The sequence below is a fragment of the Paenibacillus motobuensis genome, from assembly GCF_039521865.1.
In the GTDB taxonomy this organism is placed as follows: domain Bacteria; phylum Bacillota; class Bacilli; order Paenibacillales; family Paenibacillaceae; genus Fontibacillus; species Fontibacillus motobuensis.
The window spans coordinates 57,672-173,014 of the sequence record NZ_BAAACX010000016.1; the positions used below are offsets into that span (position 1 = coordinate 57,672).

Sequence of the window (115,343 nt, forward strand, 5' to 3'; positions counted from 1 at the left end):
ATTTGCACGCCCATCACCAGATGACTTTTCTGATGGTGTCTCATGATCTTGAATTTATTCACGGATACATGGGCGTTGAACCGCAGGCTCACTGTGGAGCTATTGGTCTCTATGTCCGCCACTCCCATGATCCTGAATGTGCGATACCAGATTTACAGCATTCCTTATCATAAGTTAATAGACAAATAATCCTTATCGTATAAGACTGCTGTTGTATGATATGTAAATGAGGAGATGGATCTACTTGGAAATATTAACTGCGGATTTCTTTCTAAGAGCGCTGACAGGCGGGCTGCTGATCGGTCTTACCGCCCCCCTGATCGGCATTTTTCTTGTCTTGCGAAGATTGTCCATGATCGGTGATACCCTTGCCCATGTGACGATAGCCGGCGTTGCGCTTGGATTCCTGATTGAGGTGTATCCGATCGGGGTCGGTCTTCTCTTCGCCGTTGTTGCGTCATTTGCGATTGAGAAGCTGCGTAAAGCCTATAAGGGCTATGCCGAGTTGTCCATTGCCATTATCATGTCCGGGGGGGTAGCACTAGCCTCATTGTTCTTTACCCTTGGAATGGGTTACAATACAGATGTTAACAGTTATTTATTCGGCAGTATTTATACGCTCGATCAAGTTGATCTATATGTCGTTGGAGTAGTTACCGTGATCGTTATTATCACTATATTCCTTCTATTTAAAGAATACTTCCTGTTAACATTTGAAGAGGATGCAGCATCTGTAAGCGGATTACCTGTAAAAGTCTTGAATATGCTGCTTACTGTGCTTACTGCCCTTGTAATTAGTACCGCGATCAAGATTGTTGGAGCGTTGCTTGTCTCTGCTTTGCTTACGATCCCGGCTGCGACGAGTCTACTGATTGCCAGAAGCTTCAAGCAATCGGTTGTGTTCTCGGTGGTCATCTCTGAGATTGCCGTTGTCATAGGCCTCGTTATCGCGGGAATCTGGAATCTGGCTCCAGGCGCAACGATTGTATTATTCCTGATTGCTATGCTGATCCTGACGATTATGGGTAAGAGAGGCTTATCTGCTTGAGCTATGGATGTTGAGAGTAAAGTAATAGAGAGATCAAGATAGAGAAATACGGAAAGAAACTGGGAATAAAGAAGAATTGAATAGGGAGGCTGTTATGACCGATATTCATTTAGGAGTCGCCTTTGCGGCAGGAGTGGCCTCTTTTATATCTCCTTGCTGCTTGCCGTTGTACCCATCTTACTTATCCTATATTACGGGCATGTCAGTGCAGACCTTGAAGACGGAACAGAATCGTAGAGATGTCCGGTTTCGGACATTAACGCATACACTGGCCTTTATCCTCGGCTTTTCAGTTGTGTTCTATACCCTTGGCTTTGGGGCGGGATTGTTCGGCGAGTTTTTTAATCAATATCGCGATTTGATTCGCCAGCTCTCCGCCGTGCTAATTATAGCGATGGGCTTGTTTCTGTTAGGGATCTTTCAACCGCAATTTCTATTAAAAGAGCGCAAAATGGATTTGAAGCTAAACAAGGCAGGATACATAGGTTCTTTCATATTTGGTATCGGCTTTTCGGCGGGCTGGTCGCCTTGTGTCGGTCCTATCCTAGCAGCGATTATAGCTATGGCTGTCAGTGAACCAGGTGCTTGGTTAGGTATGATTACAGCTTATACTCTGGGGTTTGCTCTTCCGTTCTTCATATTAGCCTTCTTCATCGGACAGACACGTTGGATTGTACGTTATTCTGCGGTCGTAATGAAGGTCGGCGGTGCTCTCATGATGGTGATGGGTATACTCCTATTCACGAATAAAATGACACAAATTACCATTTGGCTGCAGTCTATTACTCCGGAATGGCTCAAATTCTAATTACCCGAAGACGGTGAATTCAAGATTCGATGTCGAATAAGCTATCAGTGTTACTTCGTGATCAAAAGCGGAGTTAAGAGGTATGCACTTGCCAATAGACAAGCATAACATGTATCATTAACAGAGGAACGGGCAGATATATTCTGCCCGTGTGAACTCATGGAAAAGAGGTAGTCAGATGCCAACGCCGAGCATGGAGGATTATTTGGAGCGTATCTATAAGCTCATTGATGAGAAAGGATATGCACGGGTTTCCGATATCGCGGAAGGTTTGGAGGTACATCCTTCATCCGTAACGAAGATGATACAGAAACTGGATAAAGATGAATATTTAATTTATGAGAAATATCGTGGTCTTGTATTGACGAATAAGGGCAAGAAAGTAGGAAAGCGTCTCGTCGATCGTCACCAACTGCTTGAAGAGTTCCTCGAATTGATTGGAGTTGATGATAGCAACATCTATAAGGATGTTGAAGGTATCGAGCATCATCTAAGCTGGGACTCGATCACCTGCATCGCTTCATTGGTAGAATATTTCAAACGGGATGAGTCTAAGATCCGTGAACTGCGTGAAGTTCATCAGGAGCTTCTGGGCGAATCGTAACTTTAGCATCTGTCTCATTTAGGCAGATGTCTTTTGTTTCTTTAGTACCATTTTTTCGTCTGACCGCAACTCCGGTTATATGATAAGCGTTAGAATTAAGAGCGGTTATTCGCGAACGACTATCATATCAATCGGAGGTAACAGATGAAATTACGAACATGGTTTATTCCGCTACTCATTCTACTCATTGTCTGGCCGTTTGCTGGTGCGGCACGGACAGAAGCAGCATCAGCCAGTACGATTCAGATCTATCTGAATGGTGATCTGCTCCCAAGCGATACTACACCTTATTTAAAGCCTAAAGAAAATGTCACCATGGTCCCGCTTCGCGTCATTAGCGAAGGCCTGGGAGCTAGCGTGCTTTGGTCACAGGCCACGAAGACGGCGACAATTCAGAAGAACGGCAACAAGTTGGTGCTGATCACTGGCCAGGGTGTTGCCGAGGTGAATGGAAGCTCGGTTGCGCTCGACGTATCGGTTGAGAATATACGAGGTCGCACCATGGTCCCGATTCGCTTCGTCAGTGAGCAGCTTGGACTCGATGTAGTCTGGAATCAATCATTGAAGACGATATCGCTGACTTCCAAGGATGGAGATCCTCAGCTGCCGGGAGAGGAAGGACAGAACCCACAGCCGCCTGTGAATCCGCCGCAGGTAAGTAACGAGCTCCGCGGCGCATGGGTCTCCACGGTGTATAATCTGGATTGGCCAAGCAGTACTTCTGCTGGAAAGGCAGATTCGCAGAAGCAGGATTATGTGAAGCTGCTTGATGATCTGCAAGGGATGGGCATTAATGCAGTATTCGTTCAGGTACGGCCTTCCGGAGATGCGTTCTATCCTTCGGACCTCGTGCCGTGGAGTACTTATCTAACAGGAGTCTCCGGTAAAGATCCTGGTTATGATCCACTTCAGTTTATGATTGAGGAGACTCATCGCCGCGGGATGGAATTCCACGCCTGGTTCAACCCGTTCCGAGCTAGTGTGGATACGAATACAGCCAAGCTGGCGAACAATCATGTAGCTAACAGTCAACCAGAATGGATCGTAAAGTTTGCCAATAAACTGTATATCAATCCGGGTATACCGGATGCTCGCAAACATGTAATTGATACGATTATGGAAGTAGTGAACGGTTACGATATTGACGGAGTCCATCTAGATGATTACTTCTACCCGACAGGGGAGACGAAGACGAGCTATTTCAATGATGACAGCACTTATAAACAGTACAATTCCAAGCAGTTGAACAATAAGGGAGACTGGCGGCGCGACAATATTAACGAGTTCGTGAAGGATTTGGGCAGAAGTATTCATCAGGTGAAGCCAAATGTATCCTTTGGTATCAGTCCTTTTGGAGTTTGGCGCAATAAGAGTACAGACGCGACTGGATCAGATACGAAGGCTGGCATCACCGCTTATGATAGTACGTATGCGGATGTAAGAGCCTGGATACAGAATGACTGGGTTGATTATGTGGCTCCGCAAATTTATTGGAGTATGAGCTTCAATCTTGCCAAGTACGACACTTTGGTTGATTGGTGGGCAAAAGAGGTCGCAGGCAGCCGCGTCAAGCTGTATATCGGCCATGCTCCTTATAAGCTGGGAACCTCTGAAGCAGGCTGGAACAGCGCCCAGGAAATTATCAATCAGCTGACATACAATCGCAGCGTACCAGAAGTTAGCGGTAGCATCTTCTTCAGCGCCAAGGAACTAAGAAAGAATCCATTAGGACTTATACCTCTTCTGCAATCATTTTACGGTTTATAGAGTTGGATTGAACATGTATTCGGCTATTATAATTTCATAGTCATACGAACAGCCCTCATCATCATACATAAGCATTAGACTTGTGTATGGGATGGAGGCTTTTTTATATGCTGATAAACGGTGTATTTGAAGGAGGGGGCGTTAGGGGCATCTCGCTCGCAGGGGCAGTCCGGGCAGCAGAGCTCCATGGCGGGAAATTCCATAAAGTTGCAGGAACATCGGCAGGCTCTATTGTAGCTTCCTTGATCGCAGCAGGTTATGATGCCGAAGAGATGAAGGATATTATTATGACGACGTCTTTCAGCAAATTTTTGAAGCGTGCGCCTGTTTTTAATATTGCGCTGATCGGGCCAGCATTGAGAGTGCTATTGAAAAAGGGTCTATACTCAGGCGAAGCTCTAGAGGAATGGATCAGGCAAATATTGCTTAAAAAAGGGGTGCGGACCTTTAGTGATCTGGAGAAGGGGCGGCTGAGAATTATCGCTTCAGATATTACCAGCAGTAGAATTCTGGTTCTCCCGGATGATCTGGAGAAGCTTGGCATTAAGCCGGGCGGGTTTGAAGTGGCGCGTGCCGTGAGGATGAGCTGTAGTATCCCCTATTTCTTCGATCCTGTCTTGCTTAGGTTGCCTCCTAAGGAAGCAAAGGGCAAGACGTTTGCGGAGCAATTTCTGCATATCGTCGATGGCGGTCTACTGAGCAATTTCCCTTTATGGCTGTTCGATCGTGAGACCCCTAGGGGTGGGGATAAGAGAATTCCGACGGTCGGCTTCCAGATGGTCGGCAAGAACAGCAATCAGCCCCATCTCATCCGTGGCCCGTTCTCTATGCTGGAGGCTATGGTAGCCACGATGCTGTCAGCTCATGATGAGCGGTATATCGAGCAGACCAACCGTTACCGGACCATCAAGATACCAACCCTTGGCATTGGCACTACCCAGTTCGATATTACTCAAGAAGAAAGCCTGCTGCTTTATGAATCCGGACTCAGATCCGGGGAACGCTTCTTCAAAGATTGGAATGACCAATACTATGAGGCGCAATTCAAAAAGTATCAGCAGGCGAAATGAGATTAAAAAGTTCAATTTTGATAAGAAAACCTTTAACGAGGCCATTCAAGGATGAGCGACCGCGATTCAAAGGTAGGCTTTCTTGCGATATAGAATTTCATCAGCTCGCTGATAACTTATAAATTCTATATCTAACACGAAGTTATTCAAGAAGTAATCTGGTGCTGAAAATCGAACTTTTTAATATTTATTTTATTACGTTTAATGGTATCTTGGCATGTTGTCATCATTTTTGCCTTTTTGACCATCGATCACTTGAAAAGGATAAGCTTTACGCTTCTGTCCGGGTGAGGTCGAGCGGCGTTCTGCCGCTAATTTGGACATCGTTCGGGCGGAAGGCTTCACTTTGGGGTTCTGTCTTCTATACTTACGCGGAGGATACTTATAGAGTAGGAATACGATTCCTACAATAAGGGCCGGGATTAGAATTCCGGTCCAATTCGTTGATCCTCTGCCAAACAGTCCATCTACAATACCAAAAGCTGCAAGTGCGATCAGTGCCCAAAATACGATGGCCTGTTTCTTCATAACTACATCATCCTTTCACGGGATCCAGAGCCGAGTGATTCGGTGTTGGATGGAGGGCTCCCTCTTGTTCAACCTGCGCATCCAGTTCGCGCATCCGGTTGAAGGAAGCGATCGATACTTCAAGCTGCTCTAGATTCGGTTCCTTGGTCGTTAACAGCTGCAGCCACAATCCGGGATAACCGAGATAACGAAGGATAGGAATATCTCTCATCGCATTCGTAATCCGCAGCATTTCAAAGGATACACCAATAACTACAGGCAACAGCAGAAGACGAATATAAATCCGCTCCCATAGCGTATCCCAGCTAAAGATAGGCAAGGAGTAAATAACAACTCCAATAATAACTGTCAAAATAATGAAGCTGCTGCCACAGCGATAATGCAAGCGACTGTATTTCTGCACTTTCTCAGGGGTCAGCTCTTCACCCGCCTCATAGGCGCTAATGACTTTATGTTCAGCCCCGTGATATTGGAATAACCTCTTGATCACAGGGGTCTGTGACATGATCCATAAATAGGCGAGCAGAAGGACGATCTTGATGACTCCTTCAACCAGCGTATGCAGGGTTTGATTATCAAATGCGTGCTGGAATAGAAATTGCTCGACAACTGCAGGGACAAGCGTAAAGATAAGCTTCCCGACGATAAAGGATAATACTCCGGCGATAGCAACGCCAAAAATCATTCCCATCGACAGTCCAGACTCCTCTTTCTCCTTCTGCTTGGCGCGCTCTTCTGGTTCCATCTCGTCGTCAGCCATTGCCTCTGCTGAATAATTCAGGTGCTTAGAGCCTTTGGCACTGGAATCGATGATACTGACCAGACCGCGAATGAGCGGGATTTTGCGGAGCCGCTTCACCCAGTTCTTATCCTGTTTGGGTACTTCCAGAAATGAAATCTCTCCATCCTTACGGCGTACTGCCGTAACATTAACGTGTTTACCGCCGAACATAACTCCTTCAATGACGGCTTGGCCGCCGTAAATCGCGGGTTTTGATTCCTCAGGCAAATATTTCACCTTCCCTAAAATATTAATTGATATTTAGCAATTCTCTCGATTCCGGCGGACGAAAAAGTATAGGTCTAACTGGAATAATTCCATTGTAACGAAATTCGCGGTCAAATTCTAGTTTGTTTAGATTAGTGCCTTTTAAATTGCGCATACTAACCCATAAACTATGAATAAGTGTTCAAAAAGGTCGGTTTTCAGCGCTGTAATCAAAAGCGGATTTTTTTGAATTACCTTGTGAAGAGAAAGGAAGATGCTGTGTGGACCCACAAGGCCATAACCCTAAAAATGGGACAAATATTTGGATGTTTACGTTAGAAATCGGTTTGTTCGGAGGATTAATCTGGGGGGGGATCAAGGGGGTTTTTTATTTTATGCGCTTAACGACGGTCGTTCCCGGATTCATGGTAGAGCCCTTTTTCAAAAGCCAATTCTTGAAGAGCCAACCTGGATACTATGTCGGTTGGGGGGCCTTTATCGTCTTTTCACTTCTGGCTACTCTGATATACGTTCTTATCTTCCGCAAGTTTAGTGGTCCGGTGCCTGGGATTCTCTATGGTATCGCCTGGTGGGTGATTCTGTTTGTTCTGGCCGGCCCGACCCTGCATTTGATGGAGCCGCTTCGTAAACTGTCTATGAATACGATCATCAGTGAATTCTGTCTCTATTTGTTATGGGGCCTCTTTGTAGGATATTCTACGGCACATGAATACACGGATGAGAGAAAGCGTGAACCACAGGAAATGTCGGATAAGCCACAGAAGAATCCGCTTAAGAAGCCCACGGAGAATCCCCAGCATTAGGGACAAAAAGCTTCTCAATTGACTCCTTCCTATGTTAAAATTACTTTTGGTTCATGTTCGAAAAGTACGGATATTCTCTTTTTGAACGGTATCGTTACTGGTTATATCAAAGGAAGGGTGATCAGCGATGTATAACATCCTGGTGCTGAACGGGCCTAACCTGAATATGCTTGGTGTTCGTGAGCCTGGAATCTACGGCTCCGAAAGTTTAAGCGATATCGAGGTCAAGCTGAGTAAGCTGGTAGAAACAGAAGAGTTGTCCCTCACGTTCTTTCAATCGAATCATGAGGGTGAACTCATCGATAAGATTCATGCAGCTTACGGGTCATGCGACGGCATTTTGATTAACCCCGGGGCACTTACCCACTACAGCTATGCACTACACGATGCGCTGACTACGGTGAAGCTTCCGGTGGTTGAAGTGCATCTATCCAACATTCATGCACGTGAAGCCTTCCGCCATCATTCTGTCATTGCTCCAATTGCAATTGGACAGATTTCCGGCTTTGGATCGTTCGGATATGAGATGGGCCTGTTGGCGTTGAAGCGTCATTTGAGCATGTAGTGGATGCGGCACACGCATGGATTTGCAAGAGAAAGCTGATATTAAGGAGAGTTAATTATGGTGAGCACACGTGTTACTCGGCTCCGCGAAGCGATGGCAAGCCATCAAGTGGAAGCCGTTTTAGTTACCGGTGATGTGAACCGCCGCTATTTGACGGGCTTTACCGGGACCTCTGGTTATGTCCTGATTACGCAGCAGAAGGCTTATTTGTTGACGGACTTCCGCTACACTACGCAGGCGGCAGAGCAGGCCAAAGAGTTCGAAATCGTGAAGCATGCCCCGGTCGTTACGGATACAGTCAAGGAATTACTTGCGACAGAACGGATCAACCGGCTTGGATTCGAGGAGGACAATGTAGTCTACTCGACTTACCGCAGCTATATGAGCGGACTCGCTCCTTGCGAGCTGGTTCCTGTCAAGGGATTGGTTGAAGGTCTACGGACGTTCAAGGATGAAGGTGAGCTGGCAATTATGAAGCAAGCAGCTGATTTGGCTGACCGCACCTTCATGCATATGCTGGATGTAATCAAGCCAGGGGTTACCGAGCAGGACATGGCGCTTGAAATGGAAATGTTCATGCGCAAGAATGGAGCGACTTCAAGCTCATTCGATACGATCGTTGCATCCGGAGTGCGGTCGTCTCTTCCTCATGGCGTTGCCAGCGGCAAGGTGATTGAGAGTGGAGACCTGGTTACTTTGGATTTCGGGGCGCTGCTGGGTGGATACTGCTCGGATATTACCCGTACGGTGATGGTAAGTACGCCTGATGCCAAGCAACGTGAAATATATGACATTGTTCTTGAAGCTCAGCTACATACGCTTGAGCATCTGCGTCCGGGCATGACTGGGCGCGAAGCGGACGCTCTTGCCCGCGATATCATCACTCGCTATGGCTATGGGGAACAATTCGGCCACAGTACAGGACATGGACTCGGGATGGAGGTTCACGAAGCTCCTAACCTGTCCGTGAGAAGTGATACCGTCCTTCAACCAGGTATGGTTGTGACAGTTGAACCGGGAATTTATATTCCGGGATTCGGCGGAGTACGGATTGAAGATGACGTCGTCATGACGGAGAATGGCAACCGTCGTTTGACGGAATCGAGCAAAGACTTTACGATTATTTCGTAGATTATATCTTTAACCTATTTGAGGAGGTTCTTTTAGTGATTTCAGTTAACGATTTTAAAACAGGCTTGACCGTCGAGGTAGACGGCGATATTTATACGGTGCTTGATTTTCAGCACGTTAAACCTGGTAAGGGTGCAGCATTCGTTCGCTCTAAATTGAAAAACCTCCGTAACGGAAACACCGTAGAGAAAACATTCCGTGCTGGTGAGACGATTGGACGAGCTTTGATCGAAAACCGCGATGTGCAATATCTATATGCTAGCGGTCAAGATCACGTATTTATGGATAACGAGACTTATGACCAATTCAGCTTGTCTGAAGAGCAGTTGAAGTGGGAACTCAACTTCCTGAAAGAGAATATGAACGTTAAGATCGTCAGCTATCAAGGTGAGATTCTTGGCATCAACCTGCCGAACAGCGTTGAACTGAAAGTCGTTGAGACTGAGCCTGGAATCAAGGGCAACACAGCGACTGGTGCAACCAAGAATGCGAAGGTTGAGACTGGCCTAAACGTTCAAGTACCTTTGTTCATCAATGAAGACGACATACTGCTAATCGATACTCGCGAAGGAAAATATATTTCCCGCGCGTAAGTTTGCTGTCTGCAAGAATGGCGAAATGCCGTATAACGATTGTTTACCTCTCCATCTATTATTAGGTGGAGAGTTTTTTGTACATATATGTATGTGGATTTAAGCTTTGTATGGGAAATTCTTAAATATCTCTGCAAAAAGCATTGACTTCATTCGGGTTTTCCGTATTATACTGTTTTAAAGCATTACTGAAGCAATAGAATATAAAATGAACGAGACAACAAAGCAAAAGTGTGTTGGATATCAGGGAGGGAGTTAGTTTGGCAGTATATGTTATGAAGTTCGGGGGCAGCTCGGTAGGAGATTCAGAGCGCATGAAACGTGTCGCCCGGCGGATCATTGAGAAGCAGGACGAAGGCCATCAGGTGATGGTTGTCGTATCGGCTATGGGAGATACAACCGATGATTTAATTGATCAGGCAAATATGCTTAGCAATAATCCGCCACAACGTGAGATGGATATGCTGCTGACGACAGGGGAACAAATATCGATCGCTTTGTTGTCGATTGCGATCCATGAGATGGGCCGTAAGGCGGTATCCTTTACTGGGTGGCAAGCTGGATTTCGCACAGAAGCGGAGCATGGCAGAGCGCGAATTACGGATATTCGACCTGAACGCGTGCAGCGGGCTCTGAACGAGGGCAATATCGTCATCGTAGCCGGTTTCCAAGGGATGACCGAAGAGGGAGAGATTACGACCTTTGGACGCGGCGGCTCCGACACTACAGCAGTGGCTCTAGCTGCAGCGACAGCTGCAGATTATTGCGAAATATATACGGATGTTGATGGAATTTATTCGACAGATCCGAGAATCGTGAAGAATGCTCGCAAGTTAAATGAAATCTCGTATGACGAGATGCTGGAGCTGGCAAACTTAGGTGCAGCCGTACTGCATCCGCGCGCTGTTGAGTACGCCAAGCAGTTCCAGGTTCGTCTTGTCGTTCGTTCGAGCTTTAATCATAATGAAGGCACAGTCGTGAAGGAGGAAGCTACAATGGAACAAGGTGTAGTGGTGAGCGGAATCGCTTATGATAAGAATGTGGCAAGAATCAGTATTCTGGGAGTGTCCCACGTTCCAGGAGTTCTGGCTAAGGTATTTGGCTCTCTGGCGGATGCGAAGATTAACGTAGATATTATCGTACAGAGCGGCGTAGAAGACGGTAAAGCCGATTTCTCCTTTACAGTTGGACTGGATGACCGTGAGAATGCCCTGGATGTACTAAGTACGATTCGGTCGGAAATTCCTTACGATGACGTAACCTACGAAGATGGGCTAGTCAAAATTTCAATCGTAGGAGCTGGTATGGTTAGCCACCCGGGCGTAGCTGCTGAAATGTTCGATGTCATCTCGAAGCAGGGTGTGAACATCAAGATGGTCAGCACCTCGGAGATCAAGGTGTCCTGTGTGATCGAAGGAACCAAGCTTAATGAGGTCATTAAGGCCCTTCATACAGCTTACGGCTTGGATACGGAGAGCCAGGTATTCGTTGGAGGTCCGCAAGATCGTCGCTAGGCTCTGATAGAAGCGATTCAATATAATAAGGCGGAAAAATGAAGTAGAAGTCGTATGACCGAACCATCGGTTATACGGCTTCTTTCTTTTTTTAATAGTGACGTTCAAAAAGGCCGGTTTTCAGCACCGAGAAGGTTGGATAAAGCTAGGGAGTGAGGAGCATCCATGAATTGGCCTCGATTGGTTTTCTTATCAAAAGTGGACTTTTTGAACAACCTCTAATAAAAGAAGATAGTTGGGCATATGGATAAGAGAGTGCGATGGGACGAGAGGAGGTTCATATGCTTGATAAATTTGTAACCAGTATGTCGTTGATCCGGATTCTATCAGGAACGATCGAAATTATGGCAGCTCTGCTTATGTTAAGGCTAGGACGCGTTGATAAGGCGTTGGCCGTCAACTCGGCCCTGGCTCTTGTTGGGCCAACCGTGCTGATTGTAACGACTTCCATTGGGCTCGCAGGAATGGCGGATAAGTTGTCATGGGGCAAAATGCTATGGATCGCTATAGGCGTTGGCTGTCTCTTAATCGGTATTTTAAAAAAATGATAGATTCCCCGTCATAATCACCGAGTACAAGCATACACATGAGATATGAATATTCTTCAATAGAAGTAAGGCTAGATCTAGAGAAAATACTAAAAGTGAGTGTTCAAAAAGAAGAGCAGGCTTTGGGGGTACGAGAATGAACCCGAACTGGTTGATGGTATTTCCCGACAAACTCCGACATCTGCTGCTTAAGCTGCCCCCTTCGATCTTTGCAAGATTGGAGGAAATTCGCATTCGAGAAGGACGCCCGCTGGAAGTCAACACGGGGGGGCGATACTACTTCCTTACAGCGGAAGGTGGGATGACCCGGGATGCCGGCGCCGCATTCAGAACAGACAAGCAGGATAGCAAGCACCTGCTCGATCTGATTACCAACCACTCCATGTATACGATGGAAGAGGAACTGCGGCGTGGATTTATTACGATTGCAGGCGGTCATCGAATTGGACTTGCAGGGAGGACGGTGCTTAGCGGCGGCAAGGTGGAGTATATCCGTGATATTAGCGGGTTTAACATCCGGATTGCCCGTGAGGTGTGCGGAGCTGCCGATCCAGTATTACCCCAGTTGTTGGATTTCAAGCATAACAGTGTGCTTCATACCCTGATTCTGTCACCCCCCCAGCACGGGAAGACAACTTTGATCCGCGATCTTGCTAGACAAATTAGCAGCGGAACCTGGGGTCATCCGGAGGCGAGGTGGCCGGGGTTGAAGGTGGCAATCGTCGATGAGAGATCGGAAATTGCTGGCAGCATGAACGGCGTTCCGAATTATGATGTTGGACCACGGACTGATGTGATGGACGGATGCCCAAAGGCGGAAGGAATGATGATGATGATACGCTCCATGTCGCCAGAGGTGATGGTAGTTGATGAGATCGGCAGGCCGGAGGATGCTGAGGCTCTGGCAGAGGCGCTGCATGCAGGAGTTCGCGTGATAGCTACCGCGCATGGGTCGGGCATGGATGACTTGAGCTCCCGGCCAGCACTATCCAGGCTGCTGCAATCAGGTTTCTTCCAAATGTATGTTGTCTTGAGGCGCAGCGATCAAGGCTTGTCATTTCGGCTATGGGATGGCAAGAGAAGAGGGGTTCCACTCTATAATCCGGGAATGAAGGGCAGGGAAGCGGATGCTTAAAATGCTGGGAGCTGTGCTCGTCATAGCCGCTACGACACTGGCCGGATGGGTACAAGCAAGGCAGTACGCCAACCGTCCGCAGCAGATCCGGCGCCTAATCCTCGCGCTGAAACGGCTGGAAACTGAGATCATGTATGGGTTCACGCCACTGCCGGAAGCACTTATCCGAATTGGTGAGCAGAGTGGTGGAGCAGTCGGAGCAATCTTCCTCACGGCCGCACAGAATATGAAGCCGCCAGATAACAGTACAGCGCAGCATGCGCTGCAGCTCGCGATCGAAGCGGGCTGGAAGGCGACAGCGATGAAGACGGCAGAGCAGGAGATTATGAGGCAGTTCAGTTATACGCTCGGGACAAGCGATCGTAAGGACCAGCTTGGACATATTGCCACAGCGGTCCGTCAGTTGGAGAGCGAGGAGCAAGAGGCGCGTGAAGAGCAGAACCGTTACGAGAAAATGTTCAGAAGCTTAGGACTGCTGTTTGGTGCATTTATCGTCATTGTGATGTATTGAGATCAAGTCTCCTTGTCCAATTGTCACCGGTGAAACTAATTGTGAGGTGCCATATCAATGAACATAGAAGTGAACGCAATCTTTCAAATTGCAGGCATCGGAATCATTATCGCCATGATTCATACGGTACTGAAGCAGATGGGGAAAGAAGACATGGCCCATTGGGTGACGTTGATCGGATTTGTTGTCGTGCTATTCATGGTCATCCGCCTGCTTGACAATTTGTTCCAGGAGATCAAATCGATCTTCTTGTTCCAGTAGGTGAGCGGCTGTGGAAATGATTCAGATTGTAGGAATCGGGTTATTAGCAACAGTGCTGATCCTCGTTATTAAAGAACAAAAGCCGATGTTTGCCTTCCTGATCGGGGCAAGCACGGGTATATATATCTTCTTATATCTGATTGGCAAGATTGGCGGAATTATCGATGTGTTGGAGGAACTGGCAGCATCCTCTGGTGTGCAAATGATCTATCTGAAGACGATTCTCAAGATTATAGGCATCGCCTACATCGCTGAGTTTGGAGCACAGATCGTCAGGGATGCCGGCCAGGAGGGTATTGCCTCAAAGATAGAATTGGCGGGCAAAGTTATGATTATGGTCCTGGCCATTCCGATTATCAGCATCATCATCGAGACCGTCATCAAGCTGCTGCCGACATAGCTAAGGTGGGACCTGAGATGAGATCAATACAATTGAACTTTACACATAGGACGTTGATCCTGCTCGTCCTGGGCTTTGTAATCCTGTGGCCGATCCGCGTCATGGCTGAAGGGCCAGATAACAGTTGGATTGAACGGCAGGCCGAACAATTGCCAACGGATGAAGTGGAATCTTACTGGCAGAAGCTGATGAAGGAGTATGGCGGCTTTTTCCCCGATCAGAAGGTTCCCTCATTTATGGACATGTTGGTTCAGGAAGATCAGGGATTCACCATAAAGACAGGCTTCCTAGGTCTGATGCGATATATGTGGCATGAAGTGCTGTACAACGGACATATTCTCGTCACCATCGTACTTCTGTCGATCTTCAGCATGATACTGGAGACACTGCAATCAGCATTTGAGCGTAAGCAAGTGAGCAAGGTTGCGTACTCCATCTGCTTCATGGTCATTCTGGTGCTGGCAATCAACAGCTTCCATGTAGCGATTAATTACGCCACGGAGGCGATTACCGGGATGATTGACTTTATGATGGCAATGGTCCCGCTGCTCTTCACCTTACTTGCTTCCATGGGAAATGTAGCGACAGTGTCGGTCACTCATCCGCTTGTTGTATTTATGGTTCATACCGTAGGCACTTTGGTTCATACCGTGGTATTTCCATTATTGTTCTTCTCGGCAGTTCTGCATATCGTCAGCACTTTATCAGACAAGTATAAGCTGACTCAGCTTGGTAATTTGCTGCGGACGATCAGCATGAGCTTGCTGGGTATCCTGTTAACCGTATTCCTCGGCGTCATATCAATTAAGGGAATCGCTGGTTCCGTCGTCGATGGCGTAACGCTCCGGACGGCGAAGTACTTAACCGGAAACTTCGTTCCGGTCGTTGGGAAGGTGTTCGCCGATGCCACCGACACCGTAATATCAGCTTCGTTGCTTGTCAAAAATTCAATCGGTCTGGTTGGGGTAATCATCCTGTTATTCTTATGTGCCTTTCCAGCCATTAAAATATTGGTTCTCGCATTAATCTTCAATCTATCTGCAGCGGTGATGCAGCCGCTTGGAGATACGCCGATTGTGACTTGTCTCGATACGATCGGCAAGAGCATGATATACGTATTTGCGGCCTTGGCCGCAGTAGGATTGATGTTCTTCCTGGCGATCACAATTATGCTGACTGCGGGAAATGTGACGGTGATGATGAGATGAGGAACTGAGGTAAGGCGGTGAGACAAGCATGAACTTCCTAGGAGATTGGCTGAAACAAATAATTATTATCGTTCTGTTCGCGGTCTTCATTGACCTGCTCCTGCCTAATCGGGCGATGGAACGTTATGTCCGCTTTGTGGTCAGCCTGTTGATTCTACTAACGCTAATTGCTCCTGTGGTTCGCATCTTCACACCGGAAGCCAAGCAAAAGCTAGAGATCGCGCTCACAGATAGCTTAATCGATTCGGACAGTAGGGACACGCAGCAGAGTACACTGGCTATTCTACGCCAAGGTGAGGAACTGAGAACGACGCAGGAAGCTGAAGCTCTCCAATGGACGGCAGAGGAGGCAGCCAGACAGATGAAGCAGTCGATAGAACAGGAGACAGGCCATCCCGTCAGCCGCGTTACTGTAAAGCTCGTCAATGAAGCTCAGGATTCCCGCAGTTCATCAGAGTTCCCTACCCAGACAAAGCAGTTAGTCTACTCCTTAGTTGAAGTGGTCATGGCTTCGGGTAACCAAGCAGCGAGTGACGAGGAGACACAGTCCGATAGGAGAATCACGGTTCAGTCGGTCAATCAAGTGAAGATCGATGTTGACTTGAAATCTCCATCCTCGACTGATCCATCGGAAAGCACCATTCAGGACGGCCAGACGCAGGCTGTTATGGCCGACGAGGAGGGTCCAGTCTCTAAGACTACTGAAGCGGCTCTGAAGAAGATCAGTTCTGGACTGGAGAAGCAGATCGAAGACCTGTTGGGCGAGAGGTGGGGGGTTCCCCGAGAATCAGTGACGGTAATGACTCAATAATTTATTTATGGAGGTGAAGCGATGCTTGGATGGTTGAAGAAGCTGGAGCAGTGGATCGGCAAAGGAGGGGACGGCAAGAGAGCACAATCCTTTCGCCTCGTATTAATTCTCGGTCTTGTCGGTCTCGCGCTAATGATCATATATTCCTTCGTAAACGTGAAGCAGATTGATTCTGGCGGGGACGGAAGAGAGCCACCAGTAATGCAAAATGTCTCTGCTCCCGCTACACCAGGAGCAGAAGGGGATGGGCCTTTTGCTGAGATCGAGTATTCCCTGGAGAGTAAAACCAAAGAGATATTGGAGAAAATCGTTGGGGTGGGAGCTGTTGATGTGATGGTCAGCGTGGACTCAACGGAAGAAGTTGTTGTACAGCGCAATATGAAGGATACACAGGAGTTAACGGATGAGACGGATAAGGACGGCGGCAAGCGCCATGTTACGCAATATACTCGTGACGGTCAGATCGTCACTTACGAATCCTCTGGCAATGAACAGCCGATTATTACGAAAAAAATCAAGCCCAAGGTTCGCGGTGTCCTTGTCGTAGCGAAGGGGGCCGAGAACAAGACGGTCAAAGGATTAATTGTAGATGCTGTGGAGAAAGGACTGAATGTGCCGGCTTTTCGGATATCAGTCGTGCCCCGCAAGCAATCACAATAGAAAACTGAAAACTGACCATTTTGAACCTAATTGTAATGAGGAAGTTTAGAAAGTCCAATTTTGATTACGAAGTGACTCAGGAAGAGAACTCGACATCGAATCTTGAAACACTCACTTTTAAAAATGATTAGGAGGAATTACACAATGAAATCGAAAAGACAGACAATATGGCTCGTATCTATGCTTAGCTTGATGGTAATCTTGTCAGCCTATTACTTGTTCACGGAGGATAGCTCGACCAAAGGGAAGAACACGGATGGCCAGGTAGCAACGATGGATCAGAATGGAGGGTCCTTAAATGGTCTCAACTCCCTGAATAGTCAGGATGACATGGTCATTAATGAAGTAGATGCAGGGAAAGCGCAGGATGATAGTCTGGTTACTGATGACAGCGCTGCAGGAGTGAGCGCTGATGAAGGAACCAAAGGCGAGGCTGCTACAAAAGAGGGGGCTGCTGATGATGGCAAAGAACCGGCTGGGCAGGACAAAGGCGACAAAGGAAAGCAGCCGGACAATGCAGGCGATAAATCGACGAAGGACAGCTCGACCATGGAAAATACAAGCGATGAAGATGTATTGAAGCAGCTGGAGTCGCAAGGAGTTTCTGGCTTAGACAATTTGACGGCCTACCAGGCAGAGCGCTCCAATAACAACAATAAGAAGTACGATGAACTGATGAGAACCATGAATGATGAATCCAAGACATTGGAAGAAGCAGCGATGGCTCAAAAAGAATTAAGCGCCCTGGAGGAGAAGGAGGATAAAATTTACGATATCGAGGAGAAGCTCCAACAGCAATATTCCAATGCGATTGTTAAAGAGAGCGGGGATAATTACCAAGTACTGGTAGTCAGCGAGAAGCTCGAAGCCAAGGATGCTGTTAGCATTATGGACCTGGTCATTAAGGAACTAGGCGTATCTCAGGATAAAGTCAGCGTGCAATATGTGACCCAATAGGGGGATTACTGACCGCTAGAAATCGACTTGGTGAACCGGCATAATAAATTAAAATGCGTCAAAATAGCTGAAATTACGGGAAATAATCCGGAGAGTCCAAGAAAGCTTGGACTCTTTCCATTTTGATTGATTGTGATATAATACATAAAGTTATAATGCTGAATAAGGCCAAGGCTTTGCGAAGCTGAAGGAGTGATCATGAAGATGATGTTTAATTTGGATGAAATCAAAGAGTTGATTGAATTGGTGGACAAGACGTCCGTCCATGAATTAGAGCTTGAGAATGAGGGCTCCAGACTTTGTATCCGTAAACCGGGCAAGAATGAAGTGGTGCATGTTCAGCCAGTAGTTGAATCTGCCTTGATTCAACCTGCAGGATCTGTATCTATCAACGCTGCAGGCATTCCAGCTGCTGCCGAGCCTGCGCCTGCACGTCCAGCCGAACAGGATTCGAACCTACATACCATCGTGTCGCCTATGGTAGGGACGTTCTATCGCGCTTCATCTCCGGATGCCAATTCCTTTGTTAATATTGGTGACCGGGTTGGAGAGAAGACCGTCGTCTGCATTATCGAAGCGATGAAGCTGATGAACGAGCTGGAGGCCGAAGTCAAAGGACAGATCACCGAAGTGTTAGTCGAGAACGGCCAATTGGTGGAATATGGACAGCCTCTCTTTTTGGTGAAGCCTGAGTAATCGCGGCTGTATCATCTAGCTTTTCCAAGGAGGATGGAAGACTGTGAAATTTAACAAAATATTAATTGCTAACCGCGGCGAAATCGCGGTTCGAATTATTCGCGCATGCCGCGAATTAGGAATCTCAACAGTAGCCGTATACTCTGAGGCGGACAAGGATTCTCTGCATGTACGGATGGCAGATGAAGCTTACTGCATCGGGCCTACAGCTTCGAAGGACAGCTATTTAAATCTAACGAATCTGATGAGTGTTGCAACGCTTACTGAATGCGACGCCATTCACCCAGGCTATGGGTTCTTGGCGGAGAATGCGGATTTCGCTGAGATCTGCAGCTCATGCAATTTGTCCTTTATTGGCCCTTCCCCAGAAGCGATCACGAAGATGGGCGATAAATCGGTAGCTAAGCAGACGATGAAGAAGGCTAATGTACCGGTTATTCCCGGTTCGGACGGTCTAATTGAGGACGTGGAAGAAGCCGTTATGATCGCTCGCGATATCGGCTATCCAGTCATTATTAAAGCAACAGCCGGAGGTGGCGGCAAAGGGATCCGAATCGCCGAAGATGAGTCGTCTCTGATCCAACAGATTACGACTGCACAGCAAGAGGCCGAGAAGGCTTTCGGCAATGCGGGTGTATACCTTGAGAAATATTTGACTGGCATGAAGCATGTTGAGATACAGATCATGGCCGACAAGCACGGCAATGCTGTGTATCTAGGGGAACGTGACTGCTCCGTACAGCGTCGTCGCCAGAAGCTGGTTGAGGAGGCACCTTGTCCGGTGTTGTCTCCTGAGAAGCGTCAAGAAATGGGAGAGGCTGCAGTAAGGGCAGCGCTCGCTGTAGACTATTCCGGGGCAGGTACTCTGGAATTTCTGCTCGGTCCAGATGGACAGTTCTATTTCATGGAGATGAATACGCGAATTCAAGTAGAGCATCCTGTTACGGAAATGATCACTGGCGTCGACTTGATCCAGGAGATGATCTCTGTGGCAGAGGGGAATCCACTCTCCTTCACCCAGGAAGATATCAAATTGAATGGCTGGGCGATGGAATGCCGGATTAATGCGGAAGACCCATCGCGTAATTTCATGCCATCCCCGGGCAAGATCGGTTTCTATCTTCCACCGGGTGGTCCCGGAGTAAGGGTCGATAGTGCTGCTTACCCCGGCTATATAATCTCGCCGCATTATGACTCCATGATCGCCAAGCTGATCGTCTGGGCTCCTACTCGTGAGGAAGCGATTGCCAAGATGAAGCGGGCGCTGTCTGAGTTTGTGATCGAAGGAATCCATACGACGATTCCATTTCATCAGAAGCTTCTAGAGCATCCGGTCTTTATTCGTGGTGACTTCGATATCAAATTTCTTGAAGAACACGAGGTTTAAGGTTAGACGGCTAGTTTGTCATAATGTGCTTGAAATGATATAGTATGTATAATAAGTGCGCGGTTTCTAAGACTTAGAACATAGCGTAAGTCTTATTGAGAGGTGGATGAATAGAATGAGTGCATTGCCTACGGAGTTCGAACGGACTGAGATTGGCGAGATTCAGATTGCACCAGAGGTCCTTGAAGTTATTGCGGGACTTGCTACAGTAGAAGTAAAGGGCGTTGCCGGTATGAGCGGTGGATTCGCTGGAGGCATAGCCGAACTACTCGGTAAGAAGAATTTATCCAAAGGCGTTAAGGTGGAAGTTGGCCAGCGTGAAGCTGCCGTTGACGTATCCGTGATTGTGGAATATGGCAACCGCCTGCCTGAGGTAGCTACCGAAATTCAACGCAATGTGAAGCGTTCAATCGAGACAATGACTGGTCTAACCGTGATCGAAGTGAACGTACAGATTCACGACGTTATTTTCAAGGCTGCTGAGAAGATTGAAGAAGTGGAACCTAGCCATAGGGTGAAATAATATGAAGTAACAAACCCCCGACCATATGCGTCAGGGGTTTACTATAATTTTTGTATAAGGGAGAGCTCATGGAGTGGACTTTATGACTCTCTCTATAACATGAGTACTACCCCCGTGAAGGAGGCTATTCCTGTCGTGGCCAAAATTTTGGACAGAATCTTACTACTCATATACAGTCTATGTGTTGGAGTATTATCTATTCTAGCTATTCTACTAATGACGGGCTCATACACGCTAACGCTTAATAAAGAACAGGGGCACACCCTGTTGATCTCATCTATTGTAGCGGCTTCCGTGCTTATCTTGCTTAGCGTCCGTTTCTTCTACATTTCCGTTCGCCGCGAGCGCCATACGCAGTCATCGATCGACCAACGCACGGAATATGGTGATATCCAGATCTCCGTCGATACGATCGAGAACTTGTCCTACAAGGCGGCATCCCGTGTTCGTGGGGTGAAAGAGGTTAAGACGAGAATTAAGATTACAGAATCGGGTCTGGAGATCATGATTCGGGCTGTCGTTGATGGCGAATCATCGATTCCTGCGATGACCGAGGAAGTACAGAAGCAAGTCCACGATCACGTGGAGGAGATCACGGGTATTCCGGTAGCCTATGTTTCAGTATATATAGCTAACCTCGTCCATTCGCCTGTTATTAAAAGTCGGGTTGAATAGGAGGAGTGGCTGTGTTCTGGAAGCAATTATGGGAGAGTCATAAAGGAAGACTGCTAGGTGTAGCTTCGGCTATATTCCTGTGCCCGATCTATCTGTTTTTCGGATTTTGGAATATGTTGTTCTGTGCCCTCCTGCTGTTTGTAGGTTATACGGTAGGCAAGAACAAAGATCTGGATCAAGGTCCGCTCGTTCCGTGGAAAGAGCTAAGAGAATGGCTGGCTACGCGCTGGCGCCCTTTTAAATGATTCCTGTGATATGTTTTCTCCGGAAAAGAGTTTGGTTTGTCATTTTTGTGGAGAAAACATGTTACAGGTTTTTTTTGTTTGAATGCAAAGATTATAAGAAATATAATGAGAATCGGTCGTATTTTAGTTCATAATAAGTATATGGATATGTAGCGATATGAGGCTGGACGGCTTAAGGATGGGCCGGGCCATTAATCAAGGAGGAAATACATGAAACGGCGGTTAGCAAGAGAAATAGCAGTACAAAGTCTGTATCATATGGAAATGAATGAGGTTGAGGCTCAGGAAGCGGTGCGTATGTTGATCGCTGAGGCTACTGGAGAGAACGAAAGTGAAGTAGAAATCAAGAATGTTGATCAGGCTGAAAAATTCGTACTGGAGCTGGTGAATGGTACGTGGAGCCGCAAAGAAGAAATCGACCGCGTTCTGTCGGACTATTTGAAGGGCTGGCAAATCAGTCGTCTGTCCAAGGTAGACCGTCAAGTGCTCCGTCTTGCTGTCTATGAGATGGTGTACCGTGATGATGTGCCGGGCAAAGTAGCGGTGAATGAAGCGATTGAGGTGGCTAAGCATTTTGGTACCGGCGAATCCGGCAAGTTTGTTAATGGCGTACTTGGTAAGATGGTCCATGAAATCGATCAGGTCAAAGAGAAGTTGTCGTAATAGGCCGTTTTAATCTCTAACGAGATACCATATCGTTCTCAAGGCAAAATTCGGGATTTAAGCCCTTATTTGGCTTAATAGCGGTCCTAAGTTTCGTTAGACGAAGCATCGCCATAAGTACAAGTTTTCAATAAACTTTTTGGACAACTTTTAAGTGCGTGTTTAAAAAGGCCGGTTTTCAGCACCGAAGCTTATGCTTCCGATGTGCGTTTTTTCAAAACGCTTCAGTTGAATGAAGCTAGGGACGAAAGGAGCTGAGCGTACGTAGTTTGTACGTGAGCACCTGAAATGTTTCCGGAGGAAACATACTTCGTAAGCATACGCTTGGCCCGGGTGAATTCAAGATTCGATGTCGAATAAGCTCTTAGTGTTACTTCGTGTTAGATATAGAATTTATTCGTTATCAACGGAGTTGATGAAATTCTATATCGCTAGAAAACCTACATTTGAATCGCGGTCGCTCATCCTTGAATGACTTCGAGCGGTTTTCTTATCAAAAGCGGACTTTTTAAACTACATCTTTAATGGGAAAAGGAGATAGATGGATGACAGCACCTATAATTAGCGGTAAACAAGTGTCAGAGGAAATTCGCGCGGGTTTGCGTGCGGAGGTAGAGGCTCTAGTGAAGCAAGGATTGACGCCGGGTCTAGCCGTAATTCTTGTTGGTGAAGATCCGGCATCACAAGTATATGTCCGCAATAAAGAAAAGGCGTGCCATGATCTGGGCTATTACTCTGAGGTTCATCGCCTAGCTGCTTCTACTTCCCAGGAAGAGCTGTTAGGGCTCGTGGATAAATTGAACCGGCAAGCGAATATTCACGGGATTCTCGTGCAGCTGCCGCTGCCGCGGCACATCGATGAGAAGTCAGTGATCGATGCGATTGCTGTGGAGAAGGATGTGGATGGCTTCCACCCAGTCAATGTGGGCAATCTCGTCATTGGCGACGATAGTCTGCTTCCTTGCACGCCTGCTGGCGTCATCGAACTGATCAAGCGCACGGGAATCGAAATGTCAGGCAAGCATGCGGTTGTAATTGGCCGCAGCAATATTGTCGGTAAACCGGTATCCTTACTGTTGCAGCGCGAGAATGCCACTGTAACGATGTGTCATTCACGCACCGCGAATATGAAGGAACTGACGAAGCAGGCTGATATCCTCGTCGTAGCAATCGGCAAAGCAAATTTTGTGGATGCCTCTTATGTTAAACCAGGTGCAGTTGTGATTGACGTAGGCATGAATCGCCTTGATAACGGTAAGCTGGCTGGAGATGTTGATTTCGAGAGCGTGAAGGAAGTCTCCGGTCCAATTACTCCGGTTCCCGGCGGAGTTGGCCCTATGACGATCACGATGTTGATGAACAATACACTTATTGCTGCCAAGCGGTTAGGCGGTTTGGCATAGTTGCGGCATGAAGTGCCGCTATAGAGTACCACCATGGTGTGCCGTCAATTTCTAACGAAACTACAGATCGTTATTTCTTCATAAACAACTGCAAAGAAATTTTAACGAAACACCATATCGTTATTCGCCATAAATCTGAGCTTAAGACCGCTAATTTGCTCAAATAGCGATACCCAGTTTCGTTAAAATTTTTGAAGTGCTTTTGGGCTCAAATAGCGATACCACGTTTCGTTAGAGTTTGCTAAGCGTATTTTCCTTCGATTGGACAAAGCTAGGGATTAGAAATAGTATCTTTTATATATTGGCTTATGGGATGGCTGGAAAGGGGGAGGCCCCATGGAGCAGCGTGTTTTATCGATAAAGGAATTGAATCGTTATATTCGTATGAAGCTGGAATCGGACTCCTTACTGCAGGACGTGTGGATTCGCGGGGAAATATCGAATTTTACTCATCATTCCAGCGGACATATGTATTTTACTCTGAAGGATAAGGACAGTCGGATTAAGACGATTATGTTCGCTTCCCATAATCAGCGTTTGCCATTTATTCCGAAAGAGGGTGCTCGCGTGATCGCCCGCGGCAACGTCTCTGTCTATGAACGGGACGGGCAGTATCAGTTTTATGCGACACATATGCAGCCTGATGGAATCGGCAGTCTGTATCTGGCTTTTGAACAGCTGAAAGGCAAGCTGGAGGCGGAAGGACTGTTCGCACCGGAACGAAAGCGGCCGATTCCGCGCTATCCTCGTGTGATCGGTGTGATCACTTCTCCAACGGGAGCGGCGGTGCGGGATATTATAACGACGCTGGCGCGCCGCTATCCACAGGCAGCGGTTGTATTGTACCCGGTGCATGTGCAGGGCAAGGCGGCGGCGCCTTCCATTGTGAAAGCGATTCGAACGCTGAACCGGATGGGAGAGGCCGACGTCTTGATCGTCGGCCGGGGCGGCGGCTCGCTTGAGGAGCTGTGGGCGTTCAACGAAGAGCAGGTCGCGCGGGCGATCTATCAGTCGGAAATCCCGGTCATATCGGCCGTAGGCCATGAGACGGATTTCACGATCGCCGACTTCGTCAGCGACCTACGAGCGGCTACGCCCACCGCGGCGGCAGAGCTCGCCGTGCCGCACCGGGCCGAGCTGAAAGCTCAGCTCGGCGGGTGCGAGCGCGTGCTGCAGCGCAGCCTGCAGCACCAGCTGGCCCAGGCGCGCGAGAGCTTGCGCCGCCTGGCCAATTCGCCGGCGCTGCTGCAGCCGCGCCGCAGTCTGTTCCAGCACGCGGAGCGGCTGGACATGTTGACGACGCGCCTCAAGGCGCGCGCGTCGGCCCGCAGGGAGCTGGCGGTCAGCTCGCATGACCGCCTGAGCGCACGTCTCCTGCGTTATCACCCGCAGGAGACACTGCTCTATGCGAAGCGCAGGCAGAGCGAGATGGAGCGTCAGCTTACGCAGGCCATGACAGGAATGCTTAAGGAGAACTCGCAGCGGCTGCATTCCAGCATACGTCAGCTGGATGCCCTAAGTCCGCTTAAGGTCATGGCACGGGGCTATAGCCTCGTCTATGATGAACAGCATAAATCGTTAATCAAATCATTAAATGATGTTGAACCAGGGGATATGGTCAAGGTCAAAGTTACGGATGGCGAGTTGGATTGTCAGGTTTGGGGCATGAGACGGGAAGGAGATGAGAACAATCATGGCAGATAAACAGGAAATGAGCTTCGAGGAAGCGATGAATCAATTAGAGACAATCGTGAATCAACTGGAGCATGGCGATGTTCCGCTGGAGAAAGCAATCGATCTGTTCCAGCAAGGGATGCAGCTCTCGCAGCTGTGTAGCCAGAAACTGACACAGGTAGAGCGCAAAATCGAGATGATTGTGGAGGAGGACGGCGAGATCCGAAAGCAGCCGTTCATTCCGCAGACAGAGGAGAGCGAGACGCTTGGATAATACATTGATTGCACATTATATCGAAGAGATTTCCGGCCTGGTCACTTCTCGTCTGCGCACCATCTTCCCCGCAGAGTGGGAGATTCCCGTTAACCTGCAGGAGTCGATGCAATATTCCTTAATGGCGGGAGGCAAACGCCTTCGTCCGTTGCTTGTGATCGCTGCGGCGGAATCACTAGGCGGCAGCCGCGAGGCTGCTTTGCCTGTGGCCTGTGCTGTAGAAATGGTACATACCTATTCGCTTATCCATGACGACTTGCCGGCGATGGATGATGATGATTTTCGGCGCGGCAAGCCGACGAATCATAAAGTATTTGGAGAAGCCATGGCGATTCTCGGCGGAGATGGGCTGCTGACCCATGCTTTCTACAGCGTTGTTGAAGCGCATCGCAAGCATGGAGTTCCGGCAGAAGCCGTGCTCTCTATCGTAGAGGAACTGTCGCAATTCTCTGGTCCGGTCGGTATGGTTGGGGGACAAGCTGCGGATATGGAAGGTGAACAGGGGATAACCAGCCTGGAACAGCTTCAATATATTCATAAGCATAAAACTGGAGATTTGATCGTATTCTGTCTCAAGGCTGGCGGAAGAATTGCCGGAGCCTCGGCAGCGCAACTTGAAGCGCTCGAAACCTATGGGCGGAATATAGGGCTTGCTTTTCAAATCCAGGATGACATTCTTGATCTGGTCGGGGATGAGAGCAAGCTGGGCAAGAAGACTCAGAGCGATGTGAAGCAGCAGAAGGTAACCTATCCTTATTTTATCGGACTGGATGAATCGAGAGCTGAAATGGAGAGGCTTACGGCCGAAGCCAAGCAAATCGTGTCGGCAGGATTGATCGTCGAACCTGACAGATTACTACAGATTGCCGATTATTTGCTGCGCAGAGATCACTAAATTGCAGGATAATTTCATGAATTTGTGATTCGTATGGTATAATGTAGACTATTATCAACAATGAGAAATCCAGTTTAGGAAGCGGGGAAAAATAATGCTGCTTTCGCAAATAAATGATCCGTGCGATCTGAAGAAATTATCTGTCGATCAACTGCCGACTCTCGCCGAAGAGGTACGGAAATTTCTGATCGAGAAATTGTCGGTGACCGGCGGACATCTAGCATCCAATTTGGGTGTGGTTGAGTTGACGATTGCTCTTCATTATTGCTATAACAGTCCACAAGATAAATTTATATTTGACGTTGGCCATCAGGCATATGTGCATAAAATATTGACCGGCCGGATGGATCGATTCGACAGTCTGCGTCAACACAACGGCTTATGCGGCTTCGTTAAGCGCAATGAAAGTGAGCATGACGTATGGGAAGCCGGGCATAGCAGTACTTCGTTATCTGCTGCCATGGGCATGGCGCTAGCCCGTGATCTCAAAGGCGAGGACAATAAGGTCGTAGCCATTATCGGCGACGGTGCTCTGACCGGGGGGATGGCTTTTGAAGCATTGAACCATATCGGTCATGAGAAGAAAGACATGATGGTTATTTTAAATGATAACGAGATGTCGATCGCTCCGAATGTCGGTGCGGTTCATAATTATTTAACGAAAATTCGCTCGGACCGTAATTACTTGCGGGCCAAAGATGAAGTTGAGCAGCTGCTTAAGAAGATTCCTGCCATTGGCGGCAAATTAGCCAAGACGGTGGAGAAGTTTAAGGACAGTCTGAAATATATGATGTTGTCGGGCATTCTGTTCGAAGAGCTCGGATTTAAATATTTAGGACCTGTGGACGGTCATGATGTTGAAGGTTTGATTGAGGCATTTACCCAGTCTAATAATGTAAAAGGTCCTGTGCTTGTCCATGTCTTGACGACTAAGGGCAAAGGCTATTCTCCAGCAGAAAAGGACTCGATCAAATGGCATGGAATTAGCCCATACAAAATTGAGTCCGGCCAACTACTGAAAGCGGTGGGGAATCCGACTTATACCGATGTCTTTGGTCAGACTCTGATTGAACTGGGTGAACAGGATGAGCGGATTGTTGCCGTCACTCCAGCAATGCCAGGCGGCTCGGGATTACTCAAATTTGCCGAGCGGTTCCCGGACCGAATGATTGATGTCGGCATAGCTGAGCAGCATGCGGCCACGATGTGTGCGGCCCTTGCCATGGAAGGCATGAAACCTGTATATGCTGTCTATTCGACGTTTATGCAGCGGGCGTATGACCAGATTGTCCACGATATTTGTCGCCATAACGCTAACGTTATGTTCGCGATTGACCGGGCAGGCTTTGTCGGGGCAGATGGCGAGACGCATCAAGGCGTATTTGACATCGCATTTTTGCGGCATGTGCCAAATATCGTATTGATGATGCCGAAGGATGAGAATGAACTGCGTCATATGATGAAGACGGCGCTTGAATATAACGACGGGCCTATTGCTTACCGTTATCCGCGAAGCAGTGTCCCGGGCGTACAGCTCGATGAGGTATTGACGCCGATTCCAATTGGAACATGGGAGACCGTGCGTGAAGGAGATGGGCCGATCGTGATTGCCGTTGGCCCGATGATTCAAATCGCTGAGGAAGCGGCGAACACATTGAAGCGTGACGGCATTTATTTGAATATCGTCAACGCGCGCTTTATTAAGCCGCTCGATGAGACCATGCTGCTGCAATTGGCGAAGTACAATAGACAGATGATCGTGATGGAGGAAGCCTGCGATGCAGGAAGTCTGGGCGGCGCTGTACTGGAGTTCTACGCTAAGCAGGGAATCGCCGGACTGGATATTAGCCTCATGGGCATCCCTGACCGCTTCATCGAGCATGGCAGTGTAAAGGATCAGCTTCAAGAGGTTGGTCTGACGGCTGAGAAGCTGGTCGAGAAGGTGCGTAGCTATAGAGCCGGACAGAAATTTGCTTTTACTCAGAAAGCGAATCAATAGTTGACAAAGCTCTATCCGGTAATAAACCTCTCGAGAGATGATTTTGTATCAGTCAGGAGAATTACATGTCAGTATCCAAAGAAAGATTAGATGTCCTGCTTGTAGAGCAGGGGTATTTTGATAGTAGGGAAAAAGCAAAAGCGGCCATTATGGCCGGGTTAGTATATAGCGGAACAGAGCGGCTAGAGAAGGCGGGAACGAAGATTCCACGAGATACTGCGTTATCTGTAAAGGGAGCTGTTCACCCTTACGTTGGTCGTGGCGGCTTGAAGCTGGAGAAGGCGCTGAAATGGTTCCAGATTGATATGGAGGGGCGTGTCATGCTCGATATCGGGTCTTCAACAGGCGGATTCACGGACTGCGCCTTGCAGCACGGAGCCAGCTATGTCTATGCTATCGATGTCGGCTACAATCAGCTCGATTGGTCGCTGCGTAATGATGAGAGGGTGAATGTGAAGGAGCGTACCAACTTCAGGTATATGACACCTGAGGATCTGGATGGTCCAAGCCCTAACTTTGCCAGCATCGACGTCTCTTTTATTTCGCTCAAAATGATTCTTCCACCGCTTCTTGAACTGCTGCAACGTCCTGCTGATGTCGTCACACTGATTAAGCCACAGTTCGAAGCTGGGCGTGAGAAGGTGGGCAAGTCCGGTGTCGTTCGAGACCCGAAGGTCCACATCGAAGTGCTTGAGCAGGTACTTGAAGAGGCGCTTGGCCTTGGATTTGCGCTTCAGGGACTGACGTACTCGCCGATCACTGGCGGGGAGGGGAATGTTGAATTTTTGGCGCATCTGTGCCTGACTGACGATTTAGCTCATGAGGCTAATCCGGAAGCGATCTCCAAGCTTGCCCGTCAGGTTGTAGAGGAAGCTGGAGCAGTATTCAGTGTGAACCCGTCGAAATGACGGGTTTTAATTTTTTTGTGGATTAACGAATGATAATATTGAAAATAGAACAGATGTTCCCTATAATAAGAGGTGAATAAAATGTTGCCTTCATGACAGGAGCTGGCCTTCATTCGTCGAATTAATCTCTGAGGTGATTTCGGGATGGGAGATTACTCTGACGGTTTATTGATGCTACTGATTACGGGAATTATTCTGTTCTTGATTTACCGGACTTTTCGTTCCTGGGTACGTAAGCCCTTTACATTAAGATCCGGCATTGGATTCGAGATGAACGAAGAGATTCTGGAGCATCCGGCGGTTAATATGCTGGAACAGGCAGGCTATGAGGTCCTTAGCGACAAGCTGAAGGTTCCATTAACCTTCAAGGTGGATGATCAAGTTTTTCACAGCCGTCTGTTTATCGACTATATTGTCGTCAAGAATAGGGAATTCTATATTGTTAGAATATCCCGGGAACGCTTGCCCATCGAGTGGACAGGCAGCGGCATGCGCAAGGATTTTCTAAGCTTTCTGCTACTGTACCCGGATTGCGCCGGCGTGTTGTATATTGATCTAGAACAGGAGACCATCCGGGAGATCGTCTTGACAGCAGGAGAATCCGAAGAGGATGAAATAGCCAATGAATGAACATGGAGGATGTTATGAAAGGTCAAAGACATATTAAAATAAGAGAAATTATTTCAAATCGGGAAGTTGAAACACAGGATGAATTGGTCGAAGCGCTCAGGGAATCCGGCTTTCAGGTGACCCAGGCTACGGTATCCCGTGATATCAAAGAATTGATGCTGATCAAGGTTCCTACGGATGACGGACGGTATAAATATTCGTTGCCGACCGCCCAGCGTTATAATCCGATCCAGAAGCTTCAGCGTGCGCTGGTCGATAGCTTCGTAAGCATTGATCATACAGGCAATCTGGTAGTCATCAAATGTTTGCCGGGTACAGCTAACTCTGTTGCTGTTCTGCTAGATAATATGGAATGGCCTGATCTTCTTGGAACGATCTGCGGAGACGATACAATTCTGATGATCTGCCGGGACGAAGCGTACAGCCATTTTGTGATCGACCAAATTATGGGTTTCATTTCCTGATTCGTGATATTGCTTTAATTGGGAAAGGGGTTGTTGCCGTTGTTAGTCCATTTATCGATCCGGAACTTGGCGGTTGTGGAGGCAGTAGACGTCAAGTTTCATTACGGATTTCATGTTCTTACCGGTGAGACAGGTGCAGGTAAATCGATTATTATCGATGCCCTTGGTCTTATTGCTGGAGGTCGCGGATCTGCGGATTTAATTCGCTATGGCTGTGAGAAGGCGGAGATGGAGGCTTCCTTTGATCTGCCGCCAGCGCATTCGGTATGGACCACACTTGCGGATTTCGGCATTAGTGCAAGTTCAGAGGAGCTGTTGATCATTCGTCGTGAGATCAGCGCCCAGGGCAAAAGTACTGCACGTATTAATGGTCAACTTGTCAATTTGTCCATGCTGCGCGAAGTCGGAGAGCAATTAATCAATTTACATGGACAACATGAGCATGGAATATTGCTTCGGCCTGAGCTTCATCTCGGATTGTTGGACGCTTACGGTGCTGAGACAATCCGTCCCGTTAAGGCGAAATACCAGGATACATATTCTGCCTACGCCAAGGTGAATAAGGAATATAATGATCTTCGCAATACTAGTCAGCAAGCTCTACAAATGCTCGATCTGTATCGTTTTCAGATTGAAGAGATTGCTGCTGCTGGATTAAAAGTTGGTGAAGATGAATTATTACTGGAGGAAAAGAACAAGCTATCCCATAGTGAGAAAATGATGGACTCCGTATCCCTGGCTTATGATCAGCTCTATGGGTCACAAGGATTGGAAGCAGTTGCGAAAGCGCTAGCCAAACTGAATGACGTTGCTGGCTTCGATCAACGCGGAATCGGTCCTATGCTGGAGCAACTGCAAAGTGCTTACTATCAGCTTGAGGATGCCTCCTATAGTCTGCGTAATTACAGGGATAATATAGAATTTAATCCGGAGCGTCTGGAGGAAGTGGAAGATCGGCTTGATCTGCTGTCTTCCCTGAAGCGCAAGTATGGTGACAATGCCGAGGATATTCTGGCTTATTATAATAAGATTCTCCGAGAGACAGAGACCCTGGAGAATAAGGACGAATTGCTGGACAAGCTCGAGGCCAAACGTGAAGAGCTACTTGAACAGTTGCTTGAAGAGGCTGAGCAGTTGAGTAGTGTACGCCGCCAAAAGGCGGAGGAGCTTGCTGCTCAGATCGAGATTGAACTTAAGGAATTGCAGATGGAGCGGACTTCATTAAAGGTGAAGCTGGATTGGAATGAGGATGCTCAGGGCGTGGATTGGATGGGAAGGAAGATCCGTCCTGGTCGTCATGGTATCGATGTTGCCGAGTTTCTCATATCGCCGAATCCGGGCGAACCATTGCGTCCTTTGAGCAAGATTGCTTCCGGTGGGGAATTATCACGGATTATGCTTGCAATGAAGAGTATCTTCGCTCGTCATGACAATGTTCCTGTACTTATATTTGATGAAGTGGATACAGGTGTTAGCGGACGTGCCGCTCAATCGATCGCCGAGAAGCTGTTCCGGCTATCGAGAACATGCCAGGTCTTCTCCATTACCCACTTACCACAGGTGGCGTGTATGGCAGATCAGCAATATTTAATCGAGAAGATCGTAGCGGATGGGCGGACAATGACTCAGATCGAGGAACTCAGCGAAGAAGGGCGCGTGAATGAATTGGCCCGTATGCTTGGAGGTGTCGAGATTACTGAGAAGACGCAGCATCATGCTCAGGAAATGCTTAAGCTGGCTGCGGCCCAAAAGGATTCAATTTGAGGCCGGAACAATGATTGACAGTAATAAAAGACCTGCCCCAGGGTATCTTATAGGTACGCAATTGGCGACCACCTTTTCGTCAAGCGAAGAAGCTAAAGGGAGTGTGACAGCCATTGAACCCGAACCTAACCAAGAGATTACTCGGTCTTTTATTTGCTTTTTTCTTATGTTTTCTCGGTTCAACCGCGGTAAATGGACAATCCTTCAATTTGCCGGATGAGCTGCGATTGTTCCAGGGGCAGGGCACACAGCTACACTTAGCTTTGCCCGTGCAGGCATCTGTTAGCGTTGATCGGCCTGATGTACTTACACTGAATGGGCAGGCAGTTCCAACCATGACAGTCTCCCTAGGCGAACCGCTCAAGCTGGATACTGTGGGTAGCGGTGAAGCGAATATCCGCATGAAATTATTTGGACAAATTCCTCTCAAGACCGTGAAAGTCAATGTAATTCCAGACTTGAAGGTCATCCCCGGAGGGCAGACGATCGGAGTTAAAGTAAAATCCGCAGGCATCCTCGTCGTAGGTCATCATCAGGTGGCGACTAACAATGACAAGTTATCCCCTGGAGAAGTGGCTGGACTGAAGACAGGAGATTTAATCACCCATTTAAATGGCGTCGAATTAAAGGATGTCAAAGATGTTGCTATTATTGCAGATCAAGCGGGCAAGAAGAACCAACCGATCAAAGTTACTTACAAGCGTGGCGGAAAAACTTATACGACATTGCTTACTCCCGCTTTTGACAATCAGGATCGTTCCTGGAGAATTGGTCTTTATATCCGCGATTCGGCTGCAGGTGTTGGAACGTTAACCTTCTATGCGCCTAAACATGGGGTATATGGAGCTTTGGGGCATATCATTACGGATATGAACACCCAGACACCGATCATCGTAGGCAGCGGGCAAATTTTGCAATCCAGCGTAACATCAATTTCCAAGAGTGAGAGTGGGGAACCTGGCGAGAAGCGAGCACATTTTATCAAAGAAGGAAGAACTCTCGGAACAATTGAACGGAATACTCCATTCGGCATCTTCGGTAAAATGGCCGAGAATCCTGAACATAGTGTATATAAAGACGGAATTCCTGTTGCCTTTGCTGAAGAAGTGAAGGAAGGCCCAGCAGAAATTTTAACCGTTGTTGAAGGACAAAGGGTGGAGAGATTTAAAGTTGAAATCATCCATGTATCCCGACAGAATGCTCCGGAGACCAAAGGATTGGTTCTGCGTATTACGGATTCGCGCCTGATTGAGAAGACTGGAGGAATTGTTCAAGGAATGAGCGGCAGCCCCATTATCCAGAATGGTAAGCTAATCGGTGCAGTGACTCATGTCTTTGTGAATGATCCTCGTTCGGGCTATGGCTGCTTCATCGAGTGGATGCTGCAGGATGCAGGAGTTCTTAAGCATAAACAGACTTACCAGGATCTTAAGGCTAGTTAAGCCTTAGGATCTTTTGTTTAGCGGGAAGTATGTTGAATGGACCGGGATAATACAGCTCTGAAGGCGGTGAATATTTTGTCGCTAGCGAGAGGGGGTTTGTGCTAAGCTTTGTCGAAATTAATAAAAAGGTATCGCAATCTGTAAATAAATAATTTATTATATCTTAAACAGATAAAAAATTAAAGAAAAAAATTTTTCGACAGAAGGAATTTACTTTCACATGTCGAATCCTTAATCTGGAAGAGAAAGTAAGTTAGCAATTTATTCAAGTACTTAAGGAGGACGTCGTCAGTGCAGAAAATTGAAGTGTTGTTGGCGGATGATAATCGGGAATTTACGAATTTGCTCGCAGAGTACATCTCGGAGCAGGACGATATGATCGTCTCGGGAATTGCTTATAATGGCGAAGAAGTGCTGGAGATGATCGACAACGCTTCTAAAATTCCAGACGTGTTAATTCTGGATATTATCATGCCGCATCTGGATGGTCTGGGCGTATTGGAACGGTTACGCGAAATGAATTTGACCCCGCAGCCCAAAATTATTATGTTGACCGCTTTTGGTCAGGAGAACATTACGCAGCGTGCTGTACAGCTTGGAGCATCATATTACATCCTCAAGCCCTTCGATATGGAGGTTCTCGTTAATCGCATTCGTCAATTGGTGGGCGTATCGACGGTAACTACGGGGACTACGCCATCCTCATCCTTTAGTAAATCGAATGTTGTTCCAATTGGCAAAGGCAAAAACTTGGACGCGAATATAACAACTATCATACATGAAATCGGGGTACCCGCGCATATTAAAGGTTATCAGTATCTGCGCGAGGCAATTACAATGGTCTACAATAACATTGAAATCTTGGGGGCAATTACGAAGACCCTCTATCCAGCTATCGCTGAGAAATTCAAGACGACACCTTCTCGCGTCGAACGTGCCATTCGCCATGCGATCGAAGTCGCCTGGACACGAGGCAATCTTGACTCGATTAGCCACCTGTTCGGGTACACCGTTAACATCAGCAAATCGAAACCTACTAACTCGGAGTTCATCGCGATGGTTGCTGACAAGCTGCGGATTGAGCATAAGGTGTCGTGAAAGCAGTAGTGATGCGAGGAAATTGCGCTGGGTAGAACGAGTGTTCCTCGAAAATTTATCGGATGTTGAACGATCGTTCCGACAAACTATTCGCATGTTATTCCGCTAAACTTAAGCAAGTTTTACGTAAGAACTGATAATAGTACAGAATTGCATATTTTTGGAATCTTATGTGCTCATCTCTTAAGAGGTAGGCACTATTTTTTTGTGCAAAAACTGTATGGCGGCATTTCGGCGTTTAGAATAGTGCCCCGCAACAACTAATCCGGCTGCTGCCAGCACTCGCTGCATAAACACCGGCATCAATAATTCCAGTATTTTTGTGTTATTGGAAAAAGAAATGAGAAGTTTCCAAAGCTAACAAATTACTGGCACTCCTTCTTGCATCTTGAAGCTGTTTTGCATACAACATTTGGATGCGTTAAAATAGTACACAAATTGAAAAGGGGTGTAATCTGAAGTCATCGTCGAATGCCGATGGAAATTACAGATAACGATAAGGAAAATACGAAAAAATCTTAATTAAAAAAAGTTTTGGAGGAACATTTAATGAGGTACGAATCGAACAAATTATTTTGGTTAAATGAACCGGTGAGTTATTCTATTCAAGAAGATGAAATTGTCATTCAAACTATCCCTGGCACAGACTTCTGGCAGCGTACATACTATGGTTTTAGAAACGATAATGCTCCAGCCCTGTTGTTTAAGATAATTGAACCCTACTTCTCTTTTGTTGTCAGAACAGAGTTTGATACTAAAAAACAGTTTGATCAATGCGGTATAATTGTCTATCAAGATAGTGATAATTGGTTCAAAGCTTCAATTGAATACGAAAACGAAGAGTATCAACGATTAGGAAGCGTCGTTACGAACAATGGATATTCAGATTGGGCTACTACAGACATTGATGCCAACATTAAAAGTATGTTTTACAGAGTTAGCCGTCGTGAGCGTGATTTCTGCATCGAATATTCATACGATGGTGTAGAATATAGACAAATGCGTATTTTTCATTTATTTGAAGGTGGAGGGGAAATACAGCTGGGGATTTATGCATGCAGTCCTGGGGATTCTTCTTTTAAATCCGTGTTTAGTGGGATGGAGATAACAGAATGCAAATGGAAAGCGCATGAATAATCTCAAATAAAGGCAATGGTAGTTTAAATAGCCGAAATAAATCCCATCTTGCCAAGACCATCCTACCGTTCTATACTGTCTCATATACTTTATAATGCATTGTTTTCTATGCAAAGGTAGGGATCTGGATATGAACACAGCACAGTTTCAGCAGTATGTTAGAGAGTATAGCAAGGAGAAGGGCTTTGAGACGAGTGGTATCGAACAGCGGATGCTCTATTTGATGACGGAAGTAGGAGAGCTGTCCAAGGAAGTTCTCGAGGTATCCTTTGATCCTGCAGCAGAGAAGAAAGAGAATCTTGGCTTTGAGATGTACGATGTCGTCTGGAATATATTCGACTTGGCTAACAAGCTTGGGATTGATCTGGATCAAGCCTTCAAGAAGAAGATGGAGATTAATGAGAAGAGGACTTGGGAGTAGTGCCACTAACCTGATGAGTCCATAAATCGATAACTGTGTCCGAAATACATAACGTCAAGAGACCGGAAGTGGCGCTTGGCGTTTTTTTATTTTTAGTGATTGGATGACTTTCTTAAGATCTGCATGATATGATAAATGGAAATATTACACAGGGGAGATGCTGGTGGCTTTTTATGTGAAGTATAGGGATCGGGAGACCAATAACGAGAGGGAGATCCGATATATTGTCAGGTCGTCGGCTGAATTAGAGGCTGAAAGATTACGGGAAGAGGGGCAATTGGACGTTATCGTAGTTGATGAGATGCGTAGGAATGTAAATAAGTATGAACCCCGCAATATGGTTTCGATGATTTTGTTCGTGTTCGGTATTGTGATGATTTTTTTGTCGTTAGTAATTGGGATGATTGTAGGCATTATGGACAGTCGTCTAAGTGAAGGCCTCAGCTTATGGAACGCGATCATTTATTGGATTTATGGAATAGCTGCGGGCTTCTTATTCATTGGTATAGCCGAGATTATTAAATGGCTGCAGCGGATCCATGCCGCTATTCAGATGAATGAGTGGAAGCGAGACTAATACTATTGGGGACTAAGTAGGAATTGTAAATGATCTTTCAGCGCTCTTTTATCTCTTATGCTACAATAAATAAGTCAGATCTCGTCGGCAGCTTATGAATAGCTATATTTGATGTAATGGAGAGGACGAAGGATGTTGGAAGAGACGAAGGAGATTCAAGCGAAGCTTGAACATTATAGAGATATGTTGGCCCAAATGAATGAGTCGGACAGTAACAAGCAGTGGATTGGAGAATTAATAGATCAGCTGCAGCAGTTGGAAGAGGAGAATAAGCGATTGAAGAAGACGATTCTCCGTCTCTCGGCCAAGCATAACCCAAGGATGTCTACCAAATTGAAGGATGCTCTGTATGAGTAATCAATCTATAAGTTTGTGTTCAAAAAGGCCGGGGCTTCGGTGCTGAAATCTATAAGACAATAAAAAACTCTTTCCCAATACGTACATAAATTACGGCAGGGAGAGAGTTTTTTTGTTAGTCTTGGTCGCAAAGTGAGTCGAGTAAGGGTTATTCCGTGACGGCGTTCTTCTTGTGGCTCTTGCCGTAGCCGCGTTTGCGGTCGCGAAAATAAATCCAGCCTGCCAAGAAGCTGATGCCAGCTGCAAATAGTAACAATCCGACAATAAAATTAAGCCAGTCGAAGGTAGGAGCAGCCAAGGCATCATTGCCATGCTGGGAATAATAAAGGAAAACAGCGTCTTTGATTTTCAAAAAGCCGATCATAGCTGCGATGCCGGGAATAACCAGAATAACAATCGCAATAAAACGAGAAATCATCAGCTTCATCGTATATGTATCCCTTTCCTTTCGCGAACAGTAATGAATTGGAATTATTCTAATCATACCTTCTTCTTAGGATTCTGTCTATTTACAAGCCTCATTTGTAATCATTCAAAAACGAGGTAAAATGTAGAATATAGCAAAAGTAATTATTCGAAAATAGAATGGTGGAGATATATTTATGGCGATAACATGTGACGTAGCTGTGCTTGGTGGAGGGACGGGCGGATATATTGCCGCGATTCGTGCCGCACAACTGGGTAAAGAGGTTGTAATTATTGAGCAGGACAAGCTGGGGGGAACATGCCTTCACCGTGGCTGTATTCCTAGTAAGGCGTTGCTTCGCAGCGCGGAACTGTATGCGCAAATGAAGGACAGCGCCAGCTACGGTATCGAGACGAGCGGCTTGTCACTGGTATTCCCGAAGGTACAGGAGCGGAAACAGGCGATCGTTGATCAATTGCATAAAGGTGTTCAGTATTTGATGAAAAAGAATAAGATCACCGTCATCCAAGGGAAAGGTCGGGTGATAGGACCTTCTATATTCTCACCGAAGAGCGGAGCTGTTGCGGTTGAGTTAAATGACGGAGAGATGGAGACGGTCGTTCCGGCCAATCTGATTATTGCGACTGGATCGCGGCCGCGCAGTCTGCCAGGGCTTGTTCCTAATGGAGAGCGTATTCTGAGCAGTGATGAGGCGCTCCTGCTGGAGGATTTGCCTGAATCCATGATTATCGTAGGTGGCGGCGTCATTGGCGTCGAGTGGGCTTCTTTGCTTCAAGATTTTGGTGTCAACGTTACTGTAGTTGAAGCGGCGGGGCAATTGCTGCCAGCTGAAGACGAAGAAGTGGCCCGCGAGCTGCAGAAACATTTGCACAAGCGGGGAATCAAAGTGCTGACGGGTGTGAAGGTATTGCCGGATACCTATGCTGTGATGGACGGCCAAGTACATATCTCGGCCCAGCAAGGGGATCAGACGATCGAATTACAAGGTGACAAGCTGCTCATCTCGATCGGAAGACAAGCTAATGTAGAGAATATCGGCCTGGAAAATACGGATATTGCGTTGAGCAACGGATTTATCCGCGTCAATGAGCATATGCAGACAACGGAGCCACATATTTATGCAATCGGCGACTGCATTGGCGGTCTGCAATTGGCTCATGCAGCCAGTCATGAAGGTTTGGTTGCCGTGCATCATATCGCCGAAGAAGAGTTACATTATGACGAGAACCAAGTTCCACGCTGCGTATACAGTCGACCAGAAGTGGCATCTATTGGCCTAAGCGAGAAGGAAGCTAGAGCCAAGGGACATGAAGTTATGATTGGCAAAGCTCCATTCTCGGTGATCGGCAAAGCGCTCGTTCATGGTGACAAAGAGGGCTTTGTAAAAATCGTGACCGACGCGAAGAGCCAAGATATTCTTGGTGTTCAAATGATCGGGAATCATGTTACTGAGTTGATTAACCAGACTGCTATGGCGGCAGTGCTGGATGCCACACCTTGGGAACTGGGACAAGTGGCCTTTGCTCATCCTTCGCTTTCCGAGATTGTCGGGGAAGCCGCGCTGGTTGTAGACGGTCGGAATATTAACTTTTAAGAGGTTGCTCAAAAAGTCCGCTTTTGATCCCGAAGTGAATCAAGAAGTGGGTCGGCATCGAATCTTGAATTCAGCTGTGCCTTCCGGTGCTCACGTACCCAAAACGTACGCTCCGCTCCTCAGGCCCTAGCTTTATCCAACCTTCTCGGTGCTGAAAACCGACCTTTTTGAACATGTACTTTTAAATGTTTTCTTTTTACAGGGAAAAGGTTTATAATAAGGTTAACCCAAGTCTTAGTACCAGGTTTTAAGATTAGGCAACATAAGACGTTATAAGATACGGGAACCATATGAAGGAGGTAACTCCATGAACGCAAAAAGTTCAGTTCAAACGAAGCCAAGACATGAACAGCTCGGATTATCAGAAACCTCAGTAGTAGATATGTATAAATATATGGTGCTCGCTCGTAAATTCGATGAGCGCTGCTTATTGCTCCAGCGAGCAGGCAAGATCAATTTTCACGTTTCTGGTATTGGTCAGGAGAGCACTCAGATTGCTGCAGCTTTTGCACTTGACCGTGAACGCGACTATTTTCTCCCGTATTACCGGGATTACGGTTTCGTACTTTCCGTTGGAATGACTCTGAAGGAATTAATGATGTCGGCCTTCGCCAAAGCGGATGATCCAAACAGCGGAGGTCGGCAAATGCCAGGCCATTTCGGCAGCAAGCGTCTGCGTATCGTGACTGGATCCAGCCCTGTAACGACACAGGTTCCGCATGCAGTCGGTGTAGCATTGTCGGCAAAAATGCAGAAGAAGGATATCGTCTCTTACGTAACTTTTGGCGAAGGATCCAGCAATCAGGGGGATTTTCATGAAGGGCTTAACTTCGCTGGCGTACAGAAGCTGCCGGTTATTTTTCTGTGTGAGAATAACCAGTATGCGATTTCAGTACCGATCCAGAAGCAGCTCGGCGGCAAAGTGGTTGATCGTGCGTTGGGCTACGGGTTCCCGGGGATTCGTGTTGATGGCAATGATGCCCTTGAAGTATACCAGGCTGTGAAGGAAGCACGCGAACGAGCAGTTCGTGGCGAGGGACCGACCTTGATTGAAGCGATGATGTACAGACTCTCTCCACACTCGACTTCGGATAATGATCTGGCTTATCGTACCAAAGAGGAAATCGAGGAGAACTGGAAGAAGGACGGCATTCCAAGAATGAAGTCTTATTTAATGGAATGCGGCTTATGGAGCGAGGAACAGGAAGCAGCACTAGTGGAAGAAATCAAGCACGAGCTTAAGATTGCAATTGATGAAGCCGAGAGTGCTCCGTTCCCGAACCCGGAAGATACGCTGCTGCATGTATATGCGAACGATGGGGAGGGACAGTAATATGCCGGTAATGGAATATGTTGATGCGCTTCGCCTGGCCATGAAGGAAGAGATGGAGCGCGATGAACGAGTATTTGTGTTGGGAGAAGACGTTGGCGTCAAAGGCGGCGTGTTCACGACTACGAAGGGACTGCAGCAACAGTTCGGTGAAGAGCGCGTTATTGATACGCCGCTGGCCGAATCTGCGATCGCGGGTGTAGCGATTGGAGCAGCGATGTACGGAATGAGACCCATTGCCGAGATGCAATATTCCGACTTCATGCTGCCAGCTACGAACCAGATTATTAGTGAAGCTGCTAAGATTCGTTATCGCTCCAACAATGACTGGGATTGTCCGCTCGTCGTACGCGCGCCAATTGGCGGTGGTATTTTCGGCGGTTTGTACCATTCTCAATGTCCGGAATCGATCTTCTTCGGTACGCCGGGACTGAAGATCGTAGCTCCTTATTCGGCGTATGATGCGAAGGGGCTGTTAAAGGCGGCCATCCGCGACCCTGATCCAGTGCTGTTCTTCGAGAATAAGAAGTGCTACAAGCTCATTAAAGGTGACGTTCCTGAAGAGGATTATACGGTTCCGCTCGGCAAAGCCAATCTGCTGAGAGAGGGCGAGGACATTACAGTAATCAGCTATAGTTTGCCACTTCATTTCGCTATGCAGGCTGCGGAGGAATTGGAGGCTGAGCAAGGTATCACATCGCATATTCTTGATTTGCGCACCCTTCAGCCGTTGGATCGCGAAGCCATTATCGCTGCGGTTAAGAAGACCGGTAAAGTGCTGATCGTTCACGAGGACAACAAGACTGGTGGGATTGGGGCTGAAGTATCAGCGATTATTGCTGAGGAATGCTTGTATGATCTCGATGCTCCAATTCAGCGGTTGTGCGGGCCAGACGTGCCAGCGATGCCGATTAGTCCGCCGATGGAGAAATTCTTCATGCTGAACAAAGACAAGTTAAAAGAAGCCATGCTTCAATTAGCGCTATATTAAATATGCTGTTCAAAAAGGCCGGTTTTCAGCACTAAGAAGGTTGGTTGAAGCTAGGGTCTGAGGAGCGGACTTTTTGAACAACCTCTAAATGGGAGTGAGAGCATGTTCAAGAAAGTAATGAATGATATTATGATGCCGCAATTGGCAGAATCGCTCGTATCGGCGACGGTCGGCAAATGGCTCAAGAAGCCGGGCGATCCTGTAGAGCAGTATGAACCAATCTGCGAAGTCATTACCGATAAAGTTAATGCTGAGATTCCGTCAACTATGGACGGGATTATGGGCGAGATTCTCGTGCAGGAAGGCGAGGAGATTGCCGTAGGAACGGTAATCTGTCGGATTGAGACAGAACAAGCTGTGTCTTCGGAGAGTGCGCCACAAGCGGCTGAATCTGTACAAGCTACCATGGATGCTTCTGTAGAGAGCGGAGATTCACAGCGTGCCAGATACTCGCCTGCAGTTCAGACATTAGCGGCTGAACATGGCATAAATCTTCAAGCGGTGCCTGGCACAGGATTAGGCGGCAGAATAACACGCAAGGATGTATTACACTATATCGAGAACCAGGGCTCCGCTAATCCGGCAACTGCGACTCCAGCGGCAGTACAATCGGTGCCTGCAGCGCAGCCTCAGACTGCGCCTGTACAAGCTGTATCTACGCCAGGTATTATTCCTGTAGCTCCAGCTTCAGAACCTGTACGTCATTCAGGCTTGCACTTAACCGAGACACCACGTATTCCGACGATCGAAGTAGAGGGCGGACGTTCAGAATACTTAATTGATGTAACGCCGATCCGCAACACGATTGCCACCCGGATGCGTCAGAGTGTGTCGGAGATTCCGCATGGTTGGATGATGATTGAGGTCGACGTGACCAATCTTGTACAGCTTCGCAATAAGCTGAAGAACGAATTCAAGCAAAAAGAAGGCATCAACCTGACTTATTTGGCTTTTGTTCTTAAAGCCGTTGTTGGCGCGATCAAAGACTATCCAATCATGAATTCCGTCTGGGCAGTCGACAAGATTATCGTCAAACGGGACATTAATCTGTCTCTCGCCGTAGGTACAGAGGATTCTGTGTTAACGCCAGTTATCAAAAACGCCGACCAGAAGAGCATCGCCGGCCTTGCCCGGGAAATCGATGAATTGGCTTCCAAGGTTCGTGCGGGCAAATTGAAATTGGACGATATGCAAGGCGGAACTTTTACCGTGAACAATACCGGTTCCTTCGGTTCGATCTTAACACAGCCGATTATCAATTATCCGCAAGCCGCGATTTTGACCTTCGAGTCGATTGTGAAGCGCCCGGTTGTTATCAATGATATGATCGCGGTTCGTTCGATGGCGAATCTGTGTCTGTCACTGGATCACCGTATTTTGGATGGCGTTATCTGCGGACGGTTCATGCAGCGCGTGAAGGATAATATCGAAGGCTTTACGTTAGATACGCAAGTTTATTGATTCTTCTGGGGGACATCAGCATGAACAAACCATTATTAGTAAGCTATACTCCAATGATTGAATATGGGGAAGCTTGGGATAAGCAAAAAGAATTAGTAAAAGCGATCAGCGACGGACAGCAGCAGGAGCACCTGCTGCTTCTTCAGCATCCACCGACTTATACGATTGGCTCTCAGCAGCATCCTGAGCACTTGCTGCTCAGTCCAGAGCAGCTGAAGGAGCAGGGGATCTCGCTGGTCCAAATTGACCGTGGCGGGGACATTACCTATCACGGGCCAGGACAACTAGTGGGATACCCGCTACTACTGCTCGATGGCGAGCATGGCCTTGATCTGCATGGCTATTTACGGAATCTCGAACAGGTGATCATTAATTATTTGGCTCAATTCGGAATCGAAGGGTCAAGGAAGCCGGAATATACCGGAGTATGGGTCGGAAATGTCAAGATTACAGCGATTGGCGTCAAGTTCAATAAATGTCGCCACCGTCGCGGCTTTGTAACGAGTCACGGCTTTGCTTTTAATATTAAATCAGGCATTCAGAACGAGGGATTCCAGGGGATTATTCCGTGCGGAATTCAGGAATACGGAGTAACTTCGCTGGAAGATGTCACGGGCAAGACATTTACTGTTGAACAGGTGGCCCATGACATCATTCCTTATTTTAATGAAGTCTTCGGTTATGAGACGATATGGGAAGATGCTAACGCATGAGTAGAGGTTCAAGCAGCGCAAATAGTGTAGAACCTATCATCGCAAACAACATCAGATAGACTACGATTTTTAACCATTTTTTAGACATACCTAAACTCCTTTTAAATATAGATTTGTTAAGTTGGTTTACCTTTAATTTGTAAGTTCAAAAAGTCCGGTTTTCAGCACCGAGAAGGTTGGATGAAGCTAGGGACGAAAGGAGCGGAGCGTAGGCAGAACCTACGTGAGCACCTGAGATGTTTCCGTAGGAAACATGACTTCGTAAGCATCCGCTTAGGCCCGGTTGAATTCAAGATTCGATGCCTTGAATACTTCTTGATTCACTTCGTGATCAAAAGTGGACTTTATGAACAACTTCTATAATATCGTAAACGTGAAAGAGAGGAAAGTCCAATGATCAATAAGGAAAGATTGATTCAACTCTTCCTGGAATTGGTCCGCATTGACAGCGAGACGAAGCATGAGCGGGAAATTGCCGATTTTCTGATTCATAAATTTACAGAACTAGGACTTGAAGTTATTGAGGACGATTCCATGGCCAGAACGGGACACGGTGCCGGAAATCTAATCGCGACTTTGAAGCCGAGTGTTCAGACGAATGCGGAGCCATTCTTGTTCACGAGTCATATGGATACAGTCGCTCCCGGAGTAGGAATTAACCCTATCGTTGGGGAAGATGGCTGGATCCGTAGTGACGGTACGACGATTCTCGGCTCTGATGATAAGGCTGGCGTCGCTTCATTGCTGGAGGTCATTCAGGTGCTGCGCGAGCACAATTTGCCGCATGGGCAAATTCAGTTCGTCATTACCGTAGGCGAGGAAATGGGCATGACTGGCTCCAGAGCGCTGGATGCTGGTTTACTTGATGCCAAATTTGGCTTTGCCTTTGATTCGAACGGGGATGTAGGTACGATCTGTGTAGCTTCTCCTTCCCGTGCGCTCATTACGATTGATATCTATGGGAAATCGGCTCATGCTGGAGTGAATCCAGAGGATGGCATCAGTGCGATCCAGGTAGCAGGCAAGGCGATTGCTCGTATGAGGCTCGGACGGATTGATGAGGAGACTACGGCGAATATCGGCAAGTTTGAAGGCGGGGGAGAGACGAATATCGTCCCTGATCATGTGAAGCTATATGCCGAAGCTCGCAGCACCTCACAAGCGAAGCTTGAGAAGCAGATTGCCGGAATGAAGGAGGCGGTGGAATCCACCTGTCAGGATTACCATACCAAAGGCGTCTTTAACAGTACGATTGTATACCCGTCCTTCCACCTCTCGGAGCAGGAGCCTGTTGTTGTTCTGGCACAGAAAGCAGCAGGTAAGCTTGGCCTGTCAGGCGCTACATTCATGTCTGGCGGCGGCAGCGACGCCAATATATTCAACGGACTAGGCATTCCAACTGTGAACCTGGCTATTGGCTATGAAGACATTCATACGACCCGCGAACGGATCAAGGCTGAGGACATTGTGAAGACTGCAGAGCTGGCATTGGAGATCATTGCACAGACCGTAAATAAATAGTAAGCAACGACAAACAAACCGTTCAATAGCCTAGGGCTTATGAACGGTTTTGTTTGATGTTGGCGCTTAAATGCTCCGGCAAATGACTTCGTTGCTTGTCATTCCACTTCGAATGCCAATGCGTTTGCTCAATAAAAGCCAGCATGTCCAAGAATCCGTGAATATACTTCTCAATTTTAAGCCGTTCATCCTGATCCGGGTGGTACAATTCCATCCGCCTTCTCAGTCGCAGAACCTTCTCCTGAAGACGGCAGGCAGCTGAGGCATAACGTACTGAAGCCATGGAAGGGCAAGTCTCGGCCAAGGCGGTAAAAATCGCGGCAGCTTCTTCATAACGGGCTTGATCATACAGTATCTCTCCGTATATTCTCGCGGCTTCTTGATATGGGGTCCGGGGGGGAACCAGCTTATGTGCTATTTTGAGGAGGTGCTCCTCCGCCAGTTCTGTATAACCTTGCTCATAAAGGCTGCAAATCAGCATACATCGTAGTACCGGGTCGCTATCTCCGGCCAGCTTAGCGGCTGCAATTAACATGCCGGATGAGACCGAATATTGAATAAGCTCGGAGCGGTCAAAAAAATTATATTCAGGCACCCCTGTAGAATCGCTAGTGCTTTCCAAGTGGTAAAGCAATGAATGCAGATCTTCTCCACGCTCTAATATATCTGGAATATTAGGTGTGCTATCTAATTGCGGCGGTCTGTACGCCATTGTTCATTCACCTCTCTTATTCTGTTTACTGGTCCGCGTTCGAATCAGATCCTTGACCTTGGCAGATTTTCCTACTTCTTTTTGCCATTGGTTGAGCATAATACGAACTTGCCAGGCTTTGCCTTGAACACAGACTGATTTTTCCGAAAAATAGCTTTTCATGAGCGCTGCTCCTTTACGTGGAGGTTTGGTATAATAACACCATATGTCCGAAGCGGACAAGTTATGAGTGACTTAACGAATGATCAATTATTTCATGAGGAGGATCATGGATCATATGACAGATAAACTGATGGAGAAGACCATTTCGAGCGAGCCGATTTTTAAGGGGAAAGTCATTTCACTGCAGGTGGATACAGTAGAACTACCGGACGGAAGCACAGCAACGCGAGAGATTGTGAAGCATCCCGGAGCAGTGGCCGTGCTCGCTTTTCATAATGAAAGGCTGTTGATGGTTGATCAATTCCGCCAAGCGATGGGCCGCTGTGAGCTGGAAATTCCAGCTGGTAAGTTGGAGAAGGGTGAAGATCCGATGGAGGCTGCTGCACGTGAGCTTGAAGAGGAGACCGGCTATCGCTGCGAGCGTATGACGCTTCTGCATTCCTTCTATACAGCTCCAGGCTTCTCTGATGAGGTGATTCATCTGTATTTAGCGGAGGAGTTAACGAGCGGGGAGATGGCGCCCGATGAGGATGAGTTCCTCGAGGTATATGAGGTTAGCTTTGAAGAAGCTCAGCAATATATCGCTGAGGGGCGAATTGCCGATGCCAAGACGATGGTAGCCTTTTATATCTGGCAGCAGCGCAGGCTGAGCCAGCAGGCAGGGAAGTAGACGGCAATGAATAGTTCAAATGAAATGAACAACCCAAATCTCTCCTCGTATTTTGCTGATTTGCATATTCATATTGGCAGGACCGAAGCGGGGGCTCCGGTAAAAATTAGCGGCAGCCGAAACCTGACGTTCGCTAATATTGCCAAAGAAGCTGCTGTGCGCAAAGGGATTCAACTGGTCGGTATCATCGATTGTCATTCACCTGGTGTTCAAGCTGACATCGTTACCAGCCTGGAGCAGGGGCAGATGCGGGAGCTTGAAGACGGGGGCATCGCATACGAAGGGACGACGCTATTGCTCGGCAGTGAATTAGAAATCAGAGAGCCAGGCATGGGGCCGGCCCATCTGCTTGTATTTTTCCCGTATCTCGAGACGATGCGTTCATTCACAGAATGGTTGAAGCCAAGAATGAAGAACGTGCAGCTAAGCTCACAGCGGGTGTATGTACCTGCGCGAGAACTGCAGGAAGAAGTATATCAGCGGGGCGGGATGGTGATCCCTGCGCATATTTTCACACCGCATCGGAGTATATATGGAAGCTGTGCACCAAGGATCGCTGATGTGCTCGATCCCCAGCTTATCAGTGCAGTTGAGCTAGGTTTGAGCGCAGATTCAGAGATGGCAGGATTGATCAGTGAGTTGGATAATTACACGATTCTAACTAACTCAGATGCACATTCCTTGGGCAAGATCGGCAGAGAGTACAATAAAATGATTCTGCAGGCCCCAACTTACCAAGAGTTTGAACAAGCACTTAGCGGCAAGAACGGCAGAAGAGTTGCCGGCAATTATGGCCTTAGCCCGCGGCTTGGGAAGTATCATCGGACATACTGCAGCAACTGCAACTATATCATTGATGAAGCGGAAGTATCGGTGGATCGCTGTCCGTACTGCGGCAGTACCAAGCTCGTACGCGGTGTTCTGGACCGGATTCTGTCGATCGCCGACCGTAGAGAGTCGAGTATACCGGCGTGCCGGCCGCCGTATCATTATCAGGTCCCGCTGGAATTTATCCCAGGCTTGGGGCCGTCAAAGCTTAATCAACTGTTGGCGGTGTTCGATACGGAAATGAATATTTTGCATCACGTCTCGAAGACGCAGTTGTCTGGCGTAGTTGGCGAGGAATTAGCGGATAAAATATGCGCTGCCCGCGCCGGGACATTACATCTTCAGGCAGGCGGCGGAGGGATGTACGGCAAGGTTGTGCAAGAATAACAGGACATGCTGGAACTTAAGCATAAGGGAGCGGGCTTCTTCATAGCTTGTATTATCAGGATACTCAAGGCTATATCTTGAATCCTTAGGAATATTAAAGCTGGATTAGAAGGGGGCTCCTATGCTGCAACCAATTCGTCATTCATTACGGGATCAGACACCTTTATATGTATTTGTCAGTGTATTATTTTTGATGGGGGTTGTGTTCGGCGCGTTGATGGTCAATGCCTTAACATTTGAGCAGCAGCAGGATTTGTCTCGTTATTTGGGGGACTTCTTCGTATCGGTGAACGATGGGGGAGCTTCATTCCAGGCCTTATCCTTCTGGGCTGTGGCAAGCCTGCATTTGAAGTGGCTTGGCTTGATCTGGCTGCTGGGCCTTTCGGTTATCGGACTGCCGGGAATTCTTATTCTTGATTTTCTTAAGGGTGTTCTGATCGGGTTCACGGTAGGATGTCTGGTCGGGCAGTTCACATGGAAAGGTCTGCTGTTCGCAATTGTCTCAGTTGCCCCGCATAATTTGATCGTTATCCCCGCACTGCTGATCACGAGTGTAGCGGCTGTCGGATTCTCATTAGGCATTATCCGCAATCGGGTGCTTTTGCATCGCAGCGGAAGTGCGGCTGGACCCTTCTTCTCATATACTTCGCTGACGTTGGCTATGGCGGCGATCCTACTCGCTATTTCCACCTTTGAGACCTGGGTATCTCCCGAGCTCATGAGCTGGGTCACCCCGCTGTTGATATAGGTTCTCACTCTAGCAAAATGTTTGACTTTGTTGATTAACTCCCCCTATAATGAAAGAAGCGAATTATTAAAGCAGCTTAATGTCGGCGATGCTTGGGGAGGGAGAACGTGGAAGTGAAAGTCGAGAAAATCAAACAAGAGTTACAATCCCATGGCTACAAATTGACGCCCCAGCGGGAAGCCACGGTTCGCGTATTGCTCGAGAATGAAGAGGATCATCTTAGTGCTGAAGATGTATTCATGCTCGTTAAAGATAAAGCTCCTGAGATAGGTTTGGCTACCGTATACCGGACCCTGGAGTTGCTTAGTGAACTTCATGTCGTTGAGAAGATCAACTTCGGCGACGGCGTAGCCAGATATGATTTGCGAACCGATACGAACAAGCATCACCACCACCATTTGATCTGCGTTCAATGTGGAGCAATGGATGAGATACGTGAGGATTGGCTTGGGCCATTAGAGGAACGTCTGGAGAAGGAATTTAATTTTACGGTTCTTGATCATCGTCTTGACTTCCAGGGTATTTGTCATCGTTGTAAGGATAAGACAGATAAAACGGATAAGACGGATTGAGATTAGCCGGAAGATGGCCATCATAGTTAAGATAATTACAATAAGGTAGAGCTGATTTAACCGCTCTGCCTTATTTTTTTGTCTTAAGTTGTACGACAGTTGAATCTGTTATTTGGATGCTTTTGCATGTACAATAATAGGAGTAGAAGCTCTCATAAACCTGGCGGATTGGATATATACTTGTACAAATGCTGTTCTCGTCTCAAGGCAGAGCGGGGCGGCAATCCGTGATAAAGGTAGGGGAGAACGATGGTCATTTCTTTGCGCAAGAGTCTACGTTTATTGAAGTATCTGATTGTATTCATCATGCTTACTTATGCCTTATACAAAGCGTTTGGCTACCTGGATGTAGCTTTGCTCCCGATGGATAGATATCGTATTCCTGAGGGCTCAGCAGTGAAGGCCTTTCATGCCGGAAGTATGGATGCGCTAGATCCGGAGACTCCATTGCAGAGATTGAAGCTATTTTTCTGGTATGGTGAATAATGATAGATTAGGATGAGAGGGGGCGATGAATTGGAACAGGTTATTGCCTCTTTTATATCGCAATTGGCGGATCGTAAAGGTCTGAGTGAGCGAACACAGGAAGCATACACCCGTGATTTACAGCAGTTTGTTGCTTATTTGCAGAGCCGTGGAATCGATGATTTCAATGAGGTCACCAGGGCCGGGATATTGCTCTATTTCTCCGCTTTGAAGGAGAAGGGCAAGTCACCTGCGACCATTGCCAGGGTCACCGTGACACTGCGGTCTTTTATACATTATTTGCAGCAGGAGCGGATGATTGATCATGATCCGTTCCTGATGATTGAGTCTCCGAGAATGGACAAGACCCCACCTGAGACGTTAACCATTGAAGAGACAGAAGCTTTGCTGGACATGCCCGATCCAGATACCCCTTTGGGGTTAAGGGACAAAGCGATGCTTGAATTATTGTATGCTACAGGAATTCGTGTTAGCGAGTTGATCTCTCTGGAGGTAAGCGACATTAATTTGCAGCTGCAATTTCTGCGCTGTGCAGGTGAGAACGGCAAGGAACGAATTATTCCTGTTGGGGCCATAACGATAGAATGGCTAGACCGTTATTTGAAGGATTGCCGTCCGAGATGGGTGAAGGAAGCAGACCAGGGTCCGTTGTTCTCAAATCGTCAGGGAGGGACGCTGAGCCGTCAAGGATTTTGGAAAATCGTTAAGAAATACGGGGCAGAGGCAGGTATCAGCAAGCAGATTACCCCGCACACTTTGCGTCATTCATTTGCCGTACATATGCTTCAGGGTGGGGCGGATGTGCGTGCTGTGCAAGAGATGTTAGGCCATCAGAGTGCTTCGACCCTACAGCTCTATTTAAATAAATCGGGTGGAAATCTAAAATCGGTGTATGATTCCTTTCATCCGCGGGCAAAACGGCAAATAGAAGATCGGTCCACCGGTACTAAGGAATAAAGAAGCTTATCGCAGTAGGAAGTTATGAAGTCTGTAGCATGAGCCATTTATTATAACTTGAAGGAGAAATGACAATGACACTTACCAAAGAGATGATTGTAGAGGCGGCCGGGTATATTTCGTCCGTAGCTAAGATGAAGCCGGAGGTTGGCCTGATTCTCGGCTCTGGACTTGGTATTCTTGCCGACCACATTGAACAGGCGGTCAGCATATCCTATGCAGATATTCCTCATTTCCCACAGTCCACGGTAGAAGGACATGCTGGTGAACTATTAATCGGTCAAGTGCAGGGCAAGCCGGTCGTTATGATGAAAGGCCGCTTCCATATGTATGAAGGTTACGGTCCTGAATTGACAGCGTTCCCTGTACGGGTTATGAAAGAACTGGGCGTAAAGACGCTGCTCGTTACCAATGCGGCCGGTGGTGTCAATACCTCATTTACTCCAGGCGATCTGATGCTCATATCCGATCACCTCAATATGACAGGGAAGAATCCGTTGATCGGTGCCAATGACGATGAGCTTGGGCCGCGTTTCCCGGATATGTCGCAGGCTTACAGCCGTAGATTGCGTGAGCTCGCGCGGTCTGTTGCGGACAAACTGGGGTTCTCTCTGCAGGAAGGCGTGTATGCTGGACTGCTTGGACCATCCTATGAGACTCCGGCAGAGATCCGCATGCTGCGTACACTGGGCGCGGACGCCGTCGGTATGTCCACCGTCTCAGAAGTCATTGTAGCGAGTCATGCGGGGCTTGAGGTGCTTGGTATCTCTTGTATCAGCAATATGGCAGCTGGTATTTTGGACCAGCCATTATCACATGCGGAAGTCATGGAGACGACGGATCGTGTACGTGAGCAATTCCTCAGTCTGGTACAGACGATCATACCGCAGCTGTAGTTAAGAGATAAAGTATTATAAAACATAATCTTAAGCGGCGTTCCTGCGCGAGGCATAAGCCTCACGGGAATGCCGCTTTTTTTCTTAGGGAACTGTCATGTAGGAATATAATGCCATGAAATGGAGCATACTAGGTTAGCAGAATCCAGACTTTTAGTATAAAGGGGGAACAACCGCTTGAAGAAGATGCTAATCAGTGGGCTTATGGCTCTTATATTGACAGTATCTGCATGGCCTATGGCGGCCTTGGCAGAGGATGGAGGGGCACGCGATAACGCAGAGGTACTGACGCTGGCAGAGAATGCCCGCTCTGCTATCCTGATAGATGCGGACACCGGGACGGTTATTTATGAGAAACATAGTCATGAGAAGCTGCCGCCTGCCAGTATAACGAAAATTATGACGATGCTACTGACGATGGAAGCGATCGATGAGGGGCGCTTGAAGTTGACAGATAAGGTGACGACGAGTGAGCATGCTTCATCGATGGGCGGGTCGCAAATTTTCCTCGAGGTCGGGGAAGAAATGACGGTCGATGATCTATTGAAGGGGGTAGCAATGGCCTCTGGTAATGACGCCTCCGTTGCGTTGGCAGAGAAGATCGCAGGCTCGGAACAGGGCTTTATCAAGCTAATGAATGAGCGGGCACAGGAGCTTGGACTCAAAGACACTCACTTTGCCAACTGCAATGGATTGCCAGTAGCTGACCACTACAGCTCTGCTCATGACATCGCTATGATGAGTCGCGAACTGCTGAAGTATGAGGGGATTACGAAGTATACCGGTGCCTATCAGGATTATTTGCGCAAGGATTCCGCTAAGCCATTCTGGCTCGTCAATACGAATAAGCTTGTTCGCTTTTACAGCGGGGCAGATGGCCTTAAGACGGGGTATACCTCAGAAGCCAAGTTCTGTCTGGCAGCGACAGCGAAGCGTGATGGAATGCGCTTGATTGCGGTCGTGCTCGGGGAGCCGAATACGAAGACGCGTAACAGTGAAGTATCCGCGATGTTCGACTATGCATTTTCGCAATACGCGCTGCAACCGATCTATAAATCCGGCGAGGTGATCGGAAAAGTGAAGGTTCAGAAGGGGGAGGCCGCGCAGCTTGAACTGACCGCCTCCAAGACAATGAGCGTTCTGGTCAAGAAAGGCTCCAAGCTGGAGAATATTACGCAGAAGCTGGTTGTTCCTGAGAAGATTGCCGCCCCTGTCAAGGAAGGGCAATTGATTGGCCAACTCCTAATCGTTCAGGATGGACGGACGCTGGCCGAGTTCGATTTGAATGCGGCTACCGCAATTAAGAAAGCTGGCTTTTGGACCTTATTCAAACGAACGGCTTCGCATATGTTTTTTGTAGATTAATAGGTTTTTTCTTCTAGTTTTGTCATAGAGCAGGATTCGTTCAAAGACGTGTAGAATTGTTGTGTTCATGTCAGGGAGGAGAGTGAACAGACGTGAATTTGCAAATGGAAACTGTGAGGCATCGCGAGACGCTTATTGTACGTTTATCCGGCGAGCTGGACCATCATACTGCAGATTTGGTGCGTATGCGCATGGATGAGGAGATTGGGCGAGAGGGCTGCCGCAATTTACTGCTCAGTCTCAAATCGCTGCAGTTCATGGACAGCTCAGGGCTTGGAGTTATTCTCGGACGCTATAAGCTGATTAAGCAAAAGGGCGGGAAGATGGTCGTCAGCGACGTGAACCCGCCGGTATTCCGCTTGCTGGAGATGTCAGGCTTGTTCAAGATTATGTCTATTTATGAAAATGAGAGCAGCGCGCTCTCGGAGTTGGAGGTCGCCCTATGAAGGAGAATAGTAGCAACTTTATGACCTTGCAATTCGCAGCAAAATCGGAGAATGAGTCCTTCGCCAGAGTAACGGTAGCCGCTTTTGTCTCTCAGCTGGATCCGACGATGGATGAGATTACAGACTTGAAGACCGTAGTGTCTGAAGCGGTAACAAACTCTATTATCCATGGTTATGAGGAGAATTCGGAAGGAGTGGTCACGATCTCCGCCTGGATTGAGGAGGATACGATAACCCTGCTTATCGAAGACAAAGGCCGCGGGATTGAAGATTTGGAGCTGGCTAAGCAGCCGCTATACACTTCCAAGCCGGAGCTGGAACGGTCCGGGATGGGCTTTACAATCATGGAGAATTTTATGGATGAGTTTGACGTCGCAAGCGAGGTTGGCGGCGGCACTTCGATTCGGATGAAGAAGAGGATCGTATCGAAGAAAGCTTTATACAATTAGGGGTTGGAGATATGGATGCCGAAGTGAAGCAAGCCTCGAGAGAGTATTTGGACGATGCGGAAGTGAAAAGGCTGATCGCCTTGAGCCAGGCTGGAGATAATGTGGCCAGGGACAGGCTCGTAAGCTGCAACACAAGGCTGGTCTGGTCGGTCGTACAGCGGTTCATGAACCGTGGCTACGAGCCGGAGGATTTGTTCCAAATCGGCTGCATCGGACTGTTAAAGTCGGTGGATAAATTCGATCTAAGCTACGATGTCAAATTCTCAACCTATGCGGTTCCGATGATTATCGGGGAAATTCAGCGCTTCTTACGTGATGATGGAACGTTGAAGGTTAGCCGTTCGTTGAAGGAAATGGCGAATAAGGTGCGCAAGAAGAAGGACGAGCTGTCCAAGGTGCTGAACCGACTTCCGACGGTGAAGGAAGTGGCGGAGGAGCTCGGGGTAACGCCGGAGGATGTCGTATTCGCCCAAGAGGCGAATAAGCCGCCAGCCTCTATCCATGAGACGGTGTTCGAGAATGATGGCGACCCGATTACACTTATGGATCAGATCGCCGATGAGTCCCAGGAACGCTGGTTCGATAAGCTGGCTCTGCATGAAGCGATCGATGGATTGTCAGAGCGGGAGCGGCTGATTGTGTATTTGCGCTATTATCGCGATCAGACGCAATCTGAGGTAGCGGCCAGGCTTGGAATCTCCCAGGTTCAGGTATCCAGGCTAGAGAAGAAGATCTTGCAGAGCATTCGCGATCAGATCGCTCAATAGTAGTTCCAGAGGATGCAGGGGATCGTTGCTCTAAATCTAAGGGTTGTTTTAAGCTCGATACGATTGAAAGACAGGGGCTGTCTCAAGGGTTGGTTTTTGACCCGGAGACATCCCCTTTTGCATGTCCAAAAAAGCGGAAATCCTCATGCTTTGGCCGGAGTACTCGGACATTTTTGTCCGTTAGCGCCCAGTCTTTAGTTCGCTTCACTTGTAACGGACAATTTTGTCCATTACAGGGGAAAGGACCACGGGAAACTGCTAATTTGTGCTTCTAATGGTCAAAAGTGTCCGTTAGGAATACGAGATTATGTTTTTCTTGCTCTAAGGGACATTTTTGACCGCTTCTTTAGCGCCCTAAGCCGCAAATGTCACAACTTCGAGTAAATATAAGTCTCACTTGGCATACTATGGACATTACGAAAAAAAGGGGTGGCTATCATTGAACCCAATACCTCATCCCTGCATTTATGTACGGCTGCGCAAGCAAGTCAGGCTTCCGGCTGGTTCCCCCATTCATCTTCGCGACATTGCTCGCGTACTCGCCGAGCCTCATCAAGAAGAAGTTCTGTTAAATTTGGAGCTTGAGCGGCCGCAGAAGAGCGATGGCAATCTCATCGTGATCGATACCCTGCAAGTGATTTCTGTTATCAAGCAGCGATTTCCTGCGGCTCAGGTTGAAGTGATCGGTGAGCCGCATGTGCTGATCGAGATGATCGTGAAGGAGAAGAAGCCTTCACTTGTGCTATTTGCGGTAGTCTGGCTCCTGCTATTCTTCGGAGCCGCATTGACGATCATGAACTTCCATGCTGATGTAAGCATGCCGGAGGTTCAGGTGCGGATCGTGGAGATGATTACTGGTCACCGGGACGAGCATCCTTATCTTTTTCAAGGCGCATACTCCCTTGGCATCGGCTTCGGGATGATCATCTTCTTCAATCATCTATTCAAGAAGAAATGGAATGAGGAGCCTACTCCCCTTGAGGTCGAGATGTTCCTGTACCAGGAAAATCTGAATCAATATGTGGTTGCTGAGGAATATAAACGGATGAGCGAACAAGAGGCCAAGGAGAAGGGGGAGAAGCCCCTTTGAGCGGTGCGGTGATATACGGTGGTCTTATGTTTCTTGGATTTGCTGGGGGAATCGCCGTCGGTGCCGGGGTGATCGCTTTATTTATCGTGCTGGATATGATTCCGCGTCTCGCCCAGATTACACGAACCTTCGATAAAGTCCACTGGTATGAGGGAGCGATGGTCAGCGGCTCATTTATCGGCACGATTGCTGATTTCTGGAATTGGAAAATAGCCGGACCTGGGCTGTTCAGCGGCGTTGTCGGCCTGTTCAATGGCATCTTTATCGGAATGCTTGCGGCCGCATTGACCGAGGTGCTGAATGTGCTGCCGATCATTGCCAAGCGACTTCATATGCAGAGGTACTTATTCGGATTGCTGCTGGCAATGGTGTTTGGTAAGGTGGCCGGGTCGCTATTCGAATGGTTCATTTACAATCCGTAAGGTAATTCAAAAAGTCCACTTTTGATAAGAAAACCGATCGAAGTAATTCAAGGATGAGCGAACGCGGTTCAAAGGTAGGTTTTCTTGCGATATAGAATTCATCAGCTTCGCTGATAACGTATAAATTCTATATCTAACACGAGGTAAAACGAGGAAGTTGATTCGACTTCGAATCTTGAATTCAGCCGGGCCCTCCGGTGCTCACGTACCAACTACGTACGTTCCGCTCCTCGGACCCTAGCTTCATCCAACCTTCTCGGTGCTGAAAACCGGATTTTTGAATCTTTACTGAATGAAGAAATTCAAAAAGTCCACTTTTGATAAGAAAACCGATCGAAGTCATTCAAGGAGGAGCGACCGCGGTTCAAAGGTAGGTTTTCTTGCGATATAGAATTCATCAGCTTCGCTGTAACGTATAAATTCTATATCTAACACGAGGTAAATCGAGGAAGTTGATTCGACTTCGAATCTTGAATTCAGCCGGGCCCTCCGGTGCTTAAATCACAAGAATATCGCAGCCATATTTTCGAAGGGAGCTAGTTACGATGGACCAAGAAAATGATCATATCCGGGAGCATGCTGATAACGAGAATATGCCTGGCTTTATTCGAGAATCGGATCGGGAGGAGCAGGAGTCAGATAAGAACACTCGTCCAGAGGAGCCTCATATAGGCATTTGGACCAAAAAAGAGGTTCAACAAAAAAGGGACGCAGAAAAGTCTGACTCCCTCGAGGATTCCATCATATATTGGCAGCAGAGCGATAGAATCAGCAGAAGTCTAGCTACTACGAAGCGGACGCTTGAGGAAGTTATCGGTCTTGGCAAGAGCTTTGACGTCGTATTCCGTGAAATGAGCTTCGCTGGCAAGAAGACGGGAATGCTCTTCATTAACGGCTTCGCCAACAGTGAGATTATGCTGGAAATTCTTAAGCGCCTCACTTACTTAACGCCGGACAATTTATCCGCTGGAGCGATGCGTTCCTTTTTTGAAATGTATATCCCCCATGTTCAGGTGGAGAAGGCCGAGGAATTAAGTGTCGTGATCAAAAACATCCTGATCGGGATGAGCGCATTCTTCATAGAGGGCGAACAGACAGCGATCATTATGGATACGCGCAATTATCCGGTGCGCAGTCCGGAAGAGCCTTCGCTTGAGCGGGTCGTACGCGGCGCCAGAGATGGCTTCACCGAGACGATGTTGACGAATGTAGCTTTGGTTCGGCGACGGCTTCGTGATCCTGGGTTGAAGTTCGAGGCCTTTCAGGTGGGGAGACGGACACAGACAGATGTAAGTTTGGCTTATATTGATGATATTGCCGACAAGCTGGAGATTGAAGCGGTACGGAAGAAAATAACAAGCTTAAATATGGACGGAATTCCGCTTGCCGACAAACAGCTTGAGGAAGCTATTCTTCACAGAGGCTGGAGCCCGTACCCTCATGTCCGATATTCCGAGCGCCCGGATGTCGTTGCTTCCCATTTGCTCGAAGGAAGGGTCGTAATATTCGTCGATACGTCGCCCAGTGTCATTATTTTGCCTACGACATTCTTTGATTTATGTCAACATGCCGAGGAGAACAGGCAAACCGCGTTCATGGGCACTTATCTAAGGTGGGTACGCTTTTTTGGAATTTTTGCGTCGCTGTTTCTATTGCCATTATGGCTGTTGATTGTGATGCATCCGGAATTCAAACCGGATATACTAGCATTTGTTGGACCGCATGATAAAGCGAAAATTCCGTTAATCGCCCAATTTCTGCTCGTAGAGTTCGGCGTGGATCTGATGCGCATGGCGGCTGTGCATACCCCGACCCCGCTCGCTTCAGCTATGGGCTTGATCGCAGCGATTATGATCGGCGATATTGCCGTCAAGACGGGCTTATTCATCAACGAAGTAATTCTGTATATGGCGATCGCAGCAATCGGGATGTTCGCAACGCCAAGTTATGAATTGGGGCTGGCCAATCGGATGGTTCGGTTGTTCCTGCTTGTCGCTGTAGCTATCTTTGACGGTCCTGGTCTAGTTGTCGGAACGACACTGTACATTCTGTTTCTTACTTTTCAACGTTCCTATAACTCGCCTTATTTATGGCCATTTATCCCATTTAATGCCAAAGCAATGGCCGCAATTTTGTTCCGGGTTCCGGTTATGTCATCCAAGCAAAGACCGTCTTTCAACAAGCCGCGTGACCGCACGCGGATGCCGCAGAACGAATAGATGGTGGGCGTGTCTACCAAATAACACAAATCATATTCATAATAATCCATTTTTCAGTTCACCGTTTGTTTGCTATACTGGTGTAAAATTGAAAACAGTGGAGGATTGCATAGATGTATTTACACGGTACGAGCAAAATTAATACGAAAGGCCATCTGGAAATCGGCGGCTGTGATACAGTAGAGCTCAAAGAGACCTACGGCACACCGCTCTATATTGTAGATGAAGACCTTATACGGCAACGGAGCCGTGAATATATGGATGCCTTCCGAGCATCCGGTTTGTCCTTCCAGGTTGCATATGCAAGCAAAGCCTTTTGTGTTATGGCTATGTGCCGGCTAGTTGAGGAAGAGGGCCTGTCTCTGGACGTAGTCTCTGAGGGCGAATTGTATACCGCACTGCAAGCAGGCTTTCCTGCGCAGAGAATTCACTTCCATGGCAATAACAAGACGCCATTTGAGCTGGAGATGGCTATTGATGCGGGCATCGGCTGCTTCGTAGTCGACAATATGGTAGAGCTGCATATGCTGCAGGCCATTGCGGCTGAGAAGAAGGTTGTGGTGAACATTTTGCTTCGCGTAACTCCTGGAGTCGAAGCGCATACGCATGAGTATATTTCAACCGGACAGATCGATTCCAAGTTTGGTTTTGATATCGGGAACGGGGCTGCATTCGAAGCAGTTAATGCGGCAGGCTTGTGCAACAATCTGAATCTACTCGGGGTTCATTCACATATCGGTTCGCAGATTTTTGAAGTTGAGGGGTTCCACTTAGCGGTTGAGCGAGTTGCTGATTTCGCTGCTCATGTCAAGGAACAGCTCGGTGTTCTGTTTAAAGTAGTTAATCTTGGCGGGGGCTTCGGTATAAGATATACAGAGGAAGATACGCCGCTGAAGGTTGCTGATTATGTCAAGGCAATTACGGATGCAGTGAAGCAGCACTTTAGCCTTAGCTATCCTGAGCTTCCGGAAATCTGGGTGGAGCCAGGTCGCAGTATTGTCGGCGATGCTGGTACTACGCTCTATACGGTCGGTACGAATAAGGACATTCCTGGCGTACGCAAATATGTTGCTGTCGATGGAGGAATGACCGACAATCCACGTCCAGCTCTTTATGAATCCAAATATGAGGCATTGCTGGCGAACCGTGCTTTTGATTCCAATGAAGAGTTGGTATCAATCGCTGGGAAATGCTGTGAAACAGGCGATATGCTGATCTGGGATATTGAGCTCCCAACTGTGAACACGGGGGATCTATTAGCAGTGGCTTGTACGGGAGCATATAATTACGCGATGGCAAGCAACTACAACCGGATTCCACGTCCAGCAGTCGTATTTGTTAAGGATGGGTATAGCGATATCGTAGTGAGACGCGAGACACTCGATGATATCGTTGCTTATGATACGATTCCTGAGCGGATTTCGAAGCAGCCCTCCTACAAATAAGAGCTATGAGGATTAAGAGCTAGCACTTGTCTATAATGAGTAGAACCGTGAGGAGAACGCATGAATTGCGCATTCTTCACGGTTTTTTATTTGTACGTAGGCTTCCTCTTTGCTCTACCGGGCATTTCATAGTACACTGGAATAGGTTTTTGACTAACGAATAAATAAAAGGAAGTGACCGATATGAAAAAAGGCAAGATCGTATTGGAAAATGGTGGAGTGGTTGAAATTCAATTTCTGCCTGAAGAAGCGCCAGGTACGGTAGAAAACTTTGAGAAACTGGCTAATTCTGGTTTCTATAACGGACTTACGTTCCATCGCGTAATTCCAGGCTTTGTTGCACAAGGTGGATGCCCAATCGGAAATGGTACGGGTGGCCCGGGTTACACGATCAAATGTGAGACTGCAACTAATGTGACGAAGCATGAACGCGGTGTTCTGTCTATGGCTCATGCAGGCAAAGATACTGGCGGCAGCCAATTCTTTATCGTATACGAACCACAACCACATCTTAACGGGGTACATACCGTATTCGGTAAAGTAACCTCCGGCATGGATCTTGTGGATCAAGTCCGTCCTGGTGACAAGATGCAAGAAGTAACTGTCTGGGACGAATAGAATAAATGCAATAAGAGCCTGCGTAGTTGCAGGCTCTTTCTTGTTGTACCTATTTTCTAGTCAACCCTAGAAATTATACAGGTTTTATTGCTGATCGGACTTTTCGTCCTTGATTTCTTCACGGAATCCTTCAATGCTTCTGAGCCGCTTCTTGTTTTTATCCTCGATTTGCTGTTTCTCGGTGCCGGAGATTTCGTCGGCATGCTCGCTTAGGTAATCCTGACCTTCATGAAAATTTTGAATGGTATTACTTATATGTTTGCTTAATTTTTGTACGTTGTCCGAACGATCGTCGGGCTTAGCCATGGAATTGCCTCCTCTAGTGTTCATTGTAAAATCAACGCTGCACGTCAATGTTTATCATCTGCTTTGCACGAAATTTTATACACAGAACGAGTGCCTCATCAGGGGAGTTTGTTCGATCCTTGATTTTTTAAGATGATAGTGTTAACATTCGTTATGCAACAACTGTTTTGCATAATCGAATATTTTTTCCTTCGGGGTCGGGTGTAATTCCCAACCGACGGTGATGGCATGCTCTATTTAATTAGGCTTCTTACGTCTAATAAGATGCATGTACGAGTCCGTGACCTGTATATCACTTGATCTATTCATGCGATATATGGCTGAGCCGGTGAGATTCCGGGACCGACAGTATAGTCTGGATGGGAGAAGGAAGACGCAGCAGAGCTTTTAGGCTAACATTATGCGCTTGGACATACTCATAAATGCCGCATACTTGCAGTCAGTAAGTTCTAATTTTCACAAAGTTAATGTGCATAATGTACATAGCTTCTGTTACAGCATAGCCATAATGGCTTTGTCTGTTCAGCGATGTGATTTTTTTGCGTACTCACTCTCATAATAACCCTGATGGATTAGATTCCGTCGGGGTTTTATTTTTGGATTCTACACTGATACAGCGAGGGAGGTGGGAAGAATGCAGATGATGAACGATGAGTTTTATATGGGTCTTGCTCTGGATATGGCTGAGCGTGCTCTGGGCCAGACTGGAATTAATCCGGTGGTCGGTACGGTCGTCGTGAAGAATGGTGCTGTTGTTGGTATAGGCACACATTTGAGAAGAGGGACAGCTCATGCGGAGGTGCATGCTCTAAATATGGCAGGCGCTGAGGCTGAGAATAGTACAGTCTATGTCTCATTGGAACCTTGCAGTCATTATGGCATGACGCCTCCATGTTCGCAGCGACTAATTCAGGAGAATGTGAAGCGTGTCGTTATAGCCTGTGAAGATCCTAATCCAAGTGTAGCGGGCAGAGGGATCGCGATGCTACGCGAGAGTGGTATTGAGGTGGAAGTCGGTGTACTGCGTGAGCGAGCTGTTAAACTCAATAGAAAATTCAACAAGTATATTACGACGAGATTGCCTTATATCACGCTCAAGACAGCTAGTACTCTGGACGGCAAGATCGCTTCGAAGAGCGGCGACAGCAAATGGATCTCCAATGATGCTGCCCGCGAAATGGTGCATACCTTGCGACATCAGCATCAGGCAATTCTGGTAGGTGTCGGAACGGTCGTCGCCGATGATCCAATGCTTACAACAAGGTTATCGGTTCCAGGATTGTCTCCCATTCGAATTATCGTTGATTCGCCCTTAAGGATTCCTGAGAATAGCCAAGTGTTGACGGACGGCAAGGCGCCAACCATCCTATTGACGACAAGCCGTGCGGCTCAAGACAGAATAGACGGGCTGCGCAAGCAAGGCATTGAAATCATGATATGTGGAGACGGCCCTGAGGTTGATCTGAAGCATGCAATGCGCCTACTTGGCGAACGTGAGATTGCCTCGATTCTGGTAGAGGGTGGAGGAAGGATCAACGGGTCGATGCTGCAGCATCATTTGGTCGATGAATTAATGGTATTTATTGCTCCCAAACTCATTGGTGGCCTTGAATCGCCGGGGAGCTTTGTCTTTGACGGTTATGAACGAATGCGAGATAGCATTGTGCTAAAGGATATGGAAGTAGAGCTCATTGGTGATAATATTTGTGTCAAAGGAAAGCCGGTGTATTCCGTATAACCAGAGTCGTAGGGTAACAAGGAGGCAAGATCATGTTCACTGGAATTGTTGAAGAAATCGGTACGATGAAATCGATCAGCCATAAGGGAGAAGCGATGGTGCTTGGCATTCTGGCCAGTCGTATTATGGATGATGTGAAGCTGGGGGACAGCATCTCTGTAAATGGTGTATGCCTGACCGCCACTTCCCTGGAAGCTTCCGGCTTTACGGTAGATGTCATGCCACAAACTTATCGCCATACGAATCTGAGGAATCTGAAGCCTGGCAGCAAGGTGAATCTAGAGCGAGCTATGGCTGCAGGCGGAAGATTCGGCGGACACATCGTACAAGGGCATGTGGACGGAACCGGCACGATTGCAAATATGCGTCAAGATCAAAATGCCGTCTTTGTCGAAATTGAACCCTCGGAGCCAGCTCTTTTTAAATACATTATTCCTCAAGGCTCGATTACAATTGATGGAATCAGTCTGACGGTCGCCAGTGTTGAAGGAGGAAGGTTCATGGTATCCATCATTCCACATACCTGGAGTGAGACAGTGCTAGCGTTAAAACGGGCGGGAGACACGGTCAATCTGGAGACGGATGTGCTAGGCAAGTATATGGAGCATCTGCTGAGATTCAGTAATAGCCCAGCAGGTCATTCGCAGAAGGGCAATCCTTCAAACGTAGATTTATCATTTCTAGTCGAGAATGGATTCGCTTGAGATCGTCAGGTCTTCTAGGCAACCGAATGAACATAGCGATTGAATTTATGGTTCCTGAGATTCATTTGAAATTTGCAGCAATAGCAGGAGGGGATTCATATGGAAGATATTCAATTAGATCGGATTGAAGATGCGATTTATGATCTGATGCGCGGCAAAGTCATTATTGTAGTTGATGATGAGGATCGGGAGAACGAGGGAGATTTTGTAGCGCTAGCGGAAAAAGCAACCCCGGAAGTTATTAATTTTATGATTACGGAAGGGCGCGGTCTTGTCTGCCTGCCGATCACACAAGAGCGAGCGGAGGAGCTGGAGCTGCAGCCAATGGTGGCGCAAAATACGGATAATCACGGAACAGCCTTCACCGTATCGATTGATCACCAGGCTACTTCAACCGGTATATCGGCTCATGAGCGTTCACTGACAGTTCAGAAGCTCATGGACCCGGCGGCCAAGCCAGGCGACTTCCGCCGCCCAGGGCATATGTTCCCGCTGATCGCCAAGAAGGGCGGTGTACTACGCCGTGCCGGGCATACGGAGGCGGCTGTGGATCTGGCCCGGATGTGCGGGGCATATCCGGCAGGAGTGATCTGTGAAGTCGTTAAGGAAGACGGTACGATGGCGAGATTGCCGGACTTGGCTGAAATCGCCAAAACTTTCGATCTGAAGCTGATCAGTGTCAAGGATCTGATCCATTATCGCAATGAGAAGGAGAAGTTGGTTAATCGTGAGGTAGAGGTGCATATGCCAACCGATTTCGGTGATTTCAGAGTTGTCGCCTATACCAATGATGTTGATTCCAAAGAGCATGTGGCGCTTGTAAAAGGCGATATCGGTGGTGATGAACCAACTCTGGTGCGTGTGCATTCCGAATGTCTCACCGGCGATGTCTTCCATTCTCATCGTTGTGACTGCGGCCCACAATTTGCGGCGGCACTGAGTCAGATTGAGAAGGAAGGCAGAGGCGTGCTGCTCTATATGCGTCAAGAAGGGCGTGGTATTGGGCTGATCAATAAATTGAAAGCTTATAAGCTTCAAGAGCAGGGCTTCGATACGGTGGATGCCAATCTGAAGCTGGGATTCCCACCAGATCTGCGCGATTACGGGATTGGCGCACAAATTCTGAAGGATTTGGGTATTCGCGAGATTCGCCTCATGACCAATAATCCGCGTAAAATTACCGGTCTAGAAGGATATGGCCTGAATGTGGTTGAGCGGGTGCCTATCCAAATGGAGGCTAATGAGGACAACACCAAGTACTTGCATACGAAACAGGCTAGAATGGGACATCTGCTGGAATTTGATGATATCGAGCAGGATGAATCCTAACAGCAGTAACTTTATTATGTATTAACTAATAAAAATACAAATTGAAGGGGATGGATATATATGGCACATGTATTTGAAGGAAATTTAGTATCTGAAGGATTAAAATACGCAATTGTAGTTGGACGGTTTAACGAGTTTATCACAAGCAAGCTGTTAAGTGGAGCGCTCGACGCCTTGAAACGGCATGGCGTCAAGGAAGAGGAGATTTATGTAGCCTGGGTTCCTGGAGCGTTCGAAATTCCGTTCGCGGCACAGAAGTTAGCGGAAAGCGGCAAATACGACGCTGTCATTACGCTGGGAACCGTCATCCGTGGTTCAACAACACATTATGATTATGTCTGCAACGAGGTCGCTAAGGGCGTAGCAGCAATTGGCTTGAAGACAGGTGTACCGACCATCTTCGGAGTGGTGACGACAGAGAACATTGAACAAGCCATTGAACGTGCTGGAACGAAGGCGGGCAACAAAGGCTGGGATTCGGCAATGGCGGCCATTGAAATGGCGAACTTGACGAAACAGCTAAAATAGTGCTTATTTAATGTAGTACCCTTTTTAGGGTACTGCATTTTCATTTTATTCGAGATGTTTATGTTACGTAGGCATTTATATGGGTGGAGGAAGTTCATTGACGACTGTATTATATAAACTGGAAGCGTTCGAGGGGCCACTTGATCTCCTCTTGCATTTGATTGATAAAGCGGAGATCGATATTAATCAAGTCTCGATCAGCGAGATAACCGACCAGTACCTTGAGTATTTACATAACATGCAGGAGCTGGAGCTGGAGGTTACCAGTGAATTTCTCGTCATGGCGGCCACACTACTGTCCATCAAGAGCAAACAGTTGCTTCCCAAGCCGCCTGTCATCGAGCTGGATGAAGATTACGGCTATTATGAAGAGGAAGAGGATCCGCGTGAAGAACTGATTCGCCAACTGATTGAATACCGGAAGTATAAGGGAATCGCTGAGCAACTGCACGAAATGGAGTGGGAACGCAGCCTTATTTTCACGAAGGAACCTGAGGATTTGACTCCATTCTTGCCTGAAATTCAAGAGAATCCGGTGAAGGGATTGCATACACAGGATTTGATAGAAGCCTTCCAGAAGGCGATCCGCAAAGCGGTCAAACGCAATACAGTGGCGCGAATCCATCGGGATGAGATCTCGGTGAAAGATCGGATCAATGAAGTGGTCTCCGTGCTTGAAGCAAGCGGTAGAGGAGGCAGACTGCTGTTCTCCAAGCTGCTGCATGAGGAGATGTATCGTCATGAGATTGTCGTTACGTTTCTGGCTATCTTGGAATTAATGAAGATGAAACAAGTGGTTTGTTATCAGAACAAACTGTTTGATGATATAGTTATTGAGTGGAGAGGTGAAGGTTCGGCCGATGAATTTTCAGGAATTGAAATCGATTATTGAAGGTCTGCTATTTCTTGCCGGGGAGGAAGGAATCAGCGTTGCACAGCTGGCGGAAGTAACCGAGCAGCGTAAAGAGATCATAAATGATGCTCTCTTAGATTTGAAGAACTCTTTTGAACGAGCGGGACGCGGTCTACAGGTCGTTCAAATTGCCGGCAACTATCAATTAGCGACTTTGCCCCAGCATGCACCTTATTTTGAGAGACTGGCTTATTCACCTTCCAGGTCCTCCTTGTCTCAAGCGGCGCTCGAGACATTATCGATTATTGCTTACCGACAGCCGATTACACGAATTGAAGTAGAAGGGATTCGTGGTGTCAAATCGGAGCGAGCTATTCATACTCTGGTGAACAAAGATCTGATTGAAGAAGTAGGACGGGCCGAAGCAATTGGTCGACCGATTCTGTATGGGACAACCAAGGAATTTCTCGACTACTTTGGGCTTGCTAGTCTGAAGGACTTGCCGGTTATGGAGGATATCGAGCCATCGGATCAACTTGAGGAGGAGACACAGCTCTTGTTCAAGAAGCTGGAAGAACAGCAGCTAACCTTTGATGATGTGGCGCGTGACAAAGTGGAGTTAACGAATAACGACGAAGGGCCGTTCGAATAGGCCTTTTTGTTTTTCCAATATTAGCCTTTACCGTAAGCAGGTAGAGGTTTTTTTGCGTTACGAATGTTTCTTATAGTGAACAGCCATACTATTAAGAGCTTGTTATCTGAATAGCATGGAGGGCGTTCTCGTGTGGATTTGGCTCGGAAGCAGCCTGTTCCTGCTGTGTCTCATCATTGTGTTACTCCTATTATCGCATATCAAGCTTCAGTTCTTTGCCAAGAAGAGTAACAAGAATGACATAGTTACGGTCGATGTTACTTTGCTCTTTGGCCTCATCTCGCTTCACTATAAAATACCGGAGATTGAACTGAAGAATTTGCAGGATGGATTGATTATCCGGGGAGAAAATAGCAATAATTTGAACGAGGGACAGACGGCAAATCACGAGCAGGCAATTAATAAACATAAGATTGAGCAATGGGCTGACGATTTTAGAGAGATGCTGAAAGCTACCCTAGGACTTCGTAGCTGGATGAAAGCCACATTGAAGCATATTAAGGTTGCCCAATTAGAATGGTCTACTAATATTGCCCTTTCCAATGCTGCGCATACCGCAACTTTGACGGGTTTCGCTTGGGCACTCAAATCGACCCTTATCGGATTTTTGTCTTATCACATTTCACTGCAACAAAGACCCAAACTATTCGTGGTACCCAAATTTGGAATTCCTCCTTTGTTTGTCAGCCAATTGAAATGTACAGCGCGAATTCGCTTAGGGTATGCTTTTTATGCCTCGTTTGTATTGGTCTTTCGTGTATTACGCGAGAATAAAGGGCTGCGCAAATGGTTTAAGTTATTGTCCAAAGCCAAATCAGCAAAATCATCAGATCGCTAATAAGACTTCAAGGACTTAAATCCCATACATACAACACGCGCGGTATGAGCAGACTACGAAAAGCGTAGGAAGTCCTTATTCAACCCAATTCTTAAGGAGGAAGTATAATGGCTGAACATCCAATTCAAGGGCTAATGCAAACGGCGATGGAGAACATCAAAGAAATGGTTGATGTGAATACCATTGTCGGTGAACCTGTTCAAACACCTGATGGCAGTGTGATCCTACCGATCAGCCGCGTTGGCTTTGGCTTTGCTGCCGGAGGCAGTGATTTTTGTATTGAGAATGATCATGATTATGAAAAGAGCAGCTCCAGCAATTCTGATGACCATGCTAAAATAAGACCTTTCGGTGGCGGTAGCGGGGGCGGTGTCTCCATTAATCCGATTGCCTTTCTTGTTGTAGGTACCCAAGGCGTACACATTGTTCCACTCGATAATCAGACTCATTTGGCCGAGAAGATGATCGATGCGCTGCCTAATGTTATTGACAGAATCCAATCGATGATTCCAAGTCGCAAAGAAGATGAGCCCAAAATTGAAGTTCATACAGAGCTTTAAGAGGTAATTCAAAAAGTCCGCTTTTGATAAGTTTAACATCCAAGGGGCAACAATCGATCCTTTCCGGAAGCTCCGGGAGGGGTCTTTTTTTGTAGATATAGAATTTATTCGTTATCAGCGGAAGCTGATGAAATTCTATATCGCAAGAAAAAGTGGCCTTTTTGACTACCTTTAAATTAAGTGTTCAAAAAGTCCAGTTTTCAGCACCGAGAAGGTTGGATGAAGCCAGGGACTGAGAAGCGCAGCGTACGTAGTTTGTACGTGAGCATCGGAAGGCCCGGGTGAATTCAAGATTCGAAGCTGAATCAGCTGCTTGATATTCATCGTGATCAAAAGTGGCCTTTTTGACTACCTCTAAAGTTGGGACATACTATCTTAGTGAAATGCATATAATGATACAAGTTCGCCAAGCATTCAGCCGAAAGGAATACGACGATGAGAATGACATCTAAGATACGCTTTATATCCTTGTTGACGAGCGGTCTTCTGCTGCTATATCCATTAGCGGCACAAGCTGAAGAGCAAGACAAGCCGAAAAGTCCACAGGCTCCGGGGGATCATGCCCAAGCGGCTGCTCTGATTGATGTCACCTCCGGCAGGGTTCTATACGAACATCATGGAGATGAAGAGCTTCCGATTGCCAGTCTGACAAAGATTATGACGGCAATTGTCGCTATTGAACATGGGAGATTATCCGATAATGTCAAGGTTGGCAAATCCGCATACGGTAAAGAAGGATCGTCGATATATCTTCATTTGGGCGAAGAGATGACATTGGAAAATATGCTGTTTGGCCTAATGCTGCGTTCGGGGAATGATGCAGCTACAGCTATCGCCGAACATGTCGGCGGTTCGGAGGAAGGATTCGTCCGTCTGATGAACGAGAAGGCGTCGCTCCTTGGTCTAAAGCATTCTCAATTTCAGAATCCGCATGGGCTGGATGCTAAGAATCATTACTCTTCCGCTATTGATCTGGCCAAGCTAACAGCGTACGCGATGCATAATCCTGATTTTAAGGAGATCGTCAAAACCGAGGTGAAACAAGCCCCGAATCCGAATGATCCATGGGATTATAAATGGATTAACAAAAATAAGATGCTGCGCTTCTACGAAGGAGCGGACGGTGTTAAAACAGGCTTTACGAAAAAAGCTAGACGCTGCCTGGTAAGTTCAGCAACCCGAAATGGTCAACAACTCGTGGTTGTAACGATTAATGACGGGGACGATTGGAATGATCACCGTAAACTGCTTGATTATGGCTTTGACCACTTTCCTCTTATGGAGATTATTAAGAGGGGACAAACCTTGCAAAGTGGAGTTGTTGCCGGTATAGGCTTCAAGTATGCTCTAACCCCGAAAGAACTCGAACGGATCGGCAAGAAGCTTGTCCTGCAGGAGGAGAACGAGCTTCACTTCGGCAAGCGGGGGGAGCTTCACATTATGTTGGACCAGAAGCCTATTGGCAAGATTCCGGTCTACAAGCGCGGTAGCATTCCTCCGATTCCAAAGCAGTATCAGCAGGTATACAGCTCTGGCAGCATGCGGCCGGATTGGTTCACATCATTTCAGCATGTATTGAGATCTTTGTTATTTTCGGGGGATTAGGGAAAGGAACGAATTGGCTGAAAACTAGGGGGATGAGGGGATATGGTAAATAAAATATGGCTGGGACTCATCGTCATCGGCTTCTTGTTCGCTGCGGTCAAGGGCGATATCAATACGGTAACACAAGCGGCCTTTGACGGCGCTGCAACGGGTGTTACGGTATGTTTCGGTCTGATAAGCGTACTAGTCTTCTGGCTAGGGATGATGCGAATGGCGGAGGATGCGGGGCTAATCAAGACGATATCCAAATTGCTTGGACCTGTAGTGTCTTATCTGTTCCCTGATGTTCCTAAGAATCATCCGGCGATGGGCTTCATTCTTACCAATATGAGCGCAAATCTGCTCGGCCTTGGAAATGCCGCTACGCCGATGGGGATCAAGGCGATGCAACAGCTCCAGGAGCTGAATCCGAACAAGGATACGGCCTCTCCAGCAATGTGTACACTGCTTGCCCTTAATACGGCAAGTATAACCCTCATTCCTACGACTTTGATCGCGATCAGGCTTAATTTTAACTCGGCAAACCCGGCGGAGATTGTTGGCTCTACGCTTATAGCTACTGCGATCGCAACGATGGCGGCGATTGTTGCCGATCGATTCTACCGCAGGCGATACTCCAAGAAGATACCGCCGCTTAGCCCCCCTAACACGATTACTTTGAAAAGGTAGAAAGGGGGGAGCTTCATTGCTGGAGTGGGTTAATAGTCTATCGGCCTGGGCCGTCCCGGTCATGATCGCATTCATTCCTTTATACGCTTATTTTAAAAAAGTGCCTGTATACGAATCCTTCGTCGACGGAGCGAAAGATGGTTTTAATACGGCGATTGGAATCATCCCCAATTTGGTCGGAATGATGGTGGCCATTAGCGTCTTTCGGGCATCGGGAGCGCTCGAGTTCTTTGTCGGCCTGATATCACCCATGTTCGAATATTTCCGTATTCCTGCCGAGGTGCTGCCGTTAGGTCTGCTGCGTCCTTTAACAGGCACGGGCTCTCTAGCCTTCACGACAGACCTGATCAAAACCTATGGACCGGACTCTCTGATCGGGCGAATTGCATCAACCATTCAAGGGAGTACTGATACCACCCTTTACGTACTGACCGTTTACTTCGGGGCTGTCGGAATTCGCAACGGTCGTTATGCCCTCAAAGTAGGTTTGTTCTCCGATGTTGTTGGATTCTTCGCTGCTGTGTTTATTTGCTTGCTCTTATTCGGCTAATATTATTCGATATAGAGATTACATATGATCTAACCGCCTTGGGGAGGGAGTGTTCCTGCTTGGGCGGTTATATTTTTTGCAATATGAATAGCTTTCTTGCGGCCTATTGTGAATTTCATCTCCTATAGGTATCATGTGTATTGAGGTGACTAATGTAAAAATGGAGAGATTACAGAAAATACTAGCCAATGCTGGCGTAGCTTCGCGCCGAAAGTGTGAGGAATTGATATTGAGCGGTAAAGTGATGGTGAACGATGAAGTCGTGACCACGCTTGGAACAAAAGCTGATCCGAATGTAGACGTCATTACCGTAAACGGTAAAACTATTGGTGCAGAGAAGAAAGTATATCTCGTATTCAATAAACCGAAGGGCGTCATTACAAGTGCTTCAGACCCGCAGGGAAGAAAGATAGTCACCGACTACCTGAAAGGTATTAAAGAGAGACTATATCCAGTCGGACGTCTCGATTACGATACTGAAGGCCTGCTTATTTTAACCAATGACGGGGACTTTGCTCATCTGCTGACTCATCCTAAGCATCACGTTTCCAAGACCTATTTGGCCACGGTGAAGGGTGTGCCTCATGGCACCGAGTTAGACAAGCTTAAGCAAGGCATTATGCTCGAAGATGGAATAACTGCCCCGGCAGAAGTGGAATATCACGATATCGATCCGGAAGGTAAGCAATCGACGATTTCGATTACGATCCATGAAGGAAGAAATCGTCAGGTGCGCCGTATGTTCGATGCGATATCACATCCGGTTCTCAAGTTGAAGCGAATCTCCTTCGGTGATCTATTTCTCGGTAATTTGAAGAGAGGGATCTATCGCCACTTAACGAAGGAAGAAGTAGAAGGATTATATAAGTTAGCTGAGGCATCAGGCAAAAAGAGCAAATCTTTGAAAAGAGAAAGCTCGGATAAGCCTGCAAATCCCGTCAAGCCCAACAAGAACAAAAGAAATTTTAAACCGCGAAAAAAAGATTAGCCTATTCAGACACATAATATTCATAATTCCCCTTGCGAAAAATATGGCAATTTTCGTTATAATGTTCATAGGATGTTCACGATTTGTTCATTGATTTATGAAAATTGTCATAGTGAGGAGAATTGATATGGGGAAGGCGAGACGTCCTGTTCAAATTATAGTGTTGCTCTGTATTGTAGTGTTAGGAGCATATGCCATCAATTCAGCAGTGCTCGGCCGGGGGAACGACAAGCCCGTGGTTGGCAGTAAGCCTCCGGCTGTGAAGCTGCTTGGACTCGATGGCAAAGTACATACCCTGGATGAATACAAAGGCAAAGCCATCGTCATCAATTTCTGGGCTACATGGTGTACCTACTGCGTAAATGAAATGCCTGCCCTGCAGCAGCAGTGGGAGAAGTGGCGCGACTCTGGAGTTGTTGTGCTTGGAATCAACACGGGTGAAGACAAGATGACGGTAACTAATTTTACACAGCAGCTTGGAACTGATTTTCCGATTCTGTTTGACACAGATAACGAAGCCGTTCGCGATTATGGAGTCGTACCGATGCCAACCACCTTTTTTGTAGATAAAAAAGGGAAAATCGCTTCTATCCAGCAAGGTGAGCTGAATCTGAAAACATTGAATGAGCAGATTAAGCAGCTTGTACAGACTGAGGGGTAGAGGCTATGGCATTGATAGAGAATACAAAATGCGAATGCGGTCATCAGAATCGGGTTGGTACGGTACTGTGCGAATCCTGTGGGAAGCCGCTGGATGACAGAGGCGATTCCAAGGGATTGCTAGAAATGCGTTATGATGGTGTAGCCCGGCGTTCCCAACGCGTAAACCCCAATTTTATCGATCGGATCTGGAACTTTTTCTCGTCGGTGAAAGTTGCGGTTTATTTAATTATCTTTACGCTCGTAGGCGCTATGCTGGGCACTATTTTTGAGCAGGAGAGCAATTTCATTAATTTTGATCCGACCACCTTCTACAAGGACAAGTACGGGCAGATTGGTGAAATTTATTATAAACTGGGTCTTTCTCACACTTATGAATCTTGGTGGTTCGTCCTGCTGCTGGTGATGATCGGCGCATCTCTCGTCATCTGCAGCCTGGACCGCGTGTTGCCACTTTACAAAGCGCTTTCAAAGCAGCGTATTCCCAAGCATATGCAATTCCTTACACGCCAGAAGGTCGTCTACCAAGGACCTCTAGCCGAGGAAGGCAGGGATTGGGTAGAGCGGGCTGTCAAGCCCCTCAGAAAGAAAGGCTACCGCGTGCATACAGAGAAGAGTGCGCTTCTTGCCGAGAAGCAGCGATTCAGCCGCTGGGGCCCCTATATTATACACATCGGACTGATTGTCTTCTTATTGGCCGTGTTGTTCAGGGGCTTGCCTGGCTTGCATTATGATCAGCATTATTGGTTCCCCGAAGGGGAGAAGACGAAGATTCCCGGGACGAACCTATATCTGGAGAATGAGAAGTTTAGGGTGGAATATTATTCGGAAGATGAAATGTCCGAAGGCTTCCGCAAGACGGGTAAAGTAGTCGCGAAGCTGTTCGAGACGAAAGCTGTTCTGTATGAATGTACCGCGAATTGCGATGATCCTTCCAAGGAGCCTCAGCTTAAAGAGGTGCAACGACACGCGATTCAAGTGAATGACCCTCTAACTTATAAAGGGCTTCGCGCCTATCAATTTGATTTCGATTTAACCCCTAAGCTTCGTTCGGTTCAGCCTGTATTGGTGAATCAAGTGACCGGCGAGCAATATGGGAAATTCAAGCTTGAGATGAACAACCCGCAACAGGAGTTCAAGCTTGGTCCATACACCTTGGAATTAAAAAATAAATTTTTGGATTTCTCCTTAAATGAGCAAGGGCAGCCTATTTCAAAATCCAAGGACCCGAATGCTCCGGCATTTCTCTTTGTAGTGAAGGGTCCGGATTTGCCGGAGGAAGGCAGTCAGTTCATCTATTTTCCGAAGCAGATCGATAAAGAACGATTCCAGCAGGATGCTATTAATGAGAAGCTTGGCGGACTGCAGAACAAACTGGAATTAGACGTACAGTCGATGGAGGACGTAGACATTATCGCTTCATCGAGCTATTTGAATATTCGGATTGACCGGGCTATGCCTTTTGTATGGCTTGGACTTGGAATCGTTATGCTTGGTTTGATCATGAGCTTCTATTGGCAACATCGGCGGATCTGGCTCCGCATTGATGAAGGAATATTGACGCTTGGCGCGCATACCACGAAGAACTGGTTCGGCATGCGCCGTGAAGTATCTTCGTTCCTAAGCGCGATGGGCATAGAAGCAGATGAGAAGTCATTGGAAAATGGGGGGGAATAGGTATGGATTTTTTAGAAATTAGCCGATATGGATTTATGATTGCTTTTTTTCTATACTGTGCTTCTTTTATTTTTTATGTAGTTGCTGTTACGGGGAAGACGTGGAAAAATAGAGACCCGCAGCGTCATGAACGCAAGTGGGGGAGAATCTCCTTTGCAACCTCTTCCTTGGGATTGTTGTCGCACCTGATCTACTGCGCATTTCGCTGGGCCTATAGCGGGCATATTCCAGTCAGCAATATGTATGAGTTCATGACATTCCTGTCTATGATGGTGATGATAGCATTTACCGTGATCTTCCTGATCTATCGAAAAATATTGCTGGGCATGTTCGCATTGCCGATTGCGATTATTATTATGGCGTATGCCGCCGTATTCCCGCAGGATGTACAGCCGCTCATCCCTTCGCTACGCTCCATCTGGCTGTATATTCACGTGACGCTGGCAGCGACCAGCGAAGCCTTCTTCGCAGTTGGCTTTGTAGCAGCACTGCTATACCTGCTTCGTACGATCGAATTCGATAGCAACGAGAAATCAGCACGTCGCCAAAAAAGATGGATTGAATTTACGCTATTTTCTATTATTATAGTAGTGGGCTTTATTGTGTCGGTTTTTGCCTTCCGGGCAGGTGGATATGAAGCTGTATTTACGCAAAATAAGACAGTGATTGACAGCCAAGTACAACAAGATAGTACAATAGAACAACAGGGAGTTTACCATATGCCGCCAATCGTGGCGCCTTATCAGAGCAAGGCCGAGTCTGTTCCGTCTTTCCTTGGAATGGATCGGGCTTGGTTCGAAGCGCCGTCATGGATGAGCGGAGCCAGCTCGGCCCGTAAATTGAATACGGTGATTTGGGCCCTAATTACCGGGATTGTGCTATATTTATTACTAAGGCTTATTCTTCGCCGTCCATTAAGCAAAGTGTTGGCGCCTGCCGTTAAAGGAATTGATCCGAATGATGCGGATGAGATCAGCTATCGGGCGATTGCTATCGGATTTCCCATCTTTACACTTGGGGCACTGGTATTTGCTATGATCTGGGCCCAGCAAGCATGGGGCCGTTTTTGGGGTTGGGATCCAAAAGAAGTATGGGCACTCATTACGTGGCTCTACTATAGTGCTTATTTACATCTGCGCTTGTCTCGTGGCTTCCACGGACGCAAGGCTTCTTGGATCGCCGTCATTGGTTTCCTTGTGGTAATGTTTACGCTCGTGGGTGTTAATCTCATTATTGCAGGTTTGCATTCTTACGCGGGCACAGACTAACAATATTATTAATCCTATAATTCGCTCTGGTGAATGGGTAAGATGATGAAGGGGTTGTTGTTGATGTCAGATCAAGAGAATCGCATTTTGGTGGTTGATGATGAGGAGCGTATTCGTCGATTGCTAAAAATGTATTTGGAAAAAGAAGGTTACGAAATCGACGAAGCTGAGGATGGAGAAATCGCACTGAAAAAAGCGACGTCCAACGATTATGGCTTAATTCTGCTTGATGTGATGCTGCCGGGAATCGATGGCATTGAAGTGTGCAATCGATTAAGACAAGTAAAAGCGACGCCGGTGTTGATGCTGACGGCAAAGGGTGAGGAGATGAACCGGGTTCAAGGCTTTGAGGTCGGTGCTGACGACTATGTAGTTAAGCCTTTTAGCCCGCGTGAAGTCATTTATCGTGTCAAGGCGATTATGCGCCGCGCCTCTGCGACTGCTTACTTGACCAAAGAAAGCGGAACCAGCAACAACATTGTGTTCCCTCATCTTATTATTGAACATGACGCACACCGTGTTACAGCCAATGGGCAGGAAGTTAGCTTGACACCAAAGGAATATGAATTGCTGCACTATTTGGCGGTTTCGCCGGATAAGGTATTCTCGCGTGAGGAATTGCTGAAGGACGTATGGAATTATGAATTTTTCGGCGATCTTCGTACAGTAGATACGCATGTGAAGCGTCTGCGCGAAAAATTGAATAAAGTATCACCAGAATCAGCGGCCATGATCACTACAGTATGGGGAGTTGGCTATAAGCTGGAGGTTGCTAAGTAAGTGAGCTTCTGGAGATCGCTGGTCGGCAAGCTGTGGATGACGATCATTGGCCTGGTTGCTTGTGTACTGTTGATATTAGGATTATTTTTGCTGCCGTATATCGACACGAACTTTACGAATTCAGCCGCAATTAAGAAGATGTTTGTAATCGTATGTGTGATTGGATTCTCACTCACCACCTTCTTCGCACTGTTTCTGTTCACAAAGATTACGCAGCCGATGCAGCAGCTGATCCGCGCGGCAGACTCGATTCGCAAGGGGAAGTATGATACTCGGCTATCGCTTCGCACAAGCGATGAGATCGGAACTTTATCAATTACCTTCAATCATATGGCTGAAGAGCTGGAGAATACGATCCGGAGCTTGAAGCATGAGAAGGAGCATCTGTCCAGCGTTCTAAGGAGTATGTATGATGCAGTTATTACACTGGACCGCAGTGGTGCAATTATTTTGACGAATCCTCCTGGGGAGAAAGTACTTGAGCTCTGGGGGGATCTTCCGGATTCGGCCTCTGAAATGGAGGAAATGACGGAGGATGATTATTGGAGCGGAATTCCGAAGCCGCTCATCCCTATGTTCCATCGTGTACTGGATCAGGAAGGCGACCAGAGCATGAATATTCATGTGAAGAAAGGCGTATGGTCCGTACATATGACTCCGCTTGCCTCAGACGGAGAGATTCGTGGTGCGGTGGCAGTCGTACGTGATGTGACGGAGCAGGTTAAGCTGGAGAAGATGCGCAGCGACTTCGTCGCCAACGTCTCCCACGAGATCCGTACACCGCTATCGATGATGCAAGGATATAGCGAAGCGCTTCTTGACGGGATGGCTGCGACGCCTGAGGAACAGGCTGAGCTTGTACAAGTAATCCATGATGAATCACTTCGCATGACCCGCCTCGTCCGTGATTTGCTCGACCTGGCCCGCATGGAGGCAGGTTATATTGACATGCCGATGGCACAAATGGATTTCAGGGAGTTGGCGGAGCGTATGCACCGCAAATTCCTGGTTCGAGCCAAGGAGCATGACATCACGCTTAAGCTGGAAGTTGATAATTCGCCGATGTATCTGGAACAGGCTAATGAGGACCGACTGGAACAAGTACTGACGAACTTGCTTGATAATGCCTTCAGGCATACGCCAGATGGGGGAGAGATCGGAATCAGCGCCCACATTCGCGAGAGTAAGCTCGGTAAGGAGCTGCATGCCTCAATTAAGGACAGCGGTGCAGGGATTCCTTCCGATGACCTTGCCTTCATCTTTGAGAGGTTCTACAAGGCTGATAAGGCCCGTGTACGGGGGGAGACGGTAGGAACCGGACTGGGATTGTCAATTGTGAAGAACATCGTGGATTCGCATCAAGGTACGATCCAAGCGGAGAGCGAGCTCGGCAAAGGGACGATATTCCATATGATATTGCCTGTCGAAAGGCATCAATAATTCGAATGTATGACCATCCTGTTTGCAGAAAGGATGGTTTTTTTGTTGAACGAGCGAGAGAAATCTTGTTCAACGTGGAACATGTTCCTTAAGTCCAAATAAAGGGGCAATCTCCTAGCAATGGAACTACTAGGAGACTGCCCTTATTTAATATCTTAGATAAATGCGATTTGTTGCGCCTTATTGATCTCAGGCAATTGAGTCAGCTTACTAATTACCTCTGCAGGAGCGGCCTTGTCCACGGTAAGAACCATGATCGCGGCGCCGCCTACGATCTTACGTCCAACTTGCATCGAAGCGATATTGACTTCGTTGCTGCCAAGCAGGGTTCCTACATGACCGACCATCCCCGGTTTGTCATTGTGGGATACGAAGATCAGGTGGCCTTCTGGAGCGATATCCACCGGATACTTGTCGATTTGGACGATTCTTGCACCATAGCCGTTCAATAGCGTTCCAGCGATGCAATGTTCCGTGCCGTCCGGTGCTTTCAGCGTTACACTGATCAAATTCGTGAAGCCTTTTGTTGCCGAAGCTTGGGTTACAGCCACTTTCACATCGCGTACCTTGGCCAGATGGATCGAGTTAACGATGTTGACATCGTCTCCGAAGTGGCGGGACAGAACGCCTTTGATAATATAGCGAGTCAATGGCTGCGTATCAACCTCTGCCAGATCCCCGGCATAGTCTACGTGAATTTCTTGCACAGCCTGTTGATTCAGTTGAGCGGCAAGCATGCCGATCTTTTCGCCAAGCTCGAAATAAGGAGTCAGCTTATTCATTACACTTGGTGCAACCGGCGGCATGTTAACAGCATTCTTGAACGGCTCGTTACGAAGAATGTGCAGCACTTGCTCGGATACGTCGATGGCTACATTCTCCTGGGCTTCAACGGTAGAAGCACCTAGATGCGGAGTAACGATGATCTTTGGATTGTTCAGGAATGGATGATCCGCTTCCGGCGGTTCCTTCTCAAACACGTCGAAGGCAGCTCCGGCCACAATACCTTGATCGATCGCTTCAACAAGAGCCATTTCATCAATGACTCCGCCGCGGGCACAATTGATGATGCGCATGCCTTTCTTCATGACCTCGAATTGAGGGCGGGAGATCATATGCTTGGTCTCTGGAGTCAATGGAGTATGAACCGTAATAAAGTCAGCATTACGGACGATATCATCGACACTGGATAGCTTGATTCCCAGCTTCTCTGCACGGTCTTCGGTCAGGAACGGATCATAACCGAGAATATCCATTCCGAATGCCTTGGCCCGCTTGGCGACTTCTGAACCGATCCGGCCCATACCTAGCACGCCGAGCTTCTTATTGCGGAGCTCTACGCCGAGGAATTTACGATCCCAAGTCCCGGAGATGGTCTTGGCATATGCCTGTGGAATGTGGCGGGCAAGGGCCATCATCATGGCGAAGGCATGCTCGCAGGTCGTAATCGTGTTGCCATCCGGCGCGTTGATGACGATAATTCCACGTTTCGTTGCCGCTTCGAGGTTGATGTTATCAACGCCGACGCCGGCACGACCAATCACCTTGAGATTTTTGCCGGCTTCCATAATTTTATCGGTCACCTTTGTCTGGCTGCGAACAAGCAATGCGTCGTATTCAGGAATGATTTGAACCAGTTCATCTTCGCTAAGTCCTGTCTTTTTGTCTACTACGACGTCACTAGCTTCCACGAGCTGTTGAATCCCCAAGTCACTGATAGGATCCGATACAAGAACTTTAAACATGATTTCTTTGCCTCCTAAATATTTGTCTTTTTTGTATATATAAGCTGAACTAATAGTTCAACTTCTATAAATGTGCTCGTTCACTCGCCTTGCAGAAGCATTTGCTCACTCTCTTCAGTAGTTTCCCGTTATACTGCGACAAAGGCACAACGTGCTATGAAGCAGCTCAGCGTGTATCAGGGCAACAAAAAAACTCTCAATCCGCACACTACTACCGTAGTAAGGGACGAGAGTTGTTCGTGGTACCACCCTAATTCACTGCTTCTTCGCAGAAGCAGCCTCATTTGTCGTCAAGACAAAACTGATAACGGAGTTCTCCGACTGCGCCTACTTGAGATTCAACGCAGTGACTCAGGATCGCTTAAGCTGTTACGTACACTACCGGTTCGCAGCACCACCGGCTCTCTGGGAGTTTCATAGCAGCCATGTTCCTTCATTGTTTTTCATGAGTATGATTTTTCATAATGTACCATGGTCTAAGAAAGGTGTCAATACTGTGAATGGTACAATATGCCCGGGTGGCGGGGCGCTCTTGAATCTGCTCGTTTTTTTAGTTATGATTTTGTTAATGTCGAAAAAACTCTGTTTTTCTGTCTGATCCTTCAGTCCTCGAAGAAAAAAGGCAGTTCAGGAAGTGACTCGGATTTATAAAAAGCAGGTTTCCATTTTAGAAATTCATTTTCCTGAATAGCTTCTGTTTCTGTGAGAATTTTCACAACGGACTGCACAGAATTAAGATTGAGCGATGATGCCTTTCCGCTAGTAATCATTTGATCGATCTTAGCTGTCATATCTTGAGGCAGATAGTTCACATACATTTTGTCCTTAAGCATGATATCAGCAACAGCTTTATTCTTTATGGCGAAGGAGTATTTCTTCCATTCCTTGATCGTAGTGCCGGTATTGAAGTTGAATGAGTCCGGAATGGATTTATCGTATTTGGAACTCCATTTTAAGATGGATGCATAGAACTTATTTTGAGCCTGAAGCCCAAAATTCACAGCGCTCTCCAGAAATTCATCGTTAGTCTCCGGACTATCTGACAGCTTGGCTAATGTGATAATGCTTGTTTGTTTGACCGACCGATCGATATTCTCATCAAAGAGTCGCAGACTCTTCAGAATGTCGGCCTGAGCTTCAAGCAAAAGTGGAGAATTGCTGGATACTTGATACGATGCAATTTCCTTGTACTGATCCTGTGCTGATTTGCGTAACTGCTTCAGTGTCTGACTGGAGATCACATCCCCGTCGCCATGAGCGCCTCGATGGTATCTATCCATAGTTGAGACGTAGTTGTTCTTGAAATTCTGGTACGGCTGAAAGACCGTAAAATAAAAAGTTACCAAATCCTGCTGCTGATAGGAACCATCGGATTCAAGCACATAGTCATAATTGGCGATGCTGGCGTATTTCGCCTCCGTCTTGCTAACGCCGATCTGCAAGCCCAGAAAGAACGTTCCGAAGGCAGCGATCAAGGTGAAGAGAAAGCCCATTGTAAACAGCATCTCACTACGGGAGGAATTCGATTTGCGATTCATGAGTACCGCTCCTTACTTCATATTTTTCAGTCCATGAGCGAACAAATAGGTATTCATCTCAACATCATTATAAAGGACAGGGTTTGACAAATTATATGAAAAAGTTCAAATTTGGCAAAATCAAGATACAAAAGGTCGATCCCGGTCAACTTAATGAACGAATCTTGTTGATCAATTTGTATCTTACTCAAGGACTTACTTTATTTATCGGTATAATCATACTGTTATTTCAGAAGCGAAACCCCCTAACTGTGTTAACATTTCCTGAACATCCTGAATTTGCATACTATAGTATCGGATTGGCCGGTGTTATGTTCTGTGCAGATATGCTCATTTCCAGATTTGTTGGGGAGGATAGCATGGATGATGGCGGAATTAACAATATGCTCTTCCGAAGCCGTCCTATTTGGCATATTATATTGATCTGCTTAGTAGTAGCGATATGCGAAGAATTGCTGTTCCGGGGAGCTATCCAGCATGGACTTGGCATTTATTGGACGAGTATTCTATTCGCAGTGATTCATGTCCGTTATTTGAAGCATTGGATTCCGACGGGGTGGGTATTTTTGAGCAGCTATGGTCTAGGTTACATCTATGTTCTGACAGGGACCCTCTGGGCGCCTATTTTATGCCATTTCATTATCGACCTTGTATCTGGGCTAGTCATTAAATATCGGAGGGAAACATGAGTGAACGTTTGAGCAGGGTTGAACGGTATGAACGCAGCCGTGAGACCAAACACACCAAGACCAGACATCGTCGTTCATCAGAAGCTAGAGCCAATAGAACAGGACCGGATTTCTTGGCGGACTATCAGAAGGAAGAGTATGAGAATGCATCTCGGGATGAAACTCTGCTTGTGAACGAAGTTCCGGATGAAGTATTCAAGGAACAAGACGAAGCCGATGGAACCAATATGAAGGACTTGCCGACACGCAAGCAAATGTTTCCGTCACAGCGGCTGAAGCTGCAGAAATGGTTCCTCAACTCGCTATTGTATATCTTTATAGGATTGCTCGTCTTTTTATTGTGGTGGGGTATCAGTATATCCCCCTGGGGCCAAAAATATGGTTTGTAGAAGCTCCTTTCGTCCCTAGCTTCATCCAACCTTCTCGGTGCTGAAAAGCGGACTTTTTGAACATGGCTTGACATTTTGAGTGGGCTGCATATATTATGTAGAACAACAAGAACATAACCGGAAAAATGCCGATGAAGAGAATCCAACTCAGAGGCGTTCTCGTCAAGATAGAGATGTCTATCCTAAGTTTAACGGACCGCCCGTTACCGCGGAACCAAGTGATTGAAGCTGTGTTATTACGTTTCAGTAAATTGGGTGGCACCGCGAGCAGAGCGCTCCTCGTCCCAAAGGATGAGGGCGCTCTTTGTATTTTTATCAGAGCCAAAAGGAGCGGTTTAGAAATGCTGGATATTCATTGGATTCGTGACCATGCCGCCGAAGTGCAGGCGGCTGCGAAGAAAAAGGGGATCGAGGTATCTGTAGAAGAATGCTTGCGGAAGGACGATCAGAGAAAGGAATTGCTGGGGAAAGTTGAAGGGATGCGGAAGAAGAGAAATGAAGGCTCAGCCCAGGTGGCACAGCTATTGCAAGCGGGAAAGGCTGATGAAGCGGAGCTAAGCAAAATCGAGCTCAAGCGGCTTAACGAGCTGATTGCAGGCATGTCGCAGAAGCTGGATCAAGTGAATAATGAATTTGAACGCCTCATGATGCTCATTCCGAATGTTCCTTCACCCGACACGCCGGAAGGAAATTCGGAAGCGGACAATATTGAGGTACGAAGATGGGGAGTACGTCCAGAATGGTCGTTCGATCCGCTCGATCACGTCGACTTGGGCATCCGCCACGATATGATTGATATACCGCGCGGGGTCAAAGTCGGTGGGAGCCGCAGCTATTATTTGAAGGGGTTGGGACTGCTTCTTCATCGCGCCGTTCAGCAGCTCGCACTGGATCTGCTCCTGGAACACGACTTTATCCCATTTGATGTTCCCATGATGGTTCGTGAAGAAAATATGATTAACACCGGCTTTTTTCCAACCGGAAAGGATCAAGCTTATGCTCTACAAGACGAATCGTTATGGATGGTCGGTACGTCCGAGGTACCGCTTGTCTCATATTATAGGGGCGAGATCGTTGATGTGGAGAAACCAATCAAGCTAGCCGGCGTCTCCAATTGTTTTCGCAGTGAGGTCGGATCAGCAGGAAGGGATGTACGTGGCTTATACCGGGTTCATCAATTCGCCAAAGTGGAGATGGTCGTTATTTGTAAGCCTGACCCTGCCTTATCGGAACAACTTCTTCAAGAGATCACTTCACATTCCGAGCATATTCTGCAGGCTTTGGAGCTTCCATATCGGGTAATGGCTGTATGCGCAGGCGATATGTCGCAGAAGACCTACAAGCAGTACGACATTGAGACCTGGATGCCAAGTCGTGGCAATTATGGCGAGACACACTCCGCATCGGATCTGCATAGCTTCCAGGCGAGAAGATCGAATATTCGCTGTCGGGATGAGCAAGGGAAGCTACGGTACTGCTATACGCTTAACAATACGGCGGTCGCCTCGCCGAGAATATTAATCCCGCTGTTGGAGAATCATCAGCGTGAAGATGGTTCTATTTATGTTCCACCTGCTTTGCGTAAATATTTGGGCGGACGTTCTGAACTGTTACCCCTGGCGTGAGCCAATCTGTATGACATGCAATGCTTTCCTGTATTTATGCCGCATGAGTTTGTTTTAAAGGGCGAACAATAAGTGTGATTTTATCATAACTAAGGAGGTTGTTCAGGTGAGATCTTCCACATTCTTATGGGGAGTTGTCCTCGGCGCCACCGCTGGAGTCATGGCATCTAAGCGTAAAATCAATTGGATGGGTATGATGAGCGAAGCAGGTTCAGCTTTGAGCCTGGCGGGCATGAAGACGGGGAAGGATTACGGGCAGGCTAGATCGACGAGTAGCCGTGGGAGCACGCTAAGTGCCCAGGTGTTTCCCAGTCAGAGCACATCGTCCGCAGCGAATCATTCGAAGGAACACACTGTAAATCAGATCAAAGATTTTATTAAGGGGAATCCAGAAGTGTTGCAAGAAGTCGAATCCATTCTTAAGGAGAGCAACACACAAATTCCAGGATTGTAACTGAATAGATCTAACAAGCAGTGGAAACTTACTTTAAAGAATCATTTTTCGCAGGATACGATAATTCAGCGAAAAATGATTCTTTTTTTGCCTAACATTATTACGTGCATTTACTTAAAATAAATGATAACATACATACAAAGAACCATTTCCATCACATATTAAAACACGTTTCATAATTTGTTATAACAACGGCATGAGAGGAGGATCCTGTATGAGGATAGAAAGACTTGGCCAGGATAAGATACGGATTTTCCTTACTTTTGATGATCTAAGCGAGCGTGGCATTCAGAAAGAGGATATGTGGCAAGAGATTCCCAAGGTTCATGACTTGTTTACTGAAATGATGGATCAGGCATACAAGGAAGTTGGATTCGATGCTACCGGTCCTTTGGCTGTTGAAGTGATCGCTTTGCCTGCACAAGGGATGGTCGTGATTGTTACACGCGGTAAATATGACCATCATCATCCTGGATTTGGGTCGTCTTATGAGGATGAATTGCCGGATGAAGTATATGAAATGGAAGTGACCTTAGAGAGCAGTGACACCATTCTGTATTCTTTCGATGACTTCGAAATATTGATCGAAGCGGCTCACGTTCTTAATCATATGCTTAAAGATCTCGGCAGATTGTATAAATATAATAACAAATGGATTCTGCAAGTAGATCCTGAGCCTCTTGAAGAGGCCAAGATTCAGGCCATTATCGCTGTAATGGCGGAATTCGGCGATGCTACACCAGTAACCTCGGCTGTGCTGGAGGAATACGGGAGCTTAGTCATCGCAGAGAATGCTGTGGAAGTGATTTGCAGCCATTTTAAATTACAAAATTAAGCAGACTTTTAAGGTCAGCTATTTTTGAGATAAGGGACGATACAAGGAGGTATCCCGTTTGCTAATTTTCTCAATTTTAACTGCAGCGGTCGCTCCAGGTATCGCCCTGCTTACTTATTTCTATCTCAGGGACAAGTACGACGCTGAACCGTTGCAGATGGTTCTTAAGGTGTTTCTGATCGGATTTCTAGTCATTTTGCCGGTCATGATATTACAGCGCGGTTTAACGATCTGGCTGGGAGACGGTCCGATAGTGCAAGCTTTTGTTGTCTCCGCCGGCGTCGAAGAGGCGTTAAAGTGGTTTGTTTTATTTTATCTCATATATCACCATACCGAGTTTGATGAGCCTTATGACGGCATTCTTTATGCAACGGCCATTTCGCTTGGCTTTGCAACCGTCGAGAATGTAATCTACGCCTTTGCCAGCCATGCGACAATGGGAACGATGATGGTCCGAGCTTTGCTTCCGGTATCGGGACATGCCATGTTTGGCGTCATGATGGGATATTACTTGGGTCGTGCGAAGTTTTCGATCGGATGGAGCAACCGTAAGTATTTACTCTTCTCGCTTCTGCTGCCTTTATTCTGGCACGGGGTCTATGATTGGATACTAGATAACTTATCGCAATATTGGATATGGTATATCGTTCCACTGATGGCTTTCTTCTGGTATGGAGGCCTGGGCAAAATCTATCGCGCTACAAAACGTTCTCCCTTCCGTCTTACTGAGGCGGGGGGCCAAGATTAATATGACTACAAATAGGGCATCCTAAATCCAGTTATTACGGGCAAATGATCCGTTAACGGGAAGGGGTGCCTTTTTGCTATGCGCATCAAAATTAGTATAACCTGCAAAGCATGTGGTGAGCGTTTCATTTTGCGGGGGAGGAAAGATAAGGATAAAGACCAGATCGAAACAGGCTTTAAGCAGTGTCTCTGCAACAACCGCGATGAATTTTTAATTGAGGAAGCACTATAATTCGGTGCGGATATCCTAATTTTCCAGACAGTATGAATAAAGCTTCTTTTTTCAACTCAAAATAAGCACAGCTTAGATGAAGAAAGGAGTTTTAGCCAATGTATAAACGTTTGAGTGCGATTTTATTTCCTATAGCCACTCTTTTATTAATCGGCGCATTGGTATGGGGATATCAGGAGAATCAGGAGAAGAACTCGATCTTGATCAAAGCCGAGAACCAATATCAGCGCGCTTTCCATGACTTGTCGTATCATGTCGATCGGCTTCATAGTCAGCTTGGCAACACGCTGGCGGTTCATTCGGCATCGACCGGTTCCCAGCGCAAGGGTCTGGTTAATGTCTGGAGAATTACAAGCGAAGCGCAAAATGAGATCAACCAGCTTCCGCTTACAATGCTTCCTTTCAGCAAGACCGAGGAATTCCTATCACGAATTTCTAACTTCTCTTATCAGACAGCGGTTCGCGATCTGACCAAGCAGCCGTTAACGGATAATGAGGTTAAAAATTTGAAGGAGCTTTACAATAGCTCAGCACAAATCTCCAAGGATCTTCAAGATGTTCAGGACAAAGTTATCTCCAATCGTCTGCGTTGGATGGACGTAGAGACCGCCTTGGCGACAAATAAAGAAGCGAAGGATAATACGATTATCGATGGCTTCAAGACGGTGGATAAGAAGGTAGGAGAATATCCTGAGCTTGACTGGGGTCCATCCGTATCCAGTATGTACACAAAACGGTCGGTGAAGAAGCTTGGTGGAACCCCGATTACAGCTGAGAATATCAAGCATAAGGCAGCACAATTTATCGGGCATCACAGCGGTAACATCAAGGTTGTGGAGAATGGGCGCGGTACGGAGTGGGCTTCCTACACAGCCAAGTCCGATGGTAAGAAGGATGAGACTTATACGCTGGATTATACCCGTAATGGCGGGCATCTGATATCCTATTCCTGCGAACGGACAATTGGTCCGAGATCACTAGGCTATAAAGAAGCAAGAGCTGAGTCGGAAAAGTTCCTGAAGGAGAAAGGGTACCCTAATATGACTGCGGTATCCTATGATCAATATGACAATATCGGGAGCTTAACCTTTGTTAATAAACAAGGAGATGTCTTGATCTATCCTGAGAAAGTTACTGTACGTGTAGGTCTGGACAATGGCCAAGTGACTGGCTTGCAGGCAAGTGATTATGTGTATGAGCGTGACGTTAATCAGAAGATTCCTAAGCCGAAACTGACGGTAGACCAAGCACGGAAGTATCTGAACTCCGATTTCAAGGAGAAATACAACCGACTAGCGCTCATTAAGAATGATCTGTCTGACAAAGTGCTGACTTACGAATTCGGTGGTTCAATCAACGGTAAGGATTATCGCATCTATATTAATGCAGAGAACGGTACCGAAGAGAATATCGAAGAGATAAGAAGCAATAAACCAACGAACAAGACGGATAATCATCAAAACCTACCAAAGCATAAGAAGCAAGCTTAACCTCTTCAAAATCCAACAGGAGCTGGACCAGGAAGCCTTATTAAAGGACCTGATTCGGCTCTTTCTACTTTAATGGAATGTTTTAAAATTCTGTATCTCCTATATGGGGATAAGCGTGATATAATTTTATATGTATGTTGACGTAGGAGGTGAAAGCTTGTACCCGAAAGTAAATGATCTTGTCTACATCCATGTCGCTTCTGTTGACAAGAAGGTGCAAGAGAAAGAGTATAAATCGCGAATTGCCGACGATGATGAAGATTCATTTTTGATTGAGGTACCGATCGAGAGCGGAACAGGAAGACTCAAGCGGCTTGTTGTTGGGGACGAGCTTTCTGTATATTTTCTGTCTGAGGGCGGGATAAAGAATTTTTTTAATACATACGTTACCGGCTTTGCAGATGATAAGGTGCAGATGATACGTATTCGCAAACCGGAGCCAGAGACGATTACCAAGATTCAAAGGAGAAATTTCCTTCGGGTGGTGGCTGATCTGGAGATCGCGGTAAGAATGAAGGACAACACCCGGTTTATCACATATACAGATGATGTCGGGGGAGGCGGAGTCTCTTTCAAATGCGACAGTAAATACAAGTTCTCCCAAGGTGATCAGTTGTATTGTTGGCTGCTGATCCCATACAAGAATGGTTCCATTGATCATGTGCCTTTTGAAGCTGAGGTTGTTCGCATTAAGAAGCTGGAGACTGATCGAGTGATCGCTATGCTGAAGCTGGTCAGCATTTCCGATATGGAGCGTCAGAAGATTATTCGCTACTGCTTTGAACGGCAATTTGACTTCAAGAATCGTTGATAAAGGAAGTTCAAAAAGTCCACTTTTGATAAGAAAACCGATCGAAGTCATTCAGAGATGAGCGACCGCGATTCAAAGGAAGGTTTTCTTGCGATATAGAATTTCATCAACTCCGTTGATAACGAATAAATTCTATATCTAACACGAAGAAATACTGAAAGCTTATTCGACATCGAATCTTGAATTCAGCCGGGCCTTAGCAAATGCTTACGAAGTCATGTTTCCTTCGGAAACATCTCAGGTGCTCACGTACCCACTACAAGCAAATGCTTTCGAGGTCGTTTTCTACGAAAACGTGTAGCTCCGCTCCTCAGTCCCTAGCTTCATTCAACCTTCTCGGTGCTGAAAACCGTACTTTTTGAACACACACTAAACACTAGTAGTGAAATGATTCCCCAACCTCAAATTAGGAAATACCTAATAATGAGTGTAAGGGGGGATTAGGGTGAATGACAAAGACGCACATGATTATACGGAGCTGTTCTTGCGAGTTTGCAGGCCGGTCGAGCGGTGGATGAGAAGGATCATTCTATTGCTGGTGATCAGCCTATGTTTGCTGCAATTGGCGCTTCGAATACCTGAAATTAGACACTTACTTTCATCCGCAGATAAGTTTGAGGGAGTTCCGATTCAGCGGGAAAATAGGCGCTAATATTACTCTTTTCGCGCTATTCTCTTTTGCATCCCTTAGGTATGTGTGGTATAATTTTCACGTCGCAGGCAAAGCCTGCTTTTTTCTTGAGACCCGTTTTTGAGGAGGAATGCCCCATTGGCAAGTGCAGCGTCTAAGGCTAACTGCAGAATTAACATCGCGATCGACGGGCCGGCCGGGGCAGGTAAGAGTACTATCGCCCGTAAGGTAGCAGGCAAGTTGTCCTATGTTTATGTAGATACCGGTGCGATGTACCGGGCTGCGACCTGGTCTATGCTCCAGCAAGGTATATCTTCGGAAGATGTGGATCAAGTGTTGCAAGCGGTAAACAATCTGGAAATCGAACTGATTCCCGGAGAGAACGGACAGCAGGTGCTGGTTGGTGGCATAGATGTCACTGAGGAGATCCGTTCAATTTCAGTTAACGCCAAAGTGTCCCGATATGCGCAAATCGAGGGGCTGCGGAGCAGGCTTGTCTCACTTCAGCAGCAAATGGCTTTGCGTAAAGGCGTTGTCATGGATGGCCGTGATATCGGAACTACGGTGCTCCCTAATGCTGAAGTCAAAATATTCATGACCGCAAGCATTGAGGAGAGAGCTCTTCGCAGATACAAGGAAATGAAGGAACAAAGCGACATCACTCTGAAGCAGCTTGAACTTGATATCGCAGAGCGTGATCGTCTCGACCGGGAACGGACGATATCTCCGCTTCGCCAGGCTGAGGATGCGATTCTACTGGATACGACACATATGTCGATTGATGAGGTTGCTGAATTTATCGTATCTAGGGCGCAGAGCATACAAGGGAGAGAGGGAGAAGTATAGATGATTTATAGCTTTTGTCGCGCAGTGCTTCGAGTAATCTATAAGGCACTGTTCCGCTTGGAAGCGAAGGGAATGGAGAATATTCCTCAAGAGGGGGGAGTACTGTTATGTGCTAATCATATCAGTCTGCTGGATCCTCCAACGATCGGCATTTTGCTGAATCGCAAGGTTCATTTTATGGCCAAGAAGGAATTATTCGATATTATTGGCCTTGGCTGGCTAATTAAAGAGCTAGGAGCTTTCCCTGTCAAACGCGGCAGCGTGAGCAAGGAATCGATCAAGACTTCCCTGACTTTGCTTCGTGATGGACATGTAATGGGTATTTTCCCTGAAGGCCACCGTGCTAAAGGGGAAGATATGGGAGTAGGCAAGAAAGGGGCGGCAACCTTTGCGCTCCGCAGTGATGCAGTAGTCATTCCTGCAGCTATTATCGGCAATTATAAACTTTTTCGTAAAGTGACTGTAGTATACGGCGAACCGATCGATATGGACCAGTTCAAGGAAGCGCCGAAGACCGAAGCGGTCGATCTGGCCACAGATGCCATTATGTCCCGAATTACAGAACTGAAACAATCGATATAGCGATAAAACCCATTTTGCTGTGAATGCATGAAGACAGGGGATAATTGGTAAGCTATATTCGTGAATTGTTTTGAACTACGCTAATAGCGAGTTTAAATAAATGGTTTTTTTTGAATTGAGGAGGTTATTGACATGTCGGAAGAAACAAAGAATGGCTTGGAAGCCGCCCTGGCAAGCCAAGAAGAAATGGAGCAAATCGTATCCTTGAAAAAAGGGGACACCGTAAAAGGGACGATCGTCAAAATCGAGGATAACCAAGCTTATGTCAGCATTGGATATAAATATGACGGTGTTATTCCTATTCGTGAATTGTCCTCCGTCCACCTGGACAGCATTGCGGATGCCGTACAGGTTGGTCAAGAGGTTGAGACCAAGGTTGTCAGCATCGACGACGAGAAGGAACGTCTGGTTCTCTCCAAACGTGCAATCGACAGCGAGAACGCTTGGGATGAATTGCAAGCTCGCTTGGACAGCCAAGAAACCTTCGAAGTTACTGTTGCCGACGTTGTTAAGGGCGGCCTTGTTGTAGACGTAGGTCTGCGCGGCTTCATTCCGGCTTCCATGGTTGAACGCCATTTCGTTGAAGATTTCAGCGATTACAAAGGCCGTACGCTGCGCGTAAAAGTGAAAGAAATCGACAAAGAGAACAACAAAGTAATCCTGTCCCAAAAGGATGTTCTCGATGAAGAATTCGAGGCTAACAAGCAAAAAGTTATGGCTGGCCTTGCTGAAGGTCAAGTGATCGAAGGTACAGTACAGCGTTTGACCCAATTCGGCGCATTTGTTGATGTGGGCGGCGTGGACGGACTTGTACACGTGTCTGAAATCTCTTGGAGCCATGTTGACAAACCAGCTGACGTCCTCTCTGAGGGAGACAAAGTCAAGGTTAAAGTTCTTAAGGTTGACCCTGAGAAAGGTAAAATCAGCCTGAGCATCAAAGCTGCTTTGCCAGGACCTTGGGATTCAGCAAGCGAGCAATTCCATATTGGCGATATTGTGAGCGGTGAAGTAAAACGTCTTGTTAATTTTGGAGCTTTCGTTGAAATCGCTCCAGGCGTTGAAGGACTTGTTCATATTTCGCAAATTTCTCATAAACATATCGGCACGCCGTTTGAAGTGTTGAAAGAAGGCCAAACGGTTCAAGTTAAAATTTTGGACCTGAGCGCATCTGAAAAACGTGCGAGCCTGAGCATTAAGGAAACGGAAGAAGCACCAGCTCCGACGCCTAAGAGCGAGAAGCCTTCGAAAGGCAGCAGCGTAAGAAAAGAAGATCTGGGCGATAACCCTAATGTTTCCCTTAGCAACCAAGGACTTAGCATTACTCTAGGCGAACGTTTTGGAGACAAGCTGAGCAAATTGAAATAAGCGGATATTAGCTTTTGAGATCGGCGGACCCTCTTATGTGGGTTCGCTGTTTTTTTTGGCAAGACTATAGTTAGCCAATTCAGTTTTTTTTTGCTATGATTATTTAGGTGTATTTTTTACGGGATAATCAAAAGTAAGTGAATATAGATTTTGAACGATTTTAGGAGGAATGCTTATGGCAAGACCCGTAGTGGCCATTGTCGGTAGGCCGAATGTAGGCAAATCTACAATCTTTAACCGTTTGATTGGTGATCGACTGGCTATTGTTGAAGACAAGCCGGGTATTACACGGGACCGAATCTACGGTACGGCGGAATGGAATGGGGTACCGTTCAGCGTTATCGACACAGGTGGTATTGAGCTTAGCGATGAAGAACCGATTCTGAAATTGATTCGGATGCAAGCTGAACTGGCGATTGAGGAAGCTGATGTAATCGTGTTCATGTGTGATGCTAAGACAGGGGTAACTGGTGCGGATGAAGAAGTAGCCACCATGCTCTATCGAAGTGGTAAGCCTGTCATTGTCGCCGTTAACAAGGTTGATAACATCGGCCGTCAGGATTTTATTTATGAATTTTACAATCTCGGCTTCGGTGAGCCCATTGGTGTATCCGGTAGCCATGGCACTGGAATCGGCGATCTGCTGGATGCCATCGTTGAGAATCTGCCAGAGCTGACGGATGATGAGTATGATGAAGATGTGATCCGGGTTGCTTTGATCGGACGTCCAAACGTTGGTAAATCCTCTCTTGTCAATGCGATATTAGGTGAAGAACGCGTTATTGTCAGCGACATCGCCGGAACAACTCGTGATGCTGTCGATACTCCGTTCGAGAAGGACGGTCAGAAATATGTATTGATTGATACTGCCGGTATGCGCAAGCGGGGCAAGGTGTATGAGACGACTGAGAAATATAGCGTAATGCGTGCGATGAAGGCGATCGAGCGTGCGGATGTCGTACTTGTGCTCATTAATGGGGAAGAGGGAATCATTGAACAGGATAAGCACATTGCTGGCTATGCTTATGAAGCAGGCAAAGCTTCTGCATTTGTTGTGAACAAGTGGGATGTCGTCGAGAAGGATGATAAGACAATGCACCTGTTCGAGCAGAAAATACGTGATCATTTCTTGTTCATGACCTATGCTCCTGTCGTATTTCTGTCGGCTAAGACGAAGCAAAGACTCCACAAGCTGCTTCCGGTTGTTCAGCATGTTGCGGATCAACATACGAAGCGGATTCAGACTCATCTGCTTAATGATGTCGTCTCGGATGCGGTGGCCATTAACCCGCCTCCTACGGATAAAGGCAGAAGGCTGCGGATTAATTATGTGACTCAGGTAGCGGTTAAGCCTCCGACGATCGTTGTGTTTGTTAACGATCCAGAGCTGATGCACTTCTCCTATGAACGTTATCTGGAGAATAAGATTCGCGCCGCTTTTGATTTTGAAGGTACGCCGATTCGTCTGTTCACACGGCGTAAGTCTGATGAGGGTTAGGAGAGGACGACAAGTTGATTTTATCCGTCATTGCAGTTCTTGCTTCTTATTTACTGGGTTCGGTCAGTTTCAGTGTTGTGATTGCTAAGGGGATCAAGGGAATCGATATTCGTCAGCATGGCAGCGGTAATGCAGGCGCTACAAACACACTTCGAGTACTCGGTAAAGGGCCGGCGATCCTCGTATTAACGCTTGACGTGCTGAAAGGGATTGCCGCAGTCTGGATAGGCCGCTGGCTTGGCGATGGTTCTGTATGGGTGCCTGCACTATGTGGGATTGCGGTTATTGTCGGTCATAATTGGCCGGTCTATTTCCGTTTTCGTGGAGGAAAGGGGATAGCATCGACAATTGGAGTTATGGCATCCCTGTTCTTCTTTCCGGCATTATATGCTGGAATTATCGCTATTCTCTCGATCGTATTCACAAGATATGTATCGCTTGGCTCATTATTATTTGTTTTGTTAACGCCTATCTTTCTTGTTTTTATTGAGGGCGTTGGTCCTTATTTTTGGGTTAGTTTGCTTATCTGTCTCTTTGCCATATGGAGACACCGGACGAATATCGTTAAGATTGCGCAGGGCAGAGAGAATAAGCTAGGTTCTAAGGGAGGGAGTAACGTTGGCTAGGAAGGTTGCTGTACTGGTAGCGGGAAGTTGGGGAACAGCGCTCGCAAGCGTGCTGGCGGATAAGGAGATGAATGTTGTCATCTGGACTCGCAATGAGTCGCAAAAGGACGAAATCAACCGTCTCCATACCAATGGGCGGTTCCTGCCAGGGGTTACTCTATCTCCGAATTTGACCGCTACGACGGACATGCATGAGGCGATGGACGGGGCTGAGGCCGTAGTTATCGTCGCCCCTTCGGCTGCGATTCGTGAAGTTACCCGGCAGATGCGCCCATATTGGACGGAAGAGATGCTGGTGGTGCATGCTACCAAGGGTTTTGAAACTGAATCGCTCAAGCGTATCTCCACGGTAATTGCAGAGGAGCTCGAATGCGAGGAAGGGCGTATCGTCGTTCTCTCCGGACCGAGCCATGCCGAGGAAGTCGTGAAGCGCTGCCCGACGACTGTGGTCGTAGCGGCTTTGGACGATTCGGAGTCTATCCGTGCTCAGGATCTGTTCATGAACCCTTATTTCCGCGTTTATACGAATCGCGACATGGTCGGGGTAGAGCTGGCAGGAGCACTGAAGAACATTATCGCGCTTGGCGCGGGGATGTCGGATGGTCTAGGCTTTGGCGATAATGCCAAAGCAGCACTGCTGACACGCGGACTTGCCGAGATTACTCGAATTGGCGCAGAGATGGGAGCCAATCCACTTACTTTTGCCGGGCTAGCGGGAGTTGGTGACCTTGTCGTTACCGCGACAAGCCGTCATAGCCGTAACTGGCGTGCTGGTTATATGCTTGGCGAGGGCAAGAAGCTGGAGACGGTGTTAAGCTCTATGGGCATGGTTGTGGAAGGAATTCGCACAACGAAAGCTGCCCATACGCTTTCTGACAAGTACAAGGTACAGATGCCGATTACCCAGCAGCTCTATCAGGTTCTGTTCGAGGGTCTCGATCCTAGGACAGCGGTGGAAGCTCTGATGGGTCGCGATAAGAAGACAGAGATGGAACTGATGTCCATCGAGACCTGGGAAACTTGGCATAAGTAGATACTGTTTGCTGTCAGCAGGAAGTATGCTGATGGTGGAGATGGCATACTTATATCTGAGCAGGAAGCCCACTCACCTTTTTCGTTCCGTTCTCATACTATAGGGAAGAGGACAACGGAGGAGGCGAACGAATGAACAATTTTTCCAAGGATGCTCTTAATGCCATTAACAAAAAAAGCGGTAAAAATATAACAGAAGGCACAGTCAAGAAGCTGGCTAGCAATGTGAAGCCGTCCACAATGCAGAATGAAGCTGAGCTGCGCAAGCTGATCAAGCAGGTATCGGCGGCTGCCAAAGTGCCCGTTACAGAAAGTACAATAAATGAAATCGTCAGCGCAGTGAAGAAGAGCGGCATGAACGCGAGCAATATGCAGGCTCTGATGAAAATGATGATCAAGAAGTAAGCTGGAGTTGATCTCCATTAATCATTGTGGCTGCTCTGTCGGGAATGGTCCTGCAGGAGATACAAATTCCTGTGGGGCTTTTTTGTTTATTTATTTTATTCAATCGCGTAGCCTGTTTTCAGTCGAAATGCTATAATATTCATCATATCAATCGAAGGAAATTTAAATTCTTATTAAAAGTAGACTTTTTGAATAACCTCTTATAGGAGTGTATGAATATGGTTCTGGATGCAATGACCAAGATGTGGCTGTCAATTGCAGCGATTCTCGTCATGGGCTTGTCCGTATTTCTGATTACGTTTGCAAGAACCAAGACGAAGGGGCTGCTTAAGGGGATACTTTCGCTGGCCGCTTTCGTCATTATGCTGGCGGGTTTCCTGACGGGGCTTATATCGATTACATAGACAGACGAATTGAGGCAGACTAAGGAAAGAGGGAATAACATGACAGATGGGGTCAAGTCTGACATTAATAAGTATCCCGGGATGATCCCTGCATTAACAGAGCTGGCTGTAAGATTGCGGGAAGCGGAAGGCGTTTGGATGCTGGGGGGAAGTAGTAGCTTGCTGCTGCAAGGGGTAGCGATCCCCGCTGCTCCGCGGGATATTGATGTGTATGCGGATTTAAATGATGCGCACCGGATTCATGAATTATTGCAACCTATTGCGGTAGATGAACCACATTTCGATCAAACCGAGCGCTATGTCTCTGTACTGAGTCATTATTCTCTGGGCTCGTATTCGATAGAATTGGTCGGGGGATTCGAAGTAAGATCGGAAGGTGGATTCTATAGGACGGAGGTTGCTGAGGTGTTGGCCTCATCTGCAGTGCTGACAGAGGTACAAGAGCAGTCGCTTAGTCTGATGCCTCTTGCCCATGAGTTCGTCTTCAACGTACTAAGAGGTCGCCCTGACCGCTATGTGAATATTGCAGCTGTGATGCGCAGGGAGCCGCAGAAGCATATGCCTCTGCTGGCTGTCCTCCTGAAGCGGAATCAATGGAATCAGGACCAGATTGTGAGGATGGCCGAGCTATTGGATCAGCCGCTGCTATCATGGCCATGGCAAGAATCTGACTATCAAGCCTAGCACATAAATGATTGGAGGATAAGCGGTGATGAGAGAGACACAAATAAGATTTAATCCTCCGCAAAAAGTAGTGAAAGTACGCCCAGGGACAAGCGTTCTGCGTGCCGCCCGGGAAGCAAGGGTACATATCGCGACACGTTGTGGTGGTAAGGCGGCCTGCCTGATGTGCAAGGTCAAGGTTGATCCCAAACATGCCGATGCGCTACGGCCTCCTAATGATGCCGAGAGACGCAAGCTTGGCTCGCTGCTTGACGAAGGATACCGCTTGGCTTGTCAGGCGATCATTTGCGGCAGTGCTGAGGTTGAGCTGCCCGAGGACCCTCTGAAGGCGGCGATTAGAAAGCAATTAGAGCAGCAAAAGCTGGATGAGATATAAAAAAAGGGGGATGCTCGTTGAAACGCTTGAACCGTCATATCGTTAGCCTGCAATCCAGGACTTTTCTGGTCCTGGTTATGCTTGCATGTCTGCTGACCGTATTATCTGGATGTATGTATCCAGGTGGGCAAGAACAGACCAATACAAGATCATACAGGGAGAGCGTCGATCGTGTTCAACGGGCGCTTGATCAATTCCAGACCGACACAGGCATACTGCCGATCATTACCGCCGGCCCGGAGACGCCGAGGTATGAGAAATACCGTATTGATATGATTCAAATGCATGATAAGGGTTATATAGAGGAGATTCCGAGTGCGGCATTTGAGCAGGGAGGTAGCGTATATTTCCTAGTCTTAAATGAAGAGGTAGATCCTACAGTCAAGGTTATGGATCTATTAACGGTACAGAAGGTAAATGATGTGCAGCGAATGGTCGATAGCTACCGCAGCAAGCATGACGGGGCTTCGCCTGTCCAGGATGGGCCGGAGGCTTACCCTGGTCTGTACATGGTCGATTTGAAGCTGGCCGGTGCACAGAATTATAAGGTGAGCAGTGTTTTCTCGGGACAGGAGCAACCATTTCTCGTTGATGATGAGGGCGTTGTCTATCTTGATTACGCTTTTGATATCATGCAGGTGATTGATAAATCCCAGCTTGATGCAAAAGCGGATCAGGAGAAGGATCTTAGAGAATATTTAACGGATCATTCCTATTACGTTCCTGTCAAGTCGCTGCCTTACAGATGGCTGGATGGTGTGCCTGTGGCTATAGCCACCGGGATATAGCGGAACGTTTAACAGTATTAACATTGCAAAATAATATAGGATATGAAGAAGACTGCCGGATGTTTTTTTGGCAGTCTTCTTTTTTTATTCGTCATAACTAACCTCATATAATCATATAGATTCTATGTGGCGGAATCATGCCTGTATGGCGTTTTGCAACGCTTCAATTAAAAAACGGTTTCTCTTGAAATTCCGTCATAAATCCGCATCTGGTACATATGATGATACTAGTCCAAATGCATGTACGAGTTAACGCCGCTTTCGTTCAGTCTCACTCCACAGCGGTTCGCGGCGGCGGGCACGGGCAAGAGGAGCTGCCGCTCCTATTATAGCAGTAGGCGTTAAGGAATGAGAATGACGAAGCGGATGCTCTCAAAGCATTTTTCCTTCGGCAAAATTTGAGGAGGGGATATCATTGGTATTGGAGAAAGTAGACATTTATAAGGACATTGCCGAACGAACTGGAGGCGACATTTATCTCGGAGTTGTCGGAGCTGTCCGCACAGGGAAATCAACATTTATCAAGCGTTTTATGGAGACTGTCGTACTTCCGAACATCACCAACGAAGCGGATCGAGTCCGCGCTGTGGATGAGCTTCCGCAGAGTGCAGCCGGGAAGACGATTATGACAACAGAGCCTAAATTTGTACCTAATAATGCGGTGCAGATCAAGGTCTCTGAAGGTCTCGAAGTAAATGTAAGATTAGTAGACTGTGTCGGTTACGCGGTAGAAGGCGCTAAGGGCTACGAGGATGAGAATGGTCCGCGTATGATCTCAACGCCATGGTTCGAAGAACCGATTCCGTTCCAGGAAGCGGCAGAGATCGGCACACGCAAAGTCATTCAGGAGCATTCCACGCTGGGCGTTGTCGTTACGACGGACGGGACGATTGCTGATATTCCGCGTTATTCCTATGTGGACTCGGAGGAACGGGTAATAGCGGAATTGAAAGAAGTCGGCAAGCCGTTCGTATTGGTAATCAACTCGACAAAGCCGAATAGCGAGGAAGCGCAGCAGCTTCGCGGAGAGCTCGCCGCTAAATATGATATTCCAGTCATTACGCTCAGCGCAGCTACGATGACTGAGGAAGACGTAACAGGCGTTCTGCGAGAGGTACTGTACGAATTCCCGGTTCATGAAGTCAACGTCAATCTGCCGAGCTGGGTTATGGTATTGAACGAGAACCACTGGCTGCGCAGCAATTACGAGAATTCTGTACGGGATACGGTCAAGGATATCCGCCGTCTGCGAGATGTGGATCGTGTCGTAAGTAATTTTATGGAATACGACTTCATCGATAAGGCCGGTCTCAGTGGTCTCAATATGGGGCAAGGTGTGGCGGAGATTGATCTCTATGCGCCGGATGACTTATATGACCGTATTTTGATGGAGGTTGTCGGTGTTGAGATTCGCGGCAAGGATCATCTCCTTCAGCTGATGCAGGAATTTTCACATGCGAAGAGAGAGTATGACCGCTTCGCCGAGGCGCTGGAGATGGTCAAGACAACGGGCTACGGCATTGCCGCTCCTTCACTGGCCGAGATGGCTCTCGACGAGCCGGAACTGATTCGTCAAGGCTCAAGATTCGGCGTACGCTTGAAAGCGACAGCTCCATCGATTCATATGATCCGGGTCGATGTAGAATCGGAATTTGCGCCGATTATCGGTACAGAGAAGCAGAGTGAGGAGCTCGTTCGTTACCTGATGCAGGACTTCGAGAACGATCCGATTAAGATTTGGGAATCCGATATTTTTGGTCGCTCATTGCATTCGATCGTCAGAGAAGGAATTCAGGGCAAAATTGCCATGATGCCGGATAATGCCCGCTACAAGCTTCAAGAGACGCTCGGCCGCATTATCAACGAAGGCTCCGGCGGTCTGATCGCAATAATCCTATAAATACGTAAACACGTTCAAAAGTTCAGTTTTCAGCACCTGAAGGCCCGAGTGAATTCAAGATTCGATGTCGAGGTCACTTCCTGAATTACTTCGTGATCAAAGGTGAACATAGGTCCAAATTAATGGAATATCCGGTTTCCTCCTCTAAGTAACCGTGTGCTGCCGATGGGCTGCATGCGGTTACTTTTTACCTATTCATCGCTTCTTGTAGTTAAAGAGCTTGAAAATATTGATTTCCTGTATTACTATAAATTTGTTCCGCGTCGCTGAAAAGAGTGTAAAATTCAACTTTTATCAGGTATAAACAGGGTAATAACGCGGTTTAACGTATATTCTGCGGCAAAACGGAAACACAGAATATCAGAGTAAAGTATTTTATAGAATAGGGAGGTGAATCGTAATGAATAAATCTGATTTGGTATCCAAGGTAGCTGAGAGCACAGAATTGTCCAAGAAGGACGCAACCAAAGCGGTTGATGCTGTATTCGAAGCCATTTCTGAAGCACTTCAAAGCGGAGACAAAGTTCAACTGGTTGGCTTTGGTAACTTTGAAGTTCGTGAGCGTTCCGCACGTAAAGGACGCAATCCGCAAACCGGAGAGGAAATCGAAATCCCTGCGAGCAAGATCCCCGCTTTCAAACCGGGTAAAGCGCTCAAAGACGGAATTAAATAAGATTTCTACATATCTTCTTTTGCGAAGGACCGTGGGCGTTAGTTCACGGCCTTTTCTTTTAGGAGATGTTCTGAAATAGAAAAAGGAGCGGTTGATCATGGAGCAGCGTCATCAAGATGAGAATGAAACCTCAAATAGCGGGGATTACTTCGTCGTCAAGGCCAAGGACCAAGGCGTAACGGTCATCGGCTTAACGCGCGGCAAAGACACGCGGTTTCATCATACGGAGAAGCTGGATAAGGGTGAAGTGCTCATTGCGCAGTTTACTGATCATACCTCTGCCGTGAAGGTGAGAGGCAAAGCGGTCGTATATACGAAGCATGGGATCATCGATACGGAAGAGTGATTTTGTGAATGCAGGCATAGCCTGCTTTTTTCTTTTGTACAATGGAAATAGGGACAGTATAAATACGTGTTTAAAAAGTCAGACTTTTAGCACCTCTATTAGACTGTGGATTTCTTGATTACAGAAGAAGGGGGAGGCCCATGAGACGGAAATGGATGCTTCAATTACTCATCGTATCGATCTTGAGTGTGGTCCTTCTAGCGGTTCTATCCAAACTGGACGGGCGACTGCTGGAGAATACGGCGGTCCATACAGTCTTTGCTGCTGGCCAGCCAGGAGAGCTGAACGATGACAATCTGGTAGATGGTTTGATTGCACTGCAACTTCCTGTGCCAATATCCAAGGTGGATCTGAATGGAGGGATTCTGTCTGTGGATTTGAAGGTCACAGCTGATCAATTCGATAAGAGTCGGTTGTATGCTGGGATGGCGGAGTTGATCTCATTTGCGTTCGAGCGGACGACTAACGTCGATCAGCTTCTGCTGCGCTTCGTTGCCGAAGATCGCTGGCTGGGCACAAAATATCTGCTGCTAGCCTCGGATGTTCATAAGAATGAGCTGCCTCAGGGTGCGCTGGAAATGCTGCGAAATCATGGAGATCAGGAGTTGTCTGATGATTTGCTGCGATGGTTCCATATTACGAGAACGAATTTATGGCGGCAGTCCGTAAATTGAGTTAGGTCTTTCGTGCGCTGGGAAATAACATATGATATAATATACAGGATTGTGGCATCGCTATTTTTAACGATTTGGATGCCAGTAATAGGTGCTCGGAGGCAGAGGATGAGACTTGATCGCATAACGGAACTGGCAAGAAAGTATGTTGAATATGACATGATTTCAACTCACACGGAGCTTCCGGACTTCCCGGTACCCCGTGTTCGTTTGCTTTATACGTTTCTGACGGACAGGGAGGGCGCTACGCAGAAATCGGCAGAGAACTGCGCTTTAGCGGCTTTTCTTGTACAGACGGGAATGGATACGCACGATCTGATCGATCTTGGCGGCGGTGAGCAGAAGGAGAGCAAGATGCGCTCCAGACAGCTGAAGGTGTTGGCCGGAGACTACTTCAGCAGTGTATTCTATGCACTGTTGGCAGGGGCAGGAGAGATCGATATGGTATCTGCGATGAGCTCGGCGATATGCGAGGCGAACTCGCTCAAGGTCAAGCTCTATACGAAGCTGAAGCAGATGCTGCTTACGGCAGAGGATTATCTAAAAGAGAGTACTCAGGTGAAGATGAGCCTGTTCCTTGCTTTCTCTGGACTGCTGGATAAGTCCAAGCAGAATGTATGGAGATTGATGCTTACAGAATTGAGCCGTTGCGAGGTTGTGATGGACGAATTGAAGCATAGCTCCAATATACCGGAGAAGCGACGCGGTTACGCCTACTTACATATTTTGGAATCCGGGACGTCGGAAGACAAAGAAATGCTGCGTTGCCACAGTGTCGGAGAACGCGAATGGGGCTCTATGCTCATTAAATACAATATGAAGGAGCAATTGAGCGGTCTGCTGCAGCAATCCGTAGAACGCGTACAGATGCTGCTTCAGGAGTGTAGAGGAGACAAGCTCTGCACCGAGATCGTCTCTGTACTGGAGCCGTTTCAGAACGTACTATCGATACAGCGCCGAGCGGCGCAGGAAGGCTGAGGTGATCCCCTGAACATGAATAACGTGACTTCAAGACCGAAGGAACAATTCGTTCACTCTGTATTCGAGAGCATTGCTCCAAAATACGATATGATGAACGATCTTCTAAGCTTCCGTCGCCATAAGGCATGGCGTAAATTTACGATGAAGAAGATGAATATGCAGCCGGGAAATACAGCGATCGATCTGTGCTGCGGTACCTGCGACTGGACGATCAGTATGGCTGAGGCGAGCGGAGGACAGATTACCGGGCTCGACTTCAGCGAGAATATGCTGAAATTCGGACGGAGGAAAGTGAACGAGCGTAGTCTCAGTGACCGAATCTCACTCGTACAGGGTGACGCAATGGGGCTGCCGTTCGAGGATAATAGCTTTGATTACGCAACGATCGGGTTCGGACTCAGAAATGTACCGGATCTGTATCAGGTTCTGCGCGAAATGCGCCGCGTCGTGAAACCTGGCGGTATGGTCGTATGCTTGGAATTGTCCAAGCCGACCTGGCAGCCGTTCAAGGGCATTTATTATTTCTATTTTCAGAAGGTGCTTCCGCTACTAGGTAAGATGGTTGCGAAGAGATATGAGCAATACAAGTGGCTGCCTGACTCGCTGGCCTCGTTCCCTGGTCGTGAGGAGCTTAAGGAAGCGTTCCGTGAGACAGGATTGGAACGAGTTGAGGCTTATCCTCTTACCGGCGGCATAGCTGCTCTACACATTGGAATCAAGGAGTCGCCATAATGCTAAAAAAGACGATCACATTTCTGCAGATGATCAAGTTTGAACATACTATTTTCGCCTTGCCCTTCGCTTTTATGGGTGCGTTGCTCGGCTCGGTAGCTATCAACCATGTGTTGCCAACCTGGGCACAGATCGGATGGGTGCTTATGGCCATGTTTGGAGCGCGGAGCGCAGCGATGGGGTTGAACCGCCTGATCGACCGAGTCAGCGATGCCAAGAACCCGCGCACTAAGGGGCGCGCCATTCCGGCAGGGCTGTTGAAGATCGGCGAGGTTATTGCCTTTATTATTTTCTCATTTGTATTATTGTTCTGGGCCGCAGCAGAGCTGGAGCCCCTCTCTATGAAACTGCTGCCGATCGCAGTCGTGATGCTGGTATTTTATTCATACACGAAGCGCTTCACTTGGCTCTGCCATGTTGTGCTTGGGCTTACCGTTGCCTTGGCTCCTCTTGGCGGCTGGGCGGCAGTCACAGGCAAGGTCGATGCTTCAGCTATGGTCCTCTATCTGACAATATCCTTCTGGATCGCCGGATTTGATATCATTTACGCTTGCCAAGATGTTGAATTTGATGCTAAGGAAGGTTTGCATTCAATTCCGGTGAGATTCGGCGTTGCAGGCGCACTCAAAATTGCCAAGGCATTCCATATTGCTACTGCACTTGGCTTCGTATTGCTCTTATTCTTGGCTAATCTCGGCTGGTGGTATATCGCCGGTATGATTATCGCTTATCTGATTCTGTTCTATGAGCATCATATTGTGTCGCCTACGGATCTCAGCCGTCTGCAGACTGCATTTTTTAATATGAACGGTGTATTGAGTATCGTCGTCTTCACCTTTACGCTAGTTGATTTGGTGGTGCAAAGCCGCTGATGAATCTGAACAGACGCAAAGCGATGGTTGTTGGCATCACGGGAGCAAGCGGGTCAATCTATGGGGTCAAGCTGATTCAAACTTTGCTCGGGATTGGCTATGATGTGCATCTGGTCGTCTCCAATGCTGGCTGGAGGGTGATCAAAGAGGAGCTTGGCTGGGATGTGTCCGACCGTAACCGTCTCATTGAAGAACATTTTGGCGGCTATGAGGGACATTGTGTCTATCATCCGATCAATGATATCGGGGCGTCGATCGCCAGCGGGTCTTACTTGGTAGAAGGGATGATCGTGATGCCTTGCTCGATGGGCACCTTGTCTTCGATCGCTAGCGGATCCTCGGATAACCTGATGGCACGGGCAGCCGATGTCATGCTGAAAGAGGCTCGTCCGCTCGTGCTTGTTCCAAGGGAGACTCCGTTGCATGCCATTCATTTGGAGAATATGTTGAAGCTGGCCAGGCTGGGAGTAAGGATAATCCCTGCTATGCCAGCGTTTTATTTCGGTCCTACCAGCATCGATGATTTAGTGTCTTTTCTGGTAGGGAAGGTTCTGGATAATTTAAGAATCGAACATGCTTTGTTTAAGAGGTGGGGGGATCACAATGGACAACCGGGAGAATGACGACATCCTCATCGGCAAAATCAAATATACAAACTGCTGGCCGATGTTCCATCACTTTAAGCCTGATGCCCTTTCGCAGAAGGCAAGTCTCGTTACGGAAGTACCATCTTTACTGAATCGTAGGATGTTTGAGGGGGCGCTGGACATTTCGCCGGTCTCCTCCTTTGCTTTTGGTTACAGTGCGGAACAGTTCGTTCTGCTACCGGATCTGTCGGTTAGCTCCAACGGTCCGGTTAATTCCATATTACTCTTCTCGCGCAAACCGCCGGAACAAATTCGGAACGGAGTTATCGCGTTAACGAACACTTCGGCAACATCGGTAAACTTATTGAAGATCATTATGGAGAAAGCGTATGGAGGAAGCCCGACCTATTGGGACAGCGAGCCTGATCTGGATCTTATGATGGCGAATAGCGACGCCGCCCTGCTGATCGGGGACAACGCTATTTCGGCCTCCTGGCACAATCAGGAGTTTATCGTTACGGATTTAGGGGAAGTCTGGAAACAATGGACAGGGTATGGAATGACGTTTGCCGTATGGGCGGTTCAGAAATCGTTCGCAGAGAATCGGCCTGAACTGCTGGCCGAGGTGAGCCGTGCTTTCCAGGACAGTAAGCGCAGAAGCTTGAGCGATCTGTCATCGCTGGTTGAAGTGGCGTGCAATGAAATTGGCGGCACTCGGGATTACTGGCGTCATTATTTCAATAATTTATGCTATGATTTTAATGAGCAGATGCAGAACGGATTAGCCTTGTACTTCTCTTACGCCTATGAGATGGGACTGCTAGAGCACAAGGTTCGTATCAATGTATGGAATGAGAATATGCTGACACGGGTGAAAGAATGAAGCTAATAGACATTTTCGGCGCGCTGAAAAAGGATATGGATTTTATTGAACGACAGCTATACAAAAGTATCGAAGGCGGAGATGAGCTGCTGAGTGAGACGAGCCTTCATTTGCTCAAGGCAGGCGGCAAGCGGCTTCGCCCTGTATTTGTCCTGCTTGGCGGGAAGTTCGGACAATATGATCTGAAGAAGCTGCAGCATGTTGCTGTTCCGCTGGAACTGATCCATTCCGCTTCTCTCGTCCATGACGATGTCATTGACGATGCTGGAACACGCAGAGGCAAGCCTACCGTCAAGGCGAAATGGGATAATAGAATTGCAATGTATACCGGCGATTACATATACGCTAGAGCTTTGATGATTGCTACGGAGCTGAAAAATCCGGAGATTCACCAGACTCTTGCCAAAGCGATGGTGCAGATGTCGATTGGCGAGATGGAGCAGATCCGTGACTTTTTCAATACAGAGCAATCGGTGCGCCATTACTTGCTTAGAATTCGCCGCAAGACGGCTCTTCTGATCGCAATCAGCTGTCAGCTGGGTGCGCTTGCTGCAGAGGCTCCGAAAGAGGTACACTCGCTGCTGTACCAATATGGATATAATGTCGGCATGGCTTTTCAAATTCGCGATGACCTGCTTGATCTGTGCGGAACAGAGAAGACCATCGGCAAGCCACCCGGTAGTGACATGCGACAGGGTAACATAACCTTGCCAGTCATCTATGCTTTGCAGGAAGAGAAGCTTCGGGAGCCGCTGCTTGCAGAAATCCGTGGAATTCATGCTGGCGATGGAAGCGGCAGCGTGTCCAAAGCGATCGATATGATCGTCTCAAGCAATGGAATTACCCGTGCGGAGCAGTTAGCCGATCGTTTTATTGAAAAGGCAATGGATGCTTTGGCGGGCTTGCCGGAAATAAAGCCTAGAACGCATCTGAAGGAAATCGCTTTATTTATTAACAGACGCACCTATTGAATACTACTTAACGGAAGGCCATTTTTCTGATAAAATACCAATGAAACCGCTATCTATAAATAAATTCATGTAGAATGACAATGTAAAATCGGGGGAGATTGCCTTGGAACGAACTTTTTTAATGGTAAAACCGGATGGTGTACAGCGCGGACTCATTGGTAGAATTGTTAGCAGATTTGAAGACAAAGGTTTCAAATTGGTTTCCGGTAAGCTGGTTCTAGCTACTGAAGAGCAAGCCAAACGTCACTATGCCGAGCATGAAGGCAAGAGCTTCTTCGGTGAGTTGGTTGACTTTATTACATCCGGTCCTGTGTTCGCTATGGTATGGGAAGGCGATGATGTAATCGCCTTATCAAGACTCGTTATCGGTAAGACCAAGGTAACAGAGGCGCTTCCAGGTACGATTCGCGGCGACTTTGCGGCTCACACGCCGTTTAATTTGATTCATGGCTCTGATAGCCCGGAGAGTGCTGAGCGGGAGATCGCTAACTTCTTCGAGCAGGATGAATTACTGGGATATCAGAAGACGATTGACTCATGGATATGAATAAACTCGGATTTGACGCGCTGCAGACAGAACCGGCGGATCATGATGCTGCCGATTATGTGGGATTCATTCAAAATGTAAAGAAAAGTACAGGCATCGACCTGGCTCAGTACAAAGAGGCGCAAATGAAACGGCGTCTGACAACACTGCGCAACAAAAACGGATATTCTAGCTTCACTTCTTTCTTCAAGGCAATGATGGAGAACAAAACTCTGTTCTATGAGTTTCTGGATAAGATGACGATCAATGTATCCGAATTCTGGCGTAACCCGAACCGCTGGGAAATTCTCCGTGACAAGGTACTGCCTGTGCTCAGCAACGGTAGATCGCGGATGAGAATATGGAGCGCTGCTTGTTCAACCGGGGAAGAGCCTTATACCTTGGCGATGATCCTCGCCGATCAAGGGCTGCTGCAAAGTACATATCTGCTTGCCACGGACATTGATGAAGGGGCGTTATCCAAGGCGGCGCAAGGCCTATACCTGGAACGCTCGCTCAAGGATGTTCCGGCCGATGTGAGTAAGCGGTACTTTACCCAGGACGGCATGATGTATCGATTCGACGAAGGTCTGAAGAAGCATGTTACCTTCAAGAAGCAGAATCTGCTAGCCGATTCTTTTGAGGAAGGCTTCGATCTGATTGTATGCCGCAATGTGATGATCTACTTTACCGAAGAGGCGAAGCATGACCTGTACCATAAATTTGCTCAATCGCTGCGACCGGGGGGGACCCTCTTCGTCGGAAGCACCGAGCAGATTTTCTCACCGGGGCAATACGATTTGGAGACTTCCGAGACTTTCTTCTACCGCAAAAAAGCTTAATCCCACGCAGTATATTCCTGGTGCCCTTGTCCGATAATGAGAAGTATCAGAGGTAGTTCAAAAAGTACGCTTTTGAACACGAACGATCAGGTATCTCGTGGAGGTCAGCTTATGGACAAGAGGAAGGTAATTAACGCATATCGGCGCGGGTTCCTTACCGCGCAGGAATGCGCTCAGGTACTCGGGATTGAGCGGCAGCAGCTCGACGATCTGCTTACGGACGGTGCAGAGGATCTGTACCGGCATTCTTCTACGACTGCAGGGCATAGACAGTCGGCAACGAAATAATATGAAAGCGCATCATCCTTCGGTGGTTCAGGAGGGGGTGCGTTTTTGCTTTAGAAATATAGAATTTACCTCTTATGTAGTCACATTTCAATTGAGATGCTAGAATAGAATCTAACTTTGATCCGGTTGTTCTTAGTGGCCTACGGTTTCTTGTCAAAAGGAAAGGTCATATACTATAATGAGCAGAGTAATTATCGGGTTTTAGTTCTTTACAGTTTAACAGTTTAAAGGGGGAACGCAGCATGACTTTGCGTTATTTAACGGCTGGGGAGACACATGGTCCTCAGTTGACTGCTATTATCGAGGGATTGCCTAGCAATCTGCATCTGGATTTTGAGGCGCTTAATTATGAGCTCGCCCGTCGTCAGAAGGGGTATGGCCGTGGAAGACGGATGCAAATCGAGAAGGATATCGCGGCTATTGTCGGTGGCGTTCGCCATGGATATACGACCGGAGCGCCTGTCGCTGTCGTTGTAGAGAACAACGACTGGACGCATTGGCGTAACATTATGAATATTGAGCCTATTGAAGGCACTGACGAAGAGAAACGTCGTGTTCATCGTCCTCGTCCGGGTCACGCTGACTTGAATGGCGGACTCAAATATGATCTGAAGGATCTACGTAACGTGCTGGAGCGCTCTAGTGCGCGTGAGACCGCAGTTCGCGTTGCCGTTGGCGCGATTGCCAAGCAATTCCTGGGCCGCTTCGGCATTAAGATCGGCGGTCAAGTGAAGAGAATCGGCGAGATCGAAGCTCCTCCACATCAATTATCTCTGGATGAGCTGATAGAGATTACTGAACAATCCTCTGTCCGTGTAGCGGATAAGGCTACAGAGAAGAAGATGGAGGAATACATCGATAAAATTAAGTCCGAAGGCGATTCGATCGGTGGAATTGTAGAATGTATCGTTGAAGGCGTGCCGGTTGGACTCGGTAGTCATGTGCAATATGACCGCAAGTTGGATGGACGAATCGCTCAAGCAGTTATGTCGATAAATGCTTTCAAGGGTGTGGAGATCGGAATCGGATTTGAAGCGGGCACAATACCTGGTTCACAGGTACATGATGAGATTCTGTACAGTGAGGACCGCGGATACTACCGGGCAAGCAATCGTCTTGGTGGCTTCGAAGGCGGGATGACGAACGGTATGCCGATTGTTGTACGTGGGGTAATGAAGCCGATCCCGACGCTCTATAAACCTCTGCAGAGCGTTGATATTGATACGAAGGAGCCTTTCACTGCTCAGGTAGAACGCTCTGATGCATGTGCTGTACCCGCAGCAAGCGTAGTACTAGAGCATGTCGTAGCCTGGGAAGTGGCGAAGGCTTTCCTTGAGAAATTTGGCGGAGATTCCATCGAAGAGATTGAGCGCAATTACAAGGGCTACCTAGCTCAATTGGAGGCCTACTAATGAGAACGCTGGAAGTAGATTTGGGCGATCGATCTTACCCGATCTATATTGGCGGAGATTTGCTGGAACAAGCTGGCGCTTATTTTGAGCGTCATGGATTAACGAAGAAGAGTCCGGTACTGATCGTTACAGATACCAATGTAGCACCGCTGCATTTGCAGAAGGTTGAAGTCTCTCTGGAATCGAGCGGTTACCGGACAGTTCATCATATTGTTGAGGCCGGAGAGCCTTCAAAGTCATTGGCTGTATTTGAGGAAGTAATGACGACGGCGATTGAGAGCGGTCTGGATCGTAAATCATCCGTTGTAGCTCTTGGTGGCGGTGTGGTTGGCGATTTAGCAGGATTCGTAGCTGCTTCTTATATGCGCGGGGTAAACTTCATTCAGATGCCGACGACTATTCTGGCTCATGACAGCAGCGTTGGCGGGAAGGTGGCGGTCAATCATCGTCTGGCTAAAAACATGATCGGTGCCTTCTATCAACCTGAGATGGTTCTCTACGATGTTAGTTCATTGCAGACCTTACCGGATCGTGAAGTTCGTGCAGGCTTGTCCGAGATGGTGAAGCATGGCTTGATCTGGGATCAACAGTTCGCCGACTGGTGCGGGGACCATGCCGGTAAATTGCTGTCACTGAACCCGGAAGCTCTGGAATATGGTTTGATTCAGGGCTGTGGGGTTAAAGCGAAGGTTGTTGCGGCAGACGAGCGGGAGCAAGGACTCCGCGCTATCCTTAATCTCGGTCATACGCTTGGTCATGCGATTGAGGCCACCGGAGGCTATGGTGAGTATTTGCACGGAGAAGCCATCTCCATTGGTATGGCTGCAGCGGCTTTGATTGCCGTTCATCGCGGCAGAGAGGCAGCGATTTATGAGAGAACAGTAGAGCTTCTGCAAGGCTTCGGACTTCCAACGGCCATGCCAGTGCATTTGGATGAAGATCAACTGATCTCGGCCATGATGCATGACAAGAAGTTTACAGAGAACAAAATTGTATTCGTACTCCCGGTTCAAATCGGAAAGGTAGAGATTGTCTCCGATGTGACACTAGACGAGGTACGCCGGGTTATCGGGGAATTGAAAGGGGAAAGACAGAATGTATAATCGCGGCATCCGCGGAGCAACGACGGTAGCTCATAACGAGGAACAGGAAATTTTGGACGCAACAGCAGAGCTATTGAAGAAGGTCGTCGCTGCCAATGAGATTATGCCTGAGGACATTTGCAGTGTCTGGATTACAGTTACGCCGGATCTTGATGCTGCTTTTCCTGCTAAGGCAATTCGTGTGCTGCAGGGCTGGGATATGGTTCCGCTGATGTGTTCGACTGAGATCCCGGTGAAGAACGCGCTTCCGAAGTGCATCCGACTGTTGATCCATGTAAATACGAATAAGGCGCAGCGGGAAATGAAGCATATGTATATGAATGAGGCGAGAAGCCTTCGTCCGGATATCAGCGGGCAAGCTTAATACCGGAATGATGTCTGGATTTAGGCAAAAAAAGAAAGTTGCCAACTGGCAAAGAATCATGTATATTAATTTTAAGATTTTGGTTAAGAATGGTTTTTTGAGCTGAGTAGAGTTGAGATGAGCAGAGTTTAGCTGAGAGAGTAGTCTAGTTCAGATATTATGCCTGAAATGGTCAGGACATACAGAGGATGAATCTATAGGGGAACCTATACATGGGGACGGGTGTATTTACTGTTCCGTAGGAATTATGAGACTCCGGGTTATTTTGGGATCCGTAATTTCTGTGATTTTTCATTCCGTATGCTTGTCGGCATTGTACAGGACAGACGTCACTTCATACTGCGAATCTAAGTTACCTCTACTTCGGTAGAGGTTTTTTTGTTGCCTATAAGAGTAAGTTCAAAAAAAAGTATTACAAAGATGAGAAGAAGGAAGTGATCGAGCATGACAACCCCACAGGTTGAGCAGGTAATTGCACTGGCCAAAGACTATAATTTGATTCCGATCGTACGCACATTACTGGCGGATATGGAGTCGCCTATCCGTATTTTCCGGCGGATCGCCGAGCGGGAACGGGCATTTTTACTGGAGAGTGTAGAGGGTGGTGTGAACTGGGCGCGCTATTCCTTTATCGGCAAAGACCCGTTCATGATGATTACCGCCAAGAAAGGCCAGTTAGTTGTAGAGCGCGGCGGCGTCAAAGAGCAGAAACAGTCGCAAAAACCTGTGGAGGAGCTTCGCTCCATCCTGAGGGGATTCCGTAGCCCGATGCTTCCAGAACTGCCTCCTTTCACCGGGGGAGCGATTGGTTTCTTCGGATATGATCTGCTGCAGTATTATGAGAAGCTGCCGGAGCACCGGATCGATGATCTCAATATGAATGATCTGCAGTTCATGTTCTGCGATCAGATTATCGTCTTCGACCACATTAAGCAGCGTATTCTGCTGATTGCCAATGTGCATGTCAAAGATGGGGATCTTGAGGAAGATATACGCAGGGCTTACCAGGAGGCAGAGCTTAAGCTTGATGAAGCAGCAGCATTTCTTCAAGAGGAAGATCCGACCGAGAAGTTCAACCGGCAGCCGATTCCCACGCAAGTAGAGCTTGGGGACGTTCGTTCCAATCTAACGAAGGAACAGTTCATAGCGAATGTGGAGAAGGGCCGGGAGTATATCCGAGCCGGAGATATATTTCAAGTTGTATTATCGCAGCGGTTCCATATTGAGACAGAGGTCGATCCGCTGCATGTGTATAGAGTTCTGAGGACGCTCAATCCCTCGCCGTATATGTATTATCTTAAAATGGACGACGAGATTATCGTCGGTACATCGCCTGAGGTTCTAGTGAAGGTAGAGGGAACCCGGGTGGAGACACGGCCAATAGCTGGCTCGAGACCGCGCGGTGCTACCACTGCGGAGGATCTGGCGCTCGAGGCCGAGTTGCTGCAGGATGAGAAGGAAAGAGCAGAGCATCTGATGCTGGTTGATTTGGGACGCAATGATCTCGGCAGAGTATCGGAGTTCGGTAGTGTGAAATGTGAGTCCTATATGAATATTGAACGCTACTCGCATATCATGCATATGGTCTCCAAGGTATCCGGTAAAATGCGGAGCGACAAGGACTTCTTCGATGCTTTTCTGTCCTGTATGCCTGCGGGAACTGTATCAGGCGCGCCGAAGCTGAGAGCGATGGAGATCATCGCCGAGTTGGAGCAGCAAGCAAGAGGAACTTATGCTGGAGCGATCGGCTATCTTGGGTTTTCGGGCAATATGGATTCTTGCATTACAATTCGGACGATCGTATTCAAGAACGGCAAGGCTTATGTACAGGCCGGGGGCGGGATCGTATGGGACTCGGTGCCAGAGAACGAATATCAAGAATCAGTGAATAAAGCGAAGGCTTTGTTAACGGCAATTCGGATGGCTGAGCAGATGTTTCCGCTGCAAGCGAAGGATGAAGCGGTGACCAATCAGGATTATTTATATGAATATACGCCTGCGGGGCTAAGAAGGGAGTAGAGAGGATGAACGGACAGCAAATTGTGCAAACCGGATTGCAACGGGTCATAGCCGGCCAACATTTGGCACGGCAAGAAGCGAAGGAAGTCATGGAAGTTATTATGAGTGGAGAATCGACTCCGGCGCAAATTGGCGGCCTTCTGACGGCTTTGCGAATTAAGGGTGAGACGATCGAAGAAATTACGGGATTTGCCGAGGCTATGCGCTTACAGGGGAATCGGATGTACACAGAGTCAACTCGGTTGTTGGATACTTGCGGAACTGGCGGCTCTGGCATTCACAAATTCAATATTTCGACGACATCGGCCATTGTTGCCGCATCCGTGTCTGTTCGCGTAGCCAAGCACGGCAACCGCTCTGCTTCTGGCCGCGCTGGAAGTGCGGATGTGTTAGAAGCGCTCGGAGTGAACATTCATCTGGATGCAGAGCAAGCGAAGCGTTGTCTCGACCAGATCGGGATCTGCTTCCTGTTCGCGCAGATTTATCATCCGTCGATGAAGTATGCGGCAGGGCCGCGCAAAGAATTGGGAGTGCGGACCGTATTCAATATGCTCGGTCCGTTGACGAATCCGGCTGGTGCTGACCGACAAGTACTGGGAATCTATGATGCCGACAAGACCCAGACAATTGCTAGCGTGCTTCGTGAGCTAGGTTCCAAACGGGCACTTGTTGTAACAAGTAGGGAAGGGCTGGACGAGATCAGCATCTCCTCGCCAACTCTGATCTCGGAGTTGAAGGACGGAGAAGTGAACACCTATGAAATTCAGCCGGAAGATATCGGATTAAAAGCATATCCGCTCACTGAAATGATGGGAGGAGACCCGGCTACGAACGCTGAGATCATCTCACGGGTGCTTCAAGGCGAGAAGGGGGCTTACCGAGATGTAGTGCTGGCGAATGCCGGAGCCTGCATTTATGTGTCTGGCCTGGCTGACAGCATTCGTGAGGGAGTTGTCATTGCCGCCGAGTCGATCGATTCGGGGAAAGCATACAGCAAGCTGGAACAGCTTATTCATACAACGGAGGATTTAAGTTATGTATCTTGATAAAATCGTCGAGACGAAGAGACAGGAAGTTCAGAAGCTGACCGAACGATTAACACGAATAGAAGCAGAGCGGCAAATCTCTCTGCTTCCGCCAACGCGAGGATTTCATCAGGCGCTCTCCGTGAGGAATAAGCGGGAATTAGGGCTGATCGCTGAGGTAAAGAAGGCGTCGCCGTCCAAAGGGTTGATCCGTCCTGACTTCAATCCAGTGGAGATCGCGCGCAGCTATGAGTCTGCAGCAGCGGATTGTATTTCGGTCTTGACCGATGAGAGCTACTTCCAAGGAAGCGGCTCTTATTTGCAGCAAATCCGCGACCATGTCAAGCTCCCGCTGCTGCGCAAGGACTTCATCATCGATGAAATGCAGATCTATGAGGCAAGACTCCTCGGGGCGGATGCGATTCTACTGATTGCGGCAATTCTGGATGATGAACAGCTTCGCAGGTTTATGCAGACGGCTGCTGCACTGGATCTGGACGTTCTGCTTGAGGTTCATGATCGGAATGAAATGGAACGAGCCCTATCGCTAGGGAATGCCCTACTTATCGGAATCAATAATCGTAACCTTCATACATTTGAGACGCGGCTTGAGGTAACGGCTGAATTGTCCTCTATGGTACCCGCGGAGGTGACACTGATCAGTGAGAGCGGAATTCGTACTCCTGAGGATGTGAAGTATTTGGCCCAGACTGGCGCGAAGGGGCTCCTCATTGGCGAGACGTTCATGAGACAGCCACGTGTCGATCAAGCGGTGAATGAGTTGATGGGTGTGCTGGAGCAAGATGGGGTCGGGTCTGTCTTGCGGAAGGAGCGTTCCTGAAAATGAATGAAACTACAGTAAAAATATGTGGACTTCAATCCGTTGAAGTGCTAAAATCGATGATACATTTACCCATAGATTATATTGGATTTGTCTTCGCCAAGAGCAAGCGGCAAGTAAGTCCTGCCCAGGCGGCCGAGTTGGCGGCGCAGCTTAAAGAATGGAAGACTTCAGAAATCCCAAAGGGCGTTGGCGTATTTGTAAATCCTGAGCTGGCGGAGCTGTCTGATATTGTGAAGACTGCAGGGCTGGATGCGGTGCAGTTGCATGGCGGCGAAAGTCCGGAGCTTTGCCGGGAGGTACGGGAACGACTTGAGATTCAGGTGGTCAAGGCCTTCTCCGTACTGGAGAGCGGATCACTCAGTGGAGAATTGAAGATCGAAGATTATGCAGGCGCTGTGGACGCTGTTCTGCTAGACACTTATGACCCGATTTATGGCGGTGGTTCAGGGATATCTTTTGCCTGGGAGAAGGCTCTTCCTTATCAGGCTTGGGCCAGGGCGCAAGGTATTCCTTGCTGGATTGCTGGTGGACTGAATCCCGATAACATTACTGAATTAATGAGGAATACACACCCGGATGGTGTAGATGTGTCGAGCGGTGTGGAGATGAATGGAAGCAAGGATATAGATAAAATAACAGCATTCGTGGAGAGGGTGAAGGGGAAGGTGGCACAAGTTCCTGATGAACACGGGCGGTTCGGTCCATTTGGCGGCCGTTATGTCCCGGAGACGTTAATGAACGCGCTAATTGAGCTTGAGGAGTCCTATAATCGATATAAGGATGATCTCGATTTTCAAACAGAAATTGCATATTTGCTGAAGCAGTATTCAGGAAGGGAGACCCCGCTGTATTATGCGGAGCGACTGACCGAAAGCCTGGGCGGTGCGAAGATCTACTTGAAGCGCGAGGATTTGAACCATACTGG

130 protein-coding genes, 1 pseudogene, 1 riboswitch and 1 other annotated feature (2 of these 133 cut by a window edge) are annotated in these 115,343 nt (G+C 47.5%); of the genes and pseudogenes, 122 read left to right on the plus strand and 9 right to left on the minus strand.

All coding sequences use genetic code 11. The annotated features are described in order from the left end of the window. From ABD014_RS18065 to ABD014_RS18090, 6 genes are all read left to right on the plus strand, one after another. Positions 1-173, plus strand: partial view of a metal ABC transporter ATP-binding protein gene (locus tag ABD014_RS18065; RefSeq protein ID WP_343863343.1) — the final stretch only. 586 nt of this gene lie to the left of the window's left edge; only the last 173 of its 759 coding nucleotides appear in the window; its start codon lies off the left edge, out of view; its stop codon occupies positions 171-173. Between the two features lie 71 nt (positions 174-244). Continuing rightward, positions 245-1,048 carry a metal ABC transporter permease gene (locus ABD014_RS18070; protein WP_343863345.1) on the plus strand — a complete coding sequence of 268 codons (804 nt, stop codon included), beginning with the start codon at positions 245-247 and terminating at the stop codon, positions 1,046-1,048. A gap of 94 nt (positions 1,049-1,142) precedes the next feature. Next, a complete protein-coding gene (locus ABD014_RS18075; protein ID WP_343863347.1) occupies positions 1,143-1,856 on the plus strand; it encodes a cytochrome c biogenesis CcdA family protein in 714 nt (237 codons plus the stop codon). 178 nt (positions 1,857-2,034) lie between these two features. Beyond that, positions 2,035-2,460: a transcriptional regulator MntR gene (gene mntR / locus ABD014_RS18080; RefSeq protein WP_126997635.1), complete on the plus strand. Its 426-nt coding sequence runs from the start codon at positions 2,035-2,037 to the stop codon at positions 2,458-2,460. 144 nt (positions 2,461-2,604) lie between these two features. Next, a complete protein-coding gene (locus ABD014_RS18085; protein WP_343863350.1) occupies positions 2,605-4,227 on the plus strand; it encodes a family 10 glycosylhydrolase in 1,623 nt (540 codons plus the stop codon). 107 nt (positions 4,228-4,334) lie between these two features. After that, on the plus strand, positions 4,335-5,297 hold the full coding sequence (locus ABD014_RS18090; protein ID WP_343863352.1) for a patatin-like phospholipase family protein: 963 nt from the start codon (positions 4,335-4,337) through the stop codon (positions 5,295-5,297). Between the two features lie 201 nt (positions 5,298-5,498). Here ABD014_RS18090 and ABD014_RS18095 read toward each other — a convergent pair whose 3' ends face one another. Together ABD014_RS18095 and ABD014_RS18100 are read right to left on the minus strand one after the other, a co-directional pair. Continuing rightward, a complete protein-coding gene (locus ABD014_RS18095) occupies positions 5,499-5,825 on the minus strand; it encodes a hypothetical protein (protein WP_343863354.1) in 327 nt (108 codons plus the stop codon). Positions 5,826-5,832: 7 nt separating this feature from the next. Beyond that, positions 5,833-6,834: a DUF1385 domain-containing protein gene (locus ABD014_RS18100; RefSeq protein ID WP_343863357.1), complete on the minus strand. Its 1,002-nt coding sequence runs from the start codon at positions 6,832-6,834 to the stop codon at positions 5,833-5,835. A 305-nt stretch (positions 6,835-7,139) separates the two neighbouring features. Between ABD014_RS18100 and ABD014_RS18105 the strand changes: the two genes are divergently transcribed. From ABD014_RS18105 to ABD014_RS18275, 35 genes are all read left to right on the plus strand, one after another. Beyond that, positions 7,140-7,637 carry a YqhR family membrane protein gene (locus ABD014_RS18105; protein ID WP_343863360.1) on the plus strand — a complete coding sequence of 166 codons (498 nt, stop codon included), beginning with the start codon at positions 7,140-7,142 and terminating at the stop codon, positions 7,635-7,637. Between the two features lie 127 nt (positions 7,638-7,764). Beyond that, positions 7,765-8,202 carry a type II 3-dehydroquinate dehydratase gene (aroQ, locus tag ABD014_RS18110; protein ID WP_343863362.1) on the plus strand — a complete coding sequence of 146 codons (438 nt, stop codon included), beginning with the start codon at positions 7,765-7,767 and terminating at the stop codon, positions 8,200-8,202. Between the two features lie 57 nt (positions 8,203-8,259). After that, a complete protein-coding gene (locus ABD014_RS18115) occupies positions 8,260-9,333 on the plus strand; it encodes a M24 family metallopeptidase (RefSeq protein WP_343863364.1) in 1,074 nt (357 codons plus the stop codon). Positions 9,334-9,368: 35 nt separating this feature from the next. After that, positions 9,369-9,926 (plus strand): elongation factor P, encoded by a 558-nt coding sequence (gene efp / locus ABD014_RS18120; protein WP_343863366.1) that lies wholly within the window; start codon positions 9,369-9,371, stop codon positions 9,924-9,926. Between the two features lie 260 nt (positions 9,927-10,186). Continuing rightward, entirely contained in the window at positions 10,187-11,440 is a 1,254-nt protein-coding gene (locus tag ABD014_RS18125; protein ID WP_343863368.1) for an aspartate kinase, read from the plus strand. Between the two features lie 281 nt (positions 11,441-11,721). Next, positions 11,722-11,988, plus strand: a complete 267-nt coding sequence (locus tag ABD014_RS18130; RefSeq protein ID WP_068781852.1) for a YqhV family protein — start codon at positions 11,722-11,724, stop codon at positions 11,986-11,988. Positions 11,989-12,124: 136 nt separating this feature from the next. Continuing rightward, positions 12,125-13,123, plus strand: coding sequence for a stage III sporulation protein AA (gene spoIIIAA, locus ABD014_RS18135; protein ID WP_343863371.1), 999 nt, complete (start codon positions 12,125-12,127; stop codon positions 13,121-13,123). Next, entirely contained in the window at positions 13,116-13,634 is a 519-nt protein-coding gene (gene spoIIIAB, locus ABD014_RS18140) for a stage III sporulation protein SpoIIIAB (protein WP_343863373.1), read from the plus strand. The genes spoIIIAA and spoIIIAB overlap by 8 nt, the downstream gene beginning before the upstream one ends. A gap of 57 nt (positions 13,635-13,691) precedes the next feature. Further along, positions 13,692-13,895: a stage III sporulation protein AC gene (spoIIIAC, locus tag ABD014_RS18145; protein WP_036621734.1), complete on the plus strand. Its 204-nt coding sequence runs from the start codon at positions 13,692-13,694 to the stop codon at positions 13,893-13,895. Between the two features lie 10 nt (positions 13,896-13,905). Beyond that, positions 13,906-14,295, plus strand: a complete 390-nt coding sequence (spoIIIAD, locus tag ABD014_RS18150; protein WP_068781849.1) for a stage III sporulation protein AD — start codon at positions 13,906-13,908, stop codon at positions 14,293-14,295. Positions 14,296-14,312: 17 nt separating this feature from the next. Beyond that, a complete protein-coding gene (gene spoIIIAE / locus ABD014_RS18155; protein WP_343863382.1) occupies positions 14,313-15,503 on the plus strand; it encodes a stage III sporulation protein AE in 1,191 nt (396 codons plus the stop codon). Between the two features lie 28 nt (positions 15,504-15,531). After that, positions 15,532-16,314, plus strand: coding sequence for a stage III sporulation protein AF (gene spoIIIAF, locus ABD014_RS18160; RefSeq protein WP_343863384.1), 783 nt, complete (start codon positions 15,532-15,534; stop codon positions 16,312-16,314). A gap of 21 nt (positions 16,315-16,335) precedes the next feature. Continuing rightward, the gene (gene spoIIIAG, locus ABD014_RS18165; RefSeq protein WP_343863386.1) at positions 16,336-16,974 is read left to right on the plus strand and encodes a stage III sporulation protein AG; all 639 of its coding nucleotides are present in this window, start codon (positions 16,336-16,338) and stop codon (positions 16,972-16,974) included. Between the two features lie 144 nt (positions 16,975-17,118). Continuing rightward, positions 17,119-17,931 (plus strand): SpoIIIAH-like family protein, encoded by an 813-nt coding sequence (locus tag ABD014_RS18170; RefSeq protein ID WP_343863388.1) that lies wholly within the window; start codon positions 17,119-17,121, stop codon positions 17,929-17,931. A 207-nt stretch (positions 17,932-18,138) separates the two neighbouring features. Next, the gene (accB, locus tag ABD014_RS18175) at positions 18,139-18,627 is read left to right on the plus strand and encodes an acetyl-CoA carboxylase biotin carboxyl carrier protein (RefSeq protein WP_343863741.1); all 489 of its coding nucleotides are present in this window, start codon (positions 18,139-18,141) and stop codon (positions 18,625-18,627) included. Positions 18,628-18,670: 43 nt separating this feature from the next. After that, complete coding sequence (accC, locus tag ABD014_RS18180; RefSeq protein ID WP_343863390.1) at positions 18,671-20,014, plus strand: acetyl-CoA carboxylase biotin carboxylase subunit; 1,344 nt, start codon at positions 18,671-18,673, stop codon at positions 20,012-20,014. A gap of 115 nt (positions 20,015-20,129) precedes the next feature. Further along, positions 20,130-20,537 (plus strand): Asp23/Gls24 family envelope stress response protein, encoded by a 408-nt coding sequence (locus tag ABD014_RS18185; protein ID WP_068781843.1) that lies wholly within the window; start codon positions 20,130-20,132, stop codon positions 20,535-20,537. Between the two features lie 135 nt (positions 20,538-20,672). Continuing rightward, positions 20,673-21,212, plus strand: coding sequence for an alkaline shock response membrane anchor protein AmaP (gene amaP, locus ABD014_RS18190; RefSeq protein WP_343863393.1), 540 nt, complete (start codon positions 20,673-20,675; stop codon positions 21,210-21,212). An 11-nt stretch (positions 21,213-21,223) separates the two neighbouring features. Then, the gene (locus ABD014_RS18195; protein WP_343863395.1) at positions 21,224-21,457 is read left to right on the plus strand and encodes a DUF2273 domain-containing protein; all 234 of its coding nucleotides are present in this window, start codon (positions 21,224-21,226) and stop codon (positions 21,455-21,457) included. 210 nt (positions 21,458-21,667) lie between these two features. Beyond that, positions 21,668-22,120, plus strand: coding sequence for a transcription antitermination factor NusB (nusB, locus tag ABD014_RS18200; RefSeq protein WP_343863397.1), 453 nt, complete (start codon positions 21,668-21,670; stop codon positions 22,118-22,120). A 545-nt stretch (positions 22,121-22,665) separates the two neighbouring features. Continuing rightward, on the plus strand, positions 22,666-23,523 hold the full coding sequence (folD, locus tag ABD014_RS18205; protein WP_343863399.1) for a bifunctional methylenetetrahydrofolate dehydrogenase/methenyltetrahydrofolate cyclohydrolase FolD: 858 nt from the start codon (positions 22,666-22,668) through the stop codon (positions 23,521-23,523). 336 nt (positions 23,524-23,859) lie between these two features. Beyond that, positions 23,860-25,227 (plus strand): exodeoxyribonuclease VII large subunit, encoded by a 1,368-nt coding sequence (xseA, locus tag ABD014_RS18210; protein WP_343863401.1) that lies wholly within the window; start codon positions 23,860-23,862, stop codon positions 25,225-25,227. Continuing rightward, positions 25,217-25,471, plus strand: coding sequence for an exodeoxyribonuclease VII small subunit (gene xseB, locus ABD014_RS18215; protein ID WP_343863403.1), 255 nt, complete (start codon positions 25,217-25,219; stop codon positions 25,469-25,471). The genes xseA and xseB overlap by 11 nt, the downstream gene beginning before the upstream one ends. Continuing rightward, positions 25,464-26,366 carry a polyprenyl synthetase family protein gene (locus ABD014_RS18220; protein ID WP_379340907.1) on the plus strand — a complete coding sequence of 301 codons (903 nt, stop codon included), beginning with the start codon at positions 25,464-25,466 and terminating at the stop codon, positions 26,364-26,366. The genes xseB and ABD014_RS18220 overlap by 8 nt, the downstream gene beginning before the upstream one ends. Positions 26,367-26,460: 94 nt before the next feature. Continuing rightward, positions 26,461-28,365: a 1-deoxy-D-xylulose-5-phosphate synthase gene (dxs, locus tag ABD014_RS18225; RefSeq protein ID WP_343863405.1), complete on the plus strand. Its 1,905-nt coding sequence runs from the start codon at positions 26,461-26,463 to the stop codon at positions 28,363-28,365. 65 nt (positions 28,366-28,430) lie between these two features. Continuing rightward, entirely contained in the window at positions 28,431-29,273 is an 843-nt protein-coding gene (locus ABD014_RS18230; RefSeq protein WP_343863407.1) for a TlyA family RNA methyltransferase, read from the plus strand. Between the two features lie 144 nt (positions 29,274-29,417). Then, positions 29,418-29,903 (plus strand): hypothetical protein, encoded by a 486-nt coding sequence (locus ABD014_RS18235; protein WP_343863409.1) that lies wholly within the window; start codon positions 29,418-29,420, stop codon positions 29,901-29,903. A gap of 14 nt (positions 29,904-29,917) precedes the next feature. Beyond that, positions 29,918-30,367: a transcriptional regulator AhrC/ArgR gene (gene ahrC / locus ABD014_RS18240; RefSeq protein WP_068781838.1), complete on the plus strand. Its 450-nt coding sequence runs from the start codon at positions 29,918-29,920 to the stop codon at positions 30,365-30,367. A gap of 39 nt (positions 30,368-30,406) precedes the next feature. Next, the gene (gene recN / locus ABD014_RS18245; protein ID WP_343863411.1) at positions 30,407-32,131 is read left to right on the plus strand and encodes a DNA repair protein RecN; all 1,725 of its coding nucleotides are present in this window, start codon (positions 30,407-30,409) and stop codon (positions 32,129-32,131) included. A gap of 113 nt (positions 32,132-32,244) precedes the next feature. Further along, positions 32,245-33,573 (plus strand): SpoIVB peptidase, encoded by a 1,329-nt coding sequence (spoIVB, locus tag ABD014_RS18250; protein WP_343863413.1) that lies wholly within the window; start codon positions 32,245-32,247, stop codon positions 33,571-33,573. A 291-nt stretch (positions 33,574-33,864) separates the two neighbouring features. Next, the gene (gene spo0A / locus ABD014_RS18255) at positions 33,865-34,671 is read left to right on the plus strand and encodes a sporulation transcription factor Spo0A (protein ID WP_126997695.1); all 807 of its coding nucleotides are present in this window, start codon (positions 33,865-33,867) and stop codon (positions 34,669-34,671) included. A gap of 549 nt (positions 34,672-35,220) precedes the next feature. Next, positions 35,221-35,808, plus strand: a complete 588-nt coding sequence (locus ABD014_RS18260) for a DUF1349 domain-containing protein (RefSeq protein WP_343863416.1) — start codon at positions 35,221-35,223, stop codon at positions 35,806-35,808. A gap of 130 nt (positions 35,809-35,938) precedes the next feature. Further along, positions 35,939-36,229, plus strand: a complete 291-nt coding sequence (locus tag ABD014_RS18265; RefSeq protein WP_343863418.1) for a MazG nucleotide pyrophosphohydrolase domain-containing protein — start codon at positions 35,939-35,941, stop codon at positions 36,227-36,229. Between the two features lie 163 nt (positions 36,230-36,392). Continuing rightward, a complete protein-coding gene (locus ABD014_RS18270) occupies positions 36,393-36,806 on the plus strand; it encodes a hypothetical protein (RefSeq protein ID WP_343863420.1) in 414 nt (137 codons plus the stop codon). Between the two features lie 132 nt (positions 36,807-36,938). Continuing rightward, positions 36,939-37,163 (plus strand): hypothetical protein, encoded by a 225-nt coding sequence (locus ABD014_RS18275; RefSeq protein WP_343863422.1) that lies wholly within the window; start codon positions 36,939-36,941, stop codon positions 37,161-37,163. Positions 37,164-37,311: 148 nt separating this feature from the next. Here the strand turns inward: ABD014_RS18275 and ABD014_RS18280 are convergent, their stop codons facing one another. Then, positions 37,312-37,590, minus strand: coding sequence for a DUF2627 domain-containing protein (locus ABD014_RS18280; RefSeq protein WP_343863423.1), 279 nt, complete (start codon positions 37,588-37,590; stop codon positions 37,312-37,314). 175 nt (positions 37,591-37,765) lie between these two features. On the opposite strand from ABD014_RS18280, the gene lpdA reads away from it, so the two are divergent. From lpdA to lipB, 5 genes are all read left to right on the plus strand, one after another. Then, positions 37,766-39,184: a dihydrolipoyl dehydrogenase gene (gene lpdA, locus ABD014_RS18285; protein ID WP_343863425.1), complete on the plus strand. Its 1,419-nt coding sequence runs from the start codon at positions 37,766-37,768 to the stop codon at positions 39,182-39,184. 307 nt (positions 39,185-39,491) lie between these two features. Beyond that, positions 39,492-40,517 (plus strand): thiamine pyrophosphate-dependent dehydrogenase E1 component subunit alpha, encoded by a 1,026-nt coding sequence (locus ABD014_RS18290; protein WP_343863427.1) that lies wholly within the window; start codon positions 39,492-39,494, stop codon positions 40,515-40,517. A gap of 1 nt (position 40,518) precedes the next feature. Continuing rightward, positions 40,519-41,505, plus strand: a complete 987-nt coding sequence (locus tag ABD014_RS18295; protein WP_343863429.1) for an alpha-ketoacid dehydrogenase subunit beta — start codon at positions 40,519-40,521, stop codon at positions 41,503-41,505. 102 nt (positions 41,506-41,607) lie between these two features. Further along, positions 41,608-42,966, plus strand: coding sequence for a dihydrolipoamide acetyltransferase family protein (locus ABD014_RS18300; RefSeq protein ID WP_343863431.1), 1,359 nt, complete (start codon positions 41,608-41,610; stop codon positions 42,964-42,966). A gap of 20 nt (positions 42,967-42,986) precedes the next feature. After that, positions 42,987-43,679: a lipoyl(octanoyl) transferase LipB gene (lipB, locus tag ABD014_RS18305; protein WP_343863433.1), complete on the plus strand. Its 693-nt coding sequence runs from the start codon at positions 42,987-42,989 to the stop codon at positions 43,677-43,679. On the opposite strand, the gene prli42 is transcribed toward lipB, so the two are convergent. Further along, on the minus strand, positions 43,669-43,767 hold the full coding sequence (gene prli42, locus ABD014_RS18310; protein WP_343863435.1) for a stressosome-associated protein Prli42: 99 nt from the start codon (positions 43,765-43,767) through the stop codon (positions 43,669-43,671). The genes lipB and prli42 overlap by 11 nt on opposite strands. A gap of 305 nt (positions 43,768-44,072) precedes the next feature. On the opposite strand from prli42, the gene ABD014_RS18315 reads away from it, so the two are divergent. Next, positions 44,073-45,200: a M20/M25/M40 family metallo-hydrolase gene (locus ABD014_RS18315; protein WP_343863437.1), complete on the plus strand. Its 1,128-nt coding sequence runs from the start codon at positions 44,073-44,075 to the stop codon at positions 45,198-45,200. A 37-nt stretch (positions 45,201-45,237) separates the two neighbouring features. Here the strand turns inward: ABD014_RS18315 and ABD014_RS18320 are convergent, their stop codons facing one another. Continuing rightward, positions 45,238-45,912 carry a tetratricopeptide repeat protein gene (locus ABD014_RS18320; RefSeq protein ID WP_343863439.1) on the minus strand — a complete coding sequence of 225 codons (675 nt, stop codon included), beginning with the start codon at positions 45,910-45,912 and terminating at the stop codon, positions 45,238-45,240. Positions 45,913-45,915: 3 nt separating this feature from the next. Then, positions 45,916-46,074: a Z-ring formation inhibitor MciZ gene (mciZ, locus tag ABD014_RS18325; RefSeq protein WP_343863441.1), complete on the minus strand. Its 159-nt coding sequence runs from the start codon at positions 46,072-46,074 to the stop codon at positions 45,916-45,918. 115 nt (positions 46,075-46,189) lie between these two features. Between mciZ and ABD014_RS18330 the strand changes: the two genes are divergently transcribed. The 16 genes from ABD014_RS18330 to ABD014_RS18405 all read left to right on the plus strand — a co-directional run bounded on the left by ABD014_RS18330 (position 46,190) and on the right by ABD014_RS18405 (position 60,439). Continuing rightward, the gene (locus ABD014_RS18330) at positions 46,190-46,744 is read left to right on the plus strand and encodes an NUDIX domain-containing protein (RefSeq protein ID WP_343863443.1); all 555 of its coding nucleotides are present in this window, start codon (positions 46,190-46,192) and stop codon (positions 46,742-46,744) included. Between the two features lie 6 nt (positions 46,745-46,750). Next, positions 46,751-47,959 (plus strand): endonuclease Q family protein, encoded by a 1,209-nt coding sequence (locus tag ABD014_RS18335; RefSeq protein WP_343863445.1) that lies wholly within the window; start codon positions 46,751-46,753, stop codon positions 47,957-47,959. A gap of 121 nt (positions 47,960-48,080) precedes the next feature. After that, positions 48,081-48,707: a stage II sporulation protein M gene (gene spoIIM / locus ABD014_RS18340; protein ID WP_343863447.1), complete on the plus strand. Its 627-nt coding sequence runs from the start codon at positions 48,081-48,083 to the stop codon at positions 48,705-48,707. A 107-nt stretch (positions 48,708-48,814) separates the two neighbouring features. After that, entirely contained in the window at positions 48,815-49,279 is a 465-nt protein-coding gene (gene fur, locus ABD014_RS18345) for a ferric iron uptake transcriptional regulator (protein WP_126997724.1), read from the plus strand. Positions 49,280-49,528: 249 nt separating this feature from the next. Then, positions 49,529-49,765 carry a DUF4227 family protein gene (locus ABD014_RS18350; protein ID WP_343863450.1) on the plus strand — a complete coding sequence of 79 codons (237 nt, stop codon included), beginning with the start codon at positions 49,529-49,531 and terminating at the stop codon, positions 49,763-49,765. A gap of 30 nt (positions 49,766-49,795) precedes the next feature. Further along, positions 49,796-50,722, plus strand: a complete 927-nt coding sequence (gene xerD / locus ABD014_RS18355) for a site-specific tyrosine recombinase XerD (RefSeq protein ID WP_343863452.1) — start codon at positions 49,796-49,798, stop codon at positions 50,720-50,722. 68 nt (positions 50,723-50,790) lie between these two features. Continuing rightward, on the plus strand, positions 50,791-51,618 hold the full coding sequence (locus ABD014_RS18360; protein ID WP_343863454.1) for a purine-nucleoside phosphorylase: 828 nt from the start codon (positions 50,791-50,793) through the stop codon (positions 51,616-51,618). A 177-nt stretch (positions 51,619-51,795) separates the two neighbouring features. After that, positions 51,796-52,983, plus strand: coding sequence for a D-alanyl-D-alanine carboxypeptidase family protein (locus tag ABD014_RS18365; protein WP_343863456.1), 1,188 nt, complete (start codon positions 51,796-51,798; stop codon positions 52,981-52,983). 92 nt (positions 52,984-53,075) lie between these two features. Further along, entirely contained in the window at positions 53,076-53,429 is a 354-nt protein-coding gene (spoIIAA, locus tag ABD014_RS18370; RefSeq protein WP_126997732.1) for an anti-sigma F factor antagonist, read from the plus strand. Continuing rightward, a complete protein-coding gene (gene spoIIAB / locus ABD014_RS18375; RefSeq protein ID WP_251412045.1) occupies positions 53,426-53,878 on the plus strand; it encodes an anti-sigma F factor in 453 nt (150 codons plus the stop codon). Before spoIIAA ends, spoIIAB begins: the two co-directional genes overlap by 4 nt. A gap of 11 nt (positions 53,879-53,889) precedes the next feature. Continuing rightward, on the plus strand, positions 53,890-54,645 hold the full coding sequence (gene sigF, locus ABD014_RS18380) for an RNA polymerase sporulation sigma factor SigF (RefSeq protein ID WP_068781790.1): 756 nt from the start codon (positions 53,890-53,892) through the stop codon (positions 54,643-54,645). A gap of 439 nt (positions 54,646-55,084) precedes the next feature. Continuing rightward, positions 55,085-55,735, plus strand: a complete 651-nt coding sequence (locus tag ABD014_RS18385; RefSeq protein WP_343863461.1) for a stage V sporulation protein AA — start codon at positions 55,085-55,087, stop codon at positions 55,733-55,735. 26 nt (positions 55,736-55,761) lie between these two features. Next, complete coding sequence (locus tag ABD014_RS18390) at positions 55,762-56,157, plus strand: stage V sporulation protein AB (protein WP_343863745.1); 396 nt, start codon at positions 55,762-55,764, stop codon at positions 56,155-56,157. Positions 56,158-56,702: 545 nt separating this feature from the next. Continuing rightward, entirely contained in the window at positions 56,703-58,376 is a 1,674-nt protein-coding gene (locus ABD014_RS18395; protein WP_343863463.1) for a spore germination protein, read from the plus strand. A gap of 113 nt (positions 58,377-58,489) precedes the next feature. Beyond that, complete coding sequence (lysA, locus tag ABD014_RS18400; protein WP_343863465.1) at positions 58,490-59,821, plus strand: diaminopimelate decarboxylase; 1,332 nt, start codon at positions 58,490-58,492, stop codon at positions 59,819-59,821. Between the two features lie 183 nt (positions 59,822-60,004). Continuing rightward, positions 60,005-60,439, plus strand: coding sequence for a peptidylprolyl isomerase (locus tag ABD014_RS18405; RefSeq protein WP_343863467.1), 435 nt, complete (start codon positions 60,005-60,007; stop codon positions 60,437-60,439). Positions 60,440-60,523: 84 nt separating this feature from the next. Here the strand turns inward: ABD014_RS18405 and tlp are convergent, their stop codons facing one another. After that, positions 60,524-60,745, minus strand: coding sequence for a small acid-soluble spore protein Tlp (gene tlp, locus ABD014_RS18410; protein ID WP_343863469.1), 222 nt, complete (start codon positions 60,743-60,745; stop codon positions 60,524-60,526). Positions 60,746-60,928: 183 nt separating this feature from the next. Beyond that, positions 60,929-61,120, plus strand: a riboswitch (FMN riboswitch). A gap of 259 nt (positions 61,121-61,379) precedes the next feature. Here tlp and ribD point away from each other — a divergent pair. The 17 genes from ribD (at position 61,380) to ABD014_RS18495 (ending at position 77,584) form a co-directional block, all read left to right on the plus strand. Beyond that, positions 61,380-62,483, plus strand: coding sequence for a bifunctional diaminohydroxyphosphoribosylaminopyrimidine deaminase/5-amino-6-(5-phosphoribosylamino)uracil reductase RibD (gene ribD, locus ABD014_RS18415; protein ID WP_343863471.1), 1,104 nt, complete (start codon positions 61,380-61,382; stop codon positions 62,481-62,483). A gap of 32 nt (positions 62,484-62,515) precedes the next feature. Next, positions 62,516-63,187 (plus strand): riboflavin synthase, encoded by a 672-nt coding sequence (ribE, locus tag ABD014_RS18420; protein ID WP_343863473.1) that lies wholly within the window; start codon positions 62,516-62,518, stop codon positions 63,185-63,187. Between the two features lie 99 nt (positions 63,188-63,286). Continuing rightward, positions 63,287-64,516 (plus strand): bifunctional 3,4-dihydroxy-2-butanone-4-phosphate synthase/GTP cyclohydrolase II, encoded by a 1,230-nt coding sequence (locus ABD014_RS18425; RefSeq protein ID WP_343863475.1) that lies wholly within the window; start codon positions 63,287-63,289, stop codon positions 64,514-64,516. Between the two features lie 60 nt (positions 64,517-64,576). Further along, positions 64,577-65,044, plus strand: a complete 468-nt coding sequence (gene ribH, locus ABD014_RS18430) for a 6,7-dimethyl-8-ribityllumazine synthase (RefSeq protein WP_343863477.1) — start codon at positions 64,577-64,579, stop codon at positions 65,042-65,044. A gap of 79 nt (positions 65,045-65,123) precedes the next feature. Next, positions 65,124-65,936: a segregation and condensation protein A gene (locus ABD014_RS18435; RefSeq protein WP_343863479.1), complete on the plus strand. Its 813-nt coding sequence runs from the start codon at positions 65,124-65,126 to the stop codon at positions 65,934-65,936. After that, entirely contained in the window at positions 65,905-66,549 is a 645-nt protein-coding gene (scpB, locus tag ABD014_RS18440; RefSeq protein WP_343863481.1) for an SMC-Scp complex subunit ScpB, read from the plus strand. Before ABD014_RS18435 ends, scpB begins: the two co-directional genes overlap by 32 nt. 130 nt (positions 66,550-66,679) lie before the next feature. Next, positions 66,680-67,387 carry a DUF2953 domain-containing protein gene (locus tag ABD014_RS18445; protein WP_343863483.1) on the plus strand — a complete coding sequence of 236 codons (708 nt, stop codon included), beginning with the start codon at positions 66,680-66,682 and terminating at the stop codon, positions 67,385-67,387. A gap of 107 nt (positions 67,388-67,494) precedes the next feature. Then, positions 67,495-67,947 (plus strand): GerW family sporulation protein, encoded by a 453-nt coding sequence (gene ytfJ, locus ABD014_RS18450; protein WP_343863486.1) that lies wholly within the window; start codon positions 67,495-67,497, stop codon positions 67,945-67,947. Between the two features lie 435 nt (positions 67,948-68,382). Further along, on the plus strand, positions 68,383-69,552 hold the full coding sequence (locus ABD014_RS18455) for a D-alanyl-D-alanine carboxypeptidase family protein (RefSeq protein ID WP_343863488.1): 1,170 nt from the start codon (positions 68,383-68,385) through the stop codon (positions 69,550-69,552). Between the two features lie 42 nt (positions 69,553-69,594). Beyond that, positions 69,595-70,221 carry a nucleoside recognition domain-containing protein gene (locus tag ABD014_RS18460; RefSeq protein ID WP_343863490.1) on the plus strand — a complete coding sequence of 209 codons (627 nt, stop codon included), beginning with the start codon at positions 69,595-69,597 and terminating at the stop codon, positions 70,219-70,221. Between the two features lie 61 nt (positions 70,222-70,282). Next, on the plus strand, positions 70,283-70,771 hold the full coding sequence (locus tag ABD014_RS18465) for a spore maturation protein (protein WP_379341161.1): 489 nt from the start codon (positions 70,283-70,285) through the stop codon (positions 70,769-70,771). Between the two features lie 160 nt (positions 70,772-70,931). Continuing rightward, on the plus strand, positions 70,932-71,759 hold the full coding sequence (locus ABD014_RS18470) for a pseudouridine synthase (RefSeq protein WP_343863494.1): 828 nt from the start codon (positions 70,932-70,934) through the stop codon (positions 71,757-71,759). A 127-nt stretch (positions 71,760-71,886) separates the two neighbouring features. After that, complete coding sequence (locus ABD014_RS18475; protein WP_343863496.1) at positions 71,887-72,420, plus strand: redoxin domain-containing protein; 534 nt, start codon at positions 71,887-71,889, stop codon at positions 72,418-72,420. An 11-nt stretch (positions 72,421-72,431) separates the two neighbouring features. After that, positions 72,432-74,096, plus strand: coding sequence for a cytochrome c biogenesis protein ResB (gene resB / locus ABD014_RS18480; protein WP_379341163.1), 1,665 nt, complete (start codon positions 72,432-72,434; stop codon positions 74,094-74,096). A 2-nt stretch (positions 74,097-74,098) separates the two neighbouring features. After that, on the plus strand, positions 74,099-75,364 hold the full coding sequence (gene ccsB / locus ABD014_RS18485; protein WP_343863500.1) for a c-type cytochrome biogenesis protein CcsB: 1,266 nt from the start codon (positions 74,099-74,101) through the stop codon (positions 75,362-75,364). Between the two features lie 63 nt (positions 75,365-75,427). Beyond that, positions 75,428-76,144, plus strand: coding sequence for a response regulator transcription factor (locus ABD014_RS18490; protein ID WP_068781771.1), 717 nt, complete (start codon positions 75,428-75,430; stop codon positions 76,142-76,144). Then, positions 76,145-77,584, plus strand: coding sequence for a HAMP domain-containing sensor histidine kinase (locus ABD014_RS18495; protein WP_343863504.1), 1,440 nt, complete (start codon positions 76,145-76,147; stop codon positions 77,582-77,584). A 155-nt stretch (positions 77,585-77,739) separates the two neighbouring features. On the opposite strand, the gene serA is transcribed toward ABD014_RS18495, so the two are convergent. Both serA and ABD014_RS18505 read right to left on the minus strand, forming a co-directional pair. After that, positions 77,740-79,329 carry a phosphoglycerate dehydrogenase gene (gene serA, locus ABD014_RS18500; RefSeq protein ID WP_343863506.1) on the minus strand — a complete coding sequence of 530 codons (1,590 nt, stop codon included), beginning with the start codon at positions 79,327-79,329 and terminating at the stop codon, positions 77,740-77,742. A gap of 219 nt (positions 79,330-79,548) precedes the next feature. Further along, positions 79,549-79,775, minus strand: a binding site (T-box leader). A 156-nt stretch (positions 79,776-79,931) separates the two neighbouring features. Then, positions 79,932-80,867, minus strand: a complete 936-nt coding sequence (locus ABD014_RS18505; protein ID WP_343863508.1) for a hypothetical protein — start codon at positions 80,865-80,867, stop codon at positions 79,932-79,934. 95 nt (positions 80,868-80,962) lie between these two features. On the opposite strand from ABD014_RS18505, the gene ABD014_RS18510 reads away from it, so the two are divergent. The 42 genes and pseudogenes from ABD014_RS18510 to trpB all read left to right on the plus strand — a co-directional run. Further along, positions 80,963-81,556, plus strand: a complete 594-nt coding sequence (locus ABD014_RS18510; protein WP_343863510.1) for a CPBP family intramembrane glutamic endopeptidase — start codon at positions 80,963-80,965, stop codon at positions 81,554-81,556. Next, complete coding sequence (locus tag ABD014_RS18515) at positions 81,553-81,945, plus strand: hypothetical protein (RefSeq protein WP_343863512.1); 393 nt, start codon at positions 81,553-81,555, stop codon at positions 81,943-81,945. The genes ABD014_RS18510 and ABD014_RS18515 overlap by 4 nt, the downstream gene beginning before the upstream one ends. A 341-nt stretch (positions 81,946-82,286) precedes the next feature. Next, a complete protein-coding gene (gene serS, locus ABD014_RS18520; protein WP_343863514.1) occupies positions 82,287-83,570 on the plus strand; it encodes a serine--tRNA ligase in 1,284 nt (427 codons plus the stop codon). A gap of 106 nt (positions 83,571-83,676) precedes the next feature. Next, positions 83,677-84,024, plus strand: a complete 348-nt coding sequence (locus tag ABD014_RS18525) for a hypothetical protein (protein ID WP_343863516.1) — start codon at positions 83,677-83,679, stop codon at positions 84,022-84,024. 214 nt (positions 84,025-84,238) lie between these two features. Then, positions 84,239-84,859: a genetic competence negative regulator gene (locus ABD014_RS18530; protein WP_343863518.1), complete on the plus strand. Its 621-nt coding sequence runs from the start codon at positions 84,239-84,241 to the stop codon at positions 84,857-84,859. A 58-nt stretch (positions 84,860-84,917) separates the two neighbouring features. After that, entirely contained in the window at positions 84,918-85,607 is a 690-nt protein-coding gene (prsW, locus tag ABD014_RS18535) for a glutamic-type intramembrane protease PrsW (protein WP_343863520.1), read from the plus strand. Between the two features lie 78 nt (positions 85,608-85,685). Then, positions 85,686-85,838, plus strand: a complete 153-nt coding sequence (locus tag ABD014_RS18540) for a hypothetical protein (protein ID WP_343863522.1) — start codon at positions 85,686-85,688, stop codon at positions 85,836-85,838. A gap of 98 nt (positions 85,839-85,936) precedes the next feature. Then, positions 85,937-87,328 carry a germination protein YpeB gene (gene ypeB / locus ABD014_RS18545; RefSeq protein WP_343863524.1) on the plus strand — a complete coding sequence of 464 codons (1,392 nt, stop codon included), beginning with the start codon at positions 85,937-85,939 and terminating at the stop codon, positions 87,326-87,328. 157 nt (positions 87,329-87,485) lie between these two features. After that, positions 87,486-88,139: a flagellar brake protein gene (locus tag ABD014_RS18550; protein WP_343863526.1), complete on the plus strand. Its 654-nt coding sequence runs from the start codon at positions 87,486-87,488 to the stop codon at positions 88,137-88,139. 445 nt (positions 88,140-88,584) lie between these two features. After that, complete coding sequence (locus tag ABD014_RS18555; RefSeq protein ID WP_343863528.1) at positions 88,585-88,791, plus strand: hypothetical protein; 207 nt, start codon at positions 88,585-88,587, stop codon at positions 88,789-88,791. A 117-nt stretch (positions 88,792-88,908) separates the two neighbouring features. Continuing rightward, on the plus strand, positions 88,909-89,616 hold the full coding sequence (gene cmk, locus ABD014_RS18560) for a (d)CMP kinase (protein ID WP_343863530.1): 708 nt from the start codon (positions 88,909-88,911) through the stop codon (positions 89,614-89,616). Then, positions 89,617-90,198 (plus strand): lysophospholipid acyltransferase family protein, encoded by a 582-nt coding sequence (locus ABD014_RS18565; protein WP_343863532.1) that lies wholly within the window; start codon positions 89,617-89,619, stop codon positions 90,196-90,198. 132 nt (positions 90,199-90,330) lie between these two features. Further along, the gene (gene rpsA / locus ABD014_RS18570; protein ID WP_343863534.1) at positions 90,331-91,563 is read left to right on the plus strand and encodes a 30S ribosomal protein S1; all 1,233 of its coding nucleotides are present in this window, start codon (positions 90,331-90,333) and stop codon (positions 91,561-91,563) included. Between the two features lie 175 nt (positions 91,564-91,738). Continuing rightward, positions 91,739-93,061, plus strand: a complete 1,323-nt coding sequence (gene der, locus ABD014_RS18575) for a ribosome biogenesis GTPase Der (protein WP_343863536.1) — start codon at positions 91,739-91,741, stop codon at positions 93,059-93,061. A 14-nt stretch (positions 93,062-93,075) separates the two neighbouring features. Further along, on the plus strand, positions 93,076-93,687 hold the full coding sequence (gene plsY / locus ABD014_RS18580; protein ID WP_343863538.1) for a glycerol-3-phosphate 1-O-acyltransferase PlsY: 612 nt from the start codon (positions 93,076-93,078) through the stop codon (positions 93,685-93,687). Continuing rightward, positions 93,680-94,720: an NAD(P)H-dependent glycerol-3-phosphate dehydrogenase gene (locus ABD014_RS18585; protein WP_343863540.1), complete on the plus strand. Its 1,041-nt coding sequence runs from the start codon at positions 93,680-93,682 to the stop codon at positions 94,718-94,720. The genes plsY and ABD014_RS18585 overlap by 8 nt, the downstream gene beginning before the upstream one ends. 131 nt (positions 94,721-94,851) lie before the next feature. Beyond that, on the plus strand, positions 94,852-95,124 hold the full coding sequence (locus tag ABD014_RS18590) for a stage VI sporulation protein F (protein WP_068781752.1): 273 nt from the start codon (positions 94,852-94,854) through the stop codon (positions 95,122-95,124). Between the two features lie 224 nt (positions 95,125-95,348). Further along, complete coding sequence (locus ABD014_RS18595) at positions 95,349-95,528, plus strand: DUF2768 family protein (protein WP_343863747.1); 180 nt, start codon at positions 95,349-95,351, stop codon at positions 95,526-95,528. 39 nt (positions 95,529-95,567) lie between these two features. Then, complete coding sequence (locus ABD014_RS18600) at positions 95,568-96,212, plus strand: nucleotidyltransferase family protein (protein WP_343863544.1); 645 nt, start codon at positions 95,568-95,570, stop codon at positions 96,210-96,212. A 28-nt stretch (positions 96,213-96,240) separates the two neighbouring features. Then, entirely contained in the window at positions 96,241-96,588 is a 348-nt protein-coding gene (locus tag ABD014_RS18605) for a 2Fe-2S iron-sulfur cluster-binding protein (protein WP_343863546.1), read from the plus strand. A 17-nt stretch (positions 96,589-96,605) separates the two neighbouring features. Then, positions 96,606-97,376, plus strand: coding sequence for a DUF3939 domain-containing protein (locus tag ABD014_RS18610; protein ID WP_343863549.1), 771 nt, complete (start codon positions 96,606-96,608; stop codon positions 97,374-97,376). 421 nt (positions 97,377-97,797) lie between these two features. Beyond that, a complete protein-coding gene (gene spoIVA, locus ABD014_RS18615) occupies positions 97,798-99,276 on the plus strand; it encodes a stage IV sporulation protein A (protein WP_251413195.1) in 1,479 nt (492 codons plus the stop codon). Between the two features lie 400 nt (positions 99,277-99,676). Next, complete coding sequence (locus ABD014_RS18620) at positions 99,677-99,949, plus strand: HU family DNA-binding protein (RefSeq protein ID WP_068781750.1); 273 nt, start codon at positions 99,677-99,679, stop codon at positions 99,947-99,949. A 97-nt stretch (positions 99,950-100,046) separates the two neighbouring features. After that, a complete protein-coding gene (mtrB, locus tag ABD014_RS18625; RefSeq protein WP_343863553.1) occupies positions 100,047-100,295 on the plus strand; it encodes a trp RNA-binding attenuation protein MtrB in 249 nt (82 codons plus the stop codon). A 140-nt stretch (positions 100,296-100,435) separates the two neighbouring features. Then, positions 100,436-100,969, plus strand: a complete 534-nt coding sequence (locus ABD014_RS18630; protein ID WP_343863555.1) for a hypothetical protein — start codon at positions 100,436-100,438, stop codon at positions 100,967-100,969. A gap of 108 nt (positions 100,970-101,077) precedes the next feature. Next, positions 101,078-101,947 carry a heptaprenyl diphosphate synthase component 1 gene (locus tag ABD014_RS18635; protein WP_343863557.1) on the plus strand — a complete coding sequence of 290 codons (870 nt, stop codon included), beginning with the start codon at positions 101,078-101,080 and terminating at the stop codon, positions 101,945-101,947. 15 nt (positions 101,948-101,962) lie between these two features. Beyond that, a complete protein-coding gene (locus ABD014_RS18640) occupies positions 101,963-102,682 on the plus strand; it encodes a demethylmenaquinone methyltransferase (RefSeq protein WP_343863559.1) in 720 nt (239 codons plus the stop codon). After that, positions 102,682-103,554 carry a UbiA-like polyprenyltransferase gene (locus ABD014_RS18645; RefSeq protein ID WP_343863561.1) on the plus strand — a complete coding sequence of 291 codons (873 nt, stop codon included), beginning with the start codon at positions 102,682-102,684 and terminating at the stop codon, positions 103,552-103,554. The genes ABD014_RS18640 and ABD014_RS18645 overlap by 1 nt, the downstream gene beginning before the upstream one ends. Then, complete coding sequence (locus tag ABD014_RS18650) at positions 103,554-104,177, plus strand: UbiX family flavin prenyltransferase (RefSeq protein ID WP_343863563.1); 624 nt, start codon at positions 103,554-103,556, stop codon at positions 104,175-104,177. The genes ABD014_RS18645 and ABD014_RS18650 overlap by 1 nt, the downstream gene beginning before the upstream one ends. Next, positions 104,158-105,024 carry a menaquinone biosynthetic enzyme MqnA/MqnD family protein gene (locus ABD014_RS18655; protein WP_343863565.1) on the plus strand — a complete coding sequence of 289 codons (867 nt, stop codon included), beginning with the start codon at positions 104,158-104,160 and terminating at the stop codon, positions 105,022-105,024. The genes ABD014_RS18650 and ABD014_RS18655 overlap by 20 nt, the downstream gene beginning before the upstream one ends. Further along, positions 105,021-105,995 (plus strand): polyprenyl synthetase family protein, encoded by a 975-nt coding sequence (locus ABD014_RS18660; RefSeq protein WP_343863567.1) that lies wholly within the window; start codon positions 105,021-105,023, stop codon positions 105,993-105,995. Before ABD014_RS18655 ends, ABD014_RS18660 begins: the two co-directional genes overlap by 4 nt. A 103-nt stretch (positions 105,996-106,098) precedes the next feature. Further along, positions 106,099-106,542 (plus strand): nucleoside-diphosphate kinase, encoded by a 444-nt coding sequence (gene ndk / locus ABD014_RS18665; protein WP_343863569.1) that lies wholly within the window; start codon positions 106,099-106,101, stop codon positions 106,540-106,542. Beyond that, positions 106,539-107,363, plus strand: coding sequence for a CheR family methyltransferase (locus ABD014_RS18670; protein ID WP_343863749.1), 825 nt, complete (start codon positions 106,539-106,541; stop codon positions 107,361-107,363). Before ndk ends, ABD014_RS18670 begins: the two co-directional genes overlap by 4 nt. Before the next feature lie 111 nt (positions 107,364-107,474). After that, positions 107,475-107,651, plus strand: a complete 177-nt coding sequence (locus tag ABD014_RS18675) for a hypothetical protein (protein ID WP_343863571.1) — start codon at positions 107,475-107,477, stop codon at positions 107,649-107,651. 242 nt (positions 107,652-107,893) lie between these two features. Beyond that, positions 107,894-109,063, plus strand: coding sequence for a chorismate synthase (gene aroC / locus ABD014_RS18680; protein ID WP_343863573.1), 1,170 nt, complete (start codon positions 107,894-107,896; stop codon positions 109,061-109,063). Continuing rightward, a complete protein-coding gene (gene aroB / locus ABD014_RS18685; protein ID WP_343863575.1) occupies positions 109,063-110,166 on the plus strand; it encodes a 3-dehydroquinate synthase in 1,104 nt (367 codons plus the stop codon). The genes aroC and aroB overlap by 1 nt, the downstream gene beginning before the upstream one ends. Then, complete coding sequence (gene aroH / locus ABD014_RS18690) at positions 110,159-110,530, plus strand: chorismate mutase (protein WP_343863577.1); 372 nt, start codon at positions 110,159-110,161, stop codon at positions 110,528-110,530. The genes aroB and aroH overlap by 8 nt, the downstream gene beginning before the upstream one ends. A gap of 444 nt (positions 110,531-110,974) precedes the next feature. Then, a complete protein-coding gene (gene trpE, locus ABD014_RS18695; RefSeq protein ID WP_343863579.1) occupies positions 110,975-112,549 on the plus strand; it encodes an anthranilate synthase component I in 1,575 nt (524 codons plus the stop codon). Between the two features lie 5 nt (positions 112,550-112,554). Continuing rightward, on the plus strand, positions 112,555-113,595 hold the full coding sequence (gene trpD / locus ABD014_RS18700) for an anthranilate phosphoribosyltransferase (protein WP_343863581.1): 1,041 nt from the start codon (positions 112,555-112,557) through the stop codon (positions 113,593-113,595). After that, entirely contained in the window at positions 113,585-114,415 is an 831-nt protein-coding gene (gene trpC, locus ABD014_RS18705; RefSeq protein WP_343863583.1) for an indole-3-glycerol phosphate synthase TrpC, read from the plus strand. The genes trpD and trpC overlap by 11 nt, the downstream gene beginning before the upstream one ends. A gap of 2 nt (positions 114,416-114,417) precedes the next feature. Next, positions 114,418-115,056, plus strand: a pseudogene (locus ABD014_RS18710) (phosphoribosylanthranilate isomerase); the annotation flags it as partial. Positions 115,057-115,083: 27 nt separating this feature from the next. Then, on the plus strand, positions 115,084-115,343 hold the 5' end (the start) of the coding sequence (gene trpB / locus ABD014_RS18715; RefSeq protein ID WP_343863751.1) for a tryptophan synthase subunit beta. Its footprint extends 940 nt past the window's final position; the window shows 260 of its 1,200 coding nt (coding positions 1-260); its start codon is at positions 115,084-115,086; the stop codon falls past the right edge of the window.

Bases quoted from the DNA above. Each gene is read 5' to 3' on its own strand.
- der (WP_343863536.1), top strand. From the start codon at position 91,739: ATGGCAAGACCCGTAGTGGCCATTGTCGGTAGGCCGAATGTAGGCAAA.
- ABD014_RS18395 (WP_343863463.1), top strand. From the start codon at position 56,703: ATGGACCAAGAAAATGATCATATCCGGGAGCATGCTGATAACGAGAAT.
- spoIIIAA (WP_343863371.1), top strand. From the start codon at position 12,125: ATGAACCCGAACTGGTTGATGGTATTTCCCGACAAACTCCGACATCTG.
- ABD014_RS18360 (WP_343863454.1), top strand. From the start codon at position 50,791: ATGACAATGACACTTACCAAAGAGATGATTGTAGAGGCGGCCGGGTAT.
- ABD014_RS18670 (WP_343863749.1), top strand. From the start codon at position 106,539: ATGAATAAACTCGGATTTGACGCGCTGCAGACAGAACCGGCGGATCAT.
- mtrB (WP_343863553.1), top strand. From the start codon at position 100,047: ATGGAGCAGCGTCATCAAGATGAGAATGAAACCTCAAATAGCGGGGAT.
- ABD014_RS18235 (WP_343863409.1), top strand. From the start codon at position 29,418: ATGGGAGATTACTCTGACGGTTTATTGATGCTACTGATTACGGGAATT.
- lpdA (WP_343863425.1), top strand. From the start codon at position 37,766: ATGGCGATAACATGTGACGTAGCTGTGCTTGGTGGAGGGACGGGCGGA.
- mciZ (WP_343863441.1), bottom strand. From the start codon at position 46,074: ATGAAAAGCTATTTTTCGGAAAAATCAGTCTGTGTTCAAGGCAAAGCC.
- ABD014_RS18460 (WP_343863490.1), top strand. From the start codon at position 69,595: ATGGTAAATAAAATATGGCTGGGACTCATCGTCATCGGCTTCTTGTTC.
- ABD014_RS18315 (WP_343863437.1), top strand. From the start codon at position 44,073: ATGATCAATAAGGAAAGATTGATTCAACTCTTCCTGGAATTGGTCCGC.
- trpD (WP_343863581.1), top strand. From the start codon at position 112,555: ATGAACGGACAGCAAATTGTGCAAACCGGATTGCAACGGGTCATAGCC.
- ABD014_RS18435 (WP_343863479.1), top strand. From the start codon at position 65,124: ATGGGTGGAGGAAGTTCATTGACGACTGTATTATATAAACTGGAAGCG.
- trpE (WP_343863579.1), top strand. From the start codon at position 110,975: ATGACAACCCCACAGGTTGAGCAGGTAATTGCACTGGCCAAAGACTAT.
- aroQ (WP_343863362.1), top strand. From the start codon at position 7,765: ATGTATAACATCCTGGTGCTGAACGGGCCTAACCTGAATATGCTTGGT.
- ABD014_RS18600 (WP_343863544.1), top strand. From the start codon at position 95,568: ATGACAGATGGGGTCAAGTCTGACATTAATAAGTATCCCGGGATGATC.
- spoIIAB (WP_251412045.1), top strand. From the start codon at position 53,426: ATGAAGGAGAATAGTAGCAACTTTATGACCTTGCAATTCGCAGCAAAA.
- ABD014_RS18465 (WP_379341161.1), top strand. From the start codon at position 70,283: ATGATCGCATTCATTCCTTTATACGCTTATTTTAAAAAAGTGCCTGTA.
- ABD014_RS18130 (WP_068781852.1), top strand. From the start codon at position 11,722: ATGCTTGATAAATTTGTAACCAGTATGTCGTTGATCCGGATTCTATCA.
- ABD014_RS18630 (WP_343863555.1), top strand. From the start codon at position 100,436: ATGAGACGGAAATGGATGCTTCAATTACTCATCGTATCGATCTTGAGT.
- ABD014_RS18650 (WP_343863563.1), top strand. From the start codon at position 103,554: ATGAATCTGAACAGACGCAAAGCGATGGTTGTTGGCATCACGGGAGCA.
- ABD014_RS18260 (WP_343863416.1), top strand. From the start codon at position 35,221: ATGAGGTACGAATCGAACAAATTATTTTGGTTAAATGAACCGGTGAGT.
- ABD014_RS18105 (WP_343863360.1), top strand. From the start codon at position 7,140: ATGTTTACGTTAGAAATCGGTTTGTTCGGAGGATTAATCTGGGGGGGG.
- ABD014_RS18645 (WP_343863561.1), top strand. From the start codon at position 102,682: ATGCTAAAAAAGACGATCACATTTCTGCAGATGATCAAGTTTGAACAT.
- ABD014_RS18655 (WP_343863565.1), top strand. From the start codon at position 104,158: ATGGACAACCGGGAGAATGACGACATCCTCATCGGCAAAATCAAATAT.
- aroH (WP_343863577.1), top strand. From the start codon at position 110,159: ATGTATAATCGCGGCATCCGCGGAGCAACGACGGTAGCTCATAACGAG.
- ABD014_RS18475 (WP_343863496.1), top strand. From the start codon at position 71,887: ATGGGGAAGGCGAGACGTCCTGTTCAAATTATAGTGTTGCTCTGTATT.
- ribE (WP_343863473.1), top strand. From the start codon at position 62,516: ATGTTCACTGGAATTGTTGAAGAAATCGGTACGATGAAATCGATCAGC.
- ypeB (WP_343863524.1), top strand. From the start codon at position 85,937: ATGTATAAACGTTTGAGTGCGATTTTATTTCCTATAGCCACTCTTTTA.
- ABD014_RS18330 (WP_343863443.1), top strand. From the start codon at position 46,190: ATGACAGATAAACTGATGGAGAAGACCATTTCGAGCGAGCCGATTTTT.
- rpsA (WP_343863534.1), top strand. From the start codon at position 90,331: ATGTCGGAAGAAACAAAGAATGGCTTGGAAGCCGCCCTGGCAAGCCAA.
- ribD (WP_343863471.1), top strand. From the start codon at position 61,380: ATGCAGATGATGAACGATGAGTTTTATATGGGTCTTGCTCTGGATATG.
- ABD014_RS18455 (WP_343863488.1), top strand. From the start codon at position 68,383: ATGAGAATGACATCTAAGATACGCTTTATATCCTTGTTGACGAGCGGT.
- folD (WP_343863399.1), top strand. From the start codon at position 22,666: ATGACAGCACCTATAATTAGCGGTAAACAAGTGTCAGAGGAAATTCGC.
- ABD014_RS18675 (WP_343863571.1), top strand. From the start codon at position 107,475: ATGGACAAGAGGAAGGTAATTAACGCATATCGGCGCGGGTTCCTTACC.
- spoIIM (WP_343863447.1), top strand. From the start codon at position 48,081: ATGCTGCAACCAATTCGTCATTCATTACGGGATCAGACACCTTTATAT.
- aroC (WP_343863573.1), top strand. From the start codon at position 107,894: ATGACTTTGCGTTATTTAACGGCTGGGGAGACACATGGTCCTCAGTTG.
- serA (WP_343863506.1), bottom strand. From the start codon at position 79,329: ATGTTTAAAGTTCTTGTATCGGATCCTATCAGTGACTTGGGGATTCAA.
- ABD014_RS18425 (WP_343863475.1), top strand. From the start codon at position 63,287: ATGGAAGATATTCAATTAGATCGGATTGAAGATGCGATTTATGATCTG.
- ABD014_RS18320 (WP_343863439.1), bottom strand. From the start codon at position 45,912: ATGGCGTACAGACCGCCGCAATTAGATAGCACACCTAATATTCCAGAT.
- dxs (WP_343863405.1), top strand. From the start codon at position 26,461: ATGCTGCTTTCGCAAATAAATGATCCGTGCGATCTGAAGAAATTATCT.
- ABD014_RS18085 (WP_343863350.1), top strand. From the start codon at position 2,605: ATGAAATTACGAACATGGTTTATTCCGCTACTCATTCTACTCATTGTC.
- lipB (WP_343863433.1), top strand. From the start codon at position 42,987: ATGAACAAACCATTATTAGTAAGCTATACTCCAATGATTGAATATGGG.
- scpB (WP_343863481.1), top strand. From the start codon at position 65,905: ATGAATTTTCAGGAATTGAAATCGATTATTGAAGGTCTGCTATTTCTT.
- ABD014_RS18640 (WP_343863559.1), top strand. From the start codon at position 101,963: ATGAATAACGTGACTTCAAGACCGAAGGAACAATTCGTTCACTCTGTA.
- ccsB (WP_343863500.1), top strand. From the start codon at position 74,099: ATGGATTTTTTAGAAATTAGCCGATATGGATTTATGATTGCTTTTTTT.
- ABD014_RS18470 (WP_343863494.1), top strand. From the start codon at position 70,932: ATGGAGAGATTACAGAAAATACTAGCCAATGCTGGCGTAGCTTCGCGC.
- accB (WP_343863741.1), top strand. From the start codon at position 18,139: ATGTTTAATTTGGATGAAATCAAAGAGTTGATTGAATTGGTGGACAAG.
- ABD014_RS18170 (WP_343863388.1), top strand. From the start codon at position 17,119: ATGAAATCGAAAAGACAGACAATATGGCTCGTATCTATGCTTAGCTTG.
- ABD014_RS18405 (WP_343863467.1), top strand. From the start codon at position 60,005: ATGAAAAAAGGCAAGATCGTATTGGAAAATGGTGGAGTGGTTGAAATT.
- ABD014_RS18185 (WP_068781843.1), top strand. From the start codon at position 20,130: ATGAGTGCATTGCCTACGGAGTTCGAACGGACTGAGATTGGCGAGATT.
- ribH (WP_343863477.1), top strand. From the start codon at position 64,577: ATGGCACATGTATTTGAAGGAAATTTAGTATCTGAAGGATTAAAATAC.
- lysA (WP_343863465.1), top strand. From the start codon at position 58,490: ATGTATTTACACGGTACGAGCAAAATTAATACGAAAGGCCATCTGGAA.
- spoIIIAE (WP_343863382.1), top strand. From the start codon at position 14,313: ATGAGATCAATACAATTGAACTTTACACATAGGACGTTGATCCTGCTC.
- ABD014_RS18075 (WP_343863347.1), top strand. From the start codon at position 1,143: ATGACCGATATTCATTTAGGAGTCGCCTTTGCGGCAGGAGTGGCCTCT.
- ABD014_RS18390 (WP_343863745.1), top strand. From the start codon at position 55,762: ATGTTTCTTGGATTTGCTGGGGGAATCGCCGTCGGTGCCGGGGTGATC.
- mntR (WP_126997635.1), top strand. From the start codon at position 2,035: ATGCCAACGCCGAGCATGGAGGATTATTTGGAGCGTATCTATAAGCTC.
- ABD014_RS18275 (WP_343863422.1), top strand. From the start codon at position 36,939: ATGTTGGAAGAGACGAAGGAGATTCAAGCGAAGCTTGAACATTATAGA.
- aroB (WP_343863575.1), top strand. From the start codon at position 109,063: ATGAGAACGCTGGAAGTAGATTTGGGCGATCGATCTTACCCGATCTAT.
- ABD014_RS18230 (WP_343863407.1), top strand. From the start codon at position 28,431: ATGTCAGTATCCAAAGAAAGATTAGATGTCCTGCTTGTAGAGCAGGGG.
- tlp (WP_343863469.1), bottom strand. From the start codon at position 60,745: ATGGCTAAGCCCGACGATCGTTCGGACAACGTACAAAAATTAAGCAAA.
- prli42 (WP_343863435.1), bottom strand. From the start codon at position 43,767: ATGTCTAAAAAATGGTTAAAAATCGTAGTCTATCTGATGTTGTTTGCG.
- ABD014_RS18590 (WP_068781752.1), top strand. From the start codon at position 94,852: ATGAACAATTTTTCCAAGGATGCTCTTAATGCCATTAACAAAAAAAGC.
- serS (WP_343863514.1), top strand. From the start codon at position 82,287: ATGCTGGATATTCATTGGATTCGTGACCATGCCGCCGAAGTGCAGGCG.
- ABD014_RS18335 (WP_343863445.1), top strand. From the start codon at position 46,751: ATGAATAGTTCAAATGAAATGAACAACCCAAATCTCTCCTCGTATTTT.
- nusB (WP_343863397.1), top strand. From the start codon at position 21,668: ATGAAACGGCGGTTAGCAAGAGAAATAGCAGTACAAAGTCTGTATCAT.
- ABD014_RS18505 (WP_343863508.1), bottom strand. From the start codon at position 80,867: ATGAATCGCAAATCGAATTCCTCCCGTAGTGAGATGCTGTTTACAATG.
- xseB (WP_343863403.1), top strand. From the start codon at position 25,217: ATGGCAGATAAACAGGAAATGAGCTTCGAGGAAGCGATGAATCAATTA.
- ABD014_RS18300 (WP_343863431.1), top strand. From the start codon at position 41,608: ATGTTCAAGAAAGTAATGAATGATATTATGATGCCGCAATTGGCAGAA.
- ABD014_RS18540 (WP_343863522.1), top strand. From the start codon at position 85,686: ATGCGCATCAAAATTAGTATAACCTGCAAAGCATGTGGTGAGCGTTTC.
- ABD014_RS18565 (WP_343863532.1), top strand. From the start codon at position 89,617: ATGATTTATAGCTTTTGTCGCGCAGTGCTTCGAGTAATCTATAAGGCA.
- ABD014_RS18660 (WP_343863567.1), top strand. From the start codon at position 105,021: ATGAAGCTAATAGACATTTTCGGCGCGCTGAAAAAGGATATGGATTTT.
- ABD014_RS18510 (WP_343863510.1), top strand. From the start codon at position 80,963: ATGAAAAAGTTCAAATTTGGCAAAATCAAGATACAAAAGGTCGATCCC.
- ABD014_RS18620 (WP_068781750.1), top strand. From the start codon at position 99,677: ATGAATAAATCTGATTTGGTATCCAAGGTAGCTGAGAGCACAGAATTG.
- spoIIIAF (WP_343863384.1), top strand. From the start codon at position 15,532: ATGAACTTCCTAGGAGATTGGCTGAAACAAATAATTATTATCGTTCTG.
- ABD014_RS18635 (WP_343863557.1), top strand. From the start codon at position 101,078: ATGAGACTTGATCGCATAACGGAACTGGCAAGAAAGTATGTTGAATAT.
- ABD014_RS18350 (WP_343863450.1), top strand. From the start codon at position 49,529: ATGGTCATTTCTTTGCGCAAGAGTCTACGTTTATTGAAGTATCTGATT.
- spoIIIAC (WP_036621734.1), top strand. From the start codon at position 13,692: ATGAACATAGAAGTGAACGCAATCTTTCAAATTGCAGGCATCGGAATC.
- spoIIIAB (WP_343863373.1), top strand. From the start codon at position 13,116: ATGCTTAAAATGCTGGGAGCTGTGCTCGTCATAGCCGCTACGACACTG.
- ABD014_RS18605 (WP_343863546.1), top strand. From the start codon at position 96,241: ATGAGAGAGACACAAATAAGATTTAATCCTCCGCAAAAAGTAGTGAAA.
- spoIIIAG (WP_343863386.1), top strand. From the start codon at position 16,336: ATGCTTGGATGGTTGAAGAAGCTGGAGCAGTGGATCGGCAAAGGAGGG.
- ABD014_RS18295 (WP_343863429.1), top strand. From the start codon at position 40,519: ATGCCGGTAATGGAATATGTTGATGCGCTTCGCCTGGCCATGAAGGAA.
- ABD014_RS18280 (WP_343863423.1), bottom strand. From the start codon at position 37,590: ATGAAGCTGATGATTTCTCGTTTTATTGCGATTGTTATTCTGGTTATT.
- ABD014_RS18290 (WP_343863427.1), top strand. From the start codon at position 39,492: ATGAACGCAAAAAGTTCAGTTCAAACGAAGCCAAGACATGAACAGCTC.
- ABD014_RS18265 (WP_343863418.1), top strand. From the start codon at position 35,939: ATGAACACAGCACAGTTTCAGCAGTATGTTAGAGAGTATAGCAAGGAG.
- ahrC (WP_068781838.1), top strand. From the start codon at position 29,918: ATGAAAGGTCAAAGACATATTAAAATAAGAGAAATTATTTCAAATCGG.
- ABD014_RS18515 (WP_343863512.1), top strand. From the start codon at position 81,553: ATGAGTGAACGTTTGAGCAGGGTTGAACGGTATGAACGCAGCCGTGAG.
- sigF (WP_068781790.1), top strand. From the start codon at position 53,890: ATGGATGCCGAAGTGAAGCAAGCCTCGAGAGAGTATTTGGACGATGCG.
- xseA (WP_343863401.1), top strand. From the start codon at position 23,860: ATGGAGCAGCGTGTTTTATCGATAAAGGAATTGAATCGTTATATTCGT.
- trpC (WP_343863583.1), top strand. From the start codon at position 113,585: ATGTATCTTGATAAAATCGTCGAGACGAAGAGACAGGAAGTTCAGAAG.
- ABD014_RS18090 (WP_343863352.1), top strand. From the start codon at position 4,335: ATGCTGATAAACGGTGTATTTGAAGGAGGGGGCGTTAGGGGCATCTCG.
- ABD014_RS18490 (WP_068781771.1), top strand. From the start codon at position 75,428: ATGTCAGATCAAGAGAATCGCATTTTGGTGGTTGATGATGAGGAGCGT.
- ytfJ (WP_343863486.1), top strand. From the start codon at position 67,495: ATGGCTGAACATCCAATTCAAGGGCTAATGCAAACGGCGATGGAGAAC.
- ABD014_RS18095 (WP_343863354.1), bottom strand. From the start codon at position 5,825: ATGAAGAAACAGGCCATCGTATTTTGGGCACTGATCGCACTTGCAGCT.
- ABD014_RS18530 (WP_343863518.1), top strand. From the start codon at position 84,239: ATGAGGATAGAAAGACTTGGCCAGGATAAGATACGGATTTTCCTTACT.
- ABD014_RS18115 (WP_343863364.1), top strand. From the start codon at position 8,260: ATGGTGAGCACACGTGTTACTCGGCTCCGCGAAGCGATGGCAAGCCAT.